The organism is Micromonospora zamorensis (assembly GCF_900090275.1).
Lineage (GTDB): Bacteria > Actinomycetota > Actinomycetes > Mycobacteriales > Micromonosporaceae > Micromonospora > Micromonospora zamorensis.
Genome location: NZ_LT607755.1, coordinates 5972213 through 6087555, shown reverse-complemented (window position 1 = coordinate 6087555; position 115343 = coordinate 5972213). Strand labels below are relative to the sequence as shown.

Sequence of the window (115343 nt, the reverse complement as noted above, 5' to 3'; positions counted from 1 at the left end):
CGAACCAGACTCTCCGTCGCCCCTTGCACGATGAAGAAGACCCACGACCGACCGATGCTGTCAACGACCTCGTCCGGTGGCGTCGTCCAGCTGGCACCGAAGACGTCCTCCGGGTCCAGGTACGCCTCGGCCCAGTCGCGCACCCTCTCGGGCGTGACGTCGGCGAGGGTCGGCATCGACTGCTTGAGCCCCGCGTAGAGGATGAACCAATAGTCGTCGAAGAACTCCTTGGGAAGCCCCCAGTCGGTCTCGTCGCCGTAACGGTCCCTGACGTCCACCAGGTAGGCGAGACACATCTCCAACGCCTGTAGGGCTTCAGCCCGCTGCTGTGGGTCGGGCAACAGCTCTCGTGTCGCCTTGCCACGCTCGACGGGATCCGCCAGCCGCCACGGAAGTGGCAGGGCGGCCAGCAATTCGGGGGCAACCCAGGGACCGGTCACAGGAAATCAACTCCGTAGGGCCTGAGGAAGTCACGCGCGGCGTCGAGGTTCGGCAGGTGTTCGCCGAACCAGGCAGCCGGCTTCTTCATCGGGTGCGCCGGGTCGACGGCGGCCCGTTCCACCGCCTGGTGCAGCGTGTTCATCTGCTCACCCGACAAGGTACGCCCGCCGATCGTAATCGGTACGTTCTGGGCGGCGAGCCGTTCGATCGCCATTTGCGGCGGGTTGTTGCCAGCGCGACTGAAGAGCCCCGTCCAACCCTCGTCGGTGCCGACCCGGATGCTGACCTCCCGGCCCGGCGCGGCGTCACGCCACTCGAGCATGCGTTCCAACTGAGCGGGGTCGGATCGGAACTTGTTGGCCACGGTCTGCGCGGTGGCCTTGACCTCGACCACATGCACGTTGCCGTCAGCGGTCTGGTAGACGAGATCGGCTTCGGGGATGCGACCGGTGTCGACGACCGTGCCGTTGCCCAGGTTGACCCGTTCGCCAGCGACGACATTCAGACCGATCCTGCTGCCCGGCGCCAGGTCACCGCTCTGGAGCACGTCGTTCGCGGCGCGCAACTCCGTCGCCGCGCCATCGAAGGCGGAGCGGTCCCCGCTGAGGTTGTCGAGCATGTCGCGGAAGATGTCTCCCTGCCGGTCGACGCTTCCCGCCAGCCGACCGGAGTCCTGAAGGTCCATGAAGTCCCGGACGGCCTGGTTGGCCATACCGTCCGGCAGGTCGGTACGGGCGAGCAGGTTCTCCACCTGGGCCCGCGCTGCAGGACCCAGACGCTCGGCCTGATCGACGAACCGCTGCTGCTCGGCCGGGGTGAGATCCCGCCCTCGGTCCGGGCTTCCCCCGCCCGGTGTGGTGTCGTCGGGGACGTTGCCGGGTGTGGTGTCGTCGGGGACGTTGCCCGGCGTCGTGTCGTCCGGGACGTTGCCCGGCGTGGTGTCCTCTGGAAGGTTGCCGGGAGGCGTGTTGTCCTCCGGCAGGTTGCCCGGCGGCGTGTTGTCTTCCGGCATGTTCCGCACGGGTGGCGTGTCTTCGGGCCCGTTACGGACGGGTGTGTTGTCGCCGGGGAGGTTGCCGGTTGTCGACTCTCCCGGGGTACGCCCACCGGGTGTGTTGCCGGGGCCGTTTCCAGCGTCCATGTTCATCGGGTTGCCGCCGCGGTCGTTCGGCATCTCGACGTCGAAGCCGCGTCCGACCGGCACGTCGCCGGCAATGGCGGGCAGGGGCCCGATCTGCGGAATCTGGATGTCGAACTTCTTGGCGAAGTTGATGGCGACCTCGCCGACCGTGGGCAGGTTGTCGAGCCAGTTGCCGGCGCGGACGAGCCCGGCGCCGATTCGGGCGGCGGTCGCGCTGCCCCGGATGCTGTTGACCGCGGCACCTGCGCCGCGTACGCCGGAGCCGGCCCCCTTGGTGCCGATGACGGCGGAAACGATGTTGAACGTGGCGAGGCCGCCGGCCCTCGACTTGTCCTCACTCCACATGTCGTAGGCGATGATGCTCTTGCCGGCGTTGAGGAGAAGGTTGCCCGCCTCGCGCTTCTCCAGGAACGGCATGCCGACCGTCTGGTCGATCACGATGGTGACCGGGTTGATGTAGATGGAGACCGCCCAGACGAACTTGCCGAGGCCCAACCATGACTGGCCGGCGGTGCCCCAGCTCCACTCGCCGGTCGTCGGGTCGCGGCCGATCAGCCCGCCGAGGTCTTCGAGCATGGTGACGAAGCCTTCACCGATGCCACCGAAGAACGCGCCCACGTCACCGAGGAACCCGCGGTCGTGCTCCTCGTTGCTGCCCCAGGGCAGGGCGCCGTCCTCTCCGGCCGCGGCGTTGAGCGTGTCGGCGTTGAAGCCGTACTCGCCGTCGTCGGCTCGGCCGTCGGCGTTGTCGGCGCGGTACTGGCGGCCCCCGTACAGGGCGTTGATTGTGTTGGCGCACTTGCGCTGCGCCTCGAAGAACGCCGCGACCTGCGTGTTCACCGCAGAGATCAGCCCGTTGTGCTGGTTGACCTTGCCCTCGTCCTCACGCCAGTCGTCGTCGTCCTTTGTCGACTCGACGAACTGCTCCGCCTGGCCCTTCAGTGCCGCGAGCTGGGCCTTGATCTCCTTGACCTCGCTGGCGTACGTGGCCAGGGCGGTGCCGACGGCTTGGACGTCCTCACCGACCGAGGCCGACACGGTGCGTATCGGGCCGGAGGCGGCGAACAGTTGTGCCGCCTCCGGTGCCTCGTATACCGCGGCCAACCCCTGCCAGGTGGTGTCGATCGTCTGACCGGTGTTGGCAAAGTCGACACCGGTCGTCTTGATCGTCTGTGCGTGGGTGGCCAACTGCTCCATGTTGCCGGGGATCTGGGGGATCTCCCCCGGATTGATCATCGCGGCACCGCCCCACGGCCCGGCCCCGGCATCGTCGCCGAGGGGTCGGGTGCCGCCGAGGCACTGCGTTGCGCGTTGGCGGCCATGTCCAGATCACCCTGGACGTAGGCGTTGGTCGCCTGTGCCGCCGCATTCATGCACGCCCCCGTGCGAGTGAACACGAACTCGAGGTCCGTTTTGATCGACTCAACGAAGCCCTGAAGTGCCTGGCCGACGATCTCCGAACTCGACTGGACGGCGGAACCCTCCAGCGCCGAGTTGAACTTGGTCATCTGCCCCTCGAACGGGGCGGCCGCGGCATGGGTGCGATTCAGGACGTCGCGCACTCCACCGGGGGAGATATCCCAGGCGCTCACGCTTGTGCTCCCTCGTCAACACTCGATGGAAAACAACTCAGCCGATGGACTGCACCGCCGTGCGCGCCTTGGACAGCGTGGTCGTCGCCGTCTCGTCGTTCTTGACCATCGTGGTCTTGACCAGATCGATGATCGTGCGCACCTCGCCCGCGGCGCGGTTCCACCGATCCTCGACGGTCCGGTATTCCTCGGAGACGCCGTCGGCCTGGAAGTCGGCCATCGCGGCCGACACGTCGGCGCTGCGCTGCGAGATCACGGCCTCCAGCCGGGCGATGATCCCGGCGAGGTCGCTCTGGACCTGCTGCGAGGTGCCCACGTCAAAGCTGCGTCGATCTGTGCTCATAACCTGTCACTCCCCCGGGAATCAGCGGCTGCTCGAGAACCTGGCCGCGTCGAAGTTGGCGGTGCCCGCCGCCGACGACGCGTTGTCGGCCATCTCGGTGTCACCCTGGCCGAACGCGGAATCCATTCCGCCCTGACCGCCCAGAATCGCGCCCAGCGCGGAATTGAGAGAGGCGGTGATCGAATCGGCGTTGGCCTTGAACGAATCGAATGCCACCCGCCCGGCACCGTTGAAGTTGCCCTGCAGCGGTTCAGCGGCAGCGATCAACTGCTTGATCAGGCTGCCGAGATCATCAGACGAACCCTGGGTCTGCTTGGTGAGGCTGCCGAGAGTCTGCGCTCCCATGTCGAACTTCATGCCGCTCCTCCCCGTGCCGGGATGAATAACGTTCGCGGTCAATGCTACGTCACCCGCGCCACCCGGTTGGACATCCACCGGCCGCGATAGATCAAATAGCGGTTGTCTCGGCGGGGCCCCGAAGATGGCCACGCCGCATCGGCAGATGCACGACTCAGTCGGTTGGTGCACCGCTCACACAGGTGAGCACCTGGCTCTTACCGCGAGTGGCGCTTGCTGTGGTTGTCGCGAACCCGTGGGCTTCGAGCAGCATCGTGGTCGAGGTGAGGTTCGCGGTGGCATGTGCGGCTGTGGGCCGTTCGCCGAACACGTAGAGCCGCCCACCAGGCGTCAGCAGGCTCCGCATCCGTTCGATCTGCTGTGTTGCGTCGCCCAGCCAGAAGATGCTGACGTTCACTGCGAAGATCTTGTCGAAACGGAGCGAATCGAAGTCCGCCGACTCGAATCCGACACATCGAATTTCAGCTCGGCCGGCGTTGATATGGGCCATGTTCCGTTTGCTGGCAATTCGCACCATCGTCGCGGCCCGGTCGATGGCGACGATCCGGCCGGTCGTGAGTCGGCTGGCGACCAGAGAAACGGCGGCCCCCCGACCGCATCCGATCTCCAGCACCTTGTCGTCGGATGCGACAGCCATCGTCTGGATCGCCCAGCGCTGCCGGTGGGCGGTCGTCGGCCGCACCGGCTCGTCCGGCGAGGAGGCGGCATCGCCGGTGGCGGAAGCCGGATCGTGGATGGGCAGAGTGCGCTTCACAACGTCACCCGTGGTGCCTGCTCTGCTCACGCATCTGATTCCACCCTGCCGGACGCGTCGGTGCACCGTGTCCTCGATCACCGGTGGCGCGTCCGGCACGCGGAGGCGCGCCGATCAGCGCGCGGGTAAGGGCGCGATGTCCGGTAGGCAGCCGGGCGCCGACCTGCGTGGCCCCGATGGCCTGCGGCGCCGCCATCGGCATGAACGCCAGGCCCGCCGGCACTGAGGTACTGAGGTCCGGTCCGGGGCGGCGGCTCAAGCGGCCGCCACCCCGGACCGGGCAGTGTCTCAGGCGATCCGGTAGGCCCGCTGGATCGTCTCCGTCACCGTGTTGCCGGCGGTGTCGGTGGCCGTCAGACGCAGCGAGACGAACCCGGCTCGCCGGGGGTGACTGATGAGGGCGACGTTCCGGAGCACCGGCAACGCGATCCACGTCCTGCCGTCGTCGAACGACGCGGACACGCCGAGACTGCGGTTGGCCACCGCCGTCGAGCCCGCCTGCCGGTCCAGCGCCAGCGGGATGGTCGTGATCCGGCCCGCCCGGCCCGTGTTGGTGTCGTCGAGCACGGGCGTCGACCGGACCGTCGTCAGCGGCAACCGTTGCGGCGACGTGGTGTGCGCCGACGTGAAGGTCCAGGCCACCGAGACCGACGTCGACAGGGTGTCCGGTGCGCCCCGGGTGGCCGTCGCCTCCAGCCGGTAGGTCGCCTTGCCGGCGGGCACCGCGAACTCGGCCCACGGGCTGTCCGAGGTGCCGATCTCCTTGCCGTCACGCAGTAGCCGGATCTGCACCGGCCGGTCATCGCGGTTCGCGGGGCGACCCGTGGCATCCCCGAACAGGGGCAACGACGCGACCGAGATGGTGTCGCCGTCGCGGCCCGCGTACCCCAGGGGCGACAGCGTCGGTGCCTGGGCCACGGTGGGCCCGAAGGGCGCCGCGTTCCAGGTCTGGGTGTACGACCGGCCCGCCGTGAAGGTCGACGTCTGCGTGGTGGAGTTGTCGCCCTCGACGAACGTGGACGTCCAGCTGATGCCACCGTCGGTGTTGTGGTACTCGGTGCCGCGGAACGGCAGGTCGACCGGCGTCCTCGAACCGATCGGGCCCGAGCCGCCAGGCGCCGCCGCACGGTGCAACCGGACGGCCGTCGTCGCCGTGGACTGGCTCCGGTAGGTCGTCCGTACGGTGGCCAGGTTCTTCGGTGAGAGCTTCCTGGTCAGGCCCGTGAACATGTCGCCCGGGCGGACGTACGCCAGGTCGTACGTGTAGGGGCTGTTCCGGAAGGTGCCGTCCCTGCCCGGTCGGGCGAGCCCGACACCGAGCGTGGCGGTGAACTCGGGTGCCGCGACCGCGGGCCCGATCCGGCCGAAGAAGACGTCCGCGAAGGACACGCCGCTGAGCTGCACGCCGGGATAGCGGAAGCCGTCGTCCCAGTTGGCGCTCACGTTGATCGAGATGGCTGCGGCGTCGCGCTCCGGCACGGTCAACGCGACCGGTTTGGCGTTACGGGCGTCGAGCGCCTCGGTGACCGGGCCGCGTACGTCCAGGACCGGCTGCACGAGCAGGGTCGACACGTCGGCCTCGTGGATGGTGCTCCAGAGCGCGTAACGGCCCGTGGGAAGGCGCAGGATTCCGCCGCCCGGGGCCACGGCGAGGGTGCTGAACTCTCCAGTGGCTAGGTTCGCGGCCACTGTCGTGTACTCGGTGGCCGGCCTGCCGTCGCGTCCGGTGTGGTCGAGCCGTACGTCGTAGCTCTCGATCTCGCGGTTGAGCGCGAACGGCGTCCGTACCCGCAGATCGCCGGCGCCGGTCGCGGTCAGCGCCCCCTGGTAGACGCCGTCCGGGGCGTCCACCCGGGTGTCCACGGTGATCGTCGCCTGGGCGCGGCCACCGGCCGGCACCACCAGGGTGGTCGGGCTGACGGTGAGCATGCCGGACGGGGCCGGGGCGATGCCCAGCGTCAGGGTGACCGGCGCGGTGCCCGTGTTGCGATAGCCGACGACCTGGGTGACCGGGGTGTCGTCGGCGTGCGGCCAGCGCTGGACCGGGAAGTCGATGGCGGCGACCTCGGCGGCGACCGGTTGGGCGACCGCGCGCGCGATGTCGACCCGGCCGGCGCCCTGCTCGTAGATGGTGTCCTCGCCGGTCGGCTTTGCCGAGTCCATCAGGGCGGCCTTGAGCTGCGGGCCGGCCCAGTCCGGGTGCTGCCCGGCGAGGATCGCGGCGGTGCCGGCCACGTGCGGAGTGGCCATCGACGTGCCGGACATGGTGGCGTACTCGCCGCCGGGCGCGGCGGCCACGATGTCGACGCCGGGCGCGCTGATCTCGGGCTTGATGTGGTTGTCGCCGATGCGCGGACCCCGACTGGAGAAGTAGGCCCGCTGGTCGTCGGCGTCGACCGCGGCGACGGCGAGGGCGTCGTCGGCGGAGGCCGGCGAGGACACCGACTTCGGCTTGCCCTCGTTGCCGGCCGCGACCACGAAGAGGGTGCCGTACCGGTGGCTCAACTCCTGGACGGCGGTCTCCAGCGGGTCGAGTCCGGGCGCGTCGTCGCCGCCCACGCTGAGGTTGACCACCCGCGTCTGCGGCGCGAGCCACTGCATGCCGGTGATGATGTCCGAGTCCTGGCACTCGGTGGTGGCGCAGACCTTGCCGACGAGCAGCTTGGCCCCCGGTGCCACACCTCGGTACCTGCCGCCGGACGCGGCGCCACTGCCGACGATGGTCGACGCCACGTGGGTGCCGTGGCCGACCGCGTCGCCGGGGTCGTTGCCGCCGGTGAAGTCCCGGACCTCGGTGAGGTGCCCGGCGAAGTCCGGGTGGTTGGCGTCGATTCCGGTGTCCAGCACGCCGACGGTGACGCCGGTGCCGTCGAACCCGGCCTGCCAGGCCGCCGGCGCACCGATCTGCGGCACGCTGCGATCCAGGGAGACCTTGCGCTTGCCGTCCAGCCAGATGTGGGTGACCCCGGTGGTGAGGGTGCGCGCGGAGGTCGTCCCGCGGGTCAGCGAGGCCCAGAGCGTTACCCGGTCGTCCCGGCCCGCCCGGACCGCGAGCGCGTGGGCGGCCGGCAGGTCGGTCCGCACCCGCCCGTCACCGCCGACGGTCGCGGTCCGCGCCTGCGCCGCCTCGTTCTCGGGGTACGCGACCAGCAGCGGCAACTCGGCTGCCCGGTCGTCGTAGCCCAACTCGCCGAGCGCGGTGAGGTCGAACAGCCGCCGGTCGAGCCGACCGTCGCGCAGCAGTGGCATCGCGTCGACCGGGATGACGTACTGGTGACCGTCCTCCCGACTGCTCACGAACCGCATGCCGGCCCGTCCCTGCGCCCGCTGGATGTCCGGCCGCCCGTCCGCGTCGAGCGTCACCCGGTCACCGGTGATCAGGGTGAAGGCGCCGGAAGTGCCGGAGCCGGCGGCCGTCGGCCTCGTCTGCGCGCTCGCCGGTTGGGCCGCCAGGCCTGCAGCGACCAGCGCGGTCGCGAGTACGCCGGCTGTCAGGGCGCGTCGTTGCCGTCGTCGCACATCGTCCTCTCCGCCACGGGCCTCTCCCGGGACGGCACGATGACGCCTGGCCAGGGCGGCAGGTTGATCACAATGCTGTGATGGCGGTCACATTCCTGCCCCGCGCCGACGTGACCGGTCGGCCCGGGCGAGTTGCATGCGCGGTGACCAGGGGACGAGGCGTGGGAGGGCACCGGCCGGATGCGTGATGCCGAGGAGTTCGACGCCCTCTACGCGGCCTGTGCGGGTCGGGTCGTGGGTCACGTGTACGCGCTGACCGGCAACCGCGCCGAGGCGGAGGACGCCGTCGCCGAGGCGTTCATGCGGGCCTGGCAGCGTTGGCGGACGGTGCGGGAGACGGACAGCCCGGAGGCCTGGGTCCGCCGGGTGGCCTCGCGGATCGCGGTGAGCAGCTGGCGCAAGGCCTTCAACCGGGTACGCGCCCACCGTCGGGCCGCCGTCGACCAGGGCGTGCCCGGGCTGAACGAGGACCACGTCGCCCTGTTGCAGGCGCTCCAGCAGCTCAGTGCCAACGAGCGCCGGGCCGTCGTGCTGCACCACCTCAACGATCTCAGCGTCGCCGAGGTGGCAGCGGAGATGCAGGCGCCCGTCGGAACCGTGAAGACGTACCTCGCCCGAGGTCGGAGAGCGATGGCCGGGCTGCTGACCGATGCCCACCAGGAGGAGACCTCCCATGGCTGATCCGCGCGAGGACCTCACGGCGATTGCCGACGAGGTTCGGCGAGTCACCACGCTGCCCGGGGCGCAGGCGTTGCGTCGCCGCAGCGACCGGCGACGGCGACGCCGGACGGCCGCCACCGCAGCCGGGCTGGCTGTCGTGGCCGTTGCCGCAGGCACCGCGCTGTCGCAGGTGCGGGCCGACGTCGACACGCCCGATGTCGGCCCGGCCAGCCAGGCCCCACCGGCTGTCGTGCCATCCGTGACCGCCACCGCCGGTCCGCAGGAGATCCTCGGTGGCAGGCGTCAGGTCCGGATCGTGATGCCCGGCATGAGCGGAGCCGCGTTGGTGATCGGCCCTGGCACCGACCAGGTGCGGGCCGCCAGCGAGCCGGGCACCGACGACGTGTCGCTCTGGGTCCTACGCCCGCAGGGCGACAGGTACCAGATCGCCTCGGCCACGGGTGCCGGTGCGGTCTGCATGACCGTCGTGCACGACGCCGCGCCGGGCAGCGTGCGCGGCCGGGGGTGCGACCCGGCCGCCGAGACGCAGCTCTTCCGGATCGACCAGGTCCCCGACGGCAGCTACTCGATCTTCCAGGGCAAGCGCTACGTCCAGGTGGTCGACGGCACCAACGCCCTGGTTCCCGACCTGCCCGAGGGCCTGACCACCACGTACGAGTTCGAGGATCGCGGACCGGCCCGCTGAGCAGACCTGACCGACGGGATCAGAGCCAGACGACGATCCCGGTCAGATCGTTGAGGACCGCGGCCACGCCGGCCCGGATGGCGGCCGCGCAGCGCTCGGCCGTGAACGACTTCGGGTCGTACGTCGAGGACGCGCCCAGCCCTTCCCCGCGGAACGACGCGCCGTCCCAGTCGACCGCTGTGACGTTGTGGGTGGGCTCGGCCAGTTCCGCGCCCACCACCAGGAACTTCTCGTCCAGGTGGCTCGGGGTGACCAGCGCGAGGGGGTCGATGAGGTCGTTGCCGGCGCCGACGATGAGGTCCGGGCCCATCTCCATGGCCTTGGCGATGCTGGAGACGGCGTCGTGCGCAGTGCCGACGACGATCGTCCGGAGGTCGACGTGCTCGTCGTCGGCCCACTCCTTGACGGCTGTCACGAGCACCTTGGTCGGGTCGTCGTCCCCGGAGGTCAGCAACACCACCCGGTAGTCCTTCGGCGGGTGGACGCCGTCCCAGGAGCCCGGCTGCGGCGTGATCGTCGCCTCCGGAGCGGGTGTGGTGGACGGGGCGACGAATCCTGGGCCGAGAGTGCCGATGGCGGCGGGCTCGGGGTGTGGCTGTGACCAGTCGTCGCCGGAGTCGCAGCCGGTGATCAGGGCGACGGTCGCGGCCAGCATGGCAACGGCCCGGAGCGGGGGGCGCAAGGCGATCGTCCTTTCGAGTGGTGGCGGAAAGTGCGCGTACGTCTTCCTATTCCTATCTCAATTCTGGTCGCCAACTATCCGTGGATGGGTGCTCGGGCTCTTTGTTTTCCGGCGGTTCGTCGGCGCGCGGGCTGGTGTTCACCCGCGCCGTGCAACGTGCACTGGCCAACCGAGGGAGTCGCATGTCAGGGCGCGTCCGCCGTACCGTAATCGTCGCCGCTGTCGGGATCGCCGCAGCGGTGATTCCTTTTCTGGGCGCCGGAACCGCGTCCGCGCACGGCTTTTCGTCGACCGTGTACGCGAAAATCTCTGCGGGAGACGAGGGTCACATCCGCACGGCGTTGGAGCTCGAATACGACCTTCTCGTGGTGTCCGCCGCCGATTCCGCTGACGCCGATCCGCTCTTCCAGGCGGGAACGGCCGCGTTCGAGGCGGGTGACGCCACCGCCCAGGCGACGGCCCTGAAGAGCCATGCCTCGACGGTCCTCGCGTACGTCGCCGACCGCTTCTCGGTCACCTCGGGAAGTGCGGCCTGCCGACCGACCGAGGTGGGCGACGCGTCGATCGGCGAGCGCGAGGGCGTGCCGTACGCGGATCTGCTGCTGGACTGGACCTGCCCTGAGCGGGGCGACGAGCACGAGGTGCGCAGCGGTCTCTTCCCCGATGGCGAGGGTTACGTCAAGGGCACCAAGACGATCGTCACGTACGAGATCGACGGCCGGTCGGGCAGTGCGGCGCTCGACGCCGACCACCCGACCTTCTCCACCGGGCAGGCCTGGTACCAGCGGTTCGGCGAGTTCTTCCTGCTGGGCGCCGAGCATCTGCTCTCCGGGATCGACCACATCCTGTTCCTGCTGGCGTTGATCGCGGGATCGCGGCGCCTTCGCGAGATCGTGCTCGCCGCCACCAGTTTCACCCTGGCGCACTCGGTGACGTTCATGCTCGCCGCCCTCGGCCTGGTCGAGGTGCCGGCGGCGATCGTGGAGCCGGTCATCGCGTTGTCGATCGCCGTCGTCGCCGGCTGGCACCTGTGGGGGATCTGGCGGCGCGGTGCGCACGCGGCCGACCTGGAGACGGCCGGGGCCGGTCACTTCAGCCTCGACCGAGCGGGCTGGATCCGCCTCGGGGTGGTGTTCTGCTTCGGCCTGGTGCACGGTCTGGGCTTCGCCGGCGCGTTGGGCATCGACGAGGCGTGGTCGTGGACCCTGCTGTGGTCGCTGCTGGTGTTCAACGTCGGCATCGAGGTCGTTCAGTTGACGATTATCGCTGCCGTTTTCCCGCTGCTGTTCGTGCTGCGCCGCCGTGCGCCGAAAGCCGGCCTCTGGGCGACCGGGGTTGTTTCTGCGGGGGTGTCCATTATGGGATTGATCTGGTTTGTCCAGCGCATTTCTGGATCATGAGTAGGGCTAAGTAGTTCGTGAAGTGCAGTCTTACGCAAGATCACGTTCATGGTTGGTTCATCAGGCGGCGAAAGCGTGGATCTGCTTCCCCGGCGTCGGGTGAAGGCACAATCCATTTCTCTATTTGAAAAGGGAACAATGTCGATGACATTGAAGACCTCGACACGGGCCTCCGGGCTCGTGCGGCGGCGTCTGGTGGCCGGGGTCGCAGCCGGCTTCCTGGGAATGGGCGCGGCCCTCGGCAGTGGCCTGCTGGCCACCGCGAGTGCGGCCGAGTCCACCACGATCAGCAGCGTGGTCCTCGGCGTCGGCGCCAACGAGACCCAGCGCATCGTGAGCTGGTATTCCTCGGCCGACACCGCGCAGAAGATCCAGCTCGCCCCGACCGCCGAGATCGTCAGCGGTGAGTTCCCGGCCGGCGCCGTCAGCTTCGACGCCGTCGGTGCGGCGAACACCTCCACCACCGGCTTCAACCGGCACGCCACGATCAGCAACCTGCGGGAGAAGACGGCCTACTCGTACCGGGTCGGCGCCGAGGGCAGCTGGTCCCCGACGTACGCCTTCAAGACGCAGGACTTCGAGGGCGACTACGACTTCCTGTTCTTCGGTGACCCCCAGATCGGCTCCTCCGGCGACCGGCTGAAGGACCAGGCCGGCTGGGAGGACACCCTGAAGGTGGCCACCGCGGCCAACCCGAACGCCGAGCTGCTGGTGTCCGCCGGCGACCACGTCGAGAGCGCCAACGACGAGGGGCAGTGGACCTCGTTCCTGGCCCCCGACCAGCTGCGCCAGATCCCCCTCGTGGCCACCATCGGCAACCACGACGTCGGTGGTAAGTCGTACGAGCAGCACCACTTCACCCCGAACACCGACCGCTCGTCTGCGTACTACAACGGGGACCAGGCGACGCGGTCCGGCGGCGACTACTGGTTCATCCACAAGGACGTGCTGTTCATCGACCTGAACAGCAACAGCTACGTCAACCCGGCGGACGGCTCCGCCGGCGGCGACGCGGCGCACGTCGCGTACGTCACCGACGTCATCAACAAGCACGGCTCCGAGGCCAAGTGGAAGGTGCTGGTCTACCACCACTCCATCTACTCGCCGGCCAGCCACGCGACCGACACCGACAACAAGCAGCGGCGGGAAGACTTCACCACCGCGTTCTCCAACCTCGGCGTCGACATGGTGCTCCAGGGCCACGACCACAGCTACACCCGCAGCTACTCCATCAAGAACGGCCAGAAGGAGAACCCGGCCGAGAAGCCGGGTTCCGCCGACGTGTTTCCCGGCCCGGGTGGCGTCATCTACGTGACGGCCAACTCGGCCTCCGGCTCGAAGTACTACGACATCAAGAAGCCGGACAACACCGGCACCGGCATCCGCGGCAACGGCCCGGACCCGCTGGACCCGAACAAGTACTGGTACAACTCCGTGCAGAACCAGGAGCACGTCCGCAGCTACGTCAAGGTGCAGGTCCGCGGCGACAAGCTGGTCCTCGCGAACGTCCGCAGCGGCACCTGCGCGGCGCCGAACGCGGCGGTCGAAAAGGGCCTCTCCTGCGTCAACACCCCGGACGGCCAGCCGGTCGGCTCGATCGTCGACAACGTGACGGTGCACCCGTTCCACGGTGACGGCCAGGCCATCCAGGTCAACGTGCCGAACCCGGCTCCGGGCGAGTTCGGCTGGACGATCGACGGCTACAACGGTCTGGTCGACCTGGGTACCGCGCAGGAGCGCGACGGCACCTTCTTCGAGGCGACCGGCAAGATCAACCCGATCCTCGTGTCGGACAGCCGCCGCTCGCTCGCCCCGTGGTCGATCTCGGCCAACGTCGGCGACTTCCAGGACGCCGAGAAGAAGTTCTCCGGCTCCTACCTGGGCTGGACCCCGTACGTGCTCGACGGCGGCGCGGGCGCCGAGGCCGGGGCGCCGATCCTGTCGTCCTATGACGACCAGGGCAAGGGCCTCTCGGTCTCCAGTGGGCTCGGCGCGGCCGCGCAGGGTCACCCCCGGGGCGGCGCCAAGCTCGGCGCTGACCTGGATCTGAAGATCCCGGACAACATCGCGAAGGGTAGCTACCGCACCACCCTCACGATCACTGCCCTGAGCAGCTGACCGGACGTTCCACTCGGCGGGGTAGGCACCTTCGGGGCCTACCCCGCCACCCATGTGCCACCCTCCCAAGATCACCTCAAGGAACCGACATGTATCCGTCCGTAACGCGCTGGAAGACAGTCCTTCGTACCACCGCGCTCTCCCTGCTCGCCGCCGTCGCGGCCGTCGGTGTCGGTGCCGGCCCCGCCTCGGCGGCGGACGGCAACGTCGCCTGGACGGTCCGGACGGCCTCCAACGGCTACGGCGAAGCCCGGTCCAGCTACAGCTACAACGTCAATCCCGGTGGCGCCGTCGAGGACGCCATGGTCGTGGCCAACCGCGGCCCGTCGCCGCTGACCCTGTCCGTGTACGCAGCCGACGGCTTCACGACCGACGCGGGCCAGCTCGACCTGCTCACCAAGGACAAGAAGTCCACCGCGGTCGGCGCCTGGGTGAAGGCGAAAGCCGAGAGTGTCGTGATCCAGCCTGGGAAGACGGCGCAGGTCCCCTTCACGATCGGCGTTCCGGACAACGCCACGCCCGGTGACTACGTCGGCGGCATCCTCACCGCGCTGACGCAGGCCGACCAGGCCGAGGGCATCAACGTCGACCGGCGCCTCGGCATCCGGATCAAGCTGCGGGTCGGCGGTGAGCTGAAGCCGAACCTCGCGATCGAGGACCTGCACGTGACGTACGCCGGCTCGGCCAACCCGTTCGGCAAGGGCGACGCCACCATCACCTACAAGGTGCACAACGTCGGCAACGCCGCCCTGTCCGGGCAGCAGGCGGTGTCGGTCTCGGGCCCGTTCGGGTTGCTGCGGGTACGGGCCAGGGACATCGCCGCGCCGCCGGAGCTGCTTCCGGGTGAGAGCTGGAACGTGACGGTGCCCGTGCACGGCGTCGCCCCTGCCATCTCGCTGGCCTCGACCGCGACCCTCACGCCGCTGCTCACCGACGCGTCGGGCTCCACCACCTCGCTCAAGCCGGTCACGGTCACCGCGCACGGCTGGGCCCTGCCGTGGACGTTGGTGCTGGCGCTCGTCGTCCTGGCCGCCGCGCTCGTCGGGGCGTACCTGTATCGGCGCCGCAACCGGACGCAGCGCAAGGTGCGCGAGGACGCCCGGGTGCGCGACGCCGTAGCGCAGGCGCTGCGCGGCCAGGAGCCGCAGACGTCCTGATCCCAGCTGTCGTCAGCGCCGCTGGCTGTGGTTGCCGGCGGCGCTCGCGCGGCGGGTCAGACCGACAGCGACCGCGATCACCGCGATCACCAGCACCGCCGCCAGCGCCGGTGCCCAGGTCGGGGCGGTGCGCAGCAGCACCGTGCCGAGCGCGGCGCCGAGCACCAGCCCGGCCAATCGGCCGACGCCACCCACGTCGGCGAACCGGTGCGGGTCGACGATGCGACGTCGGACCAGCTCGGTCAGCGAGCCGGTCAGATAGGTGGTCGACGCGCCCTTCACGCCGGCACCTACGGTGATCACGCTCTGGATGCCGCTCGACACGGCGGCCATCCCCAGCAGCACCAGCCCGAAGCCGTACCCGGGACGGGCCGAGCAGGCGAACCAACCCACGGTGAAGCCGAGCAGCAGCACCGCCTCGGCCGAGGTCACCACGGCGGTACGGCCGTTCCACCCCGGTGGGGTGCGGCGCAGCGGCAGCGTGGCGGCGGCCACCCCCACCGCGTAACCACCGACCGCCACCACCGCACCCATCAACGAGCGGGCGTCCGCCGTGGCGAGCGCGTGGCCGAAGTGCACCAGGTTGCCGGTGACCACGCTGGCGAAGTACCCGTTGAGCCTGGTCAGGCAGATCACGTCGATGCAGCCGGAAGCCGCGGCCAACGTCACCAGGAGCCAGGCCGTGGCCCGCGTCGAAGGAGCGCGCACGGTGCTGCCTCCCGTCGTCCTGCCACCAGCCCTGGCCCGGCGCCGACTGCCTCCGGGCACGCAGCCATTCCCGTGCCCGTCCCGACTACGCCCGTCGGGGCACGCCGCGAGCGGACGGTCGCCCTTGTGGGTGAACGGCACCCGGCACCGGGGTCACGTCTGTCCCCGAGCCGGCATGCTGCGACGGTGACGCCGGCACGGGAGGGGAATCCACATGGTTGACGGGGATGTGCCAGAGCGGATGCAGGCCGCGGCCCTGGACGATTTCGGTGGGCCGGAGGTGATCACCCTCCGCAAGTTGCCGATCCCCGAGATCGCCGACGACGAGGTGCTGATCAAGGTCTGGAGCGCCGGCGTGGGGGTGTGGGACGTGTACGAGCGGCAGGGCGTGCTCGTACCGGAGGGCTCTGCCCTTCCGATCGTGCCCGGCTCCGACGGTGCCGGCACCGTCATCTCGGCCGGCAGCAAGGTGTCCAACGTCGCTGTCGGCGACCTGGTCTACGTCTCCGCCACCACCCGGCCGAAGGGCGGCTTCTACGCCGAGTACGCGGCAGTCAAGGCGCAGTACGCGGCCAGGGTGCCCGATGGCGTACCGGCGGAGCACGCCGGCGCCATGCCCACCGACGCGCTGACCGCGCTGGCCGGACTCGACACCGTCAGCCTGTCGACCGGCGACTGGTTGCTGATCTTCGGCGCGAGCGGCGGTCAGGGACACCTGGCCGTGCAGCTGGCCAAACGGCAGGGACTGAACGTGATCGCCGTGGCATCCGGTGCGGACGGCGTCGCCCTGGTGACCCGGCTCGGCGCCGACGTTTCCCTCGACGGCCACGGCGACATGACCGACGTGCTGGCCCGGATTCGGGACGCGGCGCCGGACGGGGTGAAGGCCATCCTGGCGATGGCCGGCGGTGCGACCCTCGACCGGCTCACCGAGGCGCTGGCCGACGGCGGGGTCGTCGCGTTCGCCCACGGGGTGCGGCCGGAGCCGCAGGAACGGCCGGGCGTCACGGTGCGGGCCTACGACGGCGAATCGAGCCCCCGACAGTTGCAGCGCCTCAACGAACTCATCGAGGCCGGGCCTTTCGTGGTGCACGTCGCGGAGAAGTTCCCGCTGGGCAAGGTGCGGGACGCGCACCAGCGCCTGGAGACCTCCTACGCCGGCAAGCTCCTGCTGACGGTGGCCTGAGACCTCAGGGCGTGCGCTGTTGCGGCACGCGTACCGATGCCATGCCGGCCGCGGTCGCGGCCTGGATACCCAGGTCGGTGTCCTCGAAGACCAGGCACGACTCGGGCGCTACGCCGAGGTGTTCCGCCGCGAGCAGGAATGCCTGCGGGTCGGGCTTGGCCCGCGTGTAGTCGTCGGCGCAGACCAGCACGTCGAACCGGTCCAGCAGACCGAGCGCGTCGAGGGAGGCGGTGACCGAGGCGCGGGTGCTGCCCGAGACGACGGCGAACGGGACCCGCCGGTGCGCGTCGTGGATGTGCGCAAGCACCTCTGGCACGGCCGCGAGTTGCGGCAGCAGCTCCTCGTAGTAGCTCTCCCGGCGCTCGACGACCGTCGCCACCGGCATGCTCAGACCCTGCTGCTCGTTGAGGGCGACGATGATGTCGGCCGTCGGCCGGCCGCCCCAGGCGTAGAAGAGGTCCTCCGGGAACTCGCAGCCCCACTCGCCCAGAGCCCGCTGCCAGGCCACGTAGTGCAGCGGCATCGAGTCGACGATCGTGCCGTCGCAGTCGAACAGGTACGCGGCGAACTCACCGGGAGGCAGAGGCAGAGTCACCGGGGAAGGGTACAGCGCGCGCCGGCCATCGAGCTCCGCTCACGGGCTCGTGACGGCTTCCAGCTGGCGGAGCAGGAACACCCGCTCCGGTTCCGTGCCGACCAGCGCCAACGCGCTGCGGTACGCCGCCGCGGCCTCGTCGTACCTGCCGAGGCGGCGCAGCAGGTCGGCCCGCGCCGCCGGATAGGGATGGTGGCCGCGCAGCCGCGGCTCGTCGGCCAACTCGTCGAGCAGGGCGAGCCCCGCCTCCGGCCCGTCCCGCATCGCCACCGCGGCGGCCCGGTTCAGCGCGACGACCGGTGAGGGCACCAGGCTGAGCAGGACGTCGTAGAGGGCCACCACCTGCGGCCAGTCGGTGCTGGCCACGTCGGCGGCCTCGTCGTGCAGCGCGGCGATGGCGGCCTGCACGCCGTACGGGCCGGGCGCCGGGCCGGTCAGCGCGACCACCACCAGCTCCCGCCCCTCCTCGATCATCTGGCGGTCCCAGCGTCCGCGATCCTGGTCGTCGAGAAGGGCCATGGCGCCATCCGGCCCGGTACGCGCGTCACGTCGGGCATGGACGAGCAGCATCAGGCCGAGCAACCCGGCGACCTCCCGCTCGGCGGGCAGCAGCCGACGCAGGATCCGGCCCAGCCGGATGGCCTCCTCGGCCAGGTCGATCCGTTGCAGATCCGGGCCGGAGCTGGCGGCGTACCCCTCGGTGAAGACCGAGTAGACGGCCTGGAGCACCGTGGGCAGTCGACCGGGCAGCTCGTCGTCGCCGGGCACCCGGAACGGGATGCGGGCGTCCCGGATCTTGCGCTTGGCCCGGACCAGCCGTTGGGCCATGGTCGCCGGTGGAACCAGGAAGGCCCGCGCGACCTCGGCCGTGGTGAGGCCGGCGAGGAACCGCAGGGTGAGTGCTCCCCGGTCCTGCGCGGCCAGGGCCGGGTGTGCGCAGGTGAAAAAGAGTGCCAGCCGGTCGTCGGGCAGATCGCGGTCCGCGTCCGCGGGTGGGGCGTGGTCGGCCCGCTCGGCCTCCGCCCGGAGGACGGCGAGCCGCGTCGCCAGCACCCGGTCGCGACGCAGCCGGTCCACGGCTCGACGCCGCGCCGTGGTGAGCAGCCAGGCGCCCGGCCGGCTCGGGACGCCGTCGGTCGGCCAGTGCACCAGCGCCGCCTCGATGGCCTCGGAGGCGACCTCCTCGGCCAGGTCGAGGTCACCGAAGCGGCGCACGAGCGAGGCGAGCAGTCGGCCGCGTTCCTCCCGGAACACCGCCTCCACCGACGACCCGACTGCTGCCCTCTCGTCCGGCACGGTCAGGCCTGCATGTCGATCTCGAAGATCGGACGGACCTGGACCGACCCGCTGCCGATGGCCCCGGGACTGCGGGCCGCCCAGTCCAGCGCGGCGTCGAGGTCCGGCACGTCGATGACGTCGTACCCGCCGAGCAGCTCACGGGTCTCGGCGAACGGCCCGTCGGTGATCGTGCGCTCGCCGTCCGGGCCCACCTGCACTGTCGTGCAGGTGGTCAGGTCCTGCAAGGGGTGCCCGGAGACCCAGACCCCGGCGTCCTTCATCTCCCGGTCGTAGCGGATCCAGTCCTCGAAACTGCACCCGTTGTCGACGACCTCACCGTCGACCATGGGGCTCATGAACAGCAGCATGTACTTCACGTTTCGGCTCCTCTCGGTGCGGCGTGTCGCCGTACAGCATGACGACGAACGACCCACGGGGATGTCGACACGGCACGTCAGGTTTTTTCCGGGCCGGAGTTCACGCGTCGCGCGGCTGTGCCCAGTCGCGTTGATCGACCCGCCGCTCGAACCAGGTGACCCCGATCAGGAAGACGGTCAGCAGGGCGAGCGCCGCCAGCGGAGGCAGGGACCGGCCGATCGGCAGCAGGGCCAGAGGCAGGAGCGCGGCGACGACCTGCGTCGGGTGGACGACGCGCACGGTCAGCCGGCGGAACACGAGCCTGCTGATCAGGTAGACCGCTGCGCCACCGTAGAGCGCGGTGGCCGCTTCCCAGCCCAGCGGGTCGGAATGACCGGACTCCTCGCTGAGCTGGCTGATCACCTCCTCGATGCCGAGCGCGACGTAGATCGCACCGATGATCAGCGGTGAGTGCCCGATGCCGTACGCGTCACCAGCCACGCCGGCCCGTCGCTCATCCGGCACATCGCTGACGGCCTTCCTCGCGGCGGGCGCCAGCCGGTCGAAGTAGAGCCACCACAGGCAGACAGTGCTGGTGAGGCCGAGCAGCGCGGCCACCACCGCCGCACCGACGGGTGCCATCGTCCGTGGCCCCGCACCGGCGGAGATCAGCGCTTCGCCCAACGCGATGATGAGCACCAGGCCGAACCGCTCGGTGAAGTGGTCCACGCTGCGCAGTTGCCACGGCCGGAAGGCGGAGGCGATCCGGGCGCCGCCGATGTCCACCAGCAGCGCGACCGTCCAGAGCGCCGTCTGAGCCGCGCCGCCGAGCAGCGCGCCGCCGACCAGCGGGAGCCACGCCAGCACCACCGGCACGGTGAAGAAGCGCAGCGTCGAGCGCAGTGGCGGGTTCGTCGCGCTCACCCAGAACAGGACCACGAGCTGCACCGCCCGACCGACCACGTAGGCCAGGGCGAGGGCGAGCGGGGCGTCCAGCAACCCCGGACCCTGTTTCCACGCGTCCGGCAGCACCAGCGCGACCACGAAGATCGCCGCCATCGCGACCAGGGTCGCCGCGCGGACCAGGCCGACGTCCGCGCGGACCAGGTTTCCCACCCAGGTGTACGGCCCCCAGGAGTAGAGCAGCAGCAGCAGGAGGAGCAGCCCCTGAGCCAGGGTCAGCGCGGTCGGCGACCCGGCCATGAACGTGATGACCCGGGTGAGCGCGAAGACGAAGACCAGGTCGAAGAAGATCTCGAACATCGTGGTCCGGTGCGTCTCCGCAGCCCGCACCGGACGCTCGTCGAAAATCCTCCCCATCCTGGCATTCTGCCCAGGTCGGTCGCGGGTTCATCCGCTCTTCCCGCCGGGCGTCGGCCTCAGGCCGAGGCGTCGGTCCGCCGCCGGCTCCGCTCGGCCCGCCGCCGCACCTGCTGGTACGCGCCGGTTAGCCCCATCGCCCGGCGTACCTCGATCAAGGTCTGGCGTACCTCCAGGCGGGTCCGCTCGGTGCCCTCGACGATCAGCCGGTCGACCAACCCCCGGTCGGCTTCGATCTCAGTCCGGCGCTGCCGGATCGGCGCCAGGAACCCTTCGAGCGCGGCCACGAGCCGTTCCTTGACCTCCACGTCACCCACCTGCCCGGCCCGGTAACGCCGGGTCAGGTCGGCAACCTCGTCGCGGTCCGGATTGAAGACCTCGTGGTACGCGAACACCGGGTTGCCCTCCACCGTGCCCGGCACGTCGGCCCGTACCCGGTTGGGATCGGTGTACATGCCGAGCACCTTCCGACGCACGGTGGCGGCATCGTCGGAGAGCGCGATCGAGTTGCCCCGGCTCTTGCTCATCTTGGCCGCGCCGTCGGTGCCCACCAGGCTCGGTGTGTCCGCCGGGATCAGCTCGGGCACCGGGAAGACCGGCCCGTAGAGATGGTTGAACCGGCGCGCGATCTCCCGGGTCACCTCGACGTGCGCGGCGTTGTCCCGACCGACCGGGACCACCTCGCCCTTCACGCAGAGGATGTCCGCGGCCTGGAGCACCGGATAACCCAGCAGCCCGTACGGCATCTCCTCCTTGCCAGCGTCGCGGGCCATGTCCTTGAGCGACGGCACCCGTTCCAGCCGGGGGACGGTCACCAGGTTCTGTAGGAGGGTGTTGAGGTCGCCGACCTCCGGGATGGCCGACTGGAGGTAGAACGTGGCGTGCTCCGGATCGACGCCGGCGGCGAGGATGTCGGTGACCATCTCCCGGGCGTTGCCGGAGACCTGGTCGATGTCCTCGCGGCGGTTGCGTGTGGTGAGCATGTGCAGGTCGGCGATGATGAAGAAGCTCTCGTAGCGTCTGTGCAGCCGCACCCGGTTAACGATGCTGCCGACGTAGTGACCGAGATGAAGGCGGCCGGTGGGCCGGTCGCCGGTGAGCATTCGTGCGACGGACATGGTGGTGTGCCTCTCGTATCCGAGGTTGGGTGACGCGTGGGCGCGCGCCGAGTGGGGCCGATGTTCAGGCCCCCTCGGTCAGCGGGATCGGCTCAGCGAGCCGTCCGCCATCGCGCGCCGGCGCGGTATCGCAGACCACCGGCACGGAGGACGTTCAGAAGTTGCTCACGGCCGTCGCCGGAGCTGGTCGGGATCCCGGGCACCGCACCGAGCGGGAGGCCGTCGACCTTGTCGACCGCCTCCGACGTGCAGCTGCCCATCCGGACCACGGCCTCACATTACCCGCGGGACAGCCCCGGGCGGGGGAAGGTGACCGCCGGCGTAGTAGCTGCCGACGCGCTCCCGGTACTCCGGGTCGGCCGGATCCGCATCGAACGGCGGTGCGTCCTTGATCTGCTCCTTGGTCCGGTCGACGTGCACGACGCGTTCCTGGTGATCCACCCGCTCCACAGTGCCGGCGGGCAGCAGCACCTTCTGGCCGAAGATCCAGGGCCCGGTGTCCACCACCAGGTAGCCGGCATCCGCCTCGTTGCTCGCCTCGTCGATGGTGCCGATCCGCCCGTCACTCGCCTGGACCTGGTAGCCCACCAGGTCCACCGGCGTGCCGGGGCCGGGAGCGTCCGGACCGTCGTGCCCGTCGTGCCCGTCGTGCCCGTCGTGCCCGCCGTGCTGGTCGTCGGGCGGGGTGACCGAGGGGGTGGTCTGCGTGTATCCGCCGGCCAGGGCGGACGGGTCACGCCAGGCCCAGGGATTGAAGATCGAGGGTTGCATGGGGCACCTCCGGGGGGACGGTCCTCAGCTGTCCTGTTTCGAAGTGCCCATCCCGCTGCCGTCGGAAACAGACCGGGTCCCCTCCCAGCGCGGGCGTGTCTCTGCTGATAGGCCAGGTGAGCAGGTGCGCTGGCATACTCGGCTGCCATGGTGCTGTCGCGAGGTTGGGCTGTCTTCCTGGTCGGGGTCGGGATCTGGACCTGGGTGATCTGGCCTAGGTTCGCGATCGCCATCTGGCAGGACCCGCGGTCCTGGGCGTCGGGCACTGTCGCCGACGGCGCCGCCACCAGCTTCCTGTGGGTGCACGCGCTGCTGATCGCGGCCTCTCTCGCCATTGGCACGACGGTCGGTGTCCTCGGCATCCGCGCCTGGTTCGCCGCTCGTCGGCGGCAAGCGGCCTGACCTGCCCCGCCTCTCGGTGCCATCGGCTGTCGCAGAACCGATCGGGCCTCAGTCCGAGCTCGGCGACCGGTCGGCGACGCGAATGTGACGCGCGCCGCTACCCGTGGATTTGACGATCAAACCCGGGGACGCGTAACTTTCTCTCTGTCAGCGCGAACGGGGCAAACGGGACGAAAGTCCTGAGGGCCCGGAACGAGCTGGCAACCGGGTCAAGCAGGGGTTCGCTCCTGCGGGACACGGTCCGGGCGGGGCTTGCCGGATCGGCCGCGAGGCGGATTTGGTGCGGCGAAGCCGACCGGGTAAGGTTCACGACCGGCAGGGCACCGGGCGAGACTGCGGGAAACCGCAGCGGCCGGTTCTGCCAAATCCGACGACCTGACGCAGCGGTCCGCTGCTGCGTGAGTGCGCCGGTGCCAACCCGTACGAAGCATGACAGACCGGGACACACGGTTTGACACGGCGAAGACGGTGAGGTAACGTAGTAAAAGTGCCCGGCGCGAGAGCGGCGGGGACGCAGAACGAAAAGCCCCGGTTGGGGTTCCACTGAGGTGGGGCTTCTGGTCGGTGTGTGGTTGTTCTTTGAGAACTCAACAGGGTGCTTGTAAAGCCAGTGCCAATTATGATTTATACCCCGGACTGGTCAGTTTTTGCTGGCTGGTTGGGATTCCTTTGGCAACATTTGTTTGTTGTCAGGATGCTGTTCAACTAATTTTTTGTTGGAGAGTTTGATCCTGGCTCAGGACGAACGCTGGCGGCGTGCTTAACACATGCAAGTCGAGCGGAAAGGCCCTTCGGGGTACTCGAGCGGCGAACGGGTGAGTAACACGTGAGCAACCTGCCCCAAGCTTTGGGATAACCCTCGGAAACGGGGGCTAATACCGAATAGGACTTCCGGCCGCATGGCTGGGGGTGGAAAGTTTTTCGGCTTGGGATGGGCTCGCGGCCTATCAGCTTGTTGGTGGGGTGATGGCCTACCAAGGCGACGACGGGTAGCCGGCCTGAGAGGGCGACCGGCCACACTGGGACTGAGACACGGCCCAGACTCCTACGGGAGGCAGCAGTGGGGAATATTGCACAATGGGCGGAAGCCTGATGCAGCGACGCCGCGTGAGGGATGACGGCCTTCGGGTTGTAAACCTCTTTCAGCAGGGACGAAGCGAGAGTGACGGTACCTGCAGAAGAAGCACCGGCCAACTACGTGCCAGCAGCCGCGGTAAGACGTAGGGTGCGAGCGTTGTCCGGATTTATTGGGCGTAAAGAGCTCGTAGGCGGCTTGTCGCGTCGACCGTGAAAACTTGGGGCTCAACCCCAAGCCTGCGGTCGATACGGGCAGGCTAGAGTTCGGTAGGGGAGACTGGAATTCCTGGTGTAGCGGTGAAATGCGCAGATATCAGGAGGAACACCGGTGGCGAAGGCGGGTCTCTGGGCCGATACTGACGCTGAGGAGCGAAAGCGTGGGGAGCGAACAGGATTAGATACCCTGGTAGTCCACGCTGTAAACGTTGGGCGCTAGGTGTGGGGGACCTCTCCGGTTTCCTGTGCCGCAGCTAACGCATTAAGCGCCCCGCCTGGGGAGTACGGCCGCAAGGCTAAAACTCAAAGGAATTGACGGGGGCCCGCACAAGCGGCGGAGCATGCGGATTAATTCGATGCAACGCGAAGAACCTTACCTGGGTTTGACATGGCCGCAAAACTCACAGAGATGTGAGGTCCTTCGGGGGCGGTCACAGGTGGTGCATGGCTGTCGTCAGCTCGTGTCGTGAGATGTTGGGTTAAGTCCCGCAACGAGCGCAACCCTCGTTCGATGTTGCCAGCGCGTTATGGCGGGGACTCATCGAAGACTGCCGGGGTCAACTCGGAGGAAGGTGGGGATGACGTCAAGTCATCATGCCCCTTATGTCCAGGGCTTCACGCATGCTACAATGGCCGGTACAATGGGCTGCGATACCGCGAGGTGGAGCGAATCCCAAAAAGCCGGTCTCAGTTCGGATCGGGGTCTGCAACTCGACCCCGTGAAGTCGGAGTCGCTAGTAATCGCAGATCAGCAACGCTGCGGTGAATACGTTCCCGGGCCTTGTACACACCGCCCGTCACGTCACGAAAGTCGGCAACACCCGAAGCCGGTGGCCCAACCCCTTGTGGGAGGGAGCCGTCGAAGGTGGGGCTGGCGATTGGGACGAAGTCGTAACAAGGTAGCCGTACCGGAAGGTGCGGCTGGATCACCTCCTTTCTAAGGAGCACCTTCCGACGAAAGTCGGTAAGGAGCCCGCACTGCCCGACTGTGGTGGTGGGGTGCTCAGATGGCGGAGACACTGGCAAGTTTTGCCCTGGCAACGGCCGGCGGCGCCTAGTACAGCCACTTCGGTGGTGGGAACGGTTGCTGTTGGTGCGGCTGGGGGAGAATGTGAGCACCCTGTTGGGTCCTGAAGGAACAACCATCGTGTTGTTGTTTCAGAGACTTGGCCAGCCCTCCGGTGTGGGGGCTGGGAGTCTGCCAGGCATGGCCTGGCTCCACATACCGCCAACTGTTGTTGGGTTTGGTGTGGGGCGGATCGGGTTGTGGGTTGGTCGTTTGTTGAGAATTGCACAGTGGACGCGAGCATCTTTGTGGTCAAGTTGTCAAGGGCGAACGGTGAATGCCTTGGCACCAGGAGCCGATGAAGGACGTGGGAGGCCGCGATAGGCCTGGGGGAGCTGTCAACCAAGCTGTGATCCCAGGGTGTCCGAATGGGGAAACCTGGCACCAGTCATGTGGTGTCACCCACACCTGAACACATAGGGTGTGTGGAGGGAACGCGGGGAAGTGAAACATCTCAGTACCCGTAGGAAGAGAAAACAATTTAGTGATTCCGTGAGTAGTGGCGAGCGAAAGCGGATCGAGGCTAAACCGGCTGCGTGTGATACCTGTCAGGGGTTGCGTGGTCGGGGTTGTGGGACCCTGCTGAACAAGCTGACACTTGTTCGAGAAGTTACAAAGTTAGTGGCTAGTCGAACAGTCTGGAATGGCTGACCGTAGACGGTGAAAGTCCGGTAGGTGAAAGTTGCTGACCTTCTGTGGGTGTTCCCGAGTAGCGGCGGACCCCTGAAATCTGCCGTGAATCTGCCAGGACCACCTGGTAAGCCTAAATACTTCCTGGTGACCGATAGCGGACAAGTACCGTGAGGGAATGGTGAAAAGTACCCCGGGAGGGGAGTGAAATAGTACCTGAAACCGTTCGCCTACAATCCGTCGGAGCCTTGCGGGGTGACGGCGTGCCTTTTGAAGAATGAGCCTGCGAGTTAGTGGCATGTGGCGAGGTTAACCCGTGTGGGGGAGCCGTAGCGAAAGCGAGTCTGAATAGGGCGATTCAGTCGCGTGTCCTAGACCCGAAGCGGAGTGATCTAGCCATGGGCAGGCTGAAGCGCGGGTAAGACCGCGTGGAGGGCCGAACCCACCAATGTTGAAAAATTGGGGGATGACCTGTGGTTAGGGGTGAAAGGCCAATCAAACTCCGTGATAGCTGGTTCTCCCCGAAATGCATTTAGGTGCAGCGTCGCGTGTTTCTTGCCGGAGGTAGAGCACTGGATGGTCTAGGGGGCCCACAAGCTTACCGAAATCAGCCAAACTCCGAATGCCGGTAAGTGAGAGCGCGGCAGTGAGACTGCGGGGGATAAGCTTCGTAGTCGAGAGGGAAACAGCCCAGATCACCAGCTAAGGCCCCTAAGCGTGTGCTAAGTGGAAAAGGATGTGGGGTCGCATAGACAACCAGGAGGTTGGCTTAGAAGCAGCCACCCTTTAAAGAGTGCGTAATAGCTCACTGGTCAAGTGGTTCCGCGCCGACAATGTAGCGGGGCTCAAGCACACCGCCGAAGCTGTGGCATTCACATTTTAACCTCGCTTGGACTTGATTCCTTGTGCAGGTGTGTGGATGGGTAGGGGAGCGTCGTGCCGCGAGTGAAGCAGCGGGGTGACCCAGTTGTGGACGCGGCACGAGTGAGAATGCAGGCATGAGTAGCGAAAGAAGGGTGAGAAACCCTTCCGCCGGATGACCAAGGGTTCCAGGGCCAGGCTAATCCGCCCTGGGTGAGTCGGGACCTAAGGCGAGGCCGAGAGGCGTAGTCGATGGACAACGGGTTGATATTCCCGTACCCGCGAAAGAGCGTCCCTGATGAACCTCGTTGTGCTAACCACCTGAACTGACTGATGTCTTCGGACGGATGTCGGGGAGGCTGGGAACCTGATGGGTAGTAGTCAAGCGATGGGGTGACGCAGGAAGGTAGCTGAGCCCGGCCGGTGGTTGTGCCGGGGTAAGCGTGTAGGCCGTGTTGTAGGCAAATCCGCAACACATTTAAGGCTGAGACGTGATGCCGAGCCGATTCAGGTGAAGTCAGTGATCCTATGCTGCCGAGAAAAGCCTCTAGCGAGTTCTTAGCGGCCCGTACCCCAAACCGACACAGGTGGTCAGGTAGAGAATACCGAGGCGATCGGGCGAACTGTGGTTAAGGAACTCGGCAAATTGCCCCCGTAACTTAGGGAGAAGGGGGGCCGGAGACGTGAAGCCCCGCGCGGGTGGAGCGTTGTATGGCCGCAGAGAGCAGGGGGAAGCGACTGTTTACTAAAAACACAGGTCCATGCGAAGAAGTAATTCGATGTATATGGACTGACGCCTGCCCGGTGCTGGAACGTTAAGGGGACCTGTTAGCTCTTCGGGGCGAAGCGGAGAACTTAAGCGCCAGTAAACGGCGGTGGTAACTATAACCATCCTAAGGTAGCGAAATTCCTTGTCGGGTAAGTTCCGACCTGCACGAATGGCGTAACGACTTCCCCACTGTCTCAACCACAGGCCCGGCGAAATTGCAGTACGAGTAAAGATGCTCGTTACGCGCGGCAGGACGGAAAGACCCCGGGACCTTTACTATAGCTTGACATTGGTACTCGAATTAGTTTGTGTAGGATAGGTGGGAGCCGGTGAAGTCCATACGCCAGTATGGGTGGAGGCAATCTTGAAATACCACTCTGGTTGATTTGGGTATCTAACTTCGGACCGTTATCCGGTTCAGGGACAGTGTCTGGTGGGTAGTTTAACTGGGGCGGTTGCCTCCTAAAAGGTAACGGAGGCGCCCAAAGGTTCCCTCAGCCTGGTTGGCAATCAGGTGTTGAGTGCAAGTACACAAGGGAGCTTGACTGTGAGACTGACAGGTCGAGCAGGGACGAAAGTCGGGACTAGTGATCCGGCACTTGCGAGTGGAAGCGGTGTCGCTCAACGGATAAAAGGTACCCCGGGGATAACAGGCTGATCTTCCCCAAGAGTCCATATCGACGGGATGGTTTGGCACCTCGATGTCGGCTCGTCGCATCCTGGGGCTGTAGCAGGTCCCAAGGGTTGGGCTGTTCGCCCATTAAAGCGGTACGCGAGCTGGGTTTAGAACGTCGTGAGACAGTTCGGTCCCTATCCGCCGTGCGCGTAGGATACTTGAGAAGGGCTGTCCCTAGTACGAGAGGACCGGGACGGACGAACCTCTGGTGTGCCAGTTGTCCTGCCAAGGGCACGGCTGGTTAGCTACGTTCGGAAGGGATAACCGCTGAAAGCATCTAAGCGGGAAGCCTGCTTCAAGATGAGGTATCCCACCCACCTTGGTGGGGTAAGGCCCCCAGCTAGACGACTGGGTTGATAGGCCGGAAATGTAAGCCCGGTAACGGGTTCAGTTGACCGGTACTAATAGGCCGAGGACTTGACTACTAAGCTGCTACGCGTCCACTGTGCAACTCTCGATAAACGAACAACAGACCACTGTGTTGGTGTTGTTTGACATGTCGATAGAGTTACGGCGGTCATGGCGGAGGGGAAACGCCCGGTTACATTCCGAACCCGGAAGCTAAGCCCTCCAGCGCCGATGGTACTGCACTCGTGAGGGTGTGGGAGAGTAGGACGCCGCCGGACAATCTTTCCAGAAAGGGTCACCCGTTATCGGGTGGCCCTTTCTGCGTTTCCCTCACATGTTTTGCGTGGTCTCGAGGACGTTGATCGACTCGGTTTTCGTAAAACCGGGGTATCAGGCCGCCCCGGATACCGCGGTTTCGGTGTTCCCGAGTCGATCAACGGCCTCGCGGCGTGGCAGCGACCCTGAGGGTCCTGTGGTGGCTGGCTCCCGGGTGCGGCGGCGTGGTGTCGGTGTCGGTCATAGGCCCGTTCGAGAAGATGTGGCATCCCGCCGCGGATCGGTTCCGTGTCGAGATCCGGGTGCAGGACGCACGGGTGGTGCCGATGCCGCCGCATGGTGGCCGGCGCCACGGCCAGGGCCGTGACGCCGGCGAGTAAGACCTCAGCGCAGGCGATACCTCAGCGGGTGAGACCCTCAGCGCGGGTGAGACGTCAGTCCCGGCGAGACCTCAGCGCGGGTGAGACCTCAGGAGGGCTTCGGCCCGCAGACGTAGCGGGGCTCCGCGTCGTAGCGCCAGGTGAACTTCTCCCGCTTGACCACCGCGCCACCCTTCTTGATGACGCGGAAGGCGTCCTGGGTGAAGCCGTTGATGCCGTTGGTCGCGATGCACGAGGGGCCGGGCTCCAAGTGGATCAGCTTCGGCGTGGTGATGTTGCGACGCGGCCCATACTCCGTCTTCACGCTGTCGTAGATCTTCGTGCTCCAGATCGACACCGTGATCGTGCTCGACGTGTACGAGGTGTCGATCAGAACGCCGTGCTCGGTGTTGTTGCGGAACTTGAAGTCCAGGTCCGGCCAGAAGATCGTCGACTCGATGACCGCCGGGTACCTGTCGAACCAGTACGAGTGCGGCTTGTGCTCGACGTCCTCCAACCCGGCGTAGTAGGTCGCGTTGAACAGCGTGGTGGTGAACTGTGAGGTGCCGCCGCCGACGCCCGGCACCAGTTTGCCGTTCAGGATGACCGGGGCGTCCCGATAGCCCTGTGCGTAACCGCGTTCGCCGGTGTGGCCGTTCAGGGAGAACGTCTTTCCGGGTAGGACGACCGTGCCGTCCACGTCCTTGGCGATGGTGGCGATGTTCTGGCTACGCGACGAGGCCAGACCACCGGTGAATCGGGTGGTGAAGGTGGACACCCGTTCCTTGATGCCCAGGCTGGTCAGCTTCTCCGCGGTCAGCTCCGGTGGCGTCGGCTTCAACTCGCCGGTTACCTCACGACCCTCCGACTTCGGCAGCACCGCCAGCAGTTCGGTGCCCAGGGTCGCCGTGTCCAGCTGCTGGCCGGAACGCCCTTCGGTGATGGTGGGACGGCCACCCGCGATGGTCACTGTGGCGTCCTTCGCCGGCACCTCGATGGCGTTCAGGTCATCGCCGAGCGCCGCGCGCAGCCGCTTGACGTCCACCGACGGCGTCAGCTTGCCGGCCTTGTCGGCGGTGAACCGCAGGCTCTTCGCGATGGCGGCGGGCGGGACCTTCACCGACCCCTTGTCGGTGCGCAGGGTGACCGGCGCGGCGACCGCCGGCTTCGCCAGCTCGGTGACCAGCTTGTCCAGCTCCTCCGGCGTGGTCGCCGGGTGGCTCTCCACCAGGGGGACGGTGACCGGGTTTCCGGCCAGCCAGGCGGCGCGGACCACCTCGGCGGACCGCTGCGGATCCAGGGCCAACCCCGGTTTGGGCTGCACCACCTTCGGCGTGGTGCCCTGGTAGCTGATCGCCGGCATCGTCATGCCCTGGGCCTGGTCGCCGAGCACCTTGCGGAGCGCGTCGTCCAGCCGGCCCGCGTCGACGGTGACCACCGGCTCGACAGTGCGGGAGCCGACCAGCCGGCTGACCGGGTGCGCGTCGGCCTCGGCCGCTGCCGCGACGGTCGCCGGCACGTCGACGGCGAGCCCCACGTCGGCCGGGTTGATCTCGGCGGTGCGTCCGTCGACGGTGACCGTCAGCGGTTTGGCGAGCGCTGCGGCCCGCCGCTCCAGCTCCGCCCGCAACTCCCGGTCGGCGTCCGCGCGGCTCCGGCCGCCCAGCTCGGTGCCGAGCACGCTGGTGCCGCGGGGAACGTCCCCGGCGTACGCCCAGGCGCCGGCACCCGCGACAGCGGCGAACACGCCACCGGTGACGCCGGCGGCGAGCAGCATCCGCATCCGGCCGGGGCGGCGTGGGCCGCCCTCCGGCTCGCCGGGGACGGGCGCCGGCCCGGCCGCCGGTCCGTCGTCCGGCCAGGTGACCGCGGTGACCTGCACGGTGGGCCGGTCGTCGGCGGGTGGACTCTTTTCGCCGTACAGCGTCACTGCAACCTCGATCGCCAGGGTGCCGCGGGAGTTTCCCCTCCCGGAGGCACCTACGGTAACGAATGCGCGGCCGTCCTTGGCGGCTACGCCCACCAGGCCCAGCTACCGCGTGTCTCCCGGCGTGTCGTGCTGGCCCCGGGGGCGCTGCCGGTGGCGAACCGCAGACGTGGCACGGTGGCCGGGTGGACACAGCGGAACGGGTGTTGGCGTACGGGGGAGGCTGGCTGGACCGGGCGGGCCCGTTACGCACCGATCCGGCCCGGATGAGTGCGCTGCTCACCGAGTCGACCACGGTGGTGCTGCCCATGTGGCGGGACCGCTGTCTCGTCGACGGGGACGGGCCGGTCCGGCTCACCGCCGAGCGCGCGTCGCTCGTCCGGTCCGCCGCTGGTGAGACCGTCTTCCTGGGGCTCGACGGGGACGCGGCCGTGTTCGCCGCTGACCTGTCCGGGCTTCCCGAGCGGGCCGCCGTCGAGATGGCCGGTGCGACGCGGTCCGTCGACGTACGGGCACTGGTCGGGCGCCTGAAACCAGGCGACGCGGCCGTCCAGGCGTACGGCAGGGGGTTGCTGCACTGGCACCGGCAGCAGCGGTACTGCGGGACGTGCGGTGCGGCGGCCGTGGCCGGTGGCGCCGGGCACCTGCGGACCTGCACCGGCGGTGAGTGCGGGCGGATCCTGTTTCCCCGGATTGAACCGGCGGTCATCGTGTTGATCGAGGCGCCCGGCCCGCCGGGGCGGTGCCTGCTGGCCAGGCACGCGGGTGCGCCGGAGGACGCGTACTCGACGCTGGCCGGGTTCGTCGAGGTCGGCGAGAGCCTGGAGGACGCGGTCCGTCGGGAGATGGCCGAGGAGGCGGGCGTGACCGTCACCGACGTGACCTACCAGGGGTCGCAGGCGTGGCCGTTCCCCGCCGGCCTGATGGTGGGCTTCCGGGCCACCGTCACGTCCGAGGAGGTACGCGTCGACGGCGAGGAGTTGCTGGAGGCGCGTTGGTTCACCAGGGCTGAGCTGCGGGACCGGATGGCCTCCGGCCGGAGCCTCGGTCGGGTGGACGCCATCGACCACCGCCTTCTGAGTGACTGGCTCGTGGAGGGCTAGCCCGGCCCGATCGCTGGTGCTCCGGTTGGTCGACGGGCGGTCACCGCCATGATCAGAGTGGTGACGATGGCGGTGCCCAGAGCCGCGAGGAGGAGATCGGCGACGGTGCGTGGCCGTATCGTCGCCGCGACGGTCACCAGGCCGGCCGTGCCCACCCACAGCGGTGCCGCGGCCCACCGCACACCGGCTGCGAGGCGGTCGTTGAGTAACACGAACACCACCGCGTAGAGCGCGCCGATCGCAGCGAAGAACGGTGCGTACCGGCCGAGGTGGGCGTAGACGGGTCCACCGGCGAGGCGGAAGGCCAGCCCTCCGGCGAGGATCGACGCGAGCACCAGTACCAGGCCGCAGGTACCCGTCACCGTGAGCGCCACCGTGCGGCTGCGGCGATCACCGCGGGCGAGACGCGGCAGGGCGAGGACGGCGGCAACCTGGGGTGCCCAGAGCGCGCCCTTGCTCAGGACCGTGCCGACCGAGTACGCCGCCGACCCCGTCGGGGGAAGTAGTTGCCGGGCCAGGAGCAGATCGGCGTAGGAGACGACGAGCATCGCCAGGGTCGCGCCGCAGCCGGCGACCACCTGAGCGGTGGTCAGCCGTGGTGCGGTGGACGGTCGTCCGGGTGCGCGGGCGAGTCGGGCCAGCACCGCCGGGGCGAGCGCCGCGGTCAGCGCGCCGACTGCCAGCGCTCCGGTCAGGCCCGCGCCGAGCAACAGCCCGGCGATCACGCCGCCGTAGCGGCCCACGGCGAGCAGGGCCATCCCCGCGGCGAGTCGCAGGAAGCGCTGGCTGCCCTGCAACTCCCCCAGGGAGCGGGCGGAGAGCACGATCGCCGCCGTGGTGACCGCCAGCAGTGCGGGCACCTCGACCGGGAGGTCAAGAGCGGCGACCAGCAGTGGCGTCGCCACGATGAGGCTCCCGGCGCACACGGCGGCCGTGACTGCGGTGAGCCGCCGGGTCTCGGAGGTTCCGTGCCGGGCGTGGTGCACGGCGACGGCCAGTTGCAGACCGAGCCCTGGCACGCTGACGATGGCCACCAGGCCGAGGGCGGTTGCGAGTGCGCTGAGGTCGGCCGGGTCGAGCCGCCGGGCGGCCAACACCGGGACCAGGTAGGCCAGGCCGTTGACGAGGACGCCGGCCAGGGTGACACCGACTCCCGCCGCGCCCAGTCCGTTGGCCCGTCCGCCGGTCGGCTCCGGCTCCGCGGTCTCCTCCGGACGGCCGGGTCGCCGGGCGCTCACGTGATGTCGGACAGGGCGGGGTGGTGCCCGTCGGTCGTGTTCGGCATCGGTGCCTCCGCGACCGCCGGATCCGGTTGCGCCGGAACGGCTGGGGCCGCCGGATTCGGCGTGACTCGGCGTACGGGTCGTCGCCGGGCGGCGGTGGAAAGCCAGAGAGCGCCCAGGGCGACGACGATCGCGAGTTGCAGCAGGGCGTTGGTGTTCCGTTGCGTCGACTCGAGGTAGGCCCACCCGGCGAGCAGGACGAGCGCGCCGGGGAGCCACGTCTCGACGGCCCGTCTGATCGTCCTGGCCCGGCGTGGGTCGGCTGTCCAGGGCAGGCGGCGAGGGCCGGGTACCGCCAGCATGAACCCAGCCGCGACCAACAGGCCGCCGATGAGTCCGCTCGACAGCACCAGCGCGGCGGCGCCGACGGCCAGCAGCGGCAGGGATCGGGTGACCCGACGACGACCTCGCGGTACGGCGGTCGACGGGGTGCGCGCGGTGGGCTGCCGGGCGGGCAGCACCGCGAGGAGGACCACCACCGCCAGCAGGATGCCGCCGAGCAGAAGGCCCGCTCGGTAGGTCGTGTCCGGGGCGAAGCGGAGTACCACCTCCCCGGAGGTGCCGGCGGGAAGAATCCAGCCCTGCTGCCATCCGTCCACCACCAGCGGCTTCAGCGTCCGCCCGCCGATGGTCGCCTCCCAGCCCGTGTTGGTGTTCTCCCGCACGGCGAGTACGCGGTCGACGGGGTGGCCGGCCACCCGTACGCGTCGTTCGGTGGCTGCCCAGGAGCCGACCTCGATGGCGCTGGCGACCGCCGTCGGGGTCGGCGTGGGCGTCCGCGGCACCAGGGCGACCCGAGTCGGCGAGGAGAGATTGCTCGGTGTGGTCACGAGGCGGTGCTCCCCGCGGCCCAGGTCAAGCTGTCGGGGCGTGGCCCGCCCGCATGGTTCGACCGGCATCTCGCGCAGTTCGAGCAGGTCGCGGAGTGTGCCGCGGAGCGTGGTGGTCACCCGGGACGCGCCGATCTGCAGCGTCGGACCCGACCCGCAGGCCAGTGTCACGGGTGCGTCGAGGCGCGATCTGACGATGGGCGCTCCGGGCAGCACGGTCACCTCGCCGACCGCGACGGGCAGCTTCTCCGGCAACCGCAGCTTGTACGGGTCCGTGCTGGTGGCGGACGGCTTGTCGAGGAACTGAATGGTGATTTCGTCGGTCCGCATCGGCGGGTCCAGGCGAAGGAGCCCGTCGTCGCCGAGCAGGCTGCTTCGGAAACCGCCGTCGCCGACGACCCGCACACTTCCGAGGCGGGTGGCGGCTGTTTCGTCGTCTACGGAGAACCGGAGCCCGGTGATGGTCTGCGGCTTGAGCCACTTGAGGCGAAGGATCGGTGCCTCGTCGCTGACCGCCGGTGACCAACTGGTGGTCGGGTCCCCGTCGAACGCCGCGCCGGCCCGACCGGTCGGGTCGGCAACGGCCGTTGAGGAGGCGGTGACCTGCGCGGTGAGGCGCAGCGGCTGTGCGTCGGCCACCAGCTTGTCGAGGACGTTGTCCAGATCCGGGCCGGCCGTCGGCCGCGCCCACAGCTTGGCGTCGTATGTGCCGGCGGCGGGCAGGGTGAGGGTCCGGTCGATGGTGGAGGCGTCCTCAGAACCGCGTACGGCGTCGGTGGAGCAGCGAGGATGGCCGTCGACGGAGAAGCAGGCCGGCGTGGTGGGCGCCGCCGACACGACGACGGTCGCCGGCCGATCGGTGGCCGGTGCGGCGGGAAGGACAAGGGTCCGGCTCGTCTGGACGCCGGGAATCTTGATCTCGGCGATGCCCACCGACCCGTTACCGAGCGGGCGGAGGTCGTAAGCCTCGTCGATCGAGATCTGGACCGCGCGGGTGACATGGACGCCGGGCAGTTCGAAGACCATGTGATCGCTGAACTGTTCGACGGTGCGGCTCTCGTACCCGGCGGTGACGGTCACCGTCGTGGGCAGGGTGTCGGCCTTCAGGTCGAACCAAACCTCGACCCGGGTGACCCGTGTCGGGTTGGCGAGGCCAACCTCGACCCACTGGCGGTCGCTGGGCGAGTACGGCGCGGACTGCCAGGAGGTTTCGGGTTTGCCGTCCATCGCCGCGTAAGGCTGGTGCTCAGGGCGGGCGCCGCCGGGGGAGTCCACCTGCGAACGGGCGGTCGACGCGCGAATCGCGCTGATGCCCTCGAAACGGGCGACGGTCAACTGCTGCGCCCCCCACTCGGGCAGGTAGTCGTGAGCGGGTGCCGACACCTCGAAGGTGTCATCGGCGGTGAGAGTCTGGGAGGCGTTGTCGCGCGATCGGCCGAACGACACGTCCCGCCTGCGCAGCCCGTCGGTCATCGCGACCGGGCCGGCAACGCCGGCAGCCGCCGCGTCGCCCGCCAGGACCGTTGGCGCCGCGCCGAGCTGCCCTGCCGCGGCGAGGTCGAGGAGCGATTCGGGGCCTCCCACCACGGTGCTCACGTCGTCACGGTCGTACGCGACCACCGGCTCGACTGGCCGGTCGACCCGGTAGACCTCCAAAGCCCGGACGGGCACGTCGAGCCCTTGATCGCGGAACTCGTCCTGGGACGACGGCCCGCCGCGCAGGGGGCCGAAGGAGGTGACGCGGGTCAACCCGGGTGAGCGATCCAGTGCCTGGCGGACCACTGCCGGGCGGGCCGTGTCGGAGCGGCCGTGGTCAAGGTCGGCGCGGAACAGGACGTGGCTGATCCCGGACCGGGCGAGCAGGTCGGCCAGCCCGGTCGAGCCGGCGCCGGTGGCGAGTGTCGACTCGATCGCGTCCAGCAGCCGGATCGTGGTCGGTGGGGTGAAGGGGATGGCGTTGCGTACCGCCCACCGGCTGTTCAGCAGCGGCTGGGTCATCTCATCGGTGGTGTTGCCCCAGTCGTACGAGGGGAAGCGCGCCCCGGGTACGACGAGTACCCGCCCGCGCCCGGTGTTCGCGTCGAGCCAGTCGGTGGCCTCATGCCAGTAGCCGGGCACCGCCTTGACGCCGCCTGGCGTGGCGAGACCGCCGGCGAGCGCGGGCGTGGCAACCGCCGTCACGGCGACCATGGCCACGCCGGCCGTGAGCCAGGCCCGTGCGACCGTTCGTGGGCGGTGCTGCTCGGGCGCGGTGCGTGCCGCGCGGACGGCCAGGCCGATCAGGTGCGCCATGCCCAGGGCCAGGGGCAGGCGGAGCAGGACGTCGAACTTGTGCACGTTGCGCAGGGGGGCACCGACGCCGTCGAGGAACTCCCGCTGAGGGCCGGCGAGGAGGTTCGGCAGGTCACCGACGTGCCCCAGACCGACGAGCGCGGCGCCCAACACCAGACCGGTGATGAGGAACCGGCGGTGCGGCATCCCGCGTCGGGACAGCCCGAGGACACCGAGGGCGGCGACCACCAGGGTCGCGGCGACCAGTAGCGCCTCGTTGGCGAGTCGTGCGCCGGCCGGAAGGTTCGGCCCGAACGGGGAGGCCACGTAGGCGAGCCAGTAGGAGGCGCCGCGGAGCGTCGTCACCGCGTCGGTGACGCTGGTCGTGTTCCGGGCGGTCTCGATGTAGTCCAGGAAGGGCGGGCTGTACCGCCCCAGAACCAGCAGCGGAACCAACCACCACGCCGTGGCCAGCGCCACCGCGCCACACCAGGCGGCGATGGCGGTGACGCGGCGGCGTAAGGGCTGGAGGGTGGCGAGCCAGAGCAGGGCGAGTGGCACCACCGCGGCCACGGCTGTGGCGTTGACTCCACCGGCGCATGCGACGGCGACGGCCGATCCGGCGACGGCCCGCCGCAGGGGGGTGCCGCGGGCGAGGCCCACCAGCGGGATCAGCACCCAGGGGGCGATGGCGCTGGGCCAGGACTCCACCGAGGCCCAGCCGAGCTGGGTGAGGATGCGGGGTGACAGCGCGAAGGCGACACCGGCGATCATGCGTCCAGCGGGCGTGCCGATGCCCAGCCTGCCCGACAGCCTTACCACTCCCAGGTAGGCGACACAGAAGATCAGCGCCCACCACAGCCGCTGGACCACCCACGGCGCGAGGCCGAGTTCCGATCCGAGCAGGAAGAACGGGCCCATCGGCCAGAGATATCCGTACGCCTGGTTCTGCAGCTGACCGAACGTGCCGGTGGGGTCCCAGAGGTGCAGCGAGCGGAGCAGCCACCCGGCGGCGTTGACGTTCAGGTCGATCTTGGTGTCGGGGACGACCTGACCCGGGGCCTGCTGAAAGGCGAGGGCGGTGAGAGCGATGCAAATGGTCAGGTGCCGAAACCGTCGGGCCGTGTGCCGGGCACGGCTGGACCCCGGAGCGGCATCATTGGTCACCTCTGCACGCATTTCGGCTCCTGTCTTCGCCAGCCGGACGCGCACCTGCAACCGACGACCGTCGCGCGACGTTATCCGGACCGGGCACGGACGGGCCACCAGGGGTGCTGCGGTGGCGTTATCGGGAGAACGGCCACCCCCACGGCGTGTAAGCGTGTGGCAGGCTGCCGACCATGTCAATGCCAGAAGCTGAGGTCGAGACGCATCCGGAAGGCGTCGCGTCCGAGGGCGACCGGCCGGGGCCGATCGGGCGATGGTTCCGTGCCGACCGTGTCCGCGCGGTAGCGTTCGCCCTCATCGTCGTGTCCGTCGCCTGGCGCGCCGGCCTCGCCACCCGTGGCTGGTTCTCGCAGGACGAGTTCGTCATCGCTGCCCAGGTCCTCGACACCCGGCTGGACGCGGACTACCTCCTGCGTACCTTCAACAACCACCTCATGCCCGGCGGCCTGCTGGTGGCGTGGGCGATGGTGCGGGTGGCGGGCTTTGTCACCTGGCCCTGGGTGCTTCTGCTGGCGGTCGGCCAGGCGGCGACCGGGTTCGCCGTCTACCGGTTGCTGCGCCATCTGCTCCGGCCAGGCTGGGGGCTGCTCATCCCGCTGTGCCTGTTCGTGTTCAGCCCGCTGACGCTTGAGGTCTCCTCGCTGTGGCTGGTCGGGCTGCTCGTGCTGCCGATGCAGTTGGCCCTGGTCATGGCGGCGACGGCCCAGGTCTGGTATGTGCGGACCGGTCGGCTGCGGCACCTCGTGGCGGTCGTCCTGTGGGTGGTGTTCGGCCTGCTCTTCGACACCAAGTCCCTGCTGATCGTGCCGCTGCTGTTCCTGCTGACCGTCTTTCTCTTCACGTCGGGTGGCGCCTGGCGCAGCCTGGTGACGACGGTCCGCCGACACTGGCCGGCGTGGCTGGCGCTCGGTGCGCTGTCAGGGGCGTACCTGGCGTTCTATCTGACCCGTCCCGCCCGCGAACTGGACGAACCCACATCCGTCGGTCAGGTCCTCAAATTCCTCGGTGACCTGGTTGGTGAAACCGTCGTTCCGGGTCTGCTCGGAGGCCCCTGGCGTTGGGCGTACGCCGGTGACGGTCCTCCGGCCGTGAACCCGTACGACATCGCCAAGTGGCTGTCCTGGGCGGTGCTGGGGGCTCTCATCGTGATCACCGCGCGGCGGCGCCCGTCGGCCCGGCGGGCCTGGCTGCTGCTCGCGTGCTACCTCGGGCTGGTCGCCGCGCTCTTCGCCGTGACCCGCCTCGGTGGGCCGCTCGGCACGTTGGTGGGAATCATCCCCCGGTACGTCGCCGACGTGGTGCTGGTCGCCGCGATCTGTGTCGGCGCGGCCCTGTTGGGGACGAAGGACGCCGATGAGGACGACGTGTCCGCGTGGCCGGTGCCGACCGTTCTGCGGGAGCCGGGTGCCTTCGCGGTCGGCCTGGTCTCGATAATTGTCGTCCTGGCCACCATCGGGGTGGGCACTCTATGGAGCACGGCCCGTTTCGGGGACAACTGGAGCACCAAGTACGGACGGGATTACCTCGCGACGACGCAGATCGAGCTTGCCGCCGCTGCGCCGGGCACCGTCTTTCTGGAAACCACCGTCCCGGACCGCGTCATCGCCGGCTACTTCTGGCCGGACAATCTCCAGTCGCACTTCTTCCGCCCGGCCGAGCGTCGGCCCACCTTCGTGGCGGAGGCCGAGAAACCGTTCATGTTCGACGACTTCGGCCGGATCCGTCCGGTCGTGGTGCAGGGGCGGAAGATCGTGCCGGGGACGGTGCCCGGCTGCGGGCACCTGGCGGAGGGTGGTCGGCCCGCCCGAATCCCGTTGGACGGGTACCTGGAGGAGTGGCCGTACGCGGTCCATTTCGGCTACGTCAGTTCGGGCGACTCGACGGCAATCTTCCGTCTCGGGGACGCCGTCCGGGTAATCACCCTGAAGCGCGGGCTGAACGACGTGTTCTTCCTGCTGGAGGGGGCTGGGGACGCCGTCGAGGTCACCGTGAGCACCTCGGAGGTCAGGGTGTGCACCCAACTGATCACCGTCGGCCGCGCGGTGCCGGCACCGTGAATGGTTGAGCAGACCACCGGCGTCGGCGCCCCGCCGGTGCGGTGGGTGCGCGACACGCTGCCGCTGTACGCCGTCGCGGCGGCCGTCACGGTGCTGGTGCTGGCCCCGCTTGCGGCACCCGGCTACGCGCTGCTGTACGACATGGTGTTCGTACCCCGGCAGCCGCTGAGTTGGGATCTCGTCGCCCCGGCGCAGACTCTGCCCCGGGCGGTGCCGATGGACGCAGTGATGTCCCTGGTCACCCAGCTCGTGCCGGGCTGGGCGGTGCAGCGGGTGGCGCTCGGTGGGGCGGTTCTCCTGGCCGCGGTCGGCGCCGGCCGTCTGGTGCCGACCGAACGGCTCGCGGTCCGCTTGCTCGCCGCGGTGGCGTACGCGTGGACGCCCTACCTTGCCGAGCGGCTGCTGGTCGGACAGTGGGGGCTGCTGCTCGCGTACGCCGCGCTGCCCTGGTTGGTCCGGGCGGCGCTGGACCTGCGGGCGGGTCGTGATGGCGCGCTCGCTCGGGTGGTTCTCGCCGCCGCTCCCGCCGCGATCACCCCGACCGGCGGGTTGATCGCGTTGGGCACGGTGATCCTGCTGGTGTCGGACCGGACGCGCCTTCGCCGGTCGGCGTTCGTGGTGGGCGGCGTCGCGTTACTCAACGCCCCCTGGGTGACCGCGGCCCTGGTCACCGGCGCTGGCGGGTCATCCGATCCGGCGGGGGTGGCGGCGTTCGCGGCCCGTTCGGAGAACTGGGCCGGTCCGCTGGTGGCGCTCGCGGGTACGGGTGGCGTCTGGAGCGCACAGGCGACTCCCTCCAGTCGCGCGGCACCGCTGGTGCCGCTGGCGACGCTGATCCTGCTGATCCTGGCCGGTGTCGGTGCCGGCCTGCTGCGGCGCCGGCTGTCCCCGGGTACGGCGGTGCGGCTGGCGGTGCTCGCCGGGATCGCCTTCCTCCTCGCTGCCCTCGGGGTGCTCCCCGGCGGAGCCGCCGCGCTGCGTTGGGCGGTGGTGCACCTGCCGGGCGCGGGGCTGCTTCGAGACGGCCAGAAGTTCCTGGCCCCGTACGCCCTGCTGCTGGTGGTGTGTGCCGCGTTGGGCGCCGAGCGGCTGGTGGCCAGGATCGACCGGGAGGTGGCGGGGGTGGTTCTGGTCGGCCTGCTGCTCCTGCCGGTGGCCGTCATGCCGGACCTCGCCTACGGCGGTGCCGGCCGGCTTCGTCCAGTGAGCTATCCGGCGGACTGGCAGGCGGTCGCCGAGCGGGTGGCCGGCGAGCCGGGGGAGATCCTCGCGCTGCCGCTGTCCGCCTACCGGGCCTTCCCGTGGAACCCGGGACGTGTCGTCCTGGATCCGTTGCCGCGCTATCTGCCGGGGACGGTGCTGACCGACGACACACTCCGGGTCGGCGATGTCGCGGTGGCCGGGGAGAATCCACGGATCCGCGAGGTGCGCCGGGTGTTGGCCGAGGGGCGGCCCGTCTCGGCCACCGGCGTGCGCTGGGTGGTGGTGCAGCACCAAGGGCCCAGCGAGGTCGACCCGGCGACCCTTCGTGATCTCGAAACCGTCCACGAGGGACCGTTTCTCACTCTCTACCGAAATCCCGCTGTTCATCCCGAATCGGACCCCCCTGGACATGGCGCGTGGGCAGTCGTGATGGCGCTCGTCGCTGCCCTTCTGGTGGTTATGGCTGCTGCCATTTCGGCACTACACCGGCGCCCTACCGCGTGGTAACGTCCGCTCGCACGTCTCGCCATTGGAGGATTGGCATGCGTAGAGCTCTGACCCTGGTCGTCTCCGGCATGGTGGCGGCGTTGCTGGGGATCCTGGCCCTCGGCGGGCTCTCGGCCGCCGCGACCGCCACCGACAAAGAGGCGGCCAACGAGGCCAAGAGTGTTTCGGAAGCGGCCAAGCGTGCCGGAAAGAAGGACCCGTACGCCCCCGAGGTCTACGGCGACAGGTAGGACGGCTCGCCCCGCTGCTGCACTGGGCGGGGCGACTCCACACCGTTGAGCAGGTCCGCGAAGTGCCCACCCGCGGCCTGCCAGGTGAAGCTCGCCGCGTGCTTCCGGGCCTGCGCCCCCATCTCACGCCGCATTTCGTCCTCGTGCAGAAGCGTGCGCACCTTCGCCAGGTAATCGTCGATGTCGTCGGCCAGCAGGCCGGTGCGCCCGTCGACGATAGCTTCGGCGACTCCACCCGCTTCCCGGAACGCGACCGTTGGCGTGCCCGCGGAACCCGCCTCGACAATCGTCAGACCCCAGCCCTCCTTCAGTGACGGGGTCAGGGCAACCCAGGCGGAGGCGAGCAGAGCCGCTTTCTCCTCCTCCGTCACGAAGCCCCGGAAATCCACCCGCTCGGTGATGTCCAGCTCCGCGGCAAGCTCACGCAGGTGCGACTCCCACCAGCCCTGGCCGGCGACGACCAGCCGCAGCTGGGGCAGCTCGTCGGCGAGGGCCGCGACCGCCCGCAACGCCACCTCGACCCGCTTGTGTGGCACCAGCCGATTCAGCGTCACCAGAAGCGGGAACGGCGCCCGCTCGGCGTCGGTGCGGGGCAGCGCCGGCGTGCCGTTGTGCACCACGGCGACCTGCTCCGGCGGTACGCCAAGCACCGCCAACTCTCGGCGGGTGGCCTCGGAGACGGTGACGTACCGGCACCGCCGGTAGACGCGTACGGCGAGCGACGACTCGACCCACCAGCCGAACCGGGCGGCCCACTGCGGAAGGACCACCGGCCACTGCTCGCGATGCACGTGGTGGATCAGCTTGACCACCGGTCGCCGTGCCCACAGCGGGGAGAGGAACGGCAATCCGTTGCAGACGTCGACCAGGATGTCGGGCCGGCCGCCCCGACGGCTTGACAGCGGGCCCACGCCCAGCGCGCCGACCAGGTAGCTGAGCGCCGCCCAGAGGTAGACGGTGTGTCTGCCGCCGCGCCGCACCAGCCGGACGCCCGCCTCGTTGATCTCGTCGCCGGGTGCCTCGCTGTGGGCGGCGCAGAAGAGGGTGGCGCGGAAACCGCGCGCCACCAACTCGGCGGCGATCCGTTCCACGTACACCTCGGAACCGCCGCCCTCGGGGTTACGGGTGTCTCGCCAGTTGAGGAACAGCACGTGTCCGGGCATGCCGAAGCGACGCTCCACGCGAACCCTACTCTCAAGTAATTTAGGGACGCGCGTCACACTAGGGGCTGGGGTGCCGGCCCGGCAATGCCCAGGTGGGGCAGCGCTGATCGGCTGCGCTACGCGCCGACCGTGGGCGTCGGCGTACTCGCCGGGACTGTCGGTGCCGTGCGGGCCGGTGCGGCCACATCGACGGCGGGCGTATCGGATGCCTGCCCGCGCCCGGCCAGTCGGTTCCGACGCTGTGATCCGAGGACCTGCAGGGGCCGCTCGACGCCGTAGTAGCTGACGGCGGCGTACACCAGGCCGAAGACCATGGTGAGTACGAAGATGTTGAACAGCCCGCCAGTGAAGAGCGGTCGGTCGTCGATCAGGTAGATGAGTTCGATGACCAGCGGGTGCCACAGGAACAGTCCGTACGAGACGGTGCCGAGCCACCGGGCGGACTGGGCACCGAAGGCCTCCTTCACCCGCGTTGGCCCGCCGAAGGCCACCGGGATCAGGATCAGCGACGCGATCGCGAGGTACAGGGCCAGCTTGACCGCGAACTCGGCGGCTGTCGGACCGGCGAGGTCGCGGGGTCCGGCGATGGGCGTCGTCGCGATCGCCATCAGCCCGACCGCCGCTGCCCAGCAGGCAATCGGTGCGGAGGCGAGGTCGTCCAGTACGCGGAATGCGGCGGGCGCGGTCCCGGTGCGCAGGGCGACGTGCGCCGCGGCCATGGCCATCCCTGCGCCGAACCAGGCCGCGTACGAGGGGAGCCACGTGGTGTGCAGGCCGTTGTCGAGCCAGCCGATCCCCATCAGGGCGAGCCATCCCGCGGTCACCAACAAACCCCCGCAGACGATCACGACGGTTCGGACGGGACGCCATGACCGACCAACAGCGAGCACGGCGACCAGCGGCAGGATCAGGTAGAACGCGACTTCGGTGGCGAGACTCCAGGTCTGGGTGAGCCCGGAGCGCAACTGGCCAGGCCCGTAGATCTGGGTGAAGGTGAGGTGGCGAATCCAGTCGCCGGCGGACGCCGGCCGATTCTGCGGCAGGACGAACAGGCAGACCAGCACGGCCAGCCAGTAGGCCGGCAGGATTCGTAGGGCCCGCCGCCAGAGGTACCGTCCGGCGCGCGGTCGGGCCTGTCCCGTCGCGGCGTTCAGGGCCCACGGTCGGAACAGCAGGAATCCGGAGAGCACGAAGAAGATGGCAACGCCGACGTCGAGCCGGGCCAGCCAGCCGCCCCACGTGGTGTTCATGGTGGCGGCGGTCTGGAACCCGACGTGGTGACCGACGACCGCCACGGCGCCAATTGCTCGCAGCGCATCGAGGGCGGGGAGTCGATCGGTTGCCGAAGTCTGCGGAACTATTGGCGCGGCGGCTGTGGACATCTGGACATCCAGGGGGTCGCTTTCGAAGGTGACCGGGGAGTAACCTCCCGCCATGTTAAGGATCGGGTGCCCCGGACAACAGGTCGTAGGGCGGCAGGTTACAGGAGGATGAGTGAAGCTTCGCGTGGGCGCCGCGCTATTCGGGCTCGGTGTTTTGTTGCTGGTCTTCGCGGCTGGGCTGCCGTTCTATGTGGCCCCCTCCGTGACCAAGCTCCCTTATGATCTTGAACCAACGACGTCCGTCGCGGAGGCAAAGAACGCCAAGTTCCTGAAGCTCACTCGCGTCGGCGAGTCGGTGAGCATCGAGGTCCTGCAAGGTGACCTCGTCTCCAGCGTCGAGGTCATTCCTCAGCCGGACGACACGAGGGACCGGCTACCCAAGGAACTCAAGGGTGACGCGGTGATCTGGGACGTCTACCAGACGGTCAGGCGTGCCGACACCCCGGACGTGGTCAGCCAGTACAGCACCGAGTTGGCCCTCTACCGGATCTCCGGTGCGGCCGCCCCGTGGAAGGAGCAGTGGCTCAACGAGAGCGGCGCGGAGCAGACTCCGGTCGGGAACGTGAATTACTCCGGCCAGATCTACAAGTTCCCGTTCGGCGCCGGCAAGCGGGACTACCAGGTTTTCGACCGTGACCTGAAGCGGGCCGTCCCGGCGAAGTTCATCGGCACGGAAAAGATCAAGGGCATCGAGGCATACCGCTTCGAGCAGCGGATCGAGAACGAGGTGCTGAACACCCCGGAGGCGAGCCTCAAGCCGCTTCTGGGCCGGTTTGCCCCCGGCGCCACCAGCGGCCAGATCGTCTACAGCAACACCCGTACGCTCTGGATCGACCCGGTGACGGGTTCCTACGTGAACGTCCGGGAACAGCAGAACAAGGAGCTGCGCCCAGACACCGGCACCGCCACGGTGCTGCTCGACGCGGACTTCAACTACAACGACGACACGGTCAGCCGCAGTGTCGAGACGGTCAAGGACAACCGCTTCAAGATCGGCCTGATCAGTTTCTGGGGCCCGATCGCCGCCGGTGTCCTTGGTCTGATCGCCCTGGTCGTCGGCGTATGGCTGGTGACGCGGACCAACGACGGTGCCGCCCGGCACCGCGCCGACCCGGCTGTGGCACCCGGTGCCGACCCGACTCAGACCCGGGTGGACCAGGAACCGGTGCGCGACGCGGAGACCGCCGAGCAGCCCAGGACCGAGCCCGCAGGCGGTCCACTGACCGACGAGATCCCGCCGGCGTCGACGAACTGGAAGTCCGAGGACCCGACGGTGCCGGCCCAGCGCCCGGCGCACGGCGAGGTGGAGCAGCGCTAAGGGGTACGACAGGAAGCACGACCGAGGGGTGGGCCGCAATGCGGACCACCCCTCAGTCGTGGAGCGGCTCCTGCCTCGGATGCCCTGCGCGGCGTACCGCGTACCGCATGCAGACCCAGTCTTCGCTGTACAGCAGATCGCGCCACTGCCCGACGATCTCCCCGCCATGTGCGGCCATGAGCCGCACCATGTCGGCGTGTGGTACGACAGTCATTTTCATCGGCGCCGGATAATTGAGCAGGTGGCACTGTGCCCAGCTGATCAGGCGGGACGGCGCCAGATGCCAGACGATGCCCCTGGCCGTACGCCCCGGCTCGGTTGGCAGCCCCAGGACGGCGATGCCGCCCGGCCGCAACACGCGCAGGAACTCGGCCAGATAGTGATCGATGGCGGGGCGCGGCAGGTGTTGCAACACCAGGGCGCTGTAGACCAGGTCGAAGTGGCCGTCGGGAAACTGGCTCAGGTCCGGTGCGTCGTTGAGGACGAACCGGATGTTCTCGGCGCTCCGGTTGAGTCGCCGGGCGGCCTCCAGCATGGTCGGAGCGATGTCCACACCGACGACCTCGTCCGCGTGTGGGGCGAGGGCCTGAGACAGTCGCCCGACGCCGCAGCCGAAGTCGAGCACCCGCTCCCAGCGGGTGGGCAGGCCGAGTTGGCGAAGTTGGCCGGACGTCTCCTCGACGTCGGTGCGGCCCGTGGCCAGGAACTCCTCCACGTCCCACCGTCCGCCGCGTTTGCCGGGCTCAACGAGTACGGCCCAGAGCGGATCTTCAGCTCCGAGCTTGGTCCAGTCGCGTCGCACGTCGTTCAGTTGCACGTCGAAACCCTAGGACCTCCGGCCGTTCGGTGGGGTCCCGCTGTTTCCGGGATCGCCTGGATGTTCGGACGAGAGGGATGAGCCGAACGGCTCTCCACGATTGCGTGCTTTACATCCGTTACCTAATTGTAATCCATCGATGCTCTGCCACTCTCCGTTGTTGGAGGGCATGGCTATGCCGTCTTTGTCACCTGCCGAGGTTTCTGTCCACACCGAAAATTCCACGATTCGTGACGGCGGCCTGCTGTTGAGTCGCCCTCGTGTTGCCGCCGGATGGCCAGGGGGTTGTGAGCCGCGCCGCAACGGGTGCACGATCAGGCTCGATCGTTACCCGCCGGTAACACATGACGGGCCCGGTGCGGGCCGCCAGTGCGGGACCGGCCACCTGAGGAGGAACCCGTGCAGGCTCGGTTTGAGGATCAGGGTCGTACCCGGTGGCGGCGGTTCGTCGCCATGGCGGTCCCCGCCACCGCCGCCGTCGGCGCCATCCTGTTCGGCATGTCGACCGGCGCCATCGCGTCCGACGTCACCGTGTCCGGGCAGACGTTCAAGATCGGCGCGGCCCGCCTTGAGGGCGACGGCTTCAAGCAGTACGGCGGCATCGTGCGCGAGAAGGGTGAGGACGGCAGGACCCACCCGATCGCCGTCGCCGAGATCAGCAGCGCAGAGCTCTACAACCTCTGCCAGTCCATCCGCTCTGACCTGCCTGGCCTGCCTGTGGTTCTCACCATCAACGCCGGTGAGGGCAAGGAGCCTGCCCGGGCCAAGGACCTGCTGATCGCCATGGACTCGCTCGACGGCAACGCGACGTTCACCAACATCAAGATTGGCCGGGACGCGACCGACCTGAACGCGACGGCGCAGAAGGGTTCGTTCGGCCAGAACTCCGACCACGTCACCATCACGAACCTGCAGCAGGTGTCCCGGTACACCACGGCGGCCACCTTCAACCTGGTCGGACTCCGGTTGAAGGTCAACGTGGGCGACAAGGCCAAGGGCAAGGAGTGCTTCTGAGGTGAGCCGGGGCCCGCGGTGGCCGACCACCGCAGGCCACGTCCACGTCCCCGTCCCCGCTCCGCCAGGAGGAGTACGTGACAACCGCCAACGCGTCCCACACCCGGCCCGGCGGCACGGCCCAGGCGTGGCAGACCTTCCGCCGCTGGCAGCGGAGCCGACCGTTCTGGGGTGGCCTCTTCATCGCCCTGGCCGGGGTGGCGATGTTCGCCTCCACCCGGATGACGATCAACGGCCTGAGCTTCCACAGCGGAGCCACCGGTCTGCTCTCGCTCCTGATCCCGGTCATCCTGGTGACCTGCGCCCTGCTGCTCTGGTTGAGCCCGGCGCAGCGGCTGTTCTACTCGGTCGTCGCGGCGGTCACAACGGTCTACTCGCTGATCGGGCTCAACCTCGGCGGCTTCTTCGTCGGTCTGCTGCTCGGCATCGTCGGCAGCGCGCTCGCGTTCGCCTGGACCCCGACCCGACCCGCGCCAGCCGCCGCCGAACTGTCCGACACCGACCTGTCCGACACGGACCTGCCCCTCGCCGACCAGGTCGATGCGGGCCAGGCGGTGGCGGATCAGCCTGGCGCGGATCAGGCGGACGCGGGTCAGGGCCACGCCGAGCAGAGCGGAGTCGAGCGGCTCGACACGGAGCGGATCGGAGTCGAGCAGGTCGACGCGGCCGACGAGCCGGTGGATCGCCCGGCGGGCGGCGCGACCGACGTGGGCGCACCCCCCGAGTGGCCGGGACGTTCCGCTGATCCGCGGGTGTTCGGAGTTGCGCTGCTGGTGCTGGGCCTCGCTGCGGCCGGCCTGGCCACCCAGCCCAGAGCGGTGCAGGCCGCACCGACCCGACCCGCCGCGACCGCCTGCCCGAGCCCGTCCGGCTCTGTCACGCCGTCGCCCAGCCCCACCACTCCCACCGGGACGCCGACCCCGACACCGAGCGCCAGCCCGGAGCGGGACGGCAACATCATCACCGACATCCTGGACGGCATCGGGGACCTGTTCACCGGTGGCCGCGGCGAGAAGGCCGCGACGCCGTCGGCTACCCCGACCGCCAGCGCGTCGGCGAAGCCGACAGCCACGCCGACGGCCCGTCCCGGCTCCACGGCCTGCCCGTCACCGAAACCGGGCGGGTCGGGCAAGCCCGGGGCCACGACACCAGACAAGCCAGAGAAAGCGGAGCCGGGTAAACCGCTGCCCCGCATCGCCGCCGACCCCAATCTGCCAATGGTGGGCCAGACGCCGTCCAAGCTCACCGGCTCCAAGGTCACCATGACGGGGCTGCGGTTCGACGGGACCACCGAGCTGCAGACCGAGAAGGGCAGCCTCAAGGTGCTGAAGTTCAGCATGCGGGAGGCGGTGACCGACGACTTCCTGCTGGTCGCCGACGGCCCCGACGGGCGCACCCAGCGGTACAAGACCGACCGGCTGACCGTCCGCGGTAACGTGGCCTTCTACTCCACCCGGTTCGTCGGCAAGCTGCTCGGCATCAAGCTCACCCTGACGCCGGACCTGCCGTTGCCGGACGGGATCCCGGTCACCCTGCCGATCTCGATCACGTTCACCGACCCGGTCATGGACCTGGCGTACGTCACCAGTGACACGCTGACCGCCCGGCCGTCTTTGGCGCTTGCCCTCGGCTGAACGACACATCCGCCCCGATGGCTCCGGGTGCTGGCGGCTCGTTCGCACCGCCAGCACCCGGAACCGTCAGCGGCTCAGAGCCGGGCCAGCGCCCGGCGCAGCGGGTCGAGGCCCAGCGCGCCCAGGTCCAACGCCTGCCGGTGGAACTCGCGAAGGTCGAAATCCGCGCCCTTGCGGGCCTTGGCGTCCTCGCGGGCCTGGAGCCAGATCCGCTCACCGACCTTGTACGACGGGGCCTGCCCCGGCCAACCCAGGTAGCGGTTCAGCTCGAAGCGCAGGTTCTCGTCCGGCACCCGGCAGTGCGCCCGCATGAACTCCCAGCCCAACTCGGGCGTCCACCGCTCACCCGGGTGGAAGCCGAACGGGTTGTCCTTCGGGATCTCCAGCTCCAGGTGCATGCCGATGTCCACGATCACCCGCGCCGCGCGCATCGCCTGACCGTCGAGCATGCCCAGCTTGTCGCCCGGATCCTCCAGGTAGCCCAGCTCGTCCATCAGCCGCTCGGAATAGAGCGCCCAGCCCTCGCCGTGCCCGGAGACCCAGCAGAGCAGCCGCTGCCAGCGGTTGAGCAGGTCGGCCCGGACGGCGGTCTGTGCCACCTGGAGGTGGTGACCCGGCACGCCCTCGTGGAAGACGGTGGTCACCTCCCGCCAGGTGGAGAAGTCGCTGATGCCCTGCGGCACCGCCCACCACATCCGGCCCGGGCGGGAGAAGTCCTCACTCGGGCCGGTGTAGTAGATGGCGCCGTCGCTGGTCGGGGCGAGGCAGCACTCGATGCGGCGGACCTGCTCCGGGATGTCGAAGTGGGTGCCGTTCAGCTCGGTGATCGCCTTGTCGGCGAGCTCCTGCATCCAGTCCCGGAACGCCTCCTTGCCCTGGATGGTCCGGGCCGGGTCGGCGTCCAACCGGGCCACGGCCTCGTCGACGGTGGCGCCGGACCCGGCGATGCGCCCGGCGACGACCCGCATCTCCGCCTCCAGGCGGGCCAGCTCCGCGAAACCCCAGGCGTACGTCTCGTCCAGGTCGACCTTGGCGCCGAGGAAGTACTGCGAGGCCAGCTCGTAGCGTTCCCGGCCAGCGGCCTGCTTGTCCCGCCCGTGCGGGGCCATCTCGGTACGCAGGAACTGGCCGAACTCGGCGGTCGCCGCGGTCGCCGCCGCCGCACCCCTACGCAGCTCCGCGCCGAGCGAGCCCTCCGCGTCCAGCCGCTCGACCAGCCCGTGGAAGAAGTTGTCCCCGGTCGGGTCGACCCAGATGTCGCACTGCTTGGCCACCTCGACCAGCTGCACCTTCGAGCTGACCTGACCGGCGGCGAGCGCCTCGCGCAGCGTGGTCTTGTAGCCCTCCAGCGCGCCGGCGAAGCCGTTGAGCCGGGCCGCGATGTTGGCCTGCTCGTCGGCCGTCGCGGTCGGCATCAGGTCGAAGACCATGCGGATCTCGTGCAGCCCGCTGGTGATGACGCTGACCTCGCTGGTCACCTCGCCGGCGTCGTACCGGGCCAGGTCCAGACCGAGCCTTTCCTGCATGGCCTCCTTGGCGGTCCGCTCCAACTCGGTTGCCGGCTCGGTCACCTCCAGGTCGGCGAGAGTCCGGCGGGTGAGGTCCGCACGCGCCCGGTAACCCTCGGGCGAGAGGTCGTCGAGTTGGTCGTCATGGCCGGCGATGCCGACGAAGGTCGCGCCGGTGGGGCTCAAGGGCGCCCACTCGGCCACGTATCGGTTGGCTAGTTCATCGATTCGTCCCACGCTGCGACACTACGTGACCACCCCGCCCCCGTGTCGATGACGTTTGTCGTGTTCAGCAACAGGTTCCGGCAGCGTGTGACGTCCGAAAAGGCGTGCGACATTGTCGGAGCGCTACGGCAGAGTGTCAGGGGTGAACGCCGATACCACTCCTGACAAAGCGCCAATCCGTTCCTGGTTGCCAGGCTTCGTCGCCCTCGCCGCGATCTGGGGCTCCAGCTTTCTCTTCATCAAGGTCGGGGTGGCCGAGCTGCACCCGGTCCAGCTCACTCTCTACCGGGTCGTCGCCGGCGCGTTGACCCTGCTCGTCGTCCTCGCCATGCTGCGCGACCGGCTGCCCCGAGAGCCTCGCGTCTGGGCACACCTGAGCGTCGTCGCCGCGTTCGGTGTGGCAGTGCCGTTCACCCTCTTCGGCTACGGCGAGCAGCGGGTCGAGTCGATGCTGGCCGGCATCTGGAACGCCACCACGCCGCTGATCGTGCTGCCGTTGGCGGTCCTGGTCTTCCGCACCGAGCGGCTGACCGTGCGCCGTGCGGTCGGGCTCGGGCTGGGCTTCCTCGGTGTGCTGGTGGTGCTCGGGGTATGGGAGGGCATCGGTGGGGCCCACTTCACCGGCCAGCTGATGTGCTTCGGTGCGGCCGCCTGCTATGGCGTCGCCATCCCGTACCAGAAGCGGTTCGTCGCCGGCAGTGCGCACTCCGGCCTGTCGCTGTCCGCCGCGCAGCTGCTGCTCGCCGCCGGGCAACTGGCCATCGTCACCCCGTTCGTCGCCGGCATGCCGCCGCTGCCCACCGAGCTGTCGGCGGGAGTGGTGGCCAGCGTGTTGACCCTCGGCGCGCTCGGCACCGGGCTCGCTTTCGTGATCAACATGCGCAACATCCGGGTGGCTGGCGCGAGCACCGCCTCCACCGTCACGTACCTGATCCCGATCTTTGCGGTGCTGATCGGCGCCGTGGCGCTCGACGAACGCCTCAACTGGCACCAACCGGTCGGCGCGTTGATCGTATTGCTCGGGGTCGCGGTCTCGCAGGGCGTGTTCGGCCGCCGACAGCCCCGGCCGGTGGTCGGGGTCGGCGCGCCCGCAGCACCCGCCGCCGAGCCGGTCCGCCACTGAGGCCCGCCGTGCCGCCGGGGCAGCGGCTGGGAGGGGTTGGTCCCTGGAGGGCCGGTCACCGCCGGCCGGCCCGCGGAAGGGGGCGGGCGGGGCGTCCAGGTCAGGCGTGGTTGTGGGTCCAGTCCACGAGTTGCTCGGCGGACCAGGTGTTGACCACCCGGTCGGCGGGGACGCCGCAGAGGGCGGCCCGTTCGCAGCCGAACCGTTGCCAGTCGAGCTGGCCGGGCGCGTGGGCGTCGGTGTTGATGGCGAACCGACAGCCCGCCTCCAGCGCGCGGCGGATCAGCCGCTTCGGTGGATCCTGGCGCTCCGGCCGAGAGTTGATCTCGACGGCGGTGTCGTGCTCGGCGCAGGCGGCGAAGACCGCGTCCGCGTCGAAATCGCTCTCCGCCCGGGTCCGGGCCCGGTGACCCCGGTCGCCCGGGCCGGTCACTCCGGCCGGGCGGGACGACACCATCCGACCGGTGACATGGCCGAGGATGTCCAGGTGCGGGTTGGCGACCGCGGTCAGCATGCGACGGGTCATCTTCGACCGCTCGTCCTTGAGGTTGCTGTGCACCGACCCGACCACCACGTCCAGCCGGGCCAGCAGCTCGTCGTCCTGGTCGAGTGAGCCGTCCGCGAGGATGTCCACCTCGATCCCGGTGAGGATCCGGAAACCCTCGGGCAGCGCCGCGTTGACCTGCGCGACGTGGTCGAGTTGCCGGCGCAGCCGGGCCGCGGTCAGGCCCCGGGCCACCGTCAGTCGTGGCGAGTGGTCGGTCAGCACCAGGTACTCGTGGCCCAACTCCACAGCGGCCAGCGCCATCTCCTCGATCGGCGAGCCGCCGTCGGACCAGTCCGAATGGGTGTGGCAGTCGCCCCGCAAAGCGGCGCGTAGCGCCGTCGCCTCGGCATCCAGGTCGCTGCCCTCGGTCGCCACCAACCGCCGCAGGTAGACCGGCTCCTCACCGGCCAGCGACTCCGCCACGCAGCGGGCCGTGACGTCACCAACCCCGGCCAGCTCGGTGAGCGTGCCGTTGCCGGCCCGGTCGGCCACCTCGGTCGCAGGCAGGCCGGCCAGCGCCTTCGCCGCCGACCGGAACGCCCGGACCCGATAGGTGGCCTCGTTCGCACGCTCCAACAGGAACGCGATCCGGCGCAGGTCGGCGATGGGGTCCCGGGCCTTCATCCCACCGAACCTAGTCGGTGCCGCGCCGGTCAGGGAGCCTTCGGACAGCCGTGTTTGCGCTGCCACGCGGTGACCTCGGTGGCCGGTTCCCGATTGCCGCCGCGTCGCCAGGAATCCAGGTAGCGGGCCGGCCAGAGCACCCCGCGCCGAATCCACCAACCGTCCTTGCCCGCACACGGCGGCGAGATGCCGAAGTGCACGTGGCACACGTTGTTGGCGTTGCCGGTGCGCCCCACCTTGCCGAGCTGCTGCCCGGCGCGGACCCGCACCCCGGCGTCGACCCCGCCGGACACGGCACTCAGGTGCGAGCCGTAGTAGCGCACCCCGTCGTCGCCGAGCAGGGAGACCGACAGACCGCCGTTCTCCGGGCCCTGCGGCCCTCGCTTCGAGTACCGGTCGACCCGACTCACCTCCAGCACCGTCCCGTCGGTCACCGCGACGAACGGTTCACCACAGTCGGCGAAGAGATCCGTGGCCGGATATGCCCCGTGCGTCGGGTGGTAGTCGACGTTGCCGGCGCGTACCGGGAAGACATGCCGCAGCCCGGCGCGCGGTGCCGTCGCCGACGGCCCGGCGGACGACGGTGTCGAGGCCGGGGTCGGGGTGGCAGCCGACGGCGACGGTGCCGCCGGCTGCTCGGCGGTCGCCCAGACCGCCGGCGGCGTGGGCGCGGCGCCGTCGGCCGGCACCCCCGGCCGGGTCGTCGCGCAGCCGGCGGCCAGCACCGGGACGAGCAGCAGCAGGATCGGGTACGCCGGACGCGCGCGGCGGCCGATCGTCGGCGACGGCATCCGGTCATCCTGGCAGAGCCGGTACCGTGGGCACGAGCGACGCGCGTGAGGGAGGGCAGCGACGGTGACCATCGCCCGACCAGAACCTGGCTCGGATCCCGGTGCCTTCGTCCGCCCGGTGGCGCGTATCCCCTCGGGTCTTTTCCCCGCCGGCCCGCCGGCCCGGCCCACCTACCGCGAGCCGCACCCGGTCACCGGCGGTGGTGTCGCCGCTGGCGGCGGCGCGGCGGCCGGTTGGTTCCTGTTGTTCGGGCTGCTCGGCACCGATGTGGCCAGTTACGCGTGGTGGACGGTGGTGGCCGGTCTGCTGGCGTGGCTGACCGCCCTGGTGCTGGTCCGCTATGGCGACCGAGGGGTCGCCACCGGGGTCGCCATCGTCACGGCGGGAGGCTGGAGCATCGCCGCCGCCGTGCTGGCGGTCCGCTGGGGAACCAGCGGTGACTGGCCGTTGTGGTGACCGCCGACTGCGTCACCGACTGCTCCCGTGACAGTGCCGAAACGGCTCCGAAACGAGTGTCCATGACTGCGCCGTGTGCCCGGTTGGCTGCGTAGCGAACGCCGTCTTGACGTGGCCGCCGAGACTCGGCACGCTCGGCACTATGGCCTGGACCACCCCGCGACAGGACCCGGATCGCACCCGCCGCCGCCTTCAGTTGTTGGCCGAGTTGGCGGGCGCCCGCGCGGTCCGTCAGCGCAGCCGACCGCAGCGGCAGCGCACCGAGCGTCTGCGCCAGCTCATCGCCACCCGCCGTCGGGTCGTCGGCTGATCCGACTTTGTCAGGAATGACCGGCGCTTCGGGGCGTTGACCGGTCGCCTGCCGACCCGACCGGCTAACGTGCACGCGTAACGGGTCGGCGTTGTGCCGAGGGGCTATTGGGGGGACCGTGTCGTACTTCGCTGCGGCCGTGGTGCGCGACGACAGTGGCTGGACCGCCGCCGAGGTCAGCCTGCGTGGCGCCACCGACATCGACGAGGTCGCTGACCGACTGCGTGACGTCGACCTGGAGGCCGACGTGTCGCTGTTGTTCGTCGAGGCCGATGACGCCTATCTGGTGGTCCTTCGTCTCGACGAGGGCGACGACCTGCGGGTGTTCGGTTCGGACTCCGCGTTCGCCGAGGAGTCCCCTCTTGGTTCGCTGCTGGTCGGTGACCTGAAGACCTCGGTCACCGGGCTCGACGGCGACGAGGAGCCGCGCCCGGTGACGAGTGGTGACGAGGAGAGCGAGCAGCCCGTCGTCGACCCGGAGGCCGACCCGGTGGGCGATGCCGACCTGCTGGCCAACCTGGGCATCTCCGCGCAGAAGCTGCTGACCCTGTGTACGCACGAGGGCATGATGCCGGCGGACGTCACCGCCGAGATCTGCCAGGTGCTCGGCTGCGTCGACGAGGTCGAGGAGCTGCGTGAGGTCTGAGCCGGCCGACGCCACCGATCCGTCGCTGGAGTCGATCCGGCCCGGGCAGCCGACCCCCGGTGCGGTGGGCCACGCCGGCCCGGGCGCCCACGAGGGCCTGGCCGACCCGGGCGAAGTCGGCCGGCGGCAGCGGCACGAGCTGTGGATGCGCCGCGCCCTGGAGGTCGCCGTCACGGGCGTTGCCGACGCTGCCACCGGTGCCACGGATGTGGACGACGTGCCGGTGGGCGCGGTGCTCTACGGGCCGGACGGGACCGAGTTGGCCATCGGGCGCAACGAGCGGGAGCTGACCGGCGACCCCACCGCCCATGCCGAGGTGCTGGCCCTGCGCCGAGGTGCCGAGCAGGTCGGCCGGTGGCGGCTGGACGGCTGCACCCTGGTGGTCACCCTCGAACCGTGCACCATGTGCGCTGGTGCGCTGGTGCTGGCCCGGGTCTCCACCGTCGTCTTCGGCGCGTGGGAGCCCAAGACCGGCGCAGCTGGATCGCTCTGGGACGTGTTGCGTGACCGCCGGCTCAACCACCGCCCCGAGGTCTACGGCGGGGTGCTGGAGGCCGAGACCGCCGCCGTGCTGCGAGCGTTCTTCCGCTGAGGCCGGGCCGCTCGCCGCTCGCCTCTCGCCGACGTGGGCGCTGGCCGCCGTGTCACCTGGGTGGCTGGATCGGGCTCGCGTGGCGTGGCGCGGGTTGGCGTGGCGGGATCGGGCCGGCCTGATGCCGAAGAGCGTGATGACTGTGAGGCATATTTATGCCACACAGTCATCACGCTCTCCGCGGTGACGCCGCCCGGACGGGTCAGGCGATGATCGTGTCGAGGGCGATCTCGACCATCTGGCTGAAGGTCTGCTCCCGCTCCTCGGAGGTGGTCTTCTCGCCGGTCTTGATGTGGTCGCTGACGGTCAGCACGGTCAGCGCGCGGGCCTTGAAGCGGGCGGCGATCGTGTAGAGCGCCGCCGACTCCATCTCCACCGCCAGCACGCCGTAGTCGGCGAGCGTGTCGTAGAGGTCCGGCCGGTCGGTGTAGAAGGCGTCCGCCGCCAGGATCGGCCCGACGTGCATCGTGATGCCGCGCCGCTCAGCCACCTCGACCGACGTACGCAGCAGCCCGAAGTCGGCCACCGGGGCGTAGTCGATCAGCCCGTCGAAGCGCATCCGGTTCATGTTGGAGTCGGTGGAGGACCCGATGGCCGCCACCACGTCCCGCAGTTGCAGGTCGGTGCTGAGGGCACCACAGGAGCCGACGCGGATCAGCGTCTTCACGCCGTACTCGTTGATCAGCTCGTGTGCGTAGATGGAGGCCGACGGCATGCCCATGCCGGAGCCCTGGACGGAAACCTCGACGCCGTTCCAGCGGCCGGTGAAACCCAGCATGCCCCGGACCGTCGAGTAGCAGGTGGCGCCCTCGAGGTAGGTCTCTGCGATCCACTTGGCCCGCAGGGGGTCGCCCGGCATCAGGACCCGCTCGGCGATCTCGCCCGGCTTCGCGCCGATGTGCGTACTCATGGCAAAGATCCTGCCAGGCCGGCACGGGCGATACCGGTTCGGCGTCGGAACCAGCGGTCCTGTACCCTCGTCGGCGGTGGCGTGTCCGAGCGGCCTAAGGAGCACGCCTCGAAAGCGTGTGAGGGTTAACGCCCTCCGAGGGTTCAAATCCCTCCGCCACCGCTCTGAAGTGCGAAAGCGCCCGGACGATCCGCGAGGATCGGCCGGGCGCTTTCGCCAGTGGTCTCAGCCAATGGGCGAGGTGATCGAGTTAGTGCCGGCTTAACCCGGCGTTATCTCACCGCGCGCGAGGCTCGTCCCTGCCCGGGCGGGCGATGGACCCGGTCCGGGTACATCGTCACGGGAGGATCACGCATGCGAATCCGTACCCTAGGGGTGCCCGCCCTGGTCGTCGCGTTGCTGACGGCCGTCACCCCGGCCGCCGCGGCCGCCGCGACCGCCAGCTTCGGCCCACCGGTCGACGTGGCGACCGGCGCCGTGCCGGGTGCCATGGCCACCGGTGATCTCAACGGCGACGGGCGGCCCGACCTGGCGGTCGCGCACCCGGACGCGGACCGGGTTTCGATCCTGCTCGGCCAGGGGGCGACCGGCTTCCGCGCGAGGAGCGTGGTGGCCCTCGGCGGCGCGCCCCGCTCGGTCGCGCTCGCCGACGTCAACGGCGACGGCCGGCGGGACCTGGTCGCCACGGTCGTCGACATCGGTCTCAACCAGGTGGTGATCGCTCTCGGCCGAGGCGACGGCCGTTTCCACGCGCCTCGGGTGATCGACTTGGCCGTGAACAGCATCCCCCGCAACCTGGTGGCGGCCGACTTCGACGGTGACCGGGACGTCGACCTGGCGCTGACCCTCGCCGGGCGGGAACAGGTCCAGGTGCTGCGCAACGACGGGCGGGGCCGGTTCGCCCTCGGTGCGACTCTGGCGGCCGAGCCGACCGCCAACAACGGGCTGACCGGCGCCGACCTCAATGGGGACGGTCACGTCGACCTGGTGGCGACCGGCGGCGTGTACGGCCGGGTGGTGACCTGGTTGAACACCGGGAACGGCACATTTGCACCCGGGGTGTGGAGGGAACTGGGGAGCGCGCGTAACCCGGCCGTGGTTGCCGACTTCGACACTGACGGCCGGGTCGACGCGCTCGTACCGGGAGCCGAATGGGGTGACGCGCTCTATCTGGCGGGTAACGGCGATGGCACTTTCGCCGAGGAGCGCACCCAATTCTTCGGACAGGGTGAGCGGAACGCGACCGGCGGCGATTTCGACGGGGACGGTCGGGCGGATCTCGCGTTCGGCGGCGGCTACTACGGCGTGCTGGTGGTGCTCGGCAACGGTGACGGCACCTTCCAGGCCCCGATCACCCTGGCCACGCCCAACGTGCCCGGCGTGCCCGTCGTGGACGACTTCACCGGGGACGGGCGCGACGACATCGTCGTGTCGAACGACAGCGGCCTGAGCGATGTCCTCTGGTTCTTCCCGACCGTCTGAACGCCGAGCCGGGGTGGCGGTAGACGAGCGCCCGGTCGATCCGCGAGGACCGGCCGGGCGCTTCGCTCAGAGCTGCTGCTCGCCGCCATCGACGAACAGCTCGCCACCGGTCATGAAGCTGCTCTGGTCGGAGGCGAGGAAGAGCGCCGCGTTGGCGATCTCGTCCGGGTGGGCCATCCGGCGCATGGGCACGCCCGAGGCAATGGACTGGAGCAGGCCGGGGGCCTCCTCGGGGCTGGGCGCCAGACCCGCGAGCCCGGGGGTCTCGGTCGAGCCGGGGACCAGGGTGTTGACTCGGATGTTCCGGCCGACCAACTCGGCGGCCCAGGTGCGGCCGAACGAGCGGATGGCGGCCTTGGACGCGGCGTAGACGCTGAACGCCGGGGTGCCGTTGCTGGCGGCCGTCGAGCCGGTCAGCACGATCGAGGCACCCTCATTGAGCAGGGGCAGGGCCTTCTGCACGGTGAAGACGGTGCCGTAGATGTTGGTGTCGAAGGTGCTGGCGATGTGTTCGACCGTGATCGAGTCGAGCGGGAGGAACTCGCCGCCGCCGGCGTTGGCGAACACCACGTCCAGCCCGGCGCCCCGGTCCTCGATCGCCCGCATCACCCGGTCCAGGTCGTCGAGGTTGCCGACGTCACTGGCGATACCGGTGGCGTTGGTGCCGATGCTGGCCACGGCCTCGTCCAGCGGGCCCTTGCGCCGGCCGGTGACGAAGACGTACGCGCCTTCGGCGGCGAATCGGCGGGCGGTGGCCAGGCCGATGCCCGTGGTGCCCCCGGTGACGAGGGCGGTCTTGCCGTCGAGCTGTCCCACGATGGATCTCCTCTTGTTGCGGTGCGGGTGGTCCGGCCGGCCGTTGCGGCCGGTGGTCAATGGGTTGCGGGGGCCGGGGTGAAGCTCGGCAGGAGGGCGGCCAGGTCGCGCCACTGCGGCAGGGGCAGCGCCGGCCGGCCCGGGTCGTCGGGTCGCAGCACGTGGAGGGCGACGTGGTTCGCGCCCGCGTCCAGGTGCTCCCGGATGCGCGTGGCCACCGCGTCCAGGTCGCCCCACGCGACGAGGGCGTCGATCAGGCGGTCACTCCCGCCGGCGACCAGGTCGTCGTCGGTGAACCCGAGGCGGGCCAGGTTGGCCCGGTAGGTCGGAAAGCCGATGAACATGCCGATCCCCGCCCGGGCGGCAGCGCGGGCCCGCTCCGGGTTCTTGTCGAGGACGACGGCCAGGTGCGGTGCGATCAGCGGCTGCGCCCCCACGCGTTCGCGCTGCACGGCGCTGTAGTCCGGGGTCACCATGAACGGGTGCCAGCCGGCCGTCCGGTCGGCAGCCAGGTCCGCCATCCTCGGCCCGAGCGCACCGAGGATGCGGCGCTCGACGGGAACCGGCCGTGGCGCGGCGTCCAGGGAATCCAGCCAGCGGCTCATCGACTCCACCGGTCGGCCGTAGTCCTGGCCGGCCTGGGCGGCGGAGTGGGCGTTGCTGACCCCGAAGCCGAAGACCGTCCGGGGTCCGTGCGCGGCGTCCAGCGCGGCCAGCCGGTCGCCCAGAGCCGTCGGGTCCTGGCCCCAGATCGCCAGCACTCCCAGTGCGATCGTGGCGTGCGGCGCGGCTCCCAGGAGGTGTCCGACGTCGTCCACGGCCCCGCCACCGTCCAGGCCGGGCACCCACAGTGCCCGGAAGCCCTGTTCGTCGAGTTCGGTCGCCGCGTCCCGAATGGCCGGTTCGGCGGCACCGCGTAGCTCCATGCTCCAGAGCCCGACCGCAGGTAGCGGGGTGTTCAAGTGATTCGCCACGCCGTCCTCCCACCTATTCTGTACCGAGCGGTACGGATCCGACCGTAGCAACCGGCGGCGGCGTCCGCAAATTTCTGTACCGATCGGTTGGGCCGCGGGTAGGGTGGACCCAGGGAGGTGGTGGCCGTGCCAGAGCGAGGGCGACCACGGGGTTTCGACGCCGACGAGGCGCTGGAGCGCGCAGTGGAGGTGTTCTGGCGTCAGGGGTACGAGGGCGCGTCGGTGAGCGACCTCACCGCCGCGATGGGCATCAACAAACCCAGCCTCTACGCCGCCTACGGGGGCAAGGAGGAGCTGTTCCGCAAGGCCGTGGCCCGCTACGCCGAAAAGGACATGGCGTACGCCCGGAGCGCGTTCGCCCAACCCACCGCGTACGAGGTGGTCGCCACCCTGCTGCGGGAGAACGTGCTCGCCGTGACCCGGCCCGACCGTCCGGCCGGGTGCCTCTCGATCCAGGGCGGCACCGCCTGCTCCAGCGAGAACGCACCCGTCGCCGGGTTCCTCGCCGCCAGCCGCCTGGCCGGCGAAGGGGCTCTTGCCGACCGGTTTGCCCGCGCTGTCGCCGAAGGCGACCTACCCGCTCAGGCCGACCCGGTCGCGCTCGCCCGCTTCGTCATGATCGTCAGCGAGGGGCAGGCGGTGCATGCCGCCGCCGGTGTCAGCCGGGAAGACCTGCGACAGGCCGCGGAGATCGCGCTCGCCGGTTTCGCCGCGGCGTCCGGGGCGCGGCTGCCCGAGCAAGCTACCGGGACGGTCTGAGCGCTCAGCGCCCGACCAGTGCCGCCACCCCGTCGAGCAGCCGTTGCAGGCCGAATTCGAAGAGGCTCTCGACGTTGAGGTCGACCGCCGTCCGGGTGAGTCGGGCCAGGTGCGGAAACTCGCCAGCCGCGAGCAGCCCGCCCAGCACGTCAGCCTGGGCGGTCATCCACTCGTCGTCGGTGAGACCGGTGTCCTGTTCCGCCTCGGCCTCCCGTTCCAGGTTGACCGCGGTGCCGCGTACGTGGTTGGCCAGTGCGGCGACCAGGTGGAGCTGGGTGTGCGGGTCCAGGCCGTGCCCGGCGAGGGCTTGCAGCGCCCATTCGGTGTGCGCGACGGCGTGCGGCGCCATCAGTGGGCGGGTCAGCGAGATCACCTGGGCCAGCCACGGATGCCGCTGATAGATCGACCACTGAAGCCGGCAGAGCAACTCCAGTTGGGCTCGCCAGCCGGACGGGATCCTCTGGGGCAGCCGATGCGCGGCGAAGGCCGCGTCCGCCATCAGCAGCAGAAGCTGCTCCTTGCCCCGGATCTGCCGGTACAGCGACATGGTGGGTGCGTCCAACTCGGTGGCGATGCGGCGCATGCTCAGCGCCGCCAACCCCTCGGCGTCGGCGATCTCCATGGCTGCCCGCACCACCTGGTCGCGGGTCAGCCCGTGGGCCGGCCCACGACGGACACTGGCCCGCCCGCTCCGACCGGGTGAGGGCGGCTCGGTGCCGGTCACCACCATGCCCACCCCCGGCACCGCCCGCACCAGGCTCTCCTGTCGAAGGACGGTGAGGGCGCGGCTGGCGGTCGCCATGGCGACCCCCCACTCCCGGACGATCTGCCGGGTGGACGGCACTCGGTCGCCGGGGCTCAACTCGCCTGCCGTGATGCGCCGCCGCAACTCCGCGACGATGCGCAGATAAGGGGGAGTGGACTCGTCGATCTGCGCCACTGTCGCCCTCCCACCGGTCTCCGGGTGACCGTAGCGCACTAGAGCGCCGGCAGGCGTCCCGTCGCATCTCGCATTGCTCCCGCCTCGGCGTACTAGAGCTCCCTGGCCGGGTGGGTCTCAGGTCGACATGCTCGTCCCAACCCGGTGCGTACGCCGTACCGGCTCAGACGATTGGGGAGACCATGACCAGATTCCCGTACCCCCGGTGGGTTGCCGCTCTGGGCGCTGTCGCGCTGCTTGCGCCAGCGACAGCCGTCGGCCCGGCGGCGGCAGACGACCGCCGGAGCGGGGCCGTCGTCCGGACCGACCAGGGCGCGCTGCGCGGCAGTGTCGCGGCGGATCACCTGTCGTTCCAGGGGATCCCGTACGCGCGCCCGCCGCTGGGTCCGTTGCGCTGGGCCCCACCGCAGCCCGGTCCGACATGGACGGGTGTACGGGACGCGACGCGACCGGGTGTTGCGTGCGCGCAACTACAGGGGCTGCCGATGGACACACCGTCGGAGTCCGAGGACTGCCTCTACCTGAACGTCACCACCCCGCGACCGGCCGCGCGATCGCCTCGACCGGTCATGGTGTGGCTGCACGGCGGGGACTTCCGGTTCGGTAGCGGAGACGTGTACGGCGGGCAACGACTGGCGGCCGGTGGCGACGTCATCGTCGTCACGCTGAACTACCGGCTGGGCGCGCTCGGTTTCCTGGAGCATCCGGCGCTGGCCGACGCGGGCGGGATCACCGGCAACTTCGGGTTGCAGGACCAGCAGGCCGCACTGCGCTGGGTGCGGCGCAACGCCGCTGCCTTCGGTGGTGACCCGGGCAACGTCACCCTGTTCGGCCAGTCCGCCGGGGCGACGAGCGTCTGCGCGCAGCTCGCCGCGCCGGCCGCCGCGGGCCTGTTCCATCGCGCGATCATGCAGAGCAACTCGTGCGCCAAGCCGGTCCAGACCCGGGCCGAGGCGATCAGTGCCGCCGAGGAGTTCGCCCGGCGGGTCGGCTGCACCGACCCGGGTGTGGTCGCGGCCTGCCTGCGCGGGCAGGACCCGGCCCTGCTCATCGGGACCGTCGGCTATCCGGGCGCGGGGGTCGACCTCGGCCCGGCCGTCGACGGCCGCACGCTGCCGGTCGACCCGGCGTACGCGCTGACGACCGGGAGGCTGCACCCGGTGCCGGTGTTGACCGGGATGAATCGGAACGAGTCCCGGCTCGTGGTGTGGGGCATCGAGCGCAGCGGGCTCAACTGCGCGGAGCCGCCGAAGCCGGACCAGGAGCCGGAGTCGTGCCCGCTCAGCGACGAGCAGTACCGCGACCAGGTACGCGCCATGTTCGGTGACCGTGCCGAGAAGGTGCTGGCCCGCTATCCGCGCGACGACGCGCAACCGGCCAGCGCGACGTTGGGCGCGGTGCTGACCGATCACGACTACGCCGAGCCGGTCTACTCCGCGGCGGTGGCGTTCGCCCGACGGGTGCCGACGTTCGCGTACGAGTTCGCCGACGGGGATGCGCCGTTCTTCACCAAGGAGCCTGAGCCCACGTTTGCCGCCGGCGCGTACCACTGCGCCGAACTGCCGTACCTGTTCACTGTCGACTACGCCGAGGCGCTCACGCCAACCCAGCGGCGGCTCGCCGACACCATGGTCCGGACCTGGACCGACTTCGCCCGGACGGGGCGGGCGGGCTGGCCCCGACTGGGCAGCGGTTCCCCCTACGTCCGGGTGCTGGCCGATGGCGGCGGGTCGGGCACGACGGATTTCGCGACAGCCCACTCGTACGACTTCTGGCGGGCGTTCGGCCGCTGAACACGTGGTGTCCGGCGAGCCGGCTCTCCGAGCGGAGAGCCGGCTCGCCGCCCGTCACGCGCCGGGGGTGCTGGCGTCGCGGTGGGTCAGCCGATACGTGGCGTCGACACCGTCCGCCTCCAGGATCACCGCGACCGGGCCGTCCGGCAGGGTGCAGGTGATCGTCCGCTCGACGGCGTAGCCGGTCGGGCCGCAGTACCGAATGCCCTTCGAGTCGAATACCGACAAACGAGCGTCACCGGCCCCGTCGGTCCGCGTCCACGTGATCGACTCCGTGGCGGCGCGGGCGTCGGCCGGGATCGAGAGGCAGACTCCGAACCGGTCCGCGCCGGTCGCCACGGTGGCGCCCGTCGCACCCGCCGGCAGGGTCGGGCAGGCAGGCGGGCCATCGGTACGTGCGAACGCGAGCGAGTACGGCCCGTCCGAGGCACCGTCGCGCGAGTTGACCACGGCGAGGAACGGCGCCTGGCCGGTCAGCTCGCAGTGGGCCTGGCGCAGCCCCCAGGACGAGTCGCACATGAAGGCCCCGGTGGAGTCGATCACCGTCACGTCGGGCGAGCCGGCTCCGGTGGCATCGCCGGGAAGCAGTTCGGTGATGACGGAACCGGAAGGGCTGCTCAGCTGGAGGCAGTCGAACTGCGCCGGGGTGGTGAGCTGCCCTCGTACCGGTGCGTCCTGCCAGCCGGTGTCGGAGGCCGGCCGGCAGTCGGACGGCAACCACGGCAACACCGCGAGGTGGTACCGCAGGTTCTCGTCGATCACCGATCCCGGGTCGCCGCCACCGAGCACGAGCGTGTACCTGCCGGCGGCGGGGACCTGGCACCACACGTCCGTGCACACCCGGTGGCCGGTGCTGTCGTAGACGTTCGCGTACTGCCGGTAGTTGTTCTCCCCGACCGCCTTGACCCGGTAGGTGCCGGCGGCGGGGAGGTCCAGGACGCGGCAGCGGACGGCGCCGAGCGGGCCGGCCGGGGCGGTGTTGTACGCCCCGGGCGTGACCGTCGGGCAGCCGGTCGCGTCCGAGAGGGTGTGCACCTGCATCCGGTAGGTGAGGTCGGTGTCCTCAGGGTCCCACCGCGAGAGGTAGGAGACGACCCGGTAGGTGCCGGTCGACGGGAGGACACAGCCGTCCTCCTCCGATGATTCGGTGCAGATGACGGCACCCTGCTCGTCGGCGAGCCAGGAGGAGACGTCGTTGTACCGGTCCGGGGCGCGGTAGACCATGACCCGCTCACCGGCCTCGCCGTGGAACGGCTGGCAGTTGGTCTGCACGGCTGAGGTCTGGTGCACCGTCAGGGTCGGCTGATCCCACGCGAGCCCGGTGGGGGTGGCGCAGCCCTCGGGCTGGTCGAGCCGGGCCACCGCCAACCGGTAGGCGGCCGGTTCCCAGTTCCAGTTCTGCAACACCAGCGTGTAGGAGCCGGCCGTCGGTGCGGCGCAGGACCGCGAGGAGTCGAACTCCGTGCACACCACCTGTCCCGCGTCGTCGTACACCCGCCAGTCGAGGTACTGGTTTGCGTACTGATCCATGCGGACGAGCAGGCGGCCGGGGGTGGTGACCCGCAGCGCTTGGCAGCTGATCCCCTGGTTCGGCGGCACGGTGCCGGTCCCGACCGCCGAGTCCGGGTCTCCGAAGGCGGCCAAGGGCAGGGCCGGGCATCCGACGGACTGCGAGATCCGCGGCATCTTGAGGGTGTAGGCAGCCTTGTTGCCGTAGGTCTCCTCAAGGAAGAGCCGGTACGGCCCGGCGCCCTGGAGCGTGCATTCCGTGGGATAGCGCACCGAGCAGACCGGCTGGAACTGCCCGTTGAGGATGCGGCCCTGGATGTCCTCGGCGCCGCCCGGGTCGGCCAGGTGCAGGACCGTGTCGGCGGGCTGCTTGAAGGTGAAGCAGCGGGCGGCCAGCCCGGCGGGCAGCGTGCCGCTGCGTCCGGTCGAGGCGAAGGAGAAGAAGCTCTTGGGCAGATCGGTGCAGGTGGAGGGGGTCCGCATCGACTCCGCCGACAGCGAGTAGGCGCCCTCGCCGGTGTTGTAGCTGAGAGCCACCGTCACCGTGTAGGTGCCCGCGGCGTCGAGCTCGCAGTCCGTCAGGTAGGAGCTGACGTAACAGACGTTGGCGCCATCGGGGCCTTTGACTTCGGCGCCGACGCTGTCACCCGAGATCTGTCGAAGCCGAATGAACAGGGTGTCCTGGTCAACCGTGGAGGTGATCGTCCAGGTCTGCTTCGCGGAGCCTGCGATCGAGGCGCAGTTCGTGACCTTGCCCAGCGGAAGTTGTCCGCCACAGGTGGCGGATGTGCTGTCGACCTTCGGCGGGGTCTTGGTGGCCCGGGCCGGAGCGGGGGGCGCAGGGGTGACCGGTGCTTCCGCCGGCACGGTTGCCGGGCGTGACTGCTCGGTCGTTGTTGCCGGTCGGGCCGACGGCTCGCCCGTCGGGGCGGCGGTGGCAGGAGCGGCCAACAGGCCCGTCCCGGCGGCGCTGAGGGCGGCCACAGCCGTGCACCTCAGCAGGTGTCTCCACAGTGGTTTGAACATGGTTGTCCGCACGCTTTGCTCCCCGTGAGAGTCGCGCGATCTGCGCGAGCGAGGAGATAGTTTCACGAAGGTCGATCACCGACAATCGGCTTGTCGGGCCCTCGCTGACCGGCGGCTCAGCAGGGGCCGACGCCCTCGTCGAAGAGGCGGCGGGCCCAGTCGGCGTACCCCGCGATGGTTTTTCGGACCGTGCGCCCGTCGTGCAGGAACAGGTACGCGCGGTCGCCGCTGCGGGCGAGCAACCCGTCGAGACGGTGCGTCCCCTGTGGAGCATCGAGTCTGGTCACCAACTGGTAGCGGGCCCAGACCTGGTCGACGGGCGAGCCCACCGTTATGCCCTCCGGTGTCCGCATCGGGTCGCCGACCCAGAGCAGCACCAGTCTGTCGTCCATGAAGACCGGGCTGACCGTGTCGTGGCCGACGAGCATCGGCCCGCAGGCGTCCAGGCTGGTACGCAGGATGCCGCGCTGGGTCAGCTCATCCTCGGTGTCACCGAACTCGATGTTGCGCAGGCCGTTCAGGTCGATGATCTCCACGCTGCCGGCGGGCCGGCCGTGCGGGATCGACCCGGTTGGCGGTACGCCGCTGCCAGCGATCGAGGCAGCCGTCATCAGCATGGCTATAAAAGCAAATTGTCGCAATTTCATGGAATCCCCCAGTCCCCAACGGAACGAGGGCGCTCAGGTTGCTGGCGTTCGCCGGATTACTGATTTTCCCACTGTTCGACCAGCTCATCCCAGTAGTCGGCGCTGAGTCGACGCCGCCCGTGCGCCAGCCAACCCTCGGTGTTGCGCTCCAGGTGCAACCCCAGTTCGGCGAACGGGTCGATCCACTCGCCGGGCTCGACACCGAGCCGGGTCAGCGCCGCGTTGATCGGCCACTGCTCGCGCGGCGCGTCCAACACGTCGTCGAAGCCTGGGCCCCACGACAGCGTCCCGCCCAGCCACACCGCCGCCGACTGGTAGCCGGTGCCACCGCCGAACTCCGCCTCCAGGTATGCCACCGGCCCCGCCTCTGACCAGCGGGTCAGCGACTCGGTCAGCGTCGGCGACAGCACCAGGCCGAACGGGTGCTCGGTGCTCCGGTCGTCCGTCGCGAAATCCGGCAGCGACCCGGTCAGCTCCACCACCAACTGCGGCGTGACCGGCAACAACCCGAAATCCTGGCGCAGCTCGCCGAGGACCGCGTGATCCAGCTCGGCGGTCTGCTCGCGGAGCAGCTCGGCGTCCGCGACCACCGCGCTGAGCTGGTAAGCCATCAGACCCTCCGCCGTCCACAGCCTGTGGATAGAACATGTGTACGACGGTTTCCGGCGAGCCGGCGTCGATTCCCGGACCGTACCCGCCCAGCGGCGACAGACTCCCTGCCGGGACCCGTTGTACGGTCCTGGTCATGGCTGACCAACTGACCGTCCCCGGTGTGCCGTCTCCGCTCGTGCCCTCACCCGAGGGGCTCTGGCGGGTGGACGAGACGACCGGCGCCGTGACGGTGTCGGCGGAGCCGCGCACAGACATCTTCATCGACCCGAGCGGAGTCGGCGTCGACGGGGACGAGAACGCCGCGCCCATCCTCAACGCGGCGACGCTGCTGGGTGACCTGCCGCCGGAGGGTGACTTCCAGTTCAGCGCCCGGGTCAGCGTCGCCTTCGCCGCCACCTTCGACGCCGGGGTGCTGCTGATCTGGCGTGACGAGCGGTGCTGGGGCAAGTTGTGCTTCGAGTTCTCACCCGAGGGTGAGAACTCGATCGTTTCCGTCATCTGCCGTGGTGTCGCCGACGACGCAAACGCCTTCGTCGTGGCGGACCGATCGGTGTGGCTGCGCGTCTCGCGAATTGGCCGGGTCTACGCGTACCACGCCTCAGTCGACGGCACGACCTGGCAGTTGATCCGCGTGTTCAGCTTCGACGGCGAGACGACCCGCGACCGGATCGGCTTCGCCGGCCAGTCGCCGACCGGCGACGGGTGCAGCATGACCTTCGACGAGATCAGCTTTCGGCCGGAACGCCTCGCCGATCTCCGCGACGGCTCCTGACACAAGCCCTGTCCACAGCCTGTGGATAGAACATGTGTACGACGGATTGAGGCCCTGGTCAGAGCCGCATGGCGAGCCGGCTGACGAACGCGCGCCAGGTCGCCGGCGCGAAGGTGAGCGCCGGGCCGGTCGGGTCCTTGGAATCCCGTACGCCGACGACGCCGGGCAGGTTGTCGGCGACCTCGACACATGCGCCACCGTTGCCGCTGCTGCGGCTGCTCTTACGCCACCGTGCGCCGTTCAGCTCCATGTCTGCGCCACTTCCCTCATCAGGTCGACCGACTGCCAGTGGGACAGCGCCTCCCCGCGCACGTTCTCCCATGCCGCCATCATGGCCGCGATGTCCTCGGGGTCGCTAGCGACTTGTCCCTGGAGTTGGTTGTCCAAGTAACCGGCGACCCGGTGGTCATGGCTGTGTGCGATCACGAACGGGCCGTTCAACCCGGCGTAGGCGCCGACCGCGCTGGGCACGACGTGCACCCGGATGTGCGGCTCGGCGCACGCCGCGACGACGGCCAACAGTTGCTCGCGCATTGTCGATCCGCCGCCCACCGGGCGACGGATGACCGCCTCGTCGACGACCGCCGTGAACTGCGGCGGGTCATCTCGCCTGAGCACGCCCTGCCGGCCGAGCCGGACCGTGAGGTGCCGCTCGATGTCACCCCGGGGGATCAGGCCCGCGCCGCTCAGCACCGCCCTGGCGTACGCCTCGGTCTGCAACAACCCCGGCAGCACGGTCGACTCGTACCAGCGCAGTGACACAGCCTCGCGCTCGATCTCCTGCCACGGACGAAACCAGATGGGGTCACGACGTCTTGAAGTGTCCGGCCAGATGTCCGACACGTCCTTGTGAAGGGCCTCGGCTGCCGCCAGGCGGTGCCGGGGGTGCGGGATGCGCCCCTCGGTCAACCAGCGCCCCACGGTCTTCGGGTCGACGCCGACCGTCTCGGCGAGGGATTCGGTGGTGTGCCCGGTGTCGCTGAGCGCCACCCGAAGCGCATCGTTCACGGCACCTCCATCGGATGTCTCGAATATCTGAGGACCATATCGCTACGCGGTGTACCTGTCCGGTGACGCGCCAGAGAGTGGTCCGCAGAAGACGGCGTGACCGGTGGAGGCGCAGGAGCCCGGCGGTCGGCGTCAGTCCGGGGGTCGCCCCGACGGGGCGACCCCCGTCCACCGCGAAGGAGGTTCGCCTGTGCCCCGCCGCCGCTACCGGAACCATCTGCCGACCCGACCCACCTGGCGCTGCGCGGCGTGCGGCATCGCCTGGCCGTGCTCGGCGGCGAAGCTGCGGCTGCTCGGCGAATACCGGCACGACCGGCTGGCGTTGACCGTCTACCTGGCGACGCTCCACGCCGAGGCCAGTGATCAGCTCAGCGAGGTTGACCCAGGTCGGCTGACCGACCGCTTCCTGTCCTGGGCCCGCGCCCGCGCCTGAGGGGGAAGGCGCACCGGGTTGGATGCGGGGCGCGGAGACGAGTCAGGGCCGGTCCCCAGTGGGGCCGGCCCTGTCGGTCGTGCAGCTCAGACGAGCGGAGGATACGAGATTCGAACTCGTGAGGGTGTAAACCCAACACGCTTTCCAAGCGTGCGCCCTAGGCCTCTAGGCGAATCCTCCGCGAGCCAGGATACAGGCCTCCGTCGGCCGGGCCACCCCACCACCCCCTGAAGATCGACGGGCGGTCGGGTAGGCTGGGCGGCACCTCCCGTGCGGCGGTATCTCGTGAACCTCCCCAGGGCCGGAAGGCAGCAAGGATAAGCGAGCTCTGCCGGGTGCACGGGAGGCCTTTTTGTCTGTGGGCCGGTTGATCCACTCGACTTCCGTGATGTCGGGTGTCCCGGCCACGCGGGCACCGCGGTTTCCAGGAAGCCGAGTCGATCAAGCGCGGCGCAGCGTCGGTCAGGCGCGGCGCGGGGTCGATCAAGCCCTGGCGGCCCGGTCGATCAAGCACGGCAACCCAGGCGCCCGGGGTGGTGGGTGGTCACCCGCGCCCGACCGGCGCAGAATGGCTCGGTCGAGAGGAGGCGGGACGAGTGACGCTGGCGCTCTACCGCAAGTACCGGCCGCGTACCTTCGCTGAGGTCATCGGTCAGGAGCACGTGACCGAACCGCTGTCGCAGGCGCTGCGCAGCGGGCGGCTCAACCACGCCTACCTCTTTTCCGGCCCGCGCGGCTGTGGCAAGACCACCAGCGCCCGGATCATGGCCCGCTCGCTCAACTGTGAGCAGGGCCCCACTCCCGAGCCGTGCGGCAAGTGTGACTCCTGCCGCTCGCTGGCCACCGACGGTGCCGGCTCCATCGATGTGATCGAGATCGACGCGGCAAGCCACGGTGGCGTCGACGACGCCCGCGAGCTGCGCGAGCGTGCCTTCTTCGCGCCGGCCAGCAGCCGCTTCAAGATCTACATCATCGACGAGGCGCACATGGTCTCGACCCAGGGCTTCAACGCCCTGCTCAAGCTGGTCGAGGAGCCCCCGGAGTACGTCAAGTTCATCTTCGCCACCACCGAGCCGGAGAAGGTCCTCGGCACGATCCGGTCGCGGACCCACCACTACCCGTTCCGGCTGTTCCCGCCGAAGGTGGTCCGCCCGTACCTGGAGCAGCTCTGCGAGGCGGAGGGGGTCACCGTCGAGCCGGCGGTCTTTCCGCTGGTGGTGCGCGCCGGTGGCGGCAGCATGCGGGACAGCCTCTCCGTGCTCGACCAGCTCATCGCCGGCGCCGGCGCGGAGGGGGTCAGCTACGCCCGGGCCGTCGCGCTGCTCGGGGTCACCGACTCGGCGCTGATCGACGAGATGTGCGACGCGTTGGCCGCCGCTGACGGCGCCGCCGCGTACGCCACCGTCGACCGGGTCGCCGAAGCCGGGCACGACATGCGCCGGTTCGCCGCCGACCTGCTGGAACGGCTGCGCGACCTGATCGTGATCCAGCAGGTGCCGGACGCCGCCGCGAAGGGTCTGATCGACGCCCCGGGCGACCAGATCGAGCGGATGGCCGCCCAGGCTTCGCAGCTCGGCTCGGCCACGCTGTCCCGCTGCGCCGACATCGTGCACGACGGCCTGGTGGAGATGCGTGGCACCACCGCGCCCCGCCTGCTGCTGGAGCTGATCTGCGCCCGGATGCTGCTGCCCGGCGTGGACGACTCCACCGGCGGCCTGCTCCAGCGCCTGGAGCGGATGGAACGTCGGCTCACCCTGAGCGGCACCGACGCGCCACCGGCCGCCGCCGGCTTCGCGCCAGCAGCCCACCCGGGGGTACGCCCACAGCAGGCCCCACCGGTCCCGGCTGCCGCAGGCCCCGCACCCACCAACGCCCCGACCTCCGCACCGCCGTGGGAGGTCGACCCGGCGGCGTCCCCGACCCGGAACGCCGCCGACCTGAGCGCTGCGGTGTCGAGTGCTCCGGCCTCGGCCGGCCGGGTCCCGACCGCTCCGGCGTCGAACGCACCGGCTTCGGGCGTCCCGACCTCGGGCGCGCCAGTGTCGGGCGTGCCGGCCTCGGCCGCCGACTCGCCCATCCCGGCGTCACCCGGTGCCACCGTCGGGTCGGCACCCGCTGATCAGGGCGCACCTGTCTCGCCCGCCGGGCCGGGCGCCGGCTCACCCGCCCAGCGTCGCGTGGTGCCGCCGTCGGCGGTGCTCCCCGACCCGGCCACGCCCGTGCCACCGCGACCGGGTGCGCCGGCTGCCGCGTTGGACGCGGTCGCGGTCCGCCGCGTCTGGCCCGACGTGGTCGGCAAGGTCAACCGGACCAACAAGCGGATCGCGGCCCTGATGCGCGACGCGGTCGTACGCGAACTTGACGGCGACATGCTGGTGCTGACGGTGAAGTCGACAGTGCTGGCCAAGATGATGGCCGACCATGCGGCTGTGCTGACCGACGCGCTCTACGAGGAGTTGGGCGGGCGCTGGCAGATCCGCTGCGAGGTGGCCGGTGAGCGCGGTGGCGTGTCGCTGTCCGGCTCGCAGCGCTCACAACAGGCCGCTCCGGCCCGACCCGCCGCCAGCCCGACGAGCGCGCCGCCGGCCGCGCCGACTGCTGCCAGCCCGACGGCCGCACCGATCGCTACCAGCCCGGCGAGCGCACCACCCGTCGCACCGATTGCTACCAGCCCGACGAGTGCATCACCCGTCGCACCGACTGCTGCCAGCGCGGCGAGCGCGCCGCCCGTCGCACCGACCTCGACCGGTGCCGCTGGGCCGACTCATGCGCCGTCCAGCGCAGCGAATGCGACCGGCGCCACCGGCCCGGGTGCGCGCGGCGCTGTCGGCGTGAACGGAAGCGGCTCCGGTGCGGGTCAGCAGGGCGCAGCACCGCGCACCGCTGCGGATGATCACGGTGCAGGTCGGCAGGGCGGAGCCCAGCCCGCTGCCGCAGACCGTGCGGGTGGGCCGGGCGCAGCGCAGCCCGGCGCAGCCGATGACGAGGACGACTGGCCGGAGGCGGCGCGCCCCGGCGGCGGTGCCTCCGCCGCGGCGGCGACCGATGACGAGGACTGGCCGGAGGCCGCCCGCCCCGGCGGCGCGTCGGGCGACGGATCAGGTGCCGACGCCGCGTCGGGCGGCTCCGGCTCGGCCCCCGCATCGGCCAGCGCGACCGGCGGCAGCACGAACGGCGGCAGCACGAACGGCCGCACCGCGAACGGCCGCACCGCGAACAGCGGTGGACCAGGTGTTGCGGGTGGCACCGGCGCATCGGCCGGTGGCGGTAAACCGGGCGGACGGGACAACCCGACACCGGCGGCCCGGCAGCCGGCGACAGCCGGTAACGCACCGGTGAGCAGCGCCATCGCCGCGGCTCGCGCGGCGGCGGCGGGGCGCGGTGCGCGTACCCCAGCGGCAGCCCGGCCCGTCGCGGACGCCGAATGGGCGGGCGAGCCTCCCTACGACCCGGACTTCGACGGCCCGACGCGCGGTGGTCGGCCGGGCGGGGCGGCGCCGGCGACCCCGGTCTACGAGGGGTTCGACCCGGGCGACGAGCCGTTGGACGAGGTCATCGACGAGAAGACCGCCCGGGAGTCCAGCGAGGAGCAGGCGGTACGGCTGCTCCGGGAGACCTTCGGAGCGGAAAAGATCAACGAGGTCGACGCCCGGTAGGGGACTGCGTCGCGGCGATCGGTGGCAGCTCAGCAGTGGCGTGTGCGGCGTGTCGAGTTGCTCAGCTGCCAACGATCAAGGAACTAGTGGACCTTGCTTGGGTTTGAGCGAGGCAGGCTGGCAGGTCTTTCGGCTAGCAGGACGCCGAGGCAGCAGGCCCAGAGGGGGAAGGGCAGCACTGCGACCCGTTCCATGCCGCCCACCCCGATTCCGACGCCCTGTTGGGCGAAGAACAACACGGTGCCTACCAGGGCGATGAGCCCGGCGGTGAGGGTGAGCGGTCGCCACCGGCCGAGCGTCGTGGTGCCCGGCGCGAAGCCGGCGAGGAGCAGGCCGATGTTGCCCAGGCCCATGATCAGAAATGCGCCGAGGACGTGCAGGTTCTCGTCGACGTCGGCCGGGTAGAGGGCCGCCAGGGCGTACCCGCCGGCGGCCACCAGCAGGAGCGTCTGGGCCGAGCGCACCACGCCGCCGCGACCGAGCAGTCGCCAGGTCAGCAGGAGCCCGGCGGCGAGCAGCACTCCGGTGGTCAGCATCGCGGCGTTCATCAGCGGGTGCCAGGGCGAGCAGACGTAGCGGGGCCTGGTGGTGTCCCAGATGCCGCAGTGGGCGTTGCCGAGGTCGCTGATGTTGTGCAGGGCCCAGCTGTAGGTCGGTTCGCGCCACCGCAGGCCGGTGACCAGGCTGGCGACGAGGAAGATCGGTGCTGCCGCGGCCCAGCACAGCGCGCCGACCCGGCCGGTGGGGTTGAGATTCATGCCACGAGCACACCAGTGCGACGGCTCTGGGCGCACTACCGGCAGATGCCCGGTTCGGGGTAGTGGTAGCCGTACCCGAAGGCTCGGCGTGGGCGGACGCCTCCGGGCGGGGCGGGGTCGGTCCCAGCGGATAGGCTGGGCGGCGGCCGAGCAGACGAGTGCGAGAAGGAGCCATCCGTGCGCCCAGGTGGACAGCCGAACATGCAGCAGATGCTGAAGCAGGCGCAGAAGATGCAGCAGCAGATCGCCGCCGCCCAGGCTGAGCTGGCCGAGGCCGAGCTGACCGGCACCGCCGGCGGTGGGCTGGTCACCGCGACCGTCTCCGGCTCCGGTGAGCTCAAGGCCATCAAGATCGACCCGAAGGCCGTCGACCCGGATGACGTGGAGACGCTGGAAGACCTGGTCGTCGCGGCCGTGCACAACGCCGCCGAGGCGGCCCGGGAGCTGACCGAGCGCAAGATGGGCCCGGTCGCCGGTGGCATGGGCGGCCTCGGCCTGCCCGGTTTCTGAGGCGGCAGATGTACGAAGGTGCCATCCAGGACCTGATCGACGAGCTGGGTCGGCTGCCGGGCGTGGGCCCGAAGAGCGCTCAGCGGATCGCGTTCCACGTCCTGTCGGCGGATCCTGCCGACGTCAACCGGCTGGCCGGCGCGCTGCGCAAGGTCAAGGAGCTGGTGCGGTTCTGCACGACCTGCTACAACGTGGCCGAGTCCGAACAGTGCCGGATCTGCCGCGACCCGCGCCGCACCGACGAGGTGCTGTGCGTGGTGGAGGAGCCCAAGGACGTGGTGGCCGTCGAGCGGACGGGTGAGTTCCGCGGTCGCTATCACGTGCTGGGCGGCGCGATCAATCCGCTGGAGGGGATCGGGCCGGACAATCTGCGCATCCGGGAGCTGCTGATCCGGCTCGGTGGTGGCGGGGTGCGGGAGTTGATCCTGGCCACGGACCCGAACACCGAGGGCGAGGCGACCGCCACCTACCTGGCCCTGATGGTGAAGCCGATGGGCATCGCGGTGAGTCGACTGGCCAGTGGGCTGCCGGTCGGCGGCGACCTGGAGTACGCCGACGAGATCACCCTGGGTCGGGCCTTCGAGGGTCGCCGGGCGGTCTGAAATTCATCCACGGCCGATGGCCGGTGCCCGAACCGGGGCGCCGGCCATCGTCGTGTCGGTGGGCGTCACTGCCCGGAATTGATCTGACACTTGATCCCTCATCGGGGCTGTTCGACGTAACAGTTTGGCATCGCGGATGCAGATTGATCGGTTTTTGGGGCCGTTTACCTTCGAATCGAATGTCGAGCGGCGGTTGAGGCACGATCCGATACCAACCGTCCACCTGGCGGTTTCCGGGTGGACGCAACGGGAGCTATGGTCACCGCCATCGGTGACCCCTGTCACCACGTTGTCCGTACCCCCAAGGACGAGGTGAAGCACACATGCGTGCACCCAGGCCGAAGGTCGCGATCGCGGCCATCGCGGTCGCGGCCCTCGCGGTAGCAGGCTGCGCCGAGAGCAACCGCGACGACGACAAATCCGGTGGTAGCAAGAAGGACACCCTCGTCTTCGGCGTCGCCGGAGACCCGAAGGTGCTCGACCCGAGCTTCGCCAGCGACGGTGAGTCGCTGCGTGTGGCGCGTCAGGTCTTCGAGACCCTGGTCCGACCGGAGGAGGGTGGCACGAAGGTCACCCCCGGCCTGGCCGAGTCCTGGACCCCGGACGCCGCGGGCACCACCTGGACCTTCAAGCTCCGTTCGGGCGTGAAGTTCCACGACGGCACCGACTTCAACGCCGAGGCCGTCTGCGTCAACTTCAACCGCTGGTACAACGCCAAGGGCCTCATGCAGAGCCCGGACGTGACCGCGTACTGGCAGGACGTCATGGGTGGCTTCGCGAAGAACGAGAGCGAAGACCTGCCGACGAGCCTCTTCAAGTCGTGCGCCGCCAAGGACGCGACCACTGTGGACCTGGCGTTCACCCGGGTCTCCAGCAAGATCCCGGCCGCGCTGATGCTCCCCTCGTTCTCCATCCACAGCCCGAAGGCGCTGCAGGAGTTCGACGCGAGCAACGTCGCGGGCACCGCCGAGGACATCAAGTACCCGGCGTACGCGACGGCGCACCCGACCGGCACCGGCCCGTTCAAGTTCAAGGCCTGGGACGTCGCCAACAAGACGCTGACCCTGGAGCGCAACGAGGACTACTCGGGCGCCAAGGCCAAGCTGAAGACCCTGATCTTCAAGACGATCTCGGACGAGAACGCCCGCAAGCAGGCGCTGCGCTCCGGCGACATCCAGGGCTACGACCTGGTTGGCCCGGCCGACGTCGAGCCGCTGAAGGGCGAGGGCTTCAACATGCTCACCCGCCCGGCGTTCAACGTGCTCTACCTGGCGATCAACCAGAAGGGCAACCCGAAGCTCGCCGACCCGAGGGTCCGGCAGGCCATCGCGTACGCGCTGAACCGTCAGCAGCTGGTCGACTCGAAGCTGCCCCCGGGCGCCAAGGTCGCCGAGAACTTCATGCCCGACACCGTCGAGGGCTGGAGCGGCGACGTTCCGAAGTACAACTACGACCCGGCCAAGGCGAAGGCGCTGCTGGCCGAGGCGGGCGCGTCGAACCTGACGCTGAAGTTCCACTACCCGACCGAGGTCACCCGGCCGTACATGCCGAACCCGAAGGACATCTTCGAGTTGCTGTCGGCGGACCTGAAGGCGGTTGGCATCACCGTCGAGGCGATCCCGCTCAAGTGGAGCCCGGACTACCTCAACGCCACCACCTCGGGCAGCAAGCACGACATCCACTTCCTGGGCTGGACCGGTGACTACGGCGACGCCTACAACTTCATCGGCACCTTCTTCGACCGGCCGAAGGACGAGTGGGGCTTCAACAACAAGGCCCTGTTCGACCAGTTCAAGGACGCGGACACCACCGCGGACATCGCGGCCCGGACCGAGAAGTACAAGGCCCTGAACAAGTCCGTGATGGAGTTCCTGCCCGGCGTGCCGATCTCGCACTCGCCGCCGGCGATCGTGTTCGGCAAGGACGTGACCGGCGTCAAGGCGAGCCCGCTCACCGACGAGCGCTTCGCCACCGCCGAGTTCAAGTAAGTCCTGATCTGACGCAAGGAACGCGGGCGGGCGCTGTCGCACAGCGCCCGCCCGCAACCCTCCGCACCCCTTCGAGGCCGCCGTGTTCCGGTTCATCGTCAGGCGCCTGCTTCAGCTGATACCCACGCTGTTCGGGCTCTCCCTTCTGCTCTTCATTTGGCTCCGCCGGCTCCCCGGCGGCCCCGAGACCGCCATCCTCGGCGAGCGCGGCACGCCCGAGATGCGTGCCGCCATCCGCCGCAACATGGGGCTCGACGAGCCCATCCTGGTGCAGTACGGCCGGTTCGTCCGGCGGATGATCAAGCTCGACCTGGGCACCTCGACCTCCACCAAGCGGGCGGTCACCACGGAGTTCATCGAGCGCTTCCCCGGCACCGTCGAGCTGACCATCACCGCGATGATCATCGCGATCGGCATCGGCATCCCGCTGGGCTACCTGGCCGCCCGCCGTCGCGGCCGTTTCCTGGACCACGCGTCCGTGGGCGGTTCGCTGATCGGCATCTGCATCCCGGTCTTCTTCCTGGGCTACGTGCTCAAGGCGATCTTCTCGGAGAACCTGCACTGGTTCCCGTCCAGTGGCCGGCAGGACCCGACGCTGGAGGCGACCCGGGTCACCAACTTCTTCGTCCTCGATGGCCTGATGACCCGCGAGTGGGACGCCGCCGCCGATGCGCTCTGGCATCTGGTGCTGCCCGCCATCGCGCTGGCCAGCATCCCGCTGGCGATCATCGTCCGGATCACCAGGGCGAGCGTGCTGGAGGTGCTCAACGAGGACTTCGTGCGCACCGCCGAGGCGAAGGGCCTGACCGAGCAGACGGTCCGTCGCCGGCACGTGCTGCGCAACGCGATGCTGCCGGTGGCCACCTCGATCGGTCTGCTCGCGGGCGGCCTGCTCTCCGGCGCCGTGCTGACCGAGACCGTCTTCGCCTTCAGTGGCATCGGAGCATTCGTCGCCGAGGCCATCGGCCAGCGCGACTATCCGGTGCTGATGGGCTTCATTCTGATCATCGCGGTGGTGTACGTGCTGGTGAACCTCCTGGTGGACCTCTCCTACAGCTTCATCGACCCGAGGGTGAGGGTGCGATGACACTCAGCCCGGGCAAGAAGCGCGAGAAGATCGACCGGCTCTCCGAACTGGCCGCCCGTGACGACGAGCGTGGCGTCAGCCTCTGGCAGGAGGCGTTCCGCCGGCTGCGCGGCAACCCGGCCGCGATCGTCGGCGCCGTCATCCTGGCGCTCTTCGTGCTGGTCGCGGTCATCGGACCGTTCCTCGTGCCGTACGCGGCGACGGACACGATCGGCATCCGGGAAGGGCTGATCAAGCCTGGTGTCATTCCCGGCCCGAACGGCGACCACTGGTTCGGCTACGACCACCAGGGCCGTGACGAGTTCAGCCGGATGATCGTGGGTGCCCGCCAGACCCTGCTCGTCGGTGTGGTCTCCACCCTGATCGGTCTGGCGATCGGCGCGGTCATCGGTGGCGTCTCCGGTGCCGCGGCCGGTCTCGGTGGCCGGTGGGGGCGCTGGATCGACACGACCCTGATGCGGTTCATCGACATGCTGCTGGCGATGCCGAGCCTGCTGCTCGCGGTGAGCATCGCCGCCCTGCTCGGGGCCAGCCTGACCACCGTGATGATCGCGGTCGGCGTGGTCTCGGTGCCGGTGTTCGCCCGGCTGCTGCGCGGCTCGATGATCTCCCAGGCCAACAGCGACTACGTGCTGGCGGCCACCTCGCTCGGTGTCAAGAAGTCGAAGATCGCGCTGACCCACGTGGTGCCGAACTCGCTCGCCCCGGTGATCGTGCAGGCCACGCTGACCCTGGCCACCGCGATCATCGAGGCTGCGGCGCTCTCGTTCCTCGGCCTCGGCAACCCGGACACGGCCGTACCGGAGTGGGGTGTCATGCTCGCCGACGCGCAGCAGTACCTCGGTATCCGGCCGTCGCTGGCGATCTACCCGGCCGTCGCGATCATCATCACCGCGCTCGGCTTCACCCTGCTCGGTGAGGCGATGCGTGAGGCCCTCGACCCGAAGCTGCGGAAGTAGGCCCCTATGTGTGAAGCGCGAGGAGTGAGCTTGCGAGCCCCGCAGTCGCGAACGGAAGGCCGGTAATGGCACTGCTCGAAGTTGACGATCTGTCCGTCACGTTCGCCCGGCGCGGCCAGCGGGCCGTGCACGCGGTCGACGGGGTGTCCTTCTCGGTCGACGCCGGTGAGGTGGTCGGCCTGGTCGGCGAGTCCGGCTGCGGCAAGAGCGTCACCTCGCTCGCGATCATGGGTCTGCTGCCGAAGCAACCCGGCCTCCGGGTCGGCGGCAAGGCCGTCTTCGACGGCACGGACCTGCTCCAGCTCGACGACCGGTCACGGCGGGACATCCGTGGCCGGGACATCGCGATGATCTTCCAGGACCCGCTCTCCTCGCTGAACCCGGTGATCCCGATCGGGTTGCAGGTGACCGAGGTGCTGACCCGGCACCGGGGGATGAAGGGTGCGGCCGCCGCCAAGGAGGCGGCGGAGCTGCTGGACCGGGTCGGCATCCCGGACCCGAAGCGGCGGCTGAAGGAATACCCGCACCAGCTCTCCGGTGGCATGCGCCAGCGTGCGCTCATCGCGATGGCGGTGGCCTGCCAGCCTCGGCTGCTCATCGCCGACGAGCCGACCACCGCTCTGGACGTCACCATCCAGGCCCAGATCCTGGAGCTGCTCAAGGAACTGGTCCGGGACTCCGGCACCGCGCTGCTGATGATCACGCACGATCTCGGTGTGGTGGCCGGCATGGTCGACACCGTCAACGTGCTCTACGGCGGTCGGGTGGTGGAGACGGCCCGCCGTCGTCCACTGTTCCGCCAGCCGCGGCACCCGTACACAGTGGGTCTGCTCGGCTCGGTGCCGCGCCTGGACGCCGGGCGGGGCGAGAAGCTCAACCCGATCCCCGGTTCGGTCCGCGACCTGCTGCCCTGGCCGGACGGCTGTGCCTTCGCTCCGCGCTGCTCCCGACGGATCGACGAGTGCGTGGGCGAGCCGCCGGAGCTGGTGCAGGCGTACGACGGACGTAGCTACCGGTGCGTGAACCCGGAGCCGGTGCCCGGCACGGTGCCCGCCCCGCGCGAGGAGGAATCAGCGTGAGCGAGAACGACATCCTCGTCGAGGTACGTGACCTGAAGGTGCACTTCCCGATCAAGCGGGGTGTGCTCTTCGACCGGGTGGTCGGCCACGTGAAGGCCGTCGACGGGGTCGACCTGAGCATCGCGCGTGGAAAGACGTACGGCCTGGTCGGCGAGTCCGGCTGCGGTAAGTCCACGCTCGGTCGGGCGCTGCTCCAGCTCACCCCGCCGACCGCGGGCGAGGTGAGCTTCGACGGCGTCGAGCTGACCACGCTGGCGCCCGGCAAGCTGCGCAGCATGCGTCGCCGGATGCAGATGATCTTCCAGGACCCGATGTCCAGCCTCGACCCGCGGCAGAACGTCGAGTCGATCCTGACCGAGGGCCTCCAGACCCACGGGATCGGCGCCGACCGCACCGACCGCAGGCGGATCATCGGGGAGACCCTGGACGCGGTGGGGCTGCCCCGCTGGGCGTTGTCCCGCTATCCGCACGAGTTCTCCGGCGGGCAGCGGCAGCGCATCGGCATCGCCCGGGCGCTGGTGCTCGGGCCGGAGCTGATCGTTGCCGACGAGCCGGTCTCGGCACTCGACGTGTCGATCCAGGCCCAGGTCGTCAACCTGCTCGACGAACTCCAGGACAGCCTGGGGCTGACCTACCTGGTGATCGCGCACGACCTCGCGGTGGTCCGGCACATCTCCGACACCGTCGGCGTCATGTACCTGGGCGCGCTGGTCGAGGAGGCACCGAGCGACCGTCTCTACAACGAGCCGCTGCACCCGTACACCCGGGCGTTGATGTCCGCGGTGCCGGTGCCGGACCCGGACGTGGAGGACCGTCGGGAGCGGATCCTGCTCGCCGGTGACCTGCCGTCGCCGGCCAACCCGCCGTCCGGCTGCCGTTTCCACACGCGCTGCCCGTGGGCACAGCCCACCCGCTGCGCGGACGAGCGGCCCGTGCTGCGGGACATCGGTGTCAGCCGGGTGGCCTGCCACTGGGCCGAGCAGATCGCCAGCGGCGAGCTGCGCCCGCACGGGGTCAGCGCGCAGATCGTCCGCCCCGAGGGCGAGGGGGACGCGCCGGCCGTGGTCTCCGCGCCCACCGAGCCCGGCTCGTACGTCTGAGACTGGACGCGGTGCCGGCGACGTCGGAGCTGCTCAGCCCTCCGGGCGGTTGAGCAGGCCCACCGCGACGCCGTGCACCGCGTCCAGACCCGCCGGGTCGGCCAACGCCACCGACGCGCCGGTGACCACATACCACTCGTCGGCGTCCTTGTACTGCACCCGCAGGGTGACCTTGCCGTCCGCGTACTCGGTTCGCAGGGTCAGGTCGCCGGTGACGACGCCGACCTCGTCGGTCATCACCCCGCCTGGGCCGGGCACGATGTCGGTGGTGCGGCTCTGCGGGCCAGCGGCCCCGCCCGCATCCGCGACCATGCCGGCACCCGGCACGGCGGCGGGGGTCTCGGCGGTGCCGTCCGCGGTCATGCCGGCGGCGGCCGGGCCGGTGCCAGCGCTCTCCTCGGCGGCGGTCACGATTCACTCCCCACTGTGCAGCCCTCCAACATGTCGGTCAGGGCAGCCTTCTCGGCGGTGGTCACCGTCAGCCGCCAGTAGTGCTTGACCGTCACCCAGCTCTCAGCGTACTTGCACCAGTACTCACGGTTCGCCGGCTTCCACTGCGAGGGGTCCTGGTCACCCTTTGACCGGTTCGAGGACGCCGAAACCGCAATGAGCTGCGGGCGTGTCGTGTCGTTGGCGAAGTCGCCGCGCTTGCGGTCGTCCCACTCGTCGGCACCCGAGCGCCACGCGTTGGCCAACGGCACCATGTGGTCGATGTCCACATCGGCGGGATCGGCGGCGCTGCGGCCGTCGTACACGCTCTCCCAGCGACCACCGACCACGTTGCAGCCGGAGAGTTTCACGTCCTTGCCGTCGCGCTGGAGGATGCTGTCCCGCACGTCGCAGTTCTTGCCGGTGTCCCGCCAGTGCGGGAAGTGGTCCCGGCTGTAGCCCTTCATCGAGCCTGCGGTGGCGACGGTGAGCTGGCCGAGCTGCTGCACGGCATTGCCGCCGCCGCTCGACGGCGGAGTGTCCGGCTCGTCCTGCGGGACGCAACCGGCCACGCCGAGCGTCAGCGTCGCGGCGAGCGCGATCACCGCCGCTCGCGGTCCTGATGTGGTACGCACAGACGACACCTCTCCAGCTTGCGGTCTCCCGGCGATTGCGCACAGTACCCGGGGATGGTTTTGGCATTTCGTGGCGTCTCCCACATCAGGCAGGGCAGATTGGTGGGATGACCGCACCCGTACCGGCGCCTGCCCTCCGAATGGGCACCGCCGCCGGCCGTGGGACGCTGCTCGCCGCCGTACTCGCCTCAGGCATGGTCTTCCTCGACAGCACTGTCGTCAACGTGGCGCTGCCGAAACTCGGGCAGGATCTCGGCGCGAACGTGGCCGATCTCCAGTGGACCATCAACGGCTACCTGCTGATGCTGGCGGCTTTCGTGCTGCTCGGCGGCGCACTCGGGGACCGCTTCGGCCGGCGACGCATCTTCCTCATCGGCGTGGTCTGGTTCACCGCCGCGTCCGTGCTGTGCGGGCTGGCCCAGGGCACCGGTTGGCTGATCGCGGCCCGTTTCCTCCAGGGAGCCGGCGGGGCGTTGCTCACACCCGGGTCGCTGTCGGTGCTCCAGGCCAGCTTCCACCCGGACGACCGGGGCCGGGCGATCGGCGCCTGGGCCGGACTGTCCGGGGTGTCCACAGCGCTCGGCCCGTTCATCGGTGGCTGGCTGATCGACGCGCTCTCCTGGCGTTGGATCTTCTTCCTCAACCTGCCGATCGCCGTGCTGGTGGTGCTGGCCGCGATGCACTGGGTGCCGGAGAGCCGGGACGAGAGCGCCTCCCGGACCGAAGACCCGGGGCGGACCCGACGGCGGTTCGACGTCGCGGGAGCCCTGCTCGGAGCACTCGCGCTCGCCGGTGTCACGTACGCCCTGATCGACGCACCGGCGCGCGGCTTCGACTCCGCGCCGGTGCTGATCGCGGCACTGGTCGGAGTGCTGTCGGCGGTGTCCTTCGTCCTGTTGGAACGGCGGCGCGGCGACGCCGCGATGCTGCCCACCGGGCTGTTCAGCAGTCGGCTCTTCTCGGTGCTGAACATCTTCACAGTGGTCGTCTACGCGGCGCTCGGCGGCTTCACCTTCTTCTTCGCCGTCTACCTGCAGAACGTGGTCGAGTGGTCGGCCTTCCGCACCGGCATCGCGCTGCTGCCGATGACCCTGCTGCTGTTGGTCGGGTCGGCCCGAGCCGGAGCGTTGTCGGCCCGGATCGGCCCCCGGCTGCCGTTGGCCATCGGACCGGTGGTGGCCGCGATCGGTCTGTTGCTGCTGCGCGGCGTGGGACCGGGCGCGTCGTACTGGACCGACGTGCTGCCCGGGGTGCTGCTCTTCGGCATCGGGCTGACCCTGGTCGTGGCACCACTGACCGCGTCGGTGCTGGCCGCCGTGCAGGACCGGTTCTCCGGGGTCGCCAGCGGCTTCAACAACGCGGCGTCCCGGGCCGGTGGTCTGCTCGCGGTGGCGGCGCTGCCTTTGCTGGTCGGCCTGTCCGGCGGTGGGTACGAGCAGAAGGCCGAGCTGACCGACGCGTTCCGGGGCGCGATGGAATGGTGCGCCGGCCTGCTCGTGGCCGGGGCGGTGCTGGCCCTCGTGCTGGTCCACCGACCGCCTCGGGCAGCCCCGCCGTCGCAGCCCTGCCACTCGATGCCCGCCGCGACACCCCCGAAGTAGCTGCTCCGGGGGTGTCGCGCGTAGGTCAGCGGCGGGCGCGGTTGACGGCGCTGGTGACCGCCTTGATCGAGGCGGTGACGATGTTGGCGTCGGTGCCGACACCCCAGACCGTCCGACCGTCCACCTCGCACTCCACGTACGCGGCGGCCTGCGCGTCCCCACCCGAGGAGAGCGCGTGCTCGTGGTAGTCGAGCACGCGCACGCCCACGCCGATCGAGTGCAGCGCGTTCACGTACGCGTCGATCGGGCCGTTGCCGACCGCGGTGAGCGAGCGTTGCTCGTCGCCCACGCCGACCTGGGCCTCGATCTCGACCTTGCCGTCGATCGTGCCGATCGTGTAGCTGGACAACCGGACGGCCGGGTCGGGCTGGTGGTCGAGCAGGTAGTGCGTCGCGAAGATCTCCCACATGGCGCCCGGGTCGACCTCGCCACCATCGTGGTCGGTGACCTGCTGCACCACCCCGGAGAACTCGATCTGGAGCCGCCGCGGCAGGTCCAGTTGGTGCTCGCTCTTCATGATGTACGCGACGCCGCCCTTGCCGGACTGCGAGTTGACCCGGATGACCGCCTCGTAGGTGCGGCCCAGGTCCTTCGGGTCGATCGGCAGATACGGCACTGCCCAGGTCTGCTCGTCCACCGGTACGCCGGCAGCCTTCGCGTCGGCCGCCAGGGCGTCGAAGCCCTTCTTGATGGCGTCCTGGTGGGAGCCGGAGAAGGCGGTGTAGACCAGGTCGCCCGCGTACGGGTGGCGCTCGTGCACCGGCAGTTGGTTGCAATATTCAACGGCGCGCCGGATCTCGTCGATGTTCGAGAAGTCGATCATCGGGTCGATGCCCTGGGAGAAGAGGTTGAGCCCCAGCGTCACCAGGTCCACGTTGCCGGTGCGCTCGCCGTTGCCGAACAGGCAGCCCTCGATCCGGTCCGCGCCCGCCAGCAGGCCCAGCTCGGCGGCGGCCACCCCGGTGCCCCGGTCGTTGTGCGGGTGCAGGCTCAGGATCACGCTGTCGCGGCGCGGCAGGTGCCGGTGCATCCACTCGATCGAGTCGGCGTACACGTTGGGGGTGGCCATCTCGACGGTGGCCGGCAGGTTGATGATCAGCGGCCGGTCCGGCGTCGGGTCGATCACGTCGATCACCCGGGAGCAGACCTCCAGCGCGTACTCCAGCTCGGTGCCCGTGTACGACTCCGGCGAGTACTCGTAGAAGATGTCGGTGTCCGGAGTGTGGATCTCCGCGTACTTCTGGCAGAGCCGAGCGCCGGTCGTGGCGATGTCGGAGATGCCGTCCCGATCCAGGCCGAAGACCACTCGACGCTGGAGGGTGGAGGTCGAGTTGTAGAAGTGCACGATGGCCCGCTTCGCGCCCCGCAGCGACTCGAAGGTCCGCTCGATGAGGTGCTCCCGGCACTGCGTGAGCACCTGGATGGTCACGTCGTCCGGGATCATGTCCTGTTCGATGAGCTGCCGGACGAAGTCGAAGTCGGTCTGGCTGGCTGACGGGAAGCCGACCTCGATCTCCTTGTAGCCCATCTGGACCAGCAGCTGGAACATCCGCCGCTTGCGCTCGGGCGACATCGGGTCGATCAGTGCCTGGTTGCCGTCGCGGAGATCCACCGCGCACCACCGTGGGGCCGCCTCGACGGTGCGGGTGGGCCAGCTGCGGTCCGGCAGCTCGACCCGGAACTGCTCCCGGTAGGGCTGGTAGCGGTGGTACGGCATCCGGCTCGGGCGTTGCCGAGCGAACGGATCGGTCTCGGCATCGGTGACAGGTTGAGCCATCTCAGAGTGCTCCCTGGAACATGTGGCGTCAGCAGATCGGAAGGTGTCGGCGAGATGCCGGGCAACGGTGCGCGGCGGTGCCGAGAAGAAGATCGGATGTGCTGGACGGCGCGATGCGACTCCGCGACGAGGTGCCGGCCGGTCAGGCCTCGTCGCGGCGGCTAAGGAGAACAAGCGCCTGCCACATGACCAGGTCACCCTACGTGATGAAACGGGGGGTGGGAAGGTAGGTCCGGACTATGGGACCGGCGTCATGGTCCGCTCCGGCGCCGCAGCACCCAGCCGCGGTGTCCGCCCGGCCCAACCCACCACGGGTACGATCGCCAGCCCGACCAGCACGAAGATCGCTGCGGCCGGTAACCATCCCCACCCGCCGGTGGTCACCCCGAGCGCGGTCAGACCGACCGGGGCGATCAGGTACTGCACCTGGGAGCCGAGCCGGAACGCCCCCACGTACGCGCCGCGCTGGTCGGCCGGCGGCAGGGTGGCGGTGAGGCCCCAGGCGCCCGCCGACTCGATCAGCTCGGCCAGGATCAGCACCGTCGCGGCGGCCACCAGCACCACCACGGTGAGCGCGCCCCGGGTCAGCCCGGAGATCGGCAGGACCAGACAGAACAGGGCGATCAGCAGGGCGCCCCGGCGAGAGGCCCGAGCCGCGCCCGACGCGGTGTCGGCGCCCCGGCTGACGCGTACCTGGAGCAGCACGATCAGGACCGTGTTGAGCAGCACCAGCCCGGCGATGATCGTCTTCGGGGCGTCGGTGTGGGTGAGGATCCACAGCGGCATCACCGTCAGGTAGAGCGTCTGGTGCGCGGTGAGCAACCCGGAGAGCAGGGACACCGCCATGAACGGGCGGTCCCGCAGCACGGCGAGGCGACTCATCGGCTCCGTTGGTCGGGCCACCTGCGGCAGCCGGGGCAGTCGCCGCACGAAGAGAGCCGTGACCAGGAAGACCATCGAGATGAACCACACCATTCCCCGGTACGCCTCGATGGTGTCCACCGCCAGCACCAGGCCGCTGATCACCGCTCCCAGCCCGAAGCCGACGTTCAGCGACGAGCGCTGGTACGCCATCGCCGTGACCCGTTCTTCCGGGGGAAGCGCGTTGATCGAGTAGACCTGCACGGCCACGCCGCTCGCGGCTTCCACGGCGGCCAGCGCCACCACCACGGCGAGGAACCCGGCGAAGCCGCCCACGAACGGGTAGGTCGCGAAGAGCGCCGCGTTCAGCACCAGCCCGACGATCCAGACCCGCTGCGGTCCGTACCGGTCGGTGAGCCCGCCCAGCGGCACCGTGCCCAGCAGCGACACTCCCGCCGCGATGGACAGCCCCAGCCCGACCTGGGCGGCGCTGAGCCCCAGCGCCCGGGTGAAGAAGACGGCGCTGCCGGCGTGGAACAGGCCGCTGCCGACGGCGTAGACCATCGCCTGCACGGCCAGGGCGCGGGTCAGCCCGGCCGGCGGTACGACGTTTCGGACAGCGGTACGGATGGTTTCTCTGGCCCCCATGGCCGGCAGTGAACCGTGCCCCCACGGCCTCGGTCGAGCCTTTTAGGCTGAGTCAAATCCTGCGCCGGGGGTGGCATGTCCGAATTGCGGTTCAGTCTGGCCGACGTGGCGCGAGTGCGCCTCGCCGTGTCGCCGGTCAACGAGACGGTCATGAGCATGTGGGCGCTGGCCAGCCCGGTCCGTTACGCGGTGCACCTGCCCTGGATCGACCGGGCCCGGGTGACTCTGCGTCGTCCCGAGGTGGCCGACCGGGTCGGACCGCTGACGCACCTGGTCGGGCGGGGGCGCTGGTTGCCCGACTTCCTCACCCCGGCCGCCCGGCCGAACGTGGAGATGGCCGAGCAGCTCGACCAGATTGCGGCGACCCCACCGGCCGTGGTGGTCCAGGACCTGCTGGCGACCACCCCGCGCCGGCCGCTCAATCCGTTCGGGCAGGCGCTGCTCGCCGACCCCGGCGGGCTGCTGCCGCAGGTCGTCGACGCGGTGCGTGTCTGGTACGACGAGGCGATCGCCCCGGACTGGCCGCGGATGCGGGCGCTGCTCGACGCCGACGTGGCGTACCGGGCCGCGCAGCTCGCCGAGAGCGGCGCCGGTCGATTCTTCGAGCAGCTCCACCCGAGCCTGCGTTGGCACGGGGACCGGGTGATCAGCGACGACACGTTCGAGCGCGACTTCGACCTGCGCGGTCGCGGGTTGGCGCTGAACCCGACGGTGTTCAGCGGGCGGAATGTGCTGTGGAACCTGCTGGAGGATTCACTGCCGGCCGGCGCGTACCCGGTCCGGGCGGTCGGGACGCTCTGGGAGGCGACCGGCACACCGCCCGGCGACCCGCTGGCACGGGTGATCGGCCCGGGGCGAGCCGCGCTGCTGCACCGGCTCGACACGGCGACCACCACCACCGACCTGGGCCGACTCACCGGGATGTCCGCCGGAAACGTCTCCCAGCACCTGGCCGCGCTGCACGCCGCCGGGCTGGTCCACCGGTCTCGACAGGGTCGGCACGTCCTCTATCGCAACAGCGACGCCGCGAGGGTCCTGCTCCGGGCCAGCCGGGGAGGGTGACCCGCCTGGGTGATCAGGCGAGCAGCAGGTCGGCGACCGGGCGACGGCGGCGCAGGCCGATCTCCCGGGCGCGCAGGTCGGGCGGGAGGGCGAACGGGTCCCCGAGCCGGCCCACGGCGGCGACCACCAGTGGACGGACGGCGCCGGGCAGGTCGAGCTCGGTCGCGAGGCCGGCCTGGTCGAAGCGGGTGAGCTGGCGCACGTGCAGGCCGAGCGCGGTGGCCTGCAACGTCAGGTGGGCGATCGCCTGACCGAGGTCGTACGCGGCCCGCTCGGCGTCGCCGCCGGTGTGTGCGCCGACCACCAGGGTGGCCGCGTGTCGAGCCCATCCCTGGTCGCTGCCCGGGAGGCTGATCAGGATGCGCTTCCAGGTCTCGTCTTCCCGGTGGCCCACGGCGAACCGCCAGGGCTGCCGGTTCTCCGCCGAGGGCGCCCAGCGCGCCGCCTCCAGCAGCGAGGCCGCCTCGTCCGGGGTCAGCTCGGCGCTGGGGTCGAAGGCCCAGGGGCTCCAGCGGTAGGCGAGCAGCGGGGTCAGGTCAGCCATGGCGTGAATCGTCCTGTATGGGTGATTCGCGACTCAGGGCGGGCCTGTAAAATGTGGTCAAACGCACCCGTAACGGGACGAAGATCAGGACGTTCCCGCGCTCGGGCTGTCCGACGGGTCAGGCGTCGGCGGCGCTGCGGTGTCGAGCGGGTCCCGGTCGACCACCACCGGCCCGGCGAGTTGCACGGTGGCCGGTGCCGGGCCGGGTGGCGCGGCCAGCCGCAGCGTCCCCGCTCCGGTCCGCACGCCGGTCGTCGTGCCGTCCCGGTCGTAGCAGTAGATGCCCACGTCCAGCGGGGCGTTGAGCGACGCCGAGGTGGACTCCACCGAGTAACAGGTGCCGGTGACGCCCTCCGGCGCGCTGGCCGGGGCCACCGCCAACGGCGCGCGCCGGTCGGTGAGCACGTCCAGCCAGTCGGTGAGCGGATGCTGGATCCGGGGGTCCGACCGGCGCGGGATCGCGTCGTCGCGGTCACCGAGGCGTACGCAACTCGCCGACTCCGGTCGGCCGACCGACGGCAGGGCGCACTGGAACAGCCCGTCGGCCGTGGCGGCCATCGAGACGTCGGCGGCGCCACCCAGGGCACCCCCCGGCACGTCGACCCGCCAGCTGCCATCGTTCGCGCTGGTGAAGACGATGGTGCGGTCCGGTTTACCCGCCCGGCTGTACACGTACTGAGCCACCAGGTGGCGGTCCTGGGCGGCCGCGGCCAGTGCGGCCAGCTCGTCCCCGGCCGCCTCCACCTCGACCGCCCCGGTTTCCGTGGGCATCGGGCTCGGGGGCTGCGCACTGGTGCAGGCAGTCAGGAGTGCTGGCAGGGCGATCACGAGCGGCCCGAGCACACGGCCGGTCGGGCGGATGAGGGCGGGCACCGGCCCATTCTGGTGGGTGCGGGCCGTTGGTGGGTGCCGACGCGTACCGGGCTTGTTCCGGCGTGTCGGACGGGGTCTTCCCCGCGTACCGCCCGACCTGGTGGGACCGACCCTCGCCGGCCCGTGCGGGCCGGATGGTGGGATCACCTGACCCGCCGTCGTTGCCCGCCGGATACCCTCAAGGGGTCTGACACGCGCCGCCGGCCCCGGTTCCGGCGGCGTCGGCACGCTCAGGGTTACTGGGAGGGAGTGCACCGTCGTGGCACTCGTGGTGCAGAAATACGGCGGGTCCTCCGTCGCCAACGCCGAGCGGATCAAGCGGGTGGCCGAGCGCATCGTCGCCGCCCGCAAGGCCGGCGACGACGTGGTGGTGGTGGTCTCCGCGATGGGGGACACCACCGACGAGCTGCTCGACCTGGCCAACCAGGTCAGCCCGCTGCCGCCGGGCCGCGAGCTGGACATGCTGCTCACCGCCGGGGAGCGGATCTCCATGGCGCTGCTCGCCATGGCCATCCACAACCTGGGGTACGAAGCCCGCTCGTTCACCGGCTCCCAGGCCGGCGTGATCACCACCTCGGTGCACGGCCGCGCGCGGATCATCGACGTCACCCCCGGGCGCCTCAAGGGCGCGCTCGACGAGGGCTCGGTGGTCATCGTGGCCGGCTTCCAGGGCGTCTCCCAGGACACCAAGGACGTCACCACCCTGGGCCGGGGCGGCTCGGACACCACCGCCGTGGCGCTCGCCGCAGCCCTGCACGCCGACGTCTGCGAGATCTACACCGACGTCGACGGCATCTTCACCGCCGACCCTCGGATCGTGCCCAACGCCCGGCACATCAAGCACATCACCTACGAGGAGACGCTGGAGCTGGCCGCGTGCGGCGCGAAGGTTCTGCACCTGCGTAGCGTGGAATACGCCCGGCGGGCGGGGTTGCCGATCCACGTCCGTTCGTCATACTCGACCAACACCGGCACGATGGTCACCGGATCGATGGAGGACCTTTCCGTGGAGCAGGCACTGATCACCGGAGTCGCGCACGACCGCAGCGAAGCCAAGATCACGATCGTCGGGGTGCCCGACGAGCCGGGTGCCGCCGCGCGGATCTTCGACACGGTCGCCGGCGCCGAGATCAACATCGACATGATCGTGCAGAACGTCTCCACCGAGGGCACCGGCCGGACGGACATCTCGTTCACCCTGCCCAAGACCGACGGCCCGACCGCGATGGCCGCGCTCAGCAAGATCCAGGAGCCGGTCAAGTTCAAGGGCCTGCTCTACGACGACCACGTCGGCAAGGTCTCGCTGATCGGTGCCGGCATGCGCTCGCACCCCGGCGTGGCCGCCGGGTTCTTCGCCGCGCTCGGCGCGGCCGGGGTCAACATCGAGATGATCTCCACGTCCGAGATCCGGGTCTCCGTGGTCTGCCGGGACACCGACCTCGACGCCGCCGTCCGCGCCATCCACGACGCGTTCGAGCTGGGCGGCGACACCGAAGCCGTGGTCTACGCGGGGACGGGTAGGTAGCGCCGATGACGGCGCTGCCCACCCTCGCAGTGGTCGGAGCGACCGGTGCCGTCGGCACCGTGATGTGTGAGCTGCTCACCGGGCGTCGCAACGTCTGGGGTGAGATCCGGCTGCTCGCCTCCGAACGCTCGGTCGGGCGCCGGGTGCGCTGCCGGGGCGAGGAGATGGTCGTCCAGGCGCTGACCCCCGAGGCATTCGACGGGGTCGACGTGGCGATGTTCGACGTGCCCGACGAGGTCTCCGCCGAGTGGGCACCGATCGCCGTCTCCCGAGGGGCGATCGCGGTCGACAACTCCGGCGCGTTCCGGATGGACCGGGACGTCCCGCTTGTCGTGCCCGAGATCAACCCCGAGCAGGTCCGCAACCGGCCCCGGGGCATCATCGCCAACGCCAACTGCACCACCCTCGCGATGATCGTCGCGGTCGCGCCGCTGCACCGCGAGTACGGCCTACGGGAGCTCGTGCTCGCCTCGTACCAGGCGGTTTCCGGCGCGGGCAAGTCCGGCGTCGACATCCTGCACGACCAGCTCGCCAAGGTCGCCGGCGATCGGGCGCTGGGCTCGCGCACCGGCGACGTGCGGCAGGCGGTCGGCGACGACCTGGGCCCGTTCCCGGCCCCCATGGCGCTCAACGTGGTGCCGTGGGCCGGCTCGCCCGCAGACGGTGGCTGGTCGTCGGAGGAAATGAAGATCCGCAACGAGTCGCGGAAGATCCTCGGCCTGCCCGACCTCAAGGTGTCCGCCACCTGTGTCCGGGTGCCGGTCGTCACCGCCCACTCGGTGGCCGTGCACGCGGTCTTCGCCACCGAGGTGGACGCCGAGGGCGCCCGCGAGGCGCTGCGCAACGCGCCCGGGGTGATCCTTGTCGACGACCCCGCCGCCGGGGAGTTCCCGATGCCGATCGACGCCGTCGGCACCGACCCGTCCTGGGTCGGCCGGATCCGCCGTGCCCTGGACGACCCCCGCGCCCTCGACTTCTTCGTGACCGGCGACAACCTCCGCAAGGGCGCTGCCCTCAACACGGCCCAGATCGCCGAGCTCCTAGCCAAGGAACTCCGCACCCCCTAACCAGCGACTCCCTCGGCCCCGCCCTCTTGCGGGGTCGATCATGGAGTTGTGGTGGGCGCTTCAACACCGGCAGCGGCAAATGTCCCCACCACAACTGCATGATCGACGGGGTGGGGGTTGGGTTACGCGGCGGAGAGGTGGACTCCGTCTCGGCCTTGGCGTTTCACCGCGTACAGGGCCTGGTCGGCTCTTTTCAGAGTGCGGTCGGGAGTTTCGCCGGGGCGGGGTAGCGCGACGCCCACGCTGATCGTGCGGCCGACTCGCCGGGCCGCCTCGGTCAGCCGCTCGGCGATCCGGACCGCCTCCTCGGGGCGGCTCACCTCGATCACCGCGACGAACTCGTCGCCGCCGATCCGGTACAGCTCGTCACCGTGGCGCAGCGCCCCCTCCAGCGCCCGGGCCAACCCGACCAGCACCCGGTCGCCGGCCTGGTGGCCGTACGTGTCGTTGACGGTCTTGAAGCCGTCCACGTCGATCGCCAGCAGGGCCGTACGCCCCGGGGTGGCCGCCGCGATCCGCTGCCCGAACGGGCCGGTGTGCCGCAACCCGGTCAGCGGGTCGGAGCTGGCCTGCTCGCGCAGCCGGGCCAGGGTGCGCAGCCGGTCCAGGCTCGTCCAGGCCTGCCCGGCGAGCAGTTCCATCAGGCTGACCGTGGTCGGGTCCGGGCGCAGTGCGCGTTCGTCGGCGACCAGCAGCACCCCGCCGGCGTCCGGCGGCCCGACCGGAACGGCGACCAGCGTGCGCACCCCCGCCCCGGTCAGCGGTCGATAGTCCTCGGTCGGAGGGTGCCCGGCCTCGCCCAGCGTGTACCCCGCGCCGTACCGGTGCGCCCGGTCGACCATCCGGACCAGTGCGGCCGGACCCGACTCGGTCAGCTCGGCGCGAATCCGGGTCTCCAGGTCGCTCGGGACCGCCGGAGGTGCGCCGAGCTGCCCCGCGATCAGCAGCACCGCTGTGGAGAGGCCGGAGACCTCGCGCGCGGCGCAGGCCGCCACGCCCAGTACGTCCGCCTCGGTCGGTGCGGTGGAGAGGGCGGCAGCGTGCCGGAGCAGCTTCTCGCTGCGGCTCTCCGCCGGTGGGCCACCGAGGGCGGCGATCCGCGCGCCGAGCTGGTCGGCAAGCTGTTGCGTGGTCTCCCGCCACGGCTCCAGGTCGATCGGCTCACTCCACTGCAGGTCGAGGACGCCGATCGCCCGGCCCGTCGGATCCAGCACCGGTACGCACAGCTCGGCGGTCACGTCCGGGCGTACCGGTAGGTAGTCCGGGTCGACGGTGACGTCCGGGACGACAGCGGGGGTGCCGGTGTCGTACACCCGGCCGACGATGCCGGTCCGCGCCGGCACGGTCGCGAAGACCTGCCAGGCGCCGGTCGCCGCGACGCAGCGCAGGCGGTCGTGGACCGCGAGCAGTACGGAGATGGTCGCCGGGGTGTGGCGGGACAGCGCGCTGACCGTCCACCGACAGGCCTCCGGCGTGCTCGACGCCATCGGCAGGCGGACGGTGACGTCACGGATGACTCGCTGATGATCCACTCGCACGTCGTTCCAGGTAGGGGAGGAGCCCGGCGTCGCCGAGCCGCGCGATCAAGCGTACTTCCGGCTGCTGAGAGTCGACTGACGTCGTACACATGTTCTATCCACAGCCTGTGGACGCAGCCTGTGGGCTTCTGGCTTGCGGCTTCGCGCTGTGGGTCCCGGTCGCGGGCAACGCGAAACGGTGACCGGCGATAGCGTGGAGATCCCGGCGCGGAGGAGCGACCCATGATCATCGCCCAGCTCAGTGACCCGCACCTGACCACCGGCCTGCTCGCCGCCGCACCGACCGCGGGGCTGCACCGTGCGCTCGGCCGGGTGCTCGCGTTGCGGCCCCGACCGGACTGCGTGGTGATCACCGGTGACCTGGTCGACCACGGACGACCCGACGAGTACGCGGCACTGCGCGAGCTGATCGGCCGGTTCCCGCTGCCGGTGCACCTCGTTCCCGGCAACCATGACGACCGGGAGTCGCTGCTCGACGCCTTCGGGGGTACGCCGTGGCTCGGCGGCGGCTTCTCCGCCTACTACCACGTCGACCACGAGGCGGCGACGGTCGTGGTGCTCGACTCGCTCGTCACCGGCAGCGACGGCGGCCAACTCGGCGAAGAGCAGCTCGGTTGGCTCGACGGGGTGCTGGCCGGGCGACCCGAGGTGCCCGCCGTGGTCTGCCTGCACCATCCTCCGGTCGCTGTCGGTTTCCCCGCGGCCGACTCCATCCGGCTCGCCGACGGTGACGCGCTCGCCGAGGTGATCGGCCGGCACCCGCACGTCGTCCGGGTAGCCGCCGGCCACCTGCACCGCGCGGTCACCACGGCGTACGCGGGCACGGTGCTCACCGTGGCGCCCAGCACCTGGAGGCAGAGCGCGCTCACCATGAGCGCCGACGAGCAGTTCGGTTGGGTCGACGAGCCGACCGCCTTCCTGCTGCACCTGGTCGAGGCGGGCGGCTGCGTGACACACACCGTGCAGGTGAGCCACGCCGCCGGCCAGACCGGCGGCTTCTGACGGCACCCCTCATGAAGGTCTGGTACGTCGCGTACGGCTCGAACATGCACGCCACCCGGCTGGCGTGGTACATCGGGGGAGGCTGCCCGCCCGGCGGAAAGCGGACGTACCCGGGCTGCCGGGACCGACGCCCACCGAGCCGGTCGGTGCCGGTGTCGCTGCCCGGCGGCATCTACTTCGCCGGCGAGTCCGGCGCCTGGACCGGCGGGATGGCCTTCTACGACCCGCACCTGCCGGGCGAGGCCGCCGCACGCGCCTACCTGGTCACCCTGGAGCAGTTCACCGACATCGCGGCACAGGAGATGTACCGCCCAGTGGATGACACCACCGACCTCATCCCGGCGACCGGCGCGGCCATCGACGCCGCCGTCGCCAACGGGCGGGCGACGCTCGGCCCCGGACGGTACGAGACGCTGGTCTGCCCCGGCAGCCGCAGCGGCGTCCCGATGCTCACCTTCACCGCACCCGAGGGCGCGTCCGGCGTGCGGTGTCGGCCACCCGCGCCGACCTACCTCGGCATGATCGCCCGAGGCCTGCGCGAGTCGCACGGCTGGCCAGCCGAGCGGATCGCGAGCTATCTGGCTGGCCGGCCCGGCGTGGCGGACGCCTGGTCGCCGGACGCCGTCGCGGCGCTGGTCGACGAAGCCCTGGTCGGCGAGGCGCTGGTCGGCGGCTCACCGTCGACGTCAGGCCGGTCCGGCGGTTGACGCCTGCGTCGCGCGCCGGTCCGGCGGTTGGCCCTGCGTCGCGCACCGGCCCGGCGGTTGGCCCTGCCTCGCGCACCGGCCCGGCCGACTGACCCGGCGTCGCGCGCCGGCCCGGCGGCTGACGCCTGCGTCTCGTGCCGGCGCGGCCGTTGGCCCTGCGTCGCGCGCGCCCGGCTGGCGGGCCGTGCGCCGGTGTGGTCGTCAGCCGAGCAGGAACTCGCGCAGCGCGGGAGCGAGCGTCGCAGGCGGCACCTCGTGGTAGCCACCGTCGAGGCTGATGGACCGACCGCCAGGGACTGCCTCGGCCGCGGCCCGACTCCCATCCCGCAACCACTGTGGACTGCCGGTGCTGTCCACCGCGAGGGTCGGAGCTGTGATCGCGGCCAGCCGGTCAGCCGGCAGTCGCCCTCCCGCGCTCACGATGGCGTCGTACGGCAACGTGTGCGCGATGGCGGTCAGTGCGCCCCACACCGGTTGCGCCCGCATCCCGGTGATCGCCTCGGCGGGCAGCCCGACCGAGACGCTGAGGAAGGTCTCCACCGCGCCATCCCGGTCGTCGGCGGCGATCAGCTCGATGAGCTGCGCGGTGATGTCCTTCCGGACGCCCACGTGCGAGCCCACCTGGAACGGCGGCTCGAACAGGACCAACCCGGTCACCGGCAGACCCTGCGCGGCGGCCAGGGCAGCCAGGATTGCCCCCGAAGAGACCCCGTAGACAGCGGCGGAACCACCTGCCGCCGCGATCACGGCAGCCAGATCATCGATCTCGCGGCCGATCTCGTATGGCAGGGTGTCGCCGCTCTGGCCCCGACCCCGGCGGTCGTAGCCGAAAACGGTGAAATCCGGTGCCAACGCCGCACCTAGTGCGCGGGTCGTGTTGCGGTCGTTGAACGCGCCGCCGACGAGGACCAGCGCAGGCCCGGTCCCGGCCCGTTCGAACGCGATGGGCGTGCCATCCGCCGATCTCACCTGCTCGACCACCGGTGTCGTTCCGCTCACGATGCCGCCTCCGTCCGCGCTGACCGTCCCGTCCTTTCTAGACCCTGGGTCCGACACTGTCTGGCAGACCCACCAAACGCCCGTCGATCCGAGGACGGGGCGTACCCGCAGCTCTGATGTGCTGCCTGGGTCGACCGGGCGGCGTCCGGATGAGAGGCTGTCGGGGCGGGCGGCCAACCCCAACCGCCGCCAATCGCGACCCTTTCGACGGCGCTGGCCGGCGGCCCGGTCGACCCAGAGGCCGGGCACTGCACGCGCCGATTCTCACAAGGAGATCCATGTCCATAACCAGGATGCGTCGGGCCGCTGTCGGCCTGACCGTGCTTGCGGTGGCCGCGTTCGGCGCGGTCGCCACCAGCCCTGAGCAAGCCGACGCACGGCCGAAGCCGGTCGACGTCACCCTGCTGGCCCTCAACGACTTCCACGGCAACCTCGAACCGCCGACCTCGTCCAGCGGCACCATCGCCGGACAGACCGCGGGTGGTGTCGAATACCTGGCGACGCACCTGGCCGAGCTGCGCGCCGCCGCCAAGAAGAAGAACACCATCACCGTCGCCGCCGGTGACCTGATCGGTGCGTCCCCGCTGCTCTCCGCCGCGTTCCACGATGAGCCGACCATCGAAGCGCTGAGCATGGCCGGCCTGGACTACGCCAGCGTCGGCAACCACGAGTTCGACGAGGGTGCCGCCGAGCTGTTGCGGATCCAGAACGGCGGCTGCCACCCGGTCGACGGCTGCGCCGACGGCACCCCCTACCGGGGCGCCGGCTTCAAGTACCTGTCCGCGAACGCCTTCAAGACCGCGACCGGCAAGCCGCTGATGGCGCCGTACGCCATTCACAAGGTGCAGGGCGTCAAGGTCGGCTTCATCGGGATGACCCTGGAGGGCACCCCGCAGATCGTCAGCCAGCAGGGCGTCGCCGGCCTCAGCTTCGCCGACGAGGCGGACACCGCCAACCGGTACGCCCGCGAGCTGCGCCGCAAGGGCGTGGAGACGATCGTCGTGCTGCTGCACGAGGGCGGTGCCCAGGCGGCGACCGGTGGCATCAACGACTGCGTCGGCATGACCGGCCCCATCGTGGACATCACCAACCGGATGGACCCGTCCATCGACGTGGTGGTCAGTGGGCACACCCACCAGGCGTACAACTGCGACATCAACGGCAAGCTGGTGACCAGCGCCAGCTCGTTCGGCCGCCTGATCACCGACATCGACCTCAAGATCGACCGCCGGTCCGGCGATGTCATCTCCGCCGCCGCGAACAACGTTGTGGTCACCCGGGACGTCGCCAAGGACCCGAAGCAGACCGCGCTGATCGACCGGTACAAGACGGTGCTCGGCCCGGTCGCCGACCGCCAGGTTGGCGTGACCGCCACCGCACTTCCCACGACGCAGGAGAACCTGCTGGGCACCTGCTCAGCGCAGGTGCCCAACTCGTGCGGTGAGTCGCCGATCGGCAACGTGATCGCCGACGCGCAGCTCGCCGCCACCGACGACGAGCAGGGCGCGGTTGCCGCCCTCATGAACCCGGGCGGTGTCCGGGCGCCCCTGGACGCCGGACCGGTCACCTACGGGGAGGCCTTCACGGTGCAGCCGTTCGCCAACAACCTGGTGACGCTGGACCTGACCGGAGCGCAGCTCTACTGCGTCCTGGAGCAGCAGTTCGTCACCGGTCGGACGTTGTACCCCTCCTCCACCCTGCGCTACGTGGTCGACCTGAACGGCACCAGCGCCACCGCCGCCGACCCGTGCGCCGGCACCCGCGTGGTCCGGGGCAGCCTGACCATCGGCGGCACCGCCGTCGACACCGCCGCCACCTACCGGGTGACGGTGAACAACTTCCTGGCCGGCGGTGGTGACGGGTTCAGCGTCCTCACCGGCGGGACCAACCTGGTCACCGGCCAGATCGACCTGGACGCCTTCGTGGCGTACCTGACCGCCCAGTCGCCGGTCTCCGCGCCGACGCTGGACCGGATCCGCACCACCGCCGAGGTCCCCGCCGCCTGACGGCCGACCCCGCGCCACGTCGGGCCCCGGAGCATCCGCTCCGGGGCCCGACCCGTTCCATCCCCCGTCTGCCGCGCCCACCCGCGCCTGCCGCGCCCGCCCGCGCCTGCCGCGCCCGCCCGCGCCCACCCGCGCCCGCCCGCGCCCACCCGCGCCCGCCCGCGCCTGCCGCGCCCGCCCGCGCCTGCCGCGCCCGCCCGCGCCCACCCGCGCCCGCCCGCGCCTGCCGCGCCCGCGCGGCGAGATCAACGAGGAAGATCCGCGCAACATCAGGGATGCTGCTGTTTCCTGCGCGCCGGAGGCAGCAACATCCGGGAAGTTGCTCGGATCTTGGTGCGGGGTGCGGGGTGCGGGGTGCGGGGTGCGGGGTGCGGGGTGCGGGGTGCGGGGTGCGGGCGCAGCGCGCCGGGTGCGGGCGCAGCGCGGGGTGCGGGATGCAGCGCCCAGGGCGTGGGGTGGCGCGGGGGAGGGGCCTCGGAGGTCGTCAGGCGGTGGCGGGCGTGGGGGCGGGCGATGCCGGGGCGGTGGTTGCGAGGCCGTCCTGCTCGGTGCTGAGCAGGCGGCGCAGGGACAGCGCGACCAGCGAGGCGACCAGGCAGCCGCCGACCACAGTCGCTACCCAGACCATGCCGTTGGCAGCGCCAATGAGCGGGCCGGCGGTCACCGGACCGATCACACCGCTGACCCCGAAGATCATCGAACTCATGGCGTTGTATCGGCCGCGTAGCTCGTCGGTGGCCAGTGCGTTGGTCAGCGCGGGCATCACCGGCGAGAGCATCGTCTCGCCGAAGCCGAAGATCGCCGAGCAGGCCACCACGCACAGGGCGGCGAACAGGGCGCTTTCACCGCTGACCAGGCCGCCCGCGCCGAGGACCAACCAGGCTGCGGCGAACACCGCACCCACCACCGCCAGTGCCCGGGTGCGACTACGCCCCTCGATCCGGCGGATCACCAGCAGTTGCGCGAGCACGATCATCACGGTGTTTGCCGCGAGCGCCCACGCCACCACCCGGGGGTTCACCTCGACGACCCGCACCGCGTACGCGGCGAAGCCCACCTCGACCTGTGCGTAGCCGCAGGTGGTGAGGATCAACCCGAAGATCACCAGCCGCCGGAACGGGCGGTCCCGGAGCACGGTCAGGTAGCCGCCGGCCGACGGCTCGTCGACGCCCCGACGGTTGCCGAGTCGGTGGCCCACGCCGGGCAGGGTGAGCAGGATCAGGGCCGGCAGCAGGTAGGTCACCGCGTCCAGCAGGTAGATCACCTGGAAGGTGGCGAGCCGGCCGGTGTCGACGATCGCGCCGGAGGTCATGCCACCGATGCCGATGCCCAGGTTGAGCAGGGCGAAGTTCAGCCCGAAGACGCGTTGCCGCTCATCGTCGTCGGTCAGCGACGCGAGGATCGTGTTCTGCCCGGACCAGATCGCCGAGCTGCCGACGGCGATCACCGTCATCACCAGCAGCGCCGACCCGGTGGAGTTGACCAGCGCGAGCGAGCCGGTGCCGACCGCCTCGATCAGCAGACAGGGCACCACCACCCGGCGTGCGCCGAACCGGTCGATCAGCGTCCCGCCCAGCGGTGACAGGGCCAGGGTGACGGCGCCGTACCAGCCGATCACGAGCCCGGCGCGGGTGTCGGTGAGCCCGCGTACGTCGGTCAGGTAGATGAACAGGAACGGCAGGGTCAAGCCGCGCCCGATCGCCGACAGCAGGGTGCCGAGAAGGATCCGGCGAGCTTCCGAACGGCGGGGCAGAGCGCGGCGCAGCATGTCCGGCATTCTGTTGGTCGGGTGTGACACCACGCGACTCGTTTTCGGCCGTGCCGCGCCGTCGTCGAGGTCGACGAGTGACCGATCCCACGATGATCCGCCTGACCCTCTCGCCGGTCCGGCGGTGTCCGCCGGGTCTGCGATGCTGACCCGATGACCGGCACCTGGCGACATCTGCCCGCTACCGCCCGCGCCATCGCGGTGACCGCCACCGCGGCCGTCGCCGCAGCCCAGGCACGCGACGGTCAGGCGTACGACGAGGTGGTCGGCAAGCTCGCCGCCGACGAGCGTTCCGGGCTGGTGCTCGGCGCGGTGGTCCGGTTGCTGCTGGAGGAGAGCCACCCGGACGGGCTGACCGGCGACGACATCCGCCAGGTGTTGACCCGCTGCGTGCAGGGTGCGGCACGGTGGCGTTCGGACGTCGACCCGCACGTGGTGCTCGTCCTGCTGGCCGGCGCTCTGGGGGTGTATGACCCCGAGGGCGACGAGTCATCCCCGGACGCGTCCGCCCTGGCCCGGCATGCCCCGCTGTTGGTGGCCGATCTGCTGGCGGCGACCGGCGTGCCGTTGGACGACTACCTGGCCGCCGCGTTCGCCGAGATCGAGCGCACCGAACGACAGGACTGACCGGCGGAGGCGGCCACACCGGCAGCCGCCCCCGTCGGACATGTCAGGCGTCAGAGCGGGTCGGCGGTCCGCCGTGCCACGACCTCCAGGTACTCGGCCGGGATCCGTAGCGTGGCGTCGGTGGCGCGGTTGTGGGTACGGGCCAGTTCCACCAGATCGGCGTGCAGATTCGATCGTTGCTCCTCGGGCAGCGCCTCGAACGCCTTCAGCGTCGGCCCGTAGTTGGCCCGGAAGAAGTCGGCGAACTCCTCCGGGGTGCCGAAGCGGAAGACGTACTCCCGGCGTACCGCCCGCAGTTCACCCACGGCCCCGCCGAGCAGCTCGCGGACCCGGCCCTCGTCGCCCCACTGCACCGGTGGGCGCAGCCCTGCCGGCGGCGGCACATGCCGCCCCACCGTGCGGAACAGGTCGCCGATGAATCCCTGCGGCGTCCACGACGCCAGCGCCACCGTGCCGCCGGGCCGGCAGACCCGGACCAGCTCGGCTGCCGCCTGTTCCTGGTTGGGCGCGAACATCACGCCGACGACGGAGAGCACCGCGTCGAAGGACCCATCGGCGTACGCCAAGCGCTCCGCGTCCCCGGTCACGAACGTGACCGGGAGTCGTTCCGCAGCGGCGCGGGCGTGGCCCCGTTCCAGCAGTTCGGGTACGTAGTCGACGCCGGTCACGACGCAGCCGCAGCGCGCGGCGGCGATGGCGGCGTTGCCGGTGCCGGTCGCCACGTCCAGCACCCGGGCACCGGCCGACAGGTCGGCCTCCGTCACCAGCAACTCGGAGATCGGGTGGATGAGGGCGGCGACAGCGCAGTAGTCGCCGCTGGCCCAGGTCACCTGCTGGCGTGCCTTGACGGCGTTGAGATCGATTGCGGTGGTCATCGATGGTCCCCCTCGGACGGTTCGGTGTGTCACCGACCGTAGGCGGAGTGGCACTGCGAGGGATCGGTAGAAACACCTATGTTGGGGGCGCCAGGCCCTGCCGGCGGGCCGTCGCGGCAGCCTGGCCCCGGCTGGGCACCGCGAGCTTGTCCAGCACCGCCGACACGTGGTGGCCGACGGTCCGAACGGAGAGCGACAGCCGGGCCGCGATCTCGGCGTTGCTGAGCCCCTCGGCGAGCAGCGCCAGCACCTCCCGCTGCCGGGCGGTCAGGCCCGCCGGGTCCCCGGCCGTCCTCGGGCGCGGCCCTCTCGGCACCCGGGCCATCCCGCGGCCGCGCAGCTCAGCCCGGATCCGGCGGGCCACGGCGACCGCGCCCAGCCCGTCCAGGATCCGCAGCGCCTCAGCGGCCGCCGGGTCGTCGCCGCAGGCCAGCGTCTCGGCCCGGGGGAACGGGCAGCCGAGCTGGTGCCACTCCTCGGCCGCGCCAGCCCAGTCACCCTCGATGAGCCGCCGGTACGGCGACGCCAGCGCGTCGGTGTCCCCGAGCGGCTCGCCGACCCGCCACAGCCAGTACGCCAGCTCGCCGGCGTACCAGGGTTGGCCCGCGTCGAGAGCCAGCCGGTGGGCACGGCGCAGCTCGGGGACCGCCCGTTCCGGCTCGCCGGCCAGCCAGTGTCGTTCGGCCAGGGCCGCGGCGACCGGCACGACGAACTGGAGTTCCCGGCTCTGCGTCGCCCAGCGCGCCGCCCTGTCCAGATGGTCCTCGGTGCTCGGCTCGCCCCTGCGTGCATGGAGCCGGCCCAGTGCGACCAGGGCCGGAACCAGGCTCCCGCCGGGCTGCACGGTGCCGGTCAACGCCCGTTCGGCGTCGGCGCGGGCACCTGCCCAGTCGCCGGTCGTCAGCCGCAGTCGGGACCGGTGTCCGAGCAGGTGCCGGGCGTACCCGTCGAGGTCCCGGGTCTCGGTGAAGCGCAACGCCCGGTCCAGGGCCTCGGCGGCCCGCCCGATCCGGTGCCACTCCACCGACATGGTGGCCAGGTTGACCAGTGCCCGGGCCGCGTGGTCGTCGAGATGGTGGGCGACGGCCAGGGTGTGCCCACGTTCCAGCTCGATGATGCCGGCGACATCACCGCTCTGGAGGCGGGCCGAACCGACGTTGACCAGGGCGTGCGCCTCGGTCTCCACGTCGCCGAGCCGCCGGGCCAGCTCCCGGGCCCGGTCACCCCAGTCGATGGCTCGGCCGTTGTCGTCGGCGAGCATGAGCAGCTGCGACATGTTGCTGTAGGCCATCGCCAACTGCCTGCCGGGCGGCGCGGACTCCAGCACCTGAACCGCCCGGGTACCCGTCGTCCGGGCCGCAGTGCTGTCCCCGGTCCACCAGCACAGCCGGGACACCCAGCGCAGGTTCTCGCCGATCCGCAGCGGATCGCCCTCGGCCTCCCGCAGGGCGAGCGCGGCCTGCCGGGCGTCCAGCGCCTGCGCGGCCAGCCCGGCAAGGTACGCGGCAGTCGCGTACGCCTCGAGCAACTCGGCCCGGCGCGGTGCCGGCAGGCCTGCGGCGTGTGGGAGTGCGACGGTGTAGTGGTCCGCTGCCTGCCGGTGCGCGCCCGCCCGGCTGGCCCGTTGGGCCGCTACGGGTGCCCAGTGCAGCACGGCCGCCGGATCGTCGGCGTGGTGGGCGTGGTGCACCAACCGGGCGGCGTCCACGTCCGGCCGGGGCGTGAGCCGGGCCAGTACGGCCGCGTGCAGCGCGACCCGGTGCACCGGGGACAGTGACTCGCGTACCCCCCGACCCAGCAACTCGTGCCGGAACGCCACCGCATTGCCCGCCGGCACCAGCACCCCCCGATCCAGGCACTCCTGCACGGCAGCCGGTGGATGACCGTCGAGCAGGTACGGCTCGGCCCGGGACGGGACCACCGAGACCAGGGCGGCGACCTCCCGGGCCGGCGGCGACAACGCGGCCAGCCGGGCCAACACCAGATCGCGTACGGTCGGCGGCACACCGGCGCCGGTGGCGGCCAGCACCTCGGTGACCAGCAGCGGGTTGCCGCCGGTGGCCTGGTACAACCCGTCAGGGTCGCGGCCAGCGCGGCGGGCCAGCCGCGCGACGGCATCGGTGGACAGGGCCGGCAGCGGCAACCGGCGGACCAGTGGCCGGGGCAGCCCTGCGAGCACGGCGTGCAGGGGATGGTCAGCCCCCACCTCGTCATCGCGCAGGGTGAGCACGAGCAGCGCCGGGTGGCGGGTCAGCCGCCGCCCCAGGTACGCGATGAGGTCCAGGGTGGCACCGTCCGCCCAGTGCGCGTCCTCCACCACCATCACCGTCCGGTGTCCGGGCCGGGGGTTGGTCAGCTCGCCGAGAAGCGCGTCGAACACGGCGCCGCGCCCTTCGGCCTCCGTCGCCGTGTGCAGTGCGCTCAGTCGTTCCGCGAGTACGCCGCCGACCTGCCGGGCGATGTCGTGCACCGGGCCGAGCGCCCGTGGGGTCAGCAGGGGGTCGCAGCTGCCCCAGAGCACCCTGGCCCCTGCCGTCGCCGCGAACGCACCAACCACTGTGGACTTCCCGGCTCCTGCCTCGCCCGCGACGAGCGCGATCGCGCCACCGGGGGAGGCCAGCAGCCGGTCCAGGGTGGCGAGCGCGTCCGTGCGCTCCAGCAGCTCCATCGCGATCGATGCTAGTCAGCGGGGCGTCGCTCCGTCGTCAGCCGCGACGGCAGCATCCCCTGGTCCCGGAACTCATCCTTGTGGGTTGAGCGCGCAGGCACACCCGGGAACGGTGGAGGGCACATCCGTTGATCGGATATGCCCTCCACCGACGAGTCCTCCAACGTCGCTCAGGCCCGGCCCACCTGGACCTTCGGCGACGTCGCCGCGGACGTCGACGCGGGGCGTTGCGGTACCACCACGAGCCCGTAGTGTAGTTGGCCATCAGCAGATCCTTCAGGCCGTCGTTGTTGATGTCGGCGACCGCGAGCCCGCGCGGGGTGAAGGAACTGGTCACCCAACCCGACCGTCAGACGTTGAAGCGGAACTTAGACCGGCCGACTCACACAGCAGGGCGGGCAGGTCGCCAAGGGTGGCGAACGCACGTCCGCCCCAGCTCGGGTCGGTGTCGTTGTGCTCAGTGGTACGAAGCACGGTCATACCGACCGCTGCCGCGCCGGCCAGTTCGCCGTCTGCGCCGTCACCGACGAAGACGCACTCTGCTGGCGCGACGCCCAACCGCTCAGCGGCGATGCGGTAGATCGCCGGGTCGGGCTTGGCCAGCCCGACTTCGCAGGAGAAGACCGCGACGTCGAAGCAGCGGGCAAGCGGGCTCTGCGGCCACGCCTCGGCGGTCTCCGAGGTGGCGTTGCTGATAAGGGCCAGCGGACGCCCGTCGTCGCGCAGCGCGTCAAGCACGTCCAGGGTGGCGGTCGAGACAGTGCCCAGCACCCGGCGCGCGAGGGCTCGCCGATGTCCACCGGCCCGTGTCACCTGTGCGTCGGTTGGCGTGCCACCAAGGCGTCCGGCGAGAATGCGGACGGTCTCCTCCACGTCCCACCGGACCAGCCGGTCACGCCAGGTGGCGTGGTACGCAGCGATCAGCGCGGACGGAGCCACCCCGACCACGAGCGCCATCTCGCCAACTACCCGGTCACGCTCGTCATCGGCACCATGAACCAGGGTATGAAAGAGATCGAAGATCACTGGCCGAGGCATGTGCGCATCCTACTGAGATCGTCACCGCTGTCGCCTTGCCTGCCATCCCGCCTGCCGCCGACCCGCCCTCCTGGGGAGCGGGCCGCCACCCCGGTCCCCCACGTCAAGACGGCCTTGACGCACGTTCGGACGCTGGCGGCCCGGGTGGCGGTCTGCTCGGCATGCCCGCGTCGACGCTGGCGGGGTGGCCCTGCGCAACCGCTCACGGACCGCGACCGGGTGCGGGCCCGTCTCGGGCCGCATTGAAGGCGTGCAGAAACCTTGCGGGACAGGATGCTTGACATGATCGACGCTTCGTTGTTCAGCGTCGACCGATCGGCTAGCCAGTCCTGCAACCGCCGGCTCGTATGGTCACGGGCATGATCGGCAAGGTTTCGGATGCCATGGTGCGTCACAGGCACGGTGTCTTGATGCTTGGTCTACTGGTGGCGGGTGTGAACGTCGCGGCCGTCGGCTTCGTGCCTACCCTGGGGCAGCGTCTGTTCTTCCCGCTGCTCTTCCTTACCTTGGCGGTCCTGGTCCTGGCGCTCATCGCCATGGGGATCCGTCCGGTCTACCTTGTGGTGCAGCCGCAGGTTCCGGCCTTCGCCACACCCGCTCCGGCGTGGAAGGTGCTCATTGCCCTTGGCTTCCTCGCGCCTGCATCGGCCAGCATCGGCGCAGTGGTGCGTTCGACCAGGGCAGGCATTGCGTCGACGTTCGACGTGATCGTCAATATTCCCTGGTTTGTGCTGGTCGCGCTGTTGCTGGTCGAGGCGTGGCGGGGTTACGGGGTGCAGCTCCATCCTTACGGGATACGGCAGCGTTGGGCTCTCGGCTCACTCACTGTGCCGTGGGAGGCCCTACCGGCCGCTCAGATCCCCCCAGGTGTCGACCGCCCCTCGCGGCTCCGGATGGCGATCGCGGAACCCCAGCTGGTGCGGCGACGCGGTATTCCGTGGAGCCGGAAGGCCATGCGCACCGACAACGTCGACGCACAATTTCTCGCTGCTGTGATCGGGCACTACGTCGCTCACCCCGAACACCGGGCAACGATCGGAAGCCAGGCCGAGTACGAGCGGCTTCTCGCCGAGTTACCCGAGCGGGACGGTTGGAAGAGCGCGGGCGACGACTCCTAGGCCAGACGTCAAGCTCGGGCTGATCTTCCCTCGACTGTCGGCACTGCCCCCGATGCGGCCACCGTCCGCCGGGCCTTCCGCCGGGTCGCAACCCTGGCTGGCCTCGATCCGGCCGCAGTTGGTCACCCAGGAAGCACTAGAGGGCACATCCATGGATCGGATGTGCCCTCTGACCTGGTCGGGGTGGCCGGATTCGAACCGACGACCTCTTCGTCCCGAACGAAGCGCGCTACCAAGCTGCGCCACACCCCGAGGCGTGCCGACAAATAGTAGCCCACCCGCCCCGATGGTCAAACTCGGTACCCCCGCTGCCCGGACCCCGGAGAGAGCCAAGATCCGCGCAACTTCCCCGATGTTGCTGCCTCGCGGCGGCGTGAGGCAGCAACATCCCTGATGTTGCGTGGATCTTGAGGCCCGCGCGGATCTTGAGGCCCGCGCGGATCTTGAGGCCCGCGCGGATCTTGAGGCCCGCGCGGATCTTGAGGCCCGCGCGGATCTTGAGGCCCGCGCGGGGCGCAGGGGTGTGCGGATCTTGAGGCCCACACCGCCTGCGCGGGGCGCAGGGGGTGTGGGCTGGTCAGCGGGGGATGAGGGTGAGGATGCTGGCCTCCGGGGGGCAGGCGAAGCGGATCGGGGCGGTGGGGTGGGTGCCGAGGCCGGCGGAGACGTGCAGCCAGGAGTCCGAGCCCGGCCAGCGGTGCAGCCCTCGCGCCATCGAGCGGGGCAGGCCGCAGTTGGTGACAAGCGCGCCGAAGCCCGGTACGCAGACCTGACCGCCGTGGGTGTGCCCGGCCAGCATCAGCCCGAAGCCGTCCGCCCCCATCTGGTCGAGCACCCGTGGCTCCGGGGAGTGCGTCAGCGCGATGGACAGATCGGCCGACGACGAGACCGCGCCAGCCACGGAGGGGTAGTCGTCCCGGTCGATGTGGGGGTCGTCAACGCCGACCAGGTCGAGCTGCCGACCGCCGGCCTTCAACGTGGTCCGGACGTTGTTGAGGTCCGCCCAGCCGGCGCCGGTGAACACCTGACGCAGCTCCTCGTAGGGCAGCTCGACGCCCTCGGTGTATTCACGGTCGGGCAGGAAGTAGGTGAACGGGTTCTTCAGGACCGGCCCGGTGTAGTCGTTGGAGCCGAACACGAACGCCCCCGGATAGTCCAGCAGCGGCTGTAGGGCGCGCAGCACCCCGGGCACCGCGTCCGGGTGGGCCATGTTGTCGCCGGTCACCACCACCAGGTCGGGGTCCAGGGCGGCCAGCGACGCCACCCAGCGCTGCTTGCGCGCCTGGTCGGGCATCATGTGCAGGTCCGACAGGTGCAGCACACGCAGCGGCTCCGCGTCGGCCGGCAGCACCGGCACGTCGTACCGCCGCAGGGTGAACATGTTGCGCTCGATGAGCGACGCGTACGCGAGGGTGGCCGCGCCGACCGTGGCGGTTCCGGCGGCAAGCCGGAATAGTGTGCGCTTTCGCATGGCGTTCAGGGTAGTTTGACCGTCCATGAGCACGCTGAAGGACCGCCTCACTGCCGACATGCGTTCCGCGCTCAAGGCGCGCGACGAGCTGACCACCTCCACGCTGCGGATGGCCCTGGCCGCCGTTGGCACCGCGGAGGTCGCCGGCAAGGCCAAGCGCGAGCTCACCGATGACGAGGTGCTCGCCGTGTTGACCAAGGAAGCCAAGAAGCGCCGGGAGGCAGCCACCGCGTTCGCCGACGCCGGCCGCGCCGAGCAGGCCGCGAAGGAGTCGGCCGAGGGTGAGGTGCTGGACCGCTACCTGCCCAAGCAGCTCTCGGACGCCGAGCTGGCCGAGCTGGTGTCGGGGGCGCTCGCCGCGGGCGGCTTTACCGGCAAGGCCCAGATGGGCCCGGCCATGAAGGCGGCCCAGGCCGCGGTGGCGGGCCAGGCCGAGGGTGGCCGGGTGGCTTCCGAGGTACGCCGACAGCTGGGCCTCTGACTCACCGGCGGCACCGTGGCTGCCGCCCTCGGGATCGGCGCCGGTAGCCGGTCGACCGGACAGACGAACGGGCGGGCACCCGAGAAGGGTGCCCGCCCGTTGTGTCCTGCGCGTCGGCTCAGCCGCCGGGACGACCACCGCCACCGGGTCGACCGGGCGGGTTGCCGGGCTGCCCGGGGCCACCGGGGCCACCGGTGTTGCCCGGCGTGGTGCCGCCACCACCGTTGCTGACCTGGATGGTGACGATGCCACCCTTGATGGTGCGCCCGTCCGGGCTGGTGCCGTGGGCGGTGCCCGGAGGACAGGAAGACTTGACCTTGGTGTCGGAGACCACCGGCTCGAAGCCGGCACCCTTGATCCGGGACTTCGCCTGATCCAGCGGGATGCAGCTCACGCTCGGGATGCTGCGCTGGTCACCCTCGGAGATCTTCTGGCCCGGCGGCTCGAACTGGATCGCCTTCTTGCCCTTCATGGCGTCCCGCAGCGTCTCCCACACCGGCGGGTTGATGCCGTCCTTCTCCCCGTGCTTCATCTTCACGTTGGTCTGCGGCCAGTCCGGGTCGGCCATGATGCCCGCCACCGCGTACTGCTTGGTCATCGCGACCAGTGCGGCGGTCTTCTCCGAGTCGGTGGTGCCGGACTTGCCGGCCACCGGGTAACCGACGTCGTTGCGGACGTTGCCGGCAGTGGCTCCCGCGCACCGGGAGGACGACGACTTGTCACCGACCGGGCATCGGGCCGCGTCCACCGCGGCGCGGGCCACGTCGGTGCTGAACCGCTTCTCGCAGCGCGGGTTGGCGATGTCGAGCTTGTTGCCCTCCGGGTCGCGGATCTCCTGCACCGGGATCGGTTCGCAGAACGTGCCGTCCGCGGCCAGGGTGGCGTAGGCGTTGGCCAGATCCAGCGGGGTGGTCTGCGAGACGCCCAGGGTGAACGCGCCCCACTGGTGCGCGCCCTTCTCCAGGTCCAGATCCTCCTGGGCCCGGAAGTTGATGCCCAGCCGCTTGGCGGCCTTGACCACGTTCTCCGCGCCGACCTGCTGTTGCAGTGGCACGAAGTAGGTGTTCACCGAGCGGCCGAACGCGGTCCACATGTTGTGTGGGCCGGCCATGCTCTCGGTCGAGTTGGTGGGGCAGTAGAAGTTGGTGCCTGGGCAGGCTGCGGGGCCCGGCTGGATGATGTATTCCGATTTGAACTGCTTCTGCGCGTTGATCGGGTAGCTGAGCGGGATGCCCTTTTCCAACGCCGCCACGATCGTGAACATCTTGAAGGTCGAGCCTGCCTGATAACCGGTGATGCCGTCGCCACCGGTGAGCAGGGGGTTGACCGTCGCCGGGTAGTTGCCCCGGATCTTCTTCTTGCTCTTCGCGGGATCGCTGGAGATCTTGTTCTTCGGGTTCTTCGGGTCGTCCAGCTTGAACTGCCGGTTCACCGCGAGCGCCCGGACCCGGCCGGTGCCGGGCTCGACCACCGCGACCATCGCCGCTTCCTTGCTGTTCACGCTCTTGGCCTTACGGACCGCCTTGTCCGCGCCGCGCTGCGCCTGGACGTCGATCGACGTCACGACGGTGTAGCCGCCGCTCTTCAGCCGCCGCTCCCGGTCGTACGAGGTCGAACCGAACGTTTCCTGCTGCATCCACCAGCGGTAGAAGTAGTCGCAGAAGAAGCCCCACTCATTGACGTTGGCGGCGACGCAGCCGTTCGGGGTGCGCTTTTCCTTCACCTTCAGCTCGACGGCCTTGGCCGCGTCGGCCTCTTGCTGGGTGATGGCCTTGATCTCGACCATGTTCTGGATGACGTAGTCACGGCGGTCCAGAGCGAGCGGGTAGCCGGCCTTGGTGGTCGGGTCGTTCGTCGTCGGGGCCTTGACCATGCCGGCCAGCAGTGCCGCTTCCTCGATCTTGAGCTTGCTCGGCGGCTTACCGAAGTAGACCTGGCTGGCGGCGAAGATGCCGTACGCGCCGTTGCCGAACGAGGCGAGGTTGAGGTAGCGGGTGAGGATCTCGTCCTTGGAGAATTCCTTGTCGACCTGGAGGGCCAGTCGCATCTCGCGGAGCTTGCGGGCACTGGTGTCCTCGGTCGCCGCGACCACGTCGGCCGGGTGGGTGGCCGAGTAGGCGATGGCCAGCCGGACGTACTGCATGGTCAGCGTCGAGGCGCCCTGCCGGCCGGAGCCCTCGGCCTGGTTGTTGACGAACGCGCGTGCGACACCGTTGATGTCGACGCCGTTGTGCTTGTAGAAGTCGTGGTCCTCGGCCGCGATGATGGCCTTCTGCATGTAGGGAGAGATGTCGGCGAGCTTCACGTCGCGCCGGTTCTCGTCGTACATCGTTGCGAGCGGTGTCTTGCCGTCCGAGGCCAGCAGGTAGCTGATCTGCGGCGCTCGGGCCACCGTCAGCTCCGTGGGCAGGTTGCCGAATGTCTCGGCGCCCGCCTTCGCGGCCAAGCCGGACATCGCCACCGCGGGGAAGGCCGCCGCAGCGACCACTACGCCGGCCAACAGGCCACACACGAGTAGCGATGCGGCGTTGGTCAGCACATTGTGGTCACGTTTCCGCATCCAGGTCACCTCAGCAGGGTACGCGAGTAGGGAACGAGGTGCGCTGGGGCGTTCTTTCCCCATTTCCTGCGTGCGCTGCCCTCGTTGTGCTAAACGCACGACCCCCCGTGCTTGGTTGCGTGTGACCTGGCGTGAGTCTCCTCCGATTCAGGGAGGCGGCGCGGCGTTATCGCTGACCTCGGCGGGGTAACCGGCGGTTGAAGGCCCGGGAAGCCGGGAGTGTCCGGAATGATGGATTTCGCCGACAACGTTGCGTAATCGGGTGACTACAGAGCATGATGGGGGCGGCGACAGCGCCACATGTCGTCCGCGCCGCCTTGGGGAAGGCAGGCCGGGCGATCGGGGGGAATTGCCGGCTGACGTGCATCGACGAGGTCGGTAGGTACTGCAAGGGGGGACGTGTACACATGGGCATGATCACTGACTGGCCGTCGCTGGCGGCATGTCAGAACGGGGACCCGGACGCGTTGTTCGTACAAGGCGCCGAACAGAACGTGGCGAAGCGGATCTGCCGGAGCTGCCCAGTTCGGTACGAGTGCCTGGCCGACGCGCTGGACAACCGGATCGAGTTCGGTGTGTGGGGTGGCATGACCGAACGCGAACGGCGGGCGCTGTTGCGTCGTCACCCGCAGGTGACGAGCTGGCGCAAGATGTTCGAGGCAGCGATGAAGAAGAACAGCAAGGACAAGGCAGGCAAGGACAAGATCCTCGTCAGCGCGGCCACCTGACGCCGGTCACGGCCGGCTGATCGCCGCGCCGATCGTTCGCAGCCCGTCGACGTCGTGCACGTCGGCGGGCTGTGCCGTCACCGACACCGCTGGCACCGCCGGGAACGCCTCGGTGAACCGCGCGGCGACCTGCTGCTCGCGTACCGCCTGACGAGCCAGCGCCGCGTGCGCCCGCAGCACGTCGGCGGTGGCCTCGTGCCCACCCAGCTCGGTCAGCCGCTCGGCGGCGAGCCGGCTCTGCTCGGCATCCAGCTCCGGCACCGCCGGTCGGTGCACGCGGTTGAGCACCAGGCCGGCGAGCGGCATCCGCTCGTCCCGCAGACGGCCCGCGAAGTAGGCGGCCTCCCGGACCGCGTCCGGCTCGGGCGCCGCGACCAGCAGGAAGGCCGTCTCCCCGGCCTGGAGGATGCGGTACGTCTGCTCGGCGCGCTGCCGGAAACCACCGAACATCGAGTCCAGTGCGGCCACGAAGCCGGACAGGTCGGTGAGCAGCTGTGCGCCAAGCACCTTCTGCACCACCTTCGAGAACATCCCGAACGAGGCCGTGACCAGGCTGAACATGCTCCGTCCGCCGCTGCGGGCCGGAGCCAGCAGCAGTCGCAGCATCCGGCCGTCGAGGAAGCGGGAAAGTCGGGCCGGCGCGTCCAGGAAATCCAGTGCCGAGCGGGACGGCGGCGTGTCCACCACGATGAGGTCCCATTCGCCTCGGGCGTGCAGCTGGCCCAGCTTCTCCATCGCCATGTATTCCTGCGTGCCGGCGAAGGTCGAGCTCATCGCCTGGTAGAACGGGTTCGCGAAGATCTCCGCGGCCTTCGCCGGATCGGTGTGCTGCAGCACCACGTCGTCGAAGGTGCGCTTCATGTCCAGCATCATGGCGTGCAACTCGCCGCCGCTGCTCTCGACGTCGATGCCCTTGACCTGGCGCGGGGTGTTGTCCAGCTCGGTCAGACCCAGCGACTGGGCCAGCCGGCGGGCCGGGTCGATGGTGAGCACCACAGTGCGTCGGCCGTGGTGCTCGGCGGCCCGCAGGGCCAGCGCCGCAGCGGTGGTCGTCTTTCCCACTCCGCCGGCACCGCAACACACGACGATCCGCACGCCCGGGTCGGCGAGGATCTGGTCGACGTCCAGCTGCGGCGCCGCGTCTTCGGAAGGCACCAATCGAGCGTATCGGGCCGCGTCGGTCCATGCGCCGGTGCTGAGCTCAGGTGTGAGTCAATCGGCGCTGACGAGGGCCCGGGCCAGTGTCGTGAGGCCCGCACGGTCCACCCCGTCGGGCAGCAACGGCAGCTCGACCATCGGCAGCCCCAACTCCACCAGCTCGGCGCGGAGCGAATCTTCCAGTTCGCGACGGATGACCTGGTCCCGGGCCTCGTCGTGCAAACCGGCCACGGTGTCCCGATCGGCCGGCAGGCCGGCGGCGACCAGCCCACGCCGCAGCTCCGCAGCGGTGATCGCCCGGCCGGCGGGCAGCGGGGGCCGGGCGCCGTTGACGATCACCTTCCCGATGCCGAAGCCGAGCGAGGTCACGTCGGCGATCGCGTCCACCGTCTCCTGCACCGGCATCTCCTCCAGCAACGTGACCACGTGCACAGCGGTGATCGGGGAGCGCAGCAGCGCGGCGACCCCCTCGCTCTGGGTCTTGATCGGGCCCACCTTGGCCAGCCGGGCGGTCTCGGCCGTGACGTTGAGGAAGCGACCGATCCTCCCGGTCGGCGGGGCGTCCAGCACCACCGCGTCGTACACCCGCCGCTGCCCGGAGGTGCGGGTGGTGGCCTCCTTCACCTTGCCGGTGAGCAGCACGTCCCGCAGCCCCGGCGCGATGGTGGTGGCGAAGTCGATGGCACCGAGCTTGCGCAGCGCCCGGCCCGCCGCGCCCAGCTTGTAGAACATGTCGAGGTACTCGAGCAGCGCCTCCTCGGCGTCCACCGCGAGAGCGCGTACCTCGCCGCCGTCCGGCGCGTCGGCGAGGTGCCGCTCCTCGTAGGGCAGCGGGTCGATGCCGAACAGCTGGGCGATGCCCTGCCGCCCCTCGACCTCGACCAGCAGGGTGCGCCGGCCGCCGGCGGCGAGCGCGAGGGCCAGGGCGGCGGCGACGCTGGTCTTGCCGGTGCCCCCCTTGCCGGTCACCACATGAAGGCGGGCGGACCATCCGGTACCGGCCGGCTCGATCGGCCGCTCAGCTGCACACACCCGTCGAGCCTATCCAGGCCCGAGGGTCACGCGACCTCGCAGACCCACCAACCCGTCTTCTGCACCACAGTGAAGCGCAGGTCCTGGTCGGCCACCTTCTCGTCGGAGGTGGTCATGGTGATCCGGGTGGAGACGGTGGCCCGGTCCCCGGTCTGGTTGTCCACCTTCGGGGTGGTCCACCGGAAACGCGGATTCTGGTGCGCTGAGGCGTACTTCTGCACCTCGGCGACCTTCGCGGCGATCTTCTCGTCGTCGCGGGAGGCGGCACAGACCCGATCGGCAGCCTTGGAGGCGTCGCGATCCTTGTAGACCGCGGTGAGGAACTCGTCGACGGCGATCGCAGGCTCCTTCGCGCCCTCGCCGGTCTCGGCATTGCGCAGGGTCAGGAACGCCACCACGCCGCCGCCCACGCAGAGCACCATGATCACGACCAGTGCGATCGCCGCGATCAGCAGGCCGCGCTTCTTCTTCGGCGCGGCCGTGCCCTGGTAGGGCGGGTACCCCGACGGCGGTGGCGGGATCTCCGGGCTGCCCGGCTGGGTCGGTGCCGCAGTCGACGTGGAGCCACCCGGCCCCTCCGGCTGCCGGGCACCCTCAGCACCACTCGACTGGCTGGGGAAGGCCGGTTGGGAGGGAGCGGCCGGCCCAGCGGGGAGCGCCGGCTGGGCCGGGGACGCGGGGAGGGCGAGCCGCCCGGCCGGTGCGGCGGGGGCTGGCTGGGCGGGAATGCTCGGAGAGCCGGGCTGACCGGCGGGATCCGGGTGGGCCGGCGGGTGAGCGGGTGGGCCGGCCTGGTCGCCGCTGGGCGGTTGGGTCATGGTCTTTCCCCCGGGGGTGCGGCGCCCGCCGCCACCCCTGGCGCCGAGCGTGATCGAGCGGGCGTCCGGGCGCAGCGCGACCGTCCGACCGGAAGGGTAGCGGTCGATGAGCGGATCGGCGTGGCCCCTGCCATGCCGCGCGGGCCGTCGGTTCGGTCGGTGATGAGCCGTGCTCGGTTTGGCAGTCCATCCTCCGACTGTCGATCTGTCGCATATGTGACTGTTGGTGACCGCTTGTGCGCGTCCTATTGGCGGGACTGCGGCCACCGACCTACCTTCGTCCCGGTGCGGGGGCCGGAACGGACGAATGGGTTCGGACCGGAAGCATGATCCGAGAGGTACGACCGGAGGCAGTGCATGCGCGACGCGGACAACATCCCTCGCATCCAGTTCCCGACCAACGACCGGCCGCGCCGGCCCGGGTCCGTGGTCGAGACCGGCGGGCCCGTCGGCAGCCAGCCGGTCAACGAACGGTCGTACCGCCGGATGCCGGAGCAGACGGAGGCGGCTCGGGCGCCGGGCCGCCCCGCCGAGCGGGCCCGCGAAGACGACGAGCCGGGCTTCGTCATCCACCTGCCGATCCGGGTGCCGAGTCTGGCCGCGGCGACCGTACTGGCCGGCCGGGTCGCGGTGTCCCTGGGCTTCCTGCCCGAGCTGGACGCCGGCGAGACCACCGTGTCCAACGCCGACGACCA

General features: G+C 70.2%; 94 protein-coding genes, 3 tRNA genes, 3 rRNA genes, 1 other RNA gene and 1 pseudogene (2 of these 102 running past the window's edge). 49 read left to right on the top strand and 53 right to left on the bottom strand.

Annotation, left to right across the window (positions count from 1 at the left end; all coding sequences use genetic code 11):
• From GA0070619_RS27190 to GA0070619_RS27160, 7 genes are all read right to left on the bottom strand, one after another.
• Positions 1-440 carry the 5' portion of a hypothetical protein gene (locus GA0070619_RS27190; protein ID WP_088950656.1) on the bottom strand. The gene continues 256 nt to the left of window position 1, outside the view, so 440 of the gene's 696 nt are visible here — the first part of the coding sequence; its start codon is at positions 438-440; its stop codon lies off the left edge, out of view.
• On the bottom strand, positions 437-2818 hold the full coding sequence (locus GA0070619_RS27185; RefSeq protein ID WP_088950655.1) for a hypothetical protein: 2382 nt from the start codon (positions 2816-2818) through the stop codon (positions 437-439). Before GA0070619_RS27185 ends, GA0070619_RS27190 begins: the two co-directional genes overlap by 4 nt.
• Positions 2815-3174: a DUF6507 family protein gene (locus tag GA0070619_RS27180; protein ID WP_088950654.1), complete on the bottom strand. Its 360-nt coding sequence runs from the start codon at positions 3172-3174 to the stop codon at positions 2815-2817. Before GA0070619_RS27180 ends, GA0070619_RS27185 begins: the two co-directional genes overlap by 4 nt.
• A 37-nt stretch (positions 3175-3211) precedes the next feature.
• Positions 3212-3517 (bottom strand): pore-forming ESAT-6 family protein, encoded by a 306-nt coding sequence (locus GA0070619_RS27175; protein ID WP_088950653.1) that lies wholly within the window; start codon positions 3515-3517, stop codon positions 3212-3214.
• Positions 3518-3538: 21 nt separating this feature from the next.
• Entirely contained in the window at positions 3539-3874 is a 336-nt protein-coding gene (locus GA0070619_RS27170) for a hypothetical protein (RefSeq protein WP_088950652.1), read from the bottom strand.
• 154 nt (positions 3875-4028) lie between these two features.
• The gene (locus tag GA0070619_RS27165; RefSeq protein WP_088950651.1) at positions 4029-4628 is read right to left on the bottom strand and encodes a class I SAM-dependent methyltransferase; all 600 of its coding nucleotides are present in this window, start codon (positions 4626-4628) and stop codon (positions 4029-4031) included.
• A 288-nt stretch (positions 4629-4916) separates the two neighbouring features.
• Positions 4917-8147, bottom strand: a complete 3231-nt coding sequence (locus tag GA0070619_RS27160; protein ID WP_088950650.1) for a S8 family serine peptidase — start codon at positions 8145-8147, stop codon at positions 4917-4919.
• Positions 8148-8327: 180 nt separating this feature from the next.
• On the opposite strand from GA0070619_RS27160, the gene GA0070619_RS27155 reads away from it, so the two are divergent.
• Together GA0070619_RS27155 and GA0070619_RS27150 are read left to right on the top strand one after the other, a co-directional pair.
• Positions 8328-8828 carry a sigma-70 family RNA polymerase sigma factor gene (locus tag GA0070619_RS27155; RefSeq protein ID WP_088950649.1) on the top strand — a complete coding sequence of 167 codons (501 nt, stop codon included), beginning with the start codon at positions 8328-8330 and terminating at the stop codon, positions 8826-8828.
• Positions 8821-9513: a hypothetical protein gene (locus tag GA0070619_RS27150; protein ID WP_088950648.1), complete on the top strand. Its 693-nt coding sequence runs from the start codon at positions 8821-8823 to the stop codon at positions 9511-9513. The genes GA0070619_RS27155 and GA0070619_RS27150 overlap by 8 nt, the downstream gene beginning before the upstream one ends.
• 19 nt (positions 9514-9532) lie before the next feature.
• Here the strand turns inward: GA0070619_RS27150 and GA0070619_RS27145 are convergent, their stop codons facing one another.
• A complete protein-coding gene (locus GA0070619_RS27145; RefSeq protein WP_088950647.1) occupies positions 9533-10195 on the bottom strand; it encodes a type 1 periplasmic-binding domain-containing protein in 663 nt (220 codons plus the stop codon).
• A gap of 17 nt (positions 10196-10212) precedes the next feature.
• Here GA0070619_RS27145 and GA0070619_RS27140 point away from each other — a divergent pair, with 17 nt between their 5' ends.
• From GA0070619_RS27140 to GA0070619_RS27130, 3 genes are all read left to right on the top strand, one after another.
• Complete coding sequence (locus tag GA0070619_RS27140) at positions 10213-11595, top strand: HupE/UreJ family protein (RefSeq protein WP_231927170.1); 1383 nt, start codon at positions 10213-10215, stop codon at positions 11593-11595.
• A gap of 144 nt (positions 11596-11739) precedes the next feature.
• Positions 11740-13713, top strand: a complete 1974-nt coding sequence (locus GA0070619_RS27135) for a purple acid phosphatase family protein (protein ID WP_088950645.1) — start codon at positions 11740-11742, stop codon at positions 13711-13713.
• Positions 13714-13802: 89 nt separating this feature from the next.
• Entirely contained in the window at positions 13803-14870 is a 1068-nt protein-coding gene (locus tag GA0070619_RS27130) for a WxL protein peptidoglycan domain-containing protein (RefSeq protein WP_088950644.1), read from the top strand.
• 12 nt (positions 14871-14882) lie between these two features.
• Here the strand turns inward: GA0070619_RS27130 and GA0070619_RS27125 are convergent, their stop codons facing one another.
• On the bottom strand, positions 14883-15578 hold the full coding sequence (locus tag GA0070619_RS27125) for a YoaK family protein (protein ID WP_088950643.1): 696 nt from the start codon (positions 15576-15578) through the stop codon (positions 14883-14885).
• Between the two features lie 214 nt (positions 15579-15792).
• Between GA0070619_RS27125 and GA0070619_RS27120 the strand changes: the two genes are divergently transcribed.
• On the top strand, positions 15793-16764 hold the full coding sequence (locus GA0070619_RS27120; protein ID WP_197699573.1) for a quinone oxidoreductase family protein: 972 nt from the start codon (positions 15793-15795) through the stop codon (positions 16762-16764).
• Between the two features lie 4 nt (positions 16765-16768).
• On the opposite strand, the gene GA0070619_RS27115 is transcribed toward GA0070619_RS27120, so the two are convergent.
• The 6 genes from GA0070619_RS27115 to GA0070619_RS27090 form a co-directional block, all read right to left on the bottom strand.
• Complete coding sequence (locus GA0070619_RS27115) at positions 16769-17359, bottom strand: HAD family hydrolase (protein ID WP_088950641.1); 591 nt, start codon at positions 17357-17359, stop codon at positions 16769-16771.
• A gap of 39 nt (positions 17360-17398) precedes the next feature.
• Positions 17399-18655, bottom strand: a complete 1257-nt coding sequence (locus tag GA0070619_RS27110) for an RNA polymerase sigma factor (RefSeq protein ID WP_088950640.1) — start codon at positions 18653-18655, stop codon at positions 17399-17401.
• Positions 18656-18657: 2 nt separating this feature from the next.
• On the bottom strand, positions 18658-19005 hold the full coding sequence (locus tag GA0070619_RS27105) for a YciI family protein (protein WP_088952081.1): 348 nt from the start codon (positions 19003-19005) through the stop codon (positions 18658-18660).
• Between the two features lie 109 nt (positions 19006-19114).
• Positions 19115-20314 carry a low temperature requirement protein A gene (locus GA0070619_RS27100; protein ID WP_088950639.1) on the bottom strand — a complete coding sequence of 400 codons (1200 nt, stop codon included), beginning with the start codon at positions 20312-20314 and terminating at the stop codon, positions 19115-19117.
• 59 nt (positions 20315-20373) lie between these two features.
• Positions 20374-21432: a tryptophan--tRNA ligase gene (gene trpS / locus GA0070619_RS27095; protein WP_088950638.1), complete on the bottom strand. Its 1059-nt coding sequence runs from the start codon at positions 21430-21432 to the stop codon at positions 20374-20376.
• A 273-nt stretch (positions 21433-21705) separates the two neighbouring features.
• Positions 21706-22203, bottom strand: a complete 498-nt coding sequence (locus GA0070619_RS27090) for a PRC-barrel domain-containing protein (protein WP_088950637.1) — start codon at positions 22201-22203, stop codon at positions 21706-21708.
• A 147-nt stretch (positions 22204-22350) separates the two neighbouring features.
• On the opposite strand from GA0070619_RS27090, the gene GA0070619_RS27085 reads away from it, so the two are divergent.
• The 4 genes from GA0070619_RS27085 (at position 22351) to rrf (ending at position 28526) form a co-directional block, all read left to right on the top strand.
• Positions 22351-22605: an SCO4848 family membrane protein gene (locus GA0070619_RS27085; protein ID WP_088950636.1), complete on the top strand. Its 255-nt coding sequence runs from the start codon at positions 22351-22353 to the stop codon at positions 22603-22605.
• A 713-nt stretch (positions 22606-23318) separates the two neighbouring features.
• A 16S ribosomal RNA gene (locus GA0070619_RS27080) occupies positions 23319-24835 on the top strand.
• 379 nt (positions 24836-25214) lie between these two features.
• Positions 25215-28325 (top strand): 23S ribosomal RNA (locus GA0070619_RS27075).
• An 84-nt stretch (positions 28326-28409) separates the two neighbouring features.
• A 5S ribosomal RNA gene (gene rrf / locus GA0070619_RS27070) occupies positions 28410-28526 on the top strand.
• The 16S, 23S and 5S rRNA genes sit together here, the layout of an rRNA operon.
• A gap of 466 nt (positions 28527-28992) precedes the next feature.
• On the opposite strand, the gene GA0070619_RS27060 is transcribed toward rrf, so the two are convergent.
• Positions 28993-30813, bottom strand: coding sequence for a VanW family protein (locus GA0070619_RS27060; RefSeq protein ID WP_088950634.1), 1821 nt, complete (start codon positions 30811-30813; stop codon positions 28993-28995).
• 182 nt (positions 30814-30995) lie between these two features.
• On the opposite strand from GA0070619_RS27060, the gene nudC reads away from it, so the two are divergent.
• Complete coding sequence (gene nudC / locus GA0070619_RS27055) at positions 30996-31913, top strand: NAD(+) diphosphatase (RefSeq protein WP_231927169.1); 918 nt, start codon at positions 30996-30998, stop codon at positions 31911-31913.
• On the opposite strand, the gene GA0070619_RS27050 is transcribed toward nudC, so the two are convergent.
• Together GA0070619_RS27050 and GA0070619_RS27045 are read right to left on the bottom strand one after the other, a co-directional pair.
• Complete coding sequence (locus GA0070619_RS27050; RefSeq protein WP_088950632.1) at positions 31910-33151, bottom strand: polysaccharide biosynthesis protein; 1242 nt, start codon at positions 33149-33151, stop codon at positions 31910-31912. The two genes, nudC and GA0070619_RS27050, sit on opposite strands and share 4 nt — an antisense overlap.
• Positions 33148-37476, bottom strand: coding sequence for an alpha-(1->3)-arabinofuranosyltransferase (locus GA0070619_RS27045; protein ID WP_088950631.1), 4329 nt, complete (start codon positions 37474-37476; stop codon positions 33148-33150). Before GA0070619_RS27045 ends, GA0070619_RS27050 begins: the two co-directional genes overlap by 4 nt.
• A gap of 167 nt (positions 37477-37643) precedes the next feature.
• On the opposite strand from GA0070619_RS27045, the gene GA0070619_RS27040 reads away from it, so the two are divergent.
• Genes GA0070619_RS27040 through GA0070619_RS27030 form a run of 3 tightly spaced genes read left to right on the top strand, consistent with a single transcriptional unit; the run spans position 37644 to position 41461 of the window.
• Positions 37644-39521: a hypothetical protein gene (locus GA0070619_RS27040; protein WP_412769045.1), complete on the top strand. Its 1878-nt coding sequence runs from the start codon at positions 37644-37646 to the stop codon at positions 39519-39521.
• Positions 39522-41231, top strand: coding sequence for a hypothetical protein (locus GA0070619_RS27035; RefSeq protein ID WP_088950629.1), 1710 nt, complete (start codon positions 39522-39524; stop codon positions 41229-41231).
• A 35-nt stretch (positions 41232-41266) separates the two neighbouring features.
• Entirely contained in the window at positions 41267-41461 is a 195-nt protein-coding gene (locus tag GA0070619_RS27030) for a hypothetical protein (protein ID WP_030328187.1), read from the top strand.
• Here the strand turns inward: GA0070619_RS27030 and GA0070619_RS27025 are convergent.
• Both GA0070619_RS27025 and GA0070619_RS27020 read right to left on the bottom strand, forming a co-directional pair.
• On the bottom strand, positions 41446-42624 hold the full coding sequence (locus tag GA0070619_RS27025; RefSeq protein WP_088952080.1) for a glycosyltransferase family 4 protein: 1179 nt from the start codon (positions 42622-42624) through the stop codon (positions 41446-41448). The two genes, GA0070619_RS27030 and GA0070619_RS27025, sit on opposite strands and share 16 nt — an antisense overlap.
• Positions 42625-42740: 116 nt before the next feature.
• Positions 42741-44006 carry an acyltransferase family protein gene (locus GA0070619_RS27020; RefSeq protein ID WP_088950628.1) on the bottom strand — a complete coding sequence of 422 codons (1266 nt, stop codon included), beginning with the start codon at positions 44004-44006 and terminating at the stop codon, positions 42741-42743.
• Between the two features lie 112 nt (positions 44007-44118).
• On the opposite strand from GA0070619_RS27020, the gene GA0070619_RS27015 reads away from it, so the two are divergent.
• A complete protein-coding gene (locus GA0070619_RS27015; RefSeq protein WP_088950627.1) occupies positions 44119-45324 on the top strand; it encodes a PorA family protein in 1206 nt (401 codons plus the stop codon).
• A 52-nt stretch (positions 45325-45376) separates the two neighbouring features.
• On the opposite strand, the gene GA0070619_RS27010 is transcribed toward GA0070619_RS27015, so the two are convergent.
• Positions 45377-46141: a class I SAM-dependent methyltransferase gene (locus tag GA0070619_RS27010; RefSeq protein ID WP_088950626.1), complete on the bottom strand. Its 765-nt coding sequence runs from the start codon at positions 46139-46141 to the stop codon at positions 45377-45379.
• Between the two features lie 399 nt (positions 46142-46540).
• Between GA0070619_RS27010 and GA0070619_RS27005 the strand changes: the two genes are divergently transcribed.
• Both GA0070619_RS27005 and GA0070619_RS27000 read left to right on the top strand, forming a co-directional pair.
• Positions 46541-47155, top strand: coding sequence for a DUF6230 family protein (locus tag GA0070619_RS27005; protein ID WP_088952079.1), 615 nt, complete (start codon positions 46541-46543; stop codon positions 47153-47155).
• A 77-nt stretch (positions 47156-47232) separates the two neighbouring features.
• Positions 47233-48789, top strand: a complete 1557-nt coding sequence (locus GA0070619_RS27000) for a DUF6114 domain-containing protein (protein ID WP_088950625.1) — start codon at positions 47233-47235, stop codon at positions 48787-48789.
• A gap of 74 nt (positions 48790-48863) precedes the next feature.
• Here GA0070619_RS27000 and GA0070619_RS26995 read toward each other — a convergent pair whose 3' ends face one another.
• On the bottom strand, positions 48864-50534 hold the full coding sequence (locus GA0070619_RS26995) for a DUF885 domain-containing protein (protein ID WP_088950624.1): 1671 nt from the start codon (positions 50532-50534) through the stop codon (positions 48864-48866).
• Between the two features lie 130 nt (positions 50535-50664).
• Here GA0070619_RS26995 and GA0070619_RS26990 point away from each other — a divergent pair, with 130 nt between their 5' ends.
• A complete protein-coding gene (locus GA0070619_RS26990; RefSeq protein ID WP_088950623.1) occupies positions 50665-51645 on the top strand; it encodes a DMT family transporter in 981 nt (326 codons plus the stop codon).
• A gap of 100 nt (positions 51646-51745) precedes the next feature.
• On the opposite strand, the gene GA0070619_RS26985 is transcribed toward GA0070619_RS26990, so the two are convergent.
• Complete coding sequence (locus GA0070619_RS26985; protein ID WP_088950622.1) at positions 51746-52816, bottom strand: PHP domain-containing protein; 1071 nt, start codon at positions 52814-52816, stop codon at positions 51746-51748.
• A gap of 29 nt (positions 52817-52845) precedes the next feature.
• The gene (locus tag GA0070619_RS26980; RefSeq protein WP_088950621.1) at positions 52846-53607 is read right to left on the bottom strand and encodes a M23 family metallopeptidase; all 762 of its coding nucleotides are present in this window, start codon (positions 53605-53607) and stop codon (positions 52846-52848) included.
• A 64-nt stretch (positions 53608-53671) separates the two neighbouring features.
• Between GA0070619_RS26980 and GA0070619_RS26975 the strand changes: the two genes are divergently transcribed.
• The 4 genes from GA0070619_RS26975 to GA0070619_RS26965 all read left to right on the top strand — a co-directional run bounded on the left by GA0070619_RS26975 (position 53672) and on the right by GA0070619_RS26965 (position 55612).
• Positions 53672-54064: a hypothetical protein gene (locus GA0070619_RS26975; protein WP_371409844.1), complete on the top strand. Its 393-nt coding sequence runs from the start codon at positions 53672-53674 to the stop codon at positions 54062-54064.
• Positions 54065-54206: 142 nt separating this feature from the next.
• On the top strand, positions 54207-54374 hold the full coding sequence (locus tag GA0070619_RS32900) for a hypothetical protein (protein WP_172862128.1): 168 nt from the start codon (positions 54207-54209) through the stop codon (positions 54372-54374).
• 118 nt (positions 54375-54492) lie between these two features.
• Positions 54493-55020 (top strand): tRNA adenosine deaminase-associated protein, encoded by a 528-nt coding sequence (locus tag GA0070619_RS26970; protein WP_088950620.1) that lies wholly within the window; start codon positions 54493-54495, stop codon positions 55018-55020.
• Between the two features lie 145 nt (positions 55021-55165).
• Positions 55166-55612 carry a nucleoside deaminase gene (locus GA0070619_RS26965; protein ID WP_172862243.1) on the top strand — a complete coding sequence of 149 codons (447 nt, stop codon included), beginning with the start codon at positions 55166-55168 and terminating at the stop codon, positions 55610-55612.
• 202 nt (positions 55613-55814) lie between these two features.
• Here the strand turns inward: GA0070619_RS26965 and deoD are convergent, their stop codons facing one another.
• Complete coding sequence (deoD, locus tag GA0070619_RS26960; RefSeq protein WP_074315244.1) at positions 55815-56522, bottom strand: purine-nucleoside phosphorylase; 708 nt, start codon at positions 56520-56522, stop codon at positions 55815-55817.
• Between the two features lie 75 nt (positions 56523-56597).
• On the opposite strand from deoD, the gene GA0070619_RS26955 reads away from it, so the two are divergent.
• Positions 56598-56684, top strand: a tRNA-Ser gene (locus tag GA0070619_RS26955).
• Between the two features lie 192 nt (positions 56685-56876).
• Positions 56877-58004, top strand: coding sequence for an FG-GAP repeat domain-containing protein (locus GA0070619_RS26950; RefSeq protein ID WP_088950618.1), 1128 nt, complete (start codon positions 56877-56879; stop codon positions 58002-58004).
• Positions 58005-58070: 66 nt separating this feature from the next.
• Here GA0070619_RS26950 and GA0070619_RS26945 read toward each other — a convergent pair whose 3' ends face one another.
• Positions 58071-58820, bottom strand: coding sequence for an SDR family oxidoreductase (locus GA0070619_RS26945; protein ID WP_088952077.1), 750 nt, complete (start codon positions 58818-58820; stop codon positions 58071-58073).
• A 56-nt stretch (positions 58821-58876) separates the two neighbouring features.
• The gene (locus GA0070619_RS26940; RefSeq protein ID WP_231927168.1) at positions 58877-59794 is read right to left on the bottom strand and encodes a TIGR03620 family F420-dependent LLM class oxidoreductase; all 918 of its coding nucleotides are present in this window, start codon (positions 59792-59794) and stop codon (positions 58877-58879) included.
• A gap of 126 nt (positions 59795-59920) precedes the next feature.
• On the opposite strand from GA0070619_RS26940, the gene GA0070619_RS26935 reads away from it, so the two are divergent.
• A complete protein-coding gene (locus GA0070619_RS26935; RefSeq protein ID WP_088952076.1) occupies positions 59921-60553 on the top strand; it encodes a TetR/AcrR family transcriptional regulator in 633 nt (210 codons plus the stop codon).
• 4 nt (positions 60554-60557) lie between these two features.
• Here the strand turns inward: GA0070619_RS26935 and GA0070619_RS26930 are convergent, their stop codons facing one another.
• A complete protein-coding gene (locus GA0070619_RS26930) occupies positions 60558-61493 on the bottom strand; it encodes a TetR/AcrR family transcriptional regulator C-terminal domain-containing protein (RefSeq protein WP_088950616.1) in 936 nt (311 codons plus the stop codon).
• 182 nt (positions 61494-61675) lie between these two features.
• On the opposite strand from GA0070619_RS26930, the gene GA0070619_RS26925 reads away from it, so the two are divergent.
• A complete protein-coding gene (locus GA0070619_RS26925; protein WP_088950615.1) occupies positions 61676-63286 on the top strand; it encodes a carboxylesterase/lipase family protein in 1611 nt (536 codons plus the stop codon).
• A 54-nt stretch (positions 63287-63340) separates the two neighbouring features.
• On the opposite strand, the gene GA0070619_RS26920 is transcribed toward GA0070619_RS26925, so the two are convergent.
• The 3 genes from GA0070619_RS26920 to GA0070619_RS26910 all read right to left on the bottom strand — a co-directional run bounded on the left by GA0070619_RS26920 (position 63341) and on the right by GA0070619_RS26910 (position 67079).
• Positions 63341-65779: a hypothetical protein gene (locus GA0070619_RS26920; RefSeq protein WP_157744088.1), complete on the bottom strand. Its 2439-nt coding sequence runs from the start codon at positions 65777-65779 to the stop codon at positions 63341-63343.
• A 158-nt stretch (positions 65780-65937) separates the two neighbouring features.
• Positions 65938-66432 (bottom strand): hypothetical protein, encoded by a 495-nt coding sequence (locus GA0070619_RS26915; RefSeq protein WP_172862127.1) that lies wholly within the window; start codon positions 66430-66432, stop codon positions 65938-65940.
• A 92-nt stretch (positions 66433-66524) separates the two neighbouring features.
• Positions 66525-67079 (bottom strand): hypothetical protein, encoded by a 555-nt coding sequence (locus tag GA0070619_RS26910; protein WP_088950612.1) that lies wholly within the window; start codon positions 67077-67079, stop codon positions 66525-66527.
• Between the two features lie 134 nt (positions 67080-67213).
• On the opposite strand from GA0070619_RS26910, the gene GA0070619_RS26905 reads away from it, so the two are divergent.
• Positions 67214-67852, top strand: coding sequence for a DUF1349 domain-containing protein (locus tag GA0070619_RS26905; protein WP_088950611.1), 639 nt, complete (start codon positions 67214-67216; stop codon positions 67850-67852).
• A 58-nt stretch (positions 67853-67910) separates the two neighbouring features.
• Here GA0070619_RS26905 and GA0070619_RS26900 read toward each other — a convergent pair whose 3' ends face one another.
• Together GA0070619_RS26900 and GA0070619_RS26895 are read right to left on the bottom strand one after the other, a co-directional pair.
• Positions 67911-68102 (bottom strand): DUF397 domain-containing protein, encoded by a 192-nt coding sequence (locus GA0070619_RS26900; RefSeq protein ID WP_088950610.1) that lies wholly within the window; start codon positions 68100-68102, stop codon positions 67911-67913.
• Complete coding sequence (locus tag GA0070619_RS26895) at positions 68093-68860, bottom strand: helix-turn-helix domain-containing protein (RefSeq protein WP_088950609.1); 768 nt, start codon at positions 68858-68860, stop codon at positions 68093-68095. The genes GA0070619_RS26900 and GA0070619_RS26895 overlap by 10 nt, the downstream gene beginning before the upstream one ends.
• A 190-nt stretch (positions 68861-69050) precedes the next feature.
• Here GA0070619_RS26895 and GA0070619_RS26890 point away from each other — a divergent pair, with 190 nt between their 5' ends.
• Positions 69051-69293 (top strand): flavin reductase, encoded by a 243-nt coding sequence (locus tag GA0070619_RS26890; protein WP_088950608.1) that lies wholly within the window; start codon positions 69051-69053, stop codon positions 69291-69293.
• A gap of 95 nt (positions 69294-69388) precedes the next feature.
• Here GA0070619_RS26890 and GA0070619_RS26885 read toward each other — a convergent pair.
• Positions 69389-69473, bottom strand: a tRNA-Ser gene (locus GA0070619_RS26885).
• A gap of 82 nt (positions 69474-69555) precedes the next feature.
• Here GA0070619_RS26885 and ffs point away from each other — a divergent pair.
• Together ffs and GA0070619_RS26875 are read left to right on the top strand one after the other, a co-directional pair.
• Positions 69556-69645, top strand: an RNA gene (gene ffs, locus GA0070619_RS26880) — signal recognition particle sRNA small type.
• 244 nt (positions 69646-69889) lie between these two features.
• Positions 69890-72949, top strand: coding sequence for a DNA polymerase III subunit gamma and tau (locus tag GA0070619_RS26875; RefSeq protein WP_088950607.1), 3060 nt, complete (start codon positions 69890-69892; stop codon positions 72947-72949).
• Positions 72950-73032: 83 nt separating this feature from the next.
• On the opposite strand, the gene GA0070619_RS26870 is transcribed toward GA0070619_RS26875, so the two are convergent.
• Entirely contained in the window at positions 73033-73707 is a 675-nt protein-coding gene (locus GA0070619_RS26870) for a DUF998 domain-containing protein (RefSeq protein WP_088950606.1), read from the bottom strand.
• 201 nt (positions 73708-73908) lie between these two features.
• On the opposite strand from GA0070619_RS26870, the gene GA0070619_RS26865 reads away from it, so the two are divergent.
• From GA0070619_RS26865 to GA0070619_RS26835, 7 genes are all read left to right on the top strand, one after another.
• Positions 73909-74217, top strand: a complete 309-nt coding sequence (locus GA0070619_RS26865) for a YbaB/EbfC family nucleoid-associated protein (protein WP_007466279.1) — start codon at positions 73909-73911, stop codon at positions 74215-74217.
• Positions 74218-74225: 8 nt separating this feature from the next.
• Positions 74226-74819, top strand: a complete 594-nt coding sequence (gene recR / locus GA0070619_RS26860) for a recombination mediator RecR (RefSeq protein WP_088950605.1) — start codon at positions 74226-74228, stop codon at positions 74817-74819.
• A 323-nt stretch (positions 74820-75142) separates the two neighbouring features.
• Entirely contained in the window at positions 75143-76807 is a 1665-nt protein-coding gene (locus tag GA0070619_RS26855; protein ID WP_088950604.1) for an ABC transporter substrate-binding protein, read from the top strand.
• 82 nt (positions 76808-76889) lie between these two features.
• On the top strand, positions 76890-77894 hold the full coding sequence (locus GA0070619_RS26850) for an ABC transporter permease (RefSeq protein ID WP_088950603.1): 1005 nt from the start codon (positions 76890-76892) through the stop codon (positions 77892-77894).
• Positions 77891-78853, top strand: a complete 963-nt coding sequence (locus GA0070619_RS26845) for an ABC transporter permease (protein WP_088950602.1) — start codon at positions 77891-77893, stop codon at positions 78851-78853. The genes GA0070619_RS26850 and GA0070619_RS26845 overlap by 4 nt, the downstream gene beginning before the upstream one ends.
• 65 nt (positions 78854-78918) lie before the next feature.
• Positions 78919-79932 (top strand): ABC transporter ATP-binding protein, encoded by a 1014-nt coding sequence (locus GA0070619_RS26840; RefSeq protein ID WP_088950601.1) that lies wholly within the window; start codon positions 78919-78921, stop codon positions 79930-79932.
• Positions 79929-81032, top strand: a complete 1104-nt coding sequence (locus tag GA0070619_RS26835) for an ABC transporter ATP-binding protein (protein ID WP_088950600.1) — start codon at positions 79929-79931, stop codon at positions 81030-81032. Before GA0070619_RS26840 ends, GA0070619_RS26835 begins: the two co-directional genes overlap by 4 nt.
• Positions 81033-81065: 33 nt before the next feature.
• Here the strand turns inward: GA0070619_RS26835 and GA0070619_RS26830 are convergent, their stop codons facing one another.
• Together GA0070619_RS26830 and GA0070619_RS26825 are read right to left on the bottom strand one after the other, a co-directional pair.
• Entirely contained in the window at positions 81066-81443 is a 378-nt protein-coding gene (locus tag GA0070619_RS26830) for a hypothetical protein (protein WP_357970681.1), read from the bottom strand.
• Positions 81440-82096: an HNH endonuclease family protein gene (locus tag GA0070619_RS26825; RefSeq protein ID WP_088950598.1), complete on the bottom strand. Its 657-nt coding sequence runs from the start codon at positions 82094-82096 to the stop codon at positions 81440-81442. Before GA0070619_RS26825 ends, GA0070619_RS26830 begins: the two co-directional genes overlap by 4 nt.
• A gap of 107 nt (positions 82097-82203) precedes the next feature.
• Between GA0070619_RS26825 and GA0070619_RS26820 the strand changes: the two genes are divergently transcribed.
• Positions 82204-83697, top strand: a complete 1494-nt coding sequence (locus tag GA0070619_RS26820; RefSeq protein WP_088950597.1) for an MFS transporter — start codon at positions 82204-82206, stop codon at positions 83695-83697.
• A 25-nt stretch (positions 83698-83722) separates the two neighbouring features.
• Here the strand turns inward: GA0070619_RS26820 and leuA are convergent, their stop codons facing one another.
• Positions 83723-85474 carry a 2-isopropylmalate synthase gene (leuA, locus tag GA0070619_RS26815; protein ID WP_088950596.1) on the bottom strand — a complete coding sequence of 584 codons (1752 nt, stop codon included), beginning with the start codon at positions 85472-85474 and terminating at the stop codon, positions 83723-83725.
• A 237-nt stretch (positions 85475-85711) separates the two neighbouring features.
• Complete coding sequence (locus tag GA0070619_RS26810) at positions 85712-86983, bottom strand: MFS transporter (RefSeq protein ID WP_088950595.1); 1272 nt, start codon at positions 86981-86983, stop codon at positions 85712-85714.
• 75 nt (positions 86984-87058) lie between these two features.
• On the opposite strand from GA0070619_RS26810, the gene GA0070619_RS26805 reads away from it, so the two are divergent.
• Positions 87059-88045: an ArsR/SmtB family transcription factor gene (locus GA0070619_RS26805; RefSeq protein WP_088950594.1), complete on the top strand. Its 987-nt coding sequence runs from the start codon at positions 87059-87061 to the stop codon at positions 88043-88045.
• A 13-nt stretch (positions 88046-88058) separates the two neighbouring features.
• Here the strand turns inward: GA0070619_RS26805 and GA0070619_RS26800 are convergent, their stop codons facing one another.
• Positions 88059-88589 carry a nitroreductase family protein gene (locus GA0070619_RS26800; RefSeq protein ID WP_088950593.1) on the bottom strand — a complete coding sequence of 177 codons (531 nt, stop codon included), beginning with the start codon at positions 88587-88589 and terminating at the stop codon, positions 88059-88061.
• An 84-nt stretch (positions 88590-88673) separates the two neighbouring features.
• On the bottom strand, positions 88674-89462 hold the full coding sequence (locus tag GA0070619_RS26795; protein WP_231927167.1) for a hypothetical protein: 789 nt from the start codon (positions 89460-89462) through the stop codon (positions 88674-88676).
• A gap of 259 nt (positions 89463-89721) precedes the next feature.
• On the opposite strand from GA0070619_RS26795, the gene GA0070619_RS26790 reads away from it, so the two are divergent.
• A complete protein-coding gene (locus GA0070619_RS26790) occupies positions 89722-90987 on the top strand; it encodes an aspartate kinase (protein ID WP_088950592.1) in 1266 nt (421 codons plus the stop codon).
• A 5-nt stretch (positions 90988-90992) separates the two neighbouring features.
• Entirely contained in the window at positions 90993-92054 is a 1062-nt protein-coding gene (locus GA0070619_RS26785) for an aspartate-semialdehyde dehydrogenase (protein WP_088950591.1), read from the top strand.
• A 122-nt stretch (positions 92055-92176) separates the two neighbouring features.
• Here GA0070619_RS26785 and GA0070619_RS26780 read toward each other — a convergent pair whose 3' ends face one another.
• Positions 92177-93586, bottom strand: coding sequence for a GGDEF domain-containing protein (locus GA0070619_RS26780; protein ID WP_088950590.1), 1410 nt, complete (start codon positions 93584-93586; stop codon positions 92177-92179).
• Positions 93587-93814: 228 nt separating this feature from the next.
• On the opposite strand from GA0070619_RS26780, the gene GA0070619_RS26775 reads away from it, so the two are divergent.
• Both GA0070619_RS26775 and GA0070619_RS26770 read left to right on the top strand, forming a co-directional pair.
• The gene (locus GA0070619_RS26775; RefSeq protein ID WP_088950589.1) at positions 93815-94594 is read left to right on the top strand and encodes a phosphodiesterase; all 780 of its coding nucleotides are present in this window, start codon (positions 93815-93817) and stop codon (positions 94592-94594) included.
• Between the two features lie 11 nt (positions 94595-94605).
• Entirely contained in the window at positions 94606-95301 is a 696-nt protein-coding gene (locus tag GA0070619_RS26770; protein WP_088950588.1) for a histone deacetylase, read from the top strand.
• A gap of 201 nt (positions 95302-95502) precedes the next feature.
• On the opposite strand, the gene GA0070619_RS26765 is transcribed toward GA0070619_RS26770, so the two are convergent.
• On the bottom strand, positions 95503-96300 hold the full coding sequence (locus GA0070619_RS26765) for an alpha/beta fold hydrolase (protein ID WP_231927166.1): 798 nt from the start codon (positions 96298-96300) through the stop codon (positions 95503-95505).
• 278 nt (positions 96301-96578) lie between these two features.
• Between GA0070619_RS26765 and GA0070619_RS26760 the strand changes: the two genes are divergently transcribed.
• A complete protein-coding gene (locus tag GA0070619_RS26760) occupies positions 96579-98306 on the top strand; it encodes a bifunctional metallophosphatase/5'-nucleotidase (RefSeq protein ID WP_088950586.1) in 1728 nt (575 codons plus the stop codon).
• Positions 98307-98790: 484 nt separating this feature from the next.
• On the opposite strand, the gene GA0070619_RS26755 is transcribed toward GA0070619_RS26760, so the two are convergent.
• Complete coding sequence (locus GA0070619_RS26755; RefSeq protein ID WP_088952075.1) at positions 98791-100074, bottom strand: MFS transporter; 1284 nt, start codon at positions 100072-100074, stop codon at positions 98791-98793.
• A gap of 153 nt (positions 100075-100227) precedes the next feature.
• Here GA0070619_RS26755 and GA0070619_RS26750 point away from each other — a divergent pair, with 153 nt between their 5' ends.
• Complete coding sequence (locus GA0070619_RS26750) at positions 100228-100701, top strand: hypothetical protein (RefSeq protein ID WP_088950585.1); 474 nt, start codon at positions 100228-100230, stop codon at positions 100699-100701.
• A gap of 50 nt (positions 100702-100751) precedes the next feature.
• Here GA0070619_RS26750 and GA0070619_RS26745 read toward each other — a convergent pair whose 3' ends face one another.
• From GA0070619_RS26745 to GA0070619_RS26735, 3 genes are all read right to left on the bottom strand, one after another.
• Positions 100752-101576 (bottom strand): class I SAM-dependent methyltransferase, encoded by an 825-nt coding sequence (locus GA0070619_RS26745; protein WP_088950584.1) that lies wholly within the window; start codon positions 101574-101576, stop codon positions 100752-100754.
• A 76-nt stretch (positions 101577-101652) separates the two neighbouring features.
• Positions 101653-104244: an ATP-binding protein gene (locus GA0070619_RS26740; protein ID WP_088950583.1), complete on the bottom strand. Its 2592-nt coding sequence runs from the start codon at positions 104242-104244 to the stop codon at positions 101653-101655.
• 333 nt (positions 104245-104577) lie between these two features.
• Positions 104578-105282: an HAD family hydrolase gene (locus GA0070619_RS26735; protein ID WP_088950582.1), complete on the bottom strand. Its 705-nt coding sequence runs from the start codon at positions 105280-105282 to the stop codon at positions 104578-104580.
• Between the two features lie 359 nt (positions 105283-105641).
• On the opposite strand from GA0070619_RS26735, the gene GA0070619_RS26730 reads away from it, so the two are divergent.
• Positions 105642-106400, top strand: coding sequence for a hypothetical protein (locus GA0070619_RS26730; protein ID WP_157744087.1), 759 nt, complete (start codon positions 105642-105644; stop codon positions 106398-106400).
• A gap of 175 nt (positions 106401-106575) precedes the next feature.
• On the opposite strand, the gene GA0070619_RS26725 is transcribed toward GA0070619_RS26730, so the two are convergent.
• Positions 106576-106652: transfer RNA gene (locus GA0070619_RS26725), tRNA-Pro, on the bottom strand.
• Between the two features lie 325 nt (positions 106653-106977).
• Entirely contained in the window at positions 106978-107871 is an 894-nt protein-coding gene (locus tag GA0070619_RS26720) for a metallophosphoesterase (protein WP_088950580.1), read from the bottom strand.
• Positions 107872-107896: 25 nt separating this feature from the next.
• On the opposite strand from GA0070619_RS26720, the gene GA0070619_RS26715 reads away from it, so the two are divergent.
• Entirely contained in the window at positions 107897-108352 is a 456-nt protein-coding gene (locus GA0070619_RS26715; RefSeq protein ID WP_088950579.1) for a GatB/YqeY domain-containing protein, read from the top strand.
• Between the two features lie 118 nt (positions 108353-108470).
• Here the strand turns inward: GA0070619_RS26715 and GA0070619_RS26710 are convergent, their stop codons facing one another.
• Positions 108471-110912, bottom strand: a complete 2442-nt coding sequence (locus tag GA0070619_RS26710; RefSeq protein ID WP_088952074.1) for a penicillin-binding protein — start codon at positions 110910-110912, stop codon at positions 108471-108473.
• A gap of 407 nt (positions 110913-111319) precedes the next feature.
• Here GA0070619_RS26710 and GA0070619_RS26705 point away from each other — a divergent pair, with 407 nt between their 5' ends.
• Positions 111320-111640: a WhiB family transcriptional regulator gene (locus GA0070619_RS26705; protein ID WP_007466209.1), complete on the top strand. Its 321-nt coding sequence runs from the start codon at positions 111320-111322 to the stop codon at positions 111638-111640.
• Between the two features lie 6 nt (positions 111641-111646).
• On the opposite strand, the gene GA0070619_RS26700 is transcribed toward GA0070619_RS26705, so the two are convergent.
• From GA0070619_RS26700 to GA0070619_RS33980, 3 genes and pseudogenes are all read right to left on the bottom strand, one after another.
• Positions 111647-112798 (bottom strand): ArsA family ATPase, encoded by a 1152-nt coding sequence (locus tag GA0070619_RS26700; protein ID WP_172862126.1) that lies wholly within the window; start codon positions 112796-112798, stop codon positions 111647-111649.
• 54 nt (positions 112799-112852) lie between these two features.
• Positions 112853-113830 carry an ArsA-related P-loop ATPase gene (locus GA0070619_RS26695; RefSeq protein WP_088950577.1) on the bottom strand — a complete coding sequence of 326 codons (978 nt, stop codon included), beginning with the start codon at positions 113828-113830 and terminating at the stop codon, positions 112853-112855.
• A gap of 26 nt (positions 113831-113856) precedes the next feature.
• Positions 113857-114444, bottom strand: a pseudogene (locus GA0070619_RS33980) (Rv0361 family membrane protein); the annotation flags it as partial.
• 561 nt (positions 114445-115005) lie between these two features.
• Between GA0070619_RS33980 and GA0070619_RS26685 the strand changes: the two are divergent.
• Positions 115006-115343, top strand: partial view of a hypothetical protein gene (locus tag GA0070619_RS26685; protein WP_088950575.1) — the 5' portion only. Its footprint extends 145 nt past the window's final position; only the first 338 of its 483 coding nucleotides appear in the window; it begins with the start codon at positions 115006-115008; its stop codon lies beyond the right edge, outside the window.

Bases quoted from the DNA above. Each gene is read 5' to 3' on its own strand.
- GA0070619_RS27185 (WP_088950655.1), bottom strand. From the start codon at position 2,818: ATGATCAATCCGGGGGAGATCCCCCAGATCCCCGGCAACATGGAGCAG.
- GA0070619_RS27175 (WP_088950653.1), bottom strand. From the start codon at position 3,517: ATGAGCACAGATCGACGCAGCTTTGACGTGGGCACCTCGCAGCAGGTC.
- GA0070619_RS27170 (WP_088950652.1), bottom strand. From the start codon at position 3,874: ATGAAGTTCGACATGGGAGCGCAGACTCTCGGCAGCCTCACCAAGCAG.
- GA0070619_RS27155 (WP_088950649.1), top strand. From the start codon at position 8,328: ATGCGTGATGCCGAGGAGTTCGACGCCCTCTACGCGGCCTGTGCGGGT.
- GA0070619_RS27150 (WP_088950648.1), top strand. From the start codon at position 8,821: ATGGCTGATCCGCGCGAGGACCTCACGGCGATTGCCGACGAGGTTCGG.
- GA0070619_RS27135 (WP_088950645.1), top strand. From the start codon at position 11,740: ATGACATTGAAGACCTCGACACGGGCCTCCGGGCTCGTGCGGCGGCGT.
- GA0070619_RS27130 (WP_088950644.1), top strand. From the start codon at position 13,803: ATGTATCCGTCCGTAACGCGCTGGAAGACAGTCCTTCGTACCACCGCG.
- GA0070619_RS27120 (WP_197699573.1), top strand. From the start codon at position 15,793: ATGGTTGACGGGGATGTGCCAGAGCGGATGCAGGCCGCGGCCCTGGAC.
- GA0070619_RS27105 (WP_088952081.1), bottom strand. From the start codon at position 19,005: ATGCTGCTGTTCATGAGCCCCATGGTCGACGGTGAGGTCGTCGACAAC.
- GA0070619_RS27100 (WP_088950639.1), bottom strand. From the start codon at position 20,314: ATGGGGAGGATTTTCGACGAGCGTCCGGTGCGGGCTGCGGAGACGCAC.
- trpS (WP_088950638.1), bottom strand. From the start codon at position 21,432: ATGTCCGTCGCACGAATGCTCACCGGCGACCGGCCCACCGGCCGCCTT.
- GA0070619_RS27090 (WP_088950637.1), bottom strand. From the start codon at position 22,203: ATGCAACCCTCGATCTTCAATCCCTGGGCCTGGCGTGACCCGTCCGCC.
- GA0070619_RS27085 (WP_088950636.1), top strand. From the start codon at position 22,351: ATGGTGCTGTCGCGAGGTTGGGCTGTCTTCCTGGTCGGGGTCGGGATC.
- GA0070619_RS27045 (WP_088950631.1), bottom strand. From the start codon at position 37,476: ATGCGTGCAGAGGTGACCAATGATGCCGCTCCGGGGTCCAGCCGTGCC.
- GA0070619_RS27040 (WP_412769045.1), top strand. From the start codon at position 37,644: ATGCCAGAAGCTGAGGTCGAGACGCATCCGGAAGGCGTCGCGTCCGAG.
- GA0070619_RS27035 (WP_088950629.1), top strand. From the start codon at position 39,522: ATGGTTGAGCAGACCACCGGCGTCGGCGCCCCGCCGGTGCGGTGGGTG.
- GA0070619_RS27030 (WP_030328187.1), top strand. From the start codon at position 41,267: ATGCGTAGAGCTCTGACCCTGGTCGTCTCCGGCATGGTGGCGGCGTTG.
- GA0070619_RS27025 (WP_088952080.1), bottom strand. From the start codon at position 42,624: ATGCCCGGACACGTGCTGTTCCTCAACTGGCGAGACACCCGTAACCCC.
- GA0070619_RS27020 (WP_088950628.1), bottom strand. From the start codon at position 44,006: ATGTCCACAGCCGCCGCGCCAATAGTTCCGCAGACTTCGGCAACCGAT.
- GA0070619_RS26985 (WP_088950622.1), bottom strand. From the start codon at position 52,816: ATGAAGGCCCGGGACCCCATCGCCGACCTGCGCCGGATCGCGTTCCTG.
- GA0070619_RS26980 (WP_088950621.1), bottom strand. From the start codon at position 53,607: ATGCCGTCGCCGACGATCGGCCGCCGCGCGCGTCCGGCGTACCCGATC.
- GA0070619_RS32900 (WP_172862128.1), top strand. From the start codon at position 54,207: ATGGCCTGGACCACCCCGCGACAGGACCCGGATCGCACCCGCCGCCGC.
- GA0070619_RS26965 (WP_172862243.1), top strand. From the start codon at position 55,166: ATGCGCCGCGCCCTGGAGGTCGCCGTCACGGGCGTTGCCGACGCTGCC.
- deoD (WP_074315244.1), bottom strand. From the start codon at position 56,522: ATGAGTACGCACATCGGCGCGAAGCCGGGCGAGATCGCCGAGCGGGTC.
- GA0070619_RS26950 (WP_088950618.1), top strand. From the start codon at position 56,877: ATGCGAATCCGTACCCTAGGGGTGCCCGCCCTGGTCGTCGCGTTGCTG.
- GA0070619_RS26925 (WP_088950615.1), top strand. From the start codon at position 61,676: ATGACCAGATTCCCGTACCCCCGGTGGGTTGCCGCTCTGGGCGCTGTC.
- GA0070619_RS26915 (WP_172862127.1), bottom strand. From the start codon at position 66,432: ATGACGGCTGCCTCGATCGCTGGCAGCGGCGTACCGCCAACCGGGTCG.
- GA0070619_RS26910 (WP_088950612.1), bottom strand. From the start codon at position 67,079: ATGGCTTACCAGCTCAGCGCGGTGGTCGCGGACGCCGAGCTGCTCCGC.
- GA0070619_RS26905 (WP_088950611.1), top strand. From the start codon at position 67,214: ATGGCTGACCAACTGACCGTCCCCGGTGTGCCGTCTCCGCTCGTGCCC.
- GA0070619_RS26900 (WP_088950610.1), bottom strand. From the start codon at position 68,102: ATGGAGCTGAACGGCGCACGGTGGCGTAAGAGCAGCCGCAGCAGCGGC.
- GA0070619_RS26870 (WP_088950606.1), bottom strand. From the start codon at position 73,707: ATGAATCTCAACCCCACCGGCCGGGTCGGCGCGCTGTGCTGGGCCGCG.
- GA0070619_RS26865 (WP_007466279.1), top strand. From the start codon at position 73,909: ATGCAGCAGATGCTGAAGCAGGCGCAGAAGATGCAGCAGCAGATCGCC.
- recR (WP_088950605.1), top strand. From the start codon at position 74,226: ATGTACGAAGGTGCCATCCAGGACCTGATCGACGAGCTGGGTCGGCTG.
- GA0070619_RS26855 (WP_088950604.1), top strand. From the start codon at position 75,143: ATGCGTGCACCCAGGCCGAAGGTCGCGATCGCGGCCATCGCGGTCGCG.
- GA0070619_RS26845 (WP_088950602.1), top strand. From the start codon at position 77,891: ATGACACTCAGCCCGGGCAAGAAGCGCGAGAAGATCGACCGGCTCTCC.
- GA0070619_RS26840 (WP_088950601.1), top strand. From the start codon at position 78,919: ATGGCACTGCTCGAAGTTGACGATCTGTCCGTCACGTTCGCCCGGCGC.
- GA0070619_RS26820 (WP_088950597.1), top strand. From the start codon at position 82,204: ATGACCGCACCCGTACCGGCGCCTGCCCTCCGAATGGGCACCGCCGCC.
- leuA (WP_088950596.1), bottom strand. From the start codon at position 85,474: ATGGCTCAACCTGTCACCGATGCCGAGACCGATCCGTTCGCTCGGCAA.
- GA0070619_RS26810 (WP_088950595.1), bottom strand. From the start codon at position 86,983: ATGGGGGCCAGAGAAACCATCCGTACCGCTGTCCGAAACGTCGTACCG.
- GA0070619_RS26805 (WP_088950594.1), top strand. From the start codon at position 87,059: ATGTCCGAATTGCGGTTCAGTCTGGCCGACGTGGCGCGAGTGCGCCTC.
- GA0070619_RS26800 (WP_088950593.1), bottom strand. From the start codon at position 88,589: ATGGCTGACCTGACCCCGCTGCTCGCCTACCGCTGGAGCCCCTGGGCC.
- GA0070619_RS26785 (WP_088950591.1), top strand. From the start codon at position 90,993: ATGACGGCGCTGCCCACCCTCGCAGTGGTCGGAGCGACCGGTGCCGTC.
- GA0070619_RS26775 (WP_088950589.1), top strand. From the start codon at position 93,815: ATGATCATCGCCCAGCTCAGTGACCCGCACCTGACCACCGGCCTGCTC.
- GA0070619_RS26770 (WP_088950588.1), top strand. From the start codon at position 94,606: ATGAAGGTCTGGTACGTCGCGTACGGCTCGAACATGCACGCCACCCGG.
- GA0070619_RS26760 (WP_088950586.1), top strand. From the start codon at position 96,579: ATGTCCATAACCAGGATGCGTCGGGCCGCTGTCGGCCTGACCGTGCTT.
- GA0070619_RS26755 (WP_088952075.1), bottom strand. From the start codon at position 100,074: ATGCTGCGCCGCGCTCTGCCCCGCCGTTCGGAAGCTCGCCGGATCCTT.
- GA0070619_RS26750 (WP_088950585.1), top strand. From the start codon at position 100,228: ATGACCGGCACCTGGCGACATCTGCCCGCTACCGCCCGCGCCATCGCG.
- GA0070619_RS26745 (WP_088950584.1), bottom strand. From the start codon at position 101,576: ATGACCACCGCAATCGATCTCAACGCCGTCAAGGCACGCCAGCAGGTG.
- GA0070619_RS26740 (WP_088950583.1), bottom strand. From the start codon at position 104,244: ATGGAGCTGCTGGAGCGCACGGACGCGCTCGCCACCCTGGACCGGCTG.
- GA0070619_RS26735 (WP_088950582.1), bottom strand. From the start codon at position 105,282: ATGCCTCGGCCAGTGATCTTCGATCTCTTTCATACCCTGGTTCATGGT.
- GA0070619_RS26730 (WP_157744087.1), top strand. From the start codon at position 105,642: ATGATCGGCAAGGTTTCGGATGCCATGGTGCGTCACAGGCACGGTGTC.
- GA0070619_RS26720 (WP_088950580.1), bottom strand. From the start codon at position 107,871: ATGCGAAAGCGCACACTATTCCGGCTTGCCGCCGGAACCGCCACGGTC.
- GA0070619_RS26715 (WP_088950579.1), top strand. From the start codon at position 107,897: ATGAGCACGCTGAAGGACCGCCTCACTGCCGACATGCGTTCCGCGCTC.
- GA0070619_RS26710 (WP_088952074.1), bottom strand. From the start codon at position 110,912: ATGCGGAAACGTGACCACAATGTGCTGACCAACGCCGCATCGCTACTC.
- GA0070619_RS26705 (WP_007466209.1), top strand. From the start codon at position 111,320: ATGGGCATGATCACTGACTGGCCGTCGCTGGCGGCATGTCAGAACGGG.